Annotated in this window: 75 protein-coding genes, 2 tRNA genes and 2 pseudogenes (1 of these 79 running past the window's edge); 51 read left to right on the top strand and 28 right to left on the bottom strand. The window is 29.8% G+C overall.

Going from position 1 to position 82486, the window contains the following annotated elements; translation table 11 throughout:
* Positions 1-203: 203 nt before the first annotated feature.
* Both porQ and cmk read left to right on the top strand, forming a co-directional pair.
* Positions 204-1235 carry a type IX secretion system protein PorQ gene (gene porQ / locus Q0662_RS10115; protein ID WP_298949348.1) on the top strand — a complete coding sequence of 344 codons (1032 nt, stop codon included), beginning with the start codon at positions 204-206 and terminating at the stop codon, positions 1233-1235.
* Position 1236: 1 nt separating this feature from the next.
* Positions 1237-1926 carry a (d)CMP kinase gene (gene cmk, locus Q0662_RS10110; RefSeq protein ID WP_298949346.1) on the top strand — a complete coding sequence of 230 codons (690 nt, stop codon included), beginning with the start codon at positions 1237-1239 and terminating at the stop codon, positions 1924-1926.
* A 146-nt stretch (positions 1927-2072) separates the two neighbouring features.
* Here cmk and Q0662_RS10105 read toward each other — a convergent pair whose 3' ends face one another.
* Complete coding sequence (locus Q0662_RS10105) at positions 2073-2702, bottom strand: 7-carboxy-7-deazaguanine synthase QueE (protein ID WP_298949344.1); 630 nt, start codon at positions 2700-2702, stop codon at positions 2073-2075.
* 482 nt (positions 2703-3184) lie between these two features.
* Here Q0662_RS10105 and rpsA point away from each other — a divergent pair, with 482 nt between their 5' ends.
* From rpsA to Q0662_RS10085, 4 genes are all read left to right on the top strand, one after another.
* Positions 3185-5020, top strand: coding sequence for a 30S ribosomal protein S1 (gene rpsA, locus Q0662_RS10100; RefSeq protein ID WP_298949342.1), 1836 nt, complete (start codon positions 3185-3187; stop codon positions 5018-5020).
* Positions 5021-5343: 323 nt separating this feature from the next.
* Positions 5344-6735, top strand: coding sequence for a phosphoglucosamine mutase (glmM, locus tag Q0662_RS10095; RefSeq protein WP_298949339.1), 1392 nt, complete (start codon positions 5344-5346; stop codon positions 6733-6735).
* A gap of 9 nt (positions 6736-6744) precedes the next feature.
* Positions 6745-7593: a hypothetical protein gene (locus tag Q0662_RS10090; RefSeq protein WP_347186785.1), complete on the top strand. Its 849-nt coding sequence runs from the start codon at positions 6745-6747 to the stop codon at positions 7591-7593.
* 11 nt (positions 7594-7604) lie between these two features.
* Positions 7605-9071 (top strand): aminotransferase class V-fold PLP-dependent enzyme, encoded by a 1467-nt coding sequence (locus Q0662_RS10085; RefSeq protein ID WP_298949337.1) that lies wholly within the window; start codon positions 7605-7607, stop codon positions 9069-9071.
* Between the two features lies 1 nt (position 9072).
* Here the strand turns inward: Q0662_RS10085 and Q0662_RS10080 are convergent, their stop codons facing one another.
* Positions 9073-9963, bottom strand: a complete 891-nt coding sequence (locus tag Q0662_RS10080) for a lysophospholipid acyltransferase family protein (RefSeq protein WP_298949336.1) — start codon at positions 9961-9963, stop codon at positions 9073-9075.
* 83 nt (positions 9964-10046) lie between these two features.
* On the opposite strand from Q0662_RS10080, the gene Q0662_RS10075 reads away from it, so the two are divergent.
* Positions 10047-10703, top strand: coding sequence for a rhomboid family intramembrane serine protease (locus Q0662_RS10075; RefSeq protein ID WP_298949335.1), 657 nt, complete (start codon positions 10047-10049; stop codon positions 10701-10703).
* A gap of 47 nt (positions 10704-10750) precedes the next feature.
* On the opposite strand, the gene Q0662_RS10070 is transcribed toward Q0662_RS10075, so the two are convergent.
* Together Q0662_RS10070 and Q0662_RS10065 are read right to left on the bottom strand one after the other, a co-directional pair.
* Positions 10751-10823, bottom strand: a tRNA-Gly gene (locus Q0662_RS10070).
* A 311-nt stretch (positions 10824-11134) separates the two neighbouring features.
* Positions 11135-11208 (bottom strand) — tRNA-Met (locus tag Q0662_RS10065).
* A gap of 108 nt (positions 11209-11316) precedes the next feature.
* Between Q0662_RS10065 and Q0662_RS10060 the strand changes: the two genes are divergently transcribed.
* Both Q0662_RS10060 and Q0662_RS10055 read left to right on the top strand, forming a co-directional pair.
* Positions 11317-11700 (top strand): START-like domain-containing protein, encoded by a 384-nt coding sequence (locus Q0662_RS10060; RefSeq protein ID WP_273518654.1) that lies wholly within the window; start codon positions 11317-11319, stop codon positions 11698-11700.
* Positions 11701-11800: 100 nt separating this feature from the next.
* Complete coding sequence (locus Q0662_RS10055; RefSeq protein WP_298949330.1) at positions 11801-12634, top strand: aminotransferase class IV; 834 nt, start codon at positions 11801-11803, stop codon at positions 12632-12634.
* On the opposite strand, the gene Q0662_RS10050 is transcribed toward Q0662_RS10055, so the two are convergent.
* The 5 genes from Q0662_RS10050 to Q0662_RS10030 all read right to left on the bottom strand — a co-directional run bounded on the left by Q0662_RS10050 (position 12631) and on the right by Q0662_RS10030 (position 17117).
* Entirely contained in the window at positions 12631-13188 is a 558-nt protein-coding gene (locus Q0662_RS10050) for a YqgE/AlgH family protein (protein WP_298949328.1), read from the bottom strand. The genes Q0662_RS10055 and Q0662_RS10050 overlap by 4 nt on opposite strands.
* A gap of 90 nt (positions 13189-13278) precedes the next feature.
* Complete coding sequence (locus Q0662_RS10045) at positions 13279-13578, bottom strand: HU family DNA-binding protein (RefSeq protein ID WP_273518661.1); 300 nt, start codon at positions 13576-13578, stop codon at positions 13279-13281.
* A 160-nt stretch (positions 13579-13738) separates the two neighbouring features.
* Positions 13739-14683 carry a methionyl-tRNA formyltransferase gene (gene fmt, locus Q0662_RS10040; protein WP_298949326.1) on the bottom strand — a complete coding sequence of 315 codons (945 nt, stop codon included), beginning with the start codon at positions 14681-14683 and terminating at the stop codon, positions 13739-13741.
* A 2-nt stretch (positions 14684-14685) separates the two neighbouring features.
* Positions 14686-16581, bottom strand: coding sequence for an ATP-dependent DNA helicase RecQ (locus Q0662_RS10035; RefSeq protein ID WP_298949323.1), 1896 nt, complete (start codon positions 16579-16581; stop codon positions 14686-14688).
* Complete coding sequence (locus Q0662_RS10030; protein ID WP_298949321.1) at positions 16578-17117, bottom strand: ATP-binding protein; 540 nt, start codon at positions 17115-17117, stop codon at positions 16578-16580. The genes Q0662_RS10035 and Q0662_RS10030 overlap by 4 nt, the downstream gene beginning before the upstream one ends.
* Before the next feature lie 86 nt (positions 17118-17203).
* On the opposite strand from Q0662_RS10030, the gene Q0662_RS10025 reads away from it, so the two are divergent.
* Genes Q0662_RS10025 through Q0662_RS10005 form a run of 5 tightly spaced genes read left to right on the top strand, consistent with a single transcriptional unit; the run spans position 17204 to position 22282 of the window.
* Positions 17204-17485, top strand: a complete 282-nt coding sequence (locus tag Q0662_RS10025; protein ID WP_298949319.1) for a DUF493 family protein — start codon at positions 17204-17206, stop codon at positions 17483-17485.
* 12 nt (positions 17486-17497) lie between these two features.
* Complete coding sequence (locus Q0662_RS10020; RefSeq protein ID WP_298949317.1) at positions 17498-19129, top strand: peptidylprolyl isomerase; 1632 nt, start codon at positions 17498-17500, stop codon at positions 19127-19129.
* 6 nt (positions 19130-19135) lie between these two features.
* On the top strand, positions 19136-19981 hold the full coding sequence (locus tag Q0662_RS10015) for a hypothetical protein (RefSeq protein WP_298949315.1): 846 nt from the start codon (positions 19136-19138) through the stop codon (positions 19979-19981).
* On the top strand, positions 19947-21329 hold the full coding sequence (locus tag Q0662_RS10010; RefSeq protein ID WP_298949313.1) for a peptidylprolyl isomerase: 1383 nt from the start codon (positions 19947-19949) through the stop codon (positions 21327-21329). Before Q0662_RS10015 ends, Q0662_RS10010 begins: the two co-directional genes overlap by 35 nt.
* Positions 21329-22282, top strand: coding sequence for a MoxR family ATPase (locus tag Q0662_RS10005; RefSeq protein ID WP_298949311.1), 954 nt, complete (start codon positions 21329-21331; stop codon positions 22280-22282). Before Q0662_RS10010 ends, Q0662_RS10005 begins: the two co-directional genes overlap by 1 nt.
* A 3-nt stretch (positions 22283-22285) precedes the next feature.
* On the opposite strand, the gene rsmD is transcribed toward Q0662_RS10005, so the two are convergent.
* From rsmD to Q0662_RS09990, 3 genes are read right to left on the bottom strand one after another with little or no spacing between them, the layout of a single operon-like run.
* The gene (gene rsmD, locus Q0662_RS10000) at positions 22286-22840 is read right to left on the bottom strand and encodes a 16S rRNA (guanine(966)-N(2))-methyltransferase RsmD (RefSeq protein WP_298949309.1); all 555 of its coding nucleotides are present in this window, start codon (positions 22838-22840) and stop codon (positions 22286-22288) included.
* Positions 22837-23658, bottom strand: a complete 822-nt coding sequence (locus Q0662_RS09995; protein ID WP_298949308.1) for a DUF3822 family protein — start codon at positions 23656-23658, stop codon at positions 22837-22839. The genes rsmD and Q0662_RS09995 overlap by 4 nt, the downstream gene beginning before the upstream one ends.
* Positions 23642-24370: a hypothetical protein gene (locus Q0662_RS09990; RefSeq protein WP_298949306.1), complete on the bottom strand. Its 729-nt coding sequence runs from the start codon at positions 24368-24370 to the stop codon at positions 23642-23644. Before Q0662_RS09990 ends, Q0662_RS09995 begins: the two co-directional genes overlap by 17 nt.
* A gap of 103 nt (positions 24371-24473) precedes the next feature.
* On the opposite strand from Q0662_RS09990, the gene Q0662_RS09985 reads away from it, so the two are divergent.
* Positions 24474-25892, top strand: coding sequence for an AAA family ATPase (locus Q0662_RS09985; protein ID WP_298949304.1), 1419 nt, complete (start codon positions 24474-24476; stop codon positions 25890-25892).
* A gap of 4 nt (positions 25893-25896) precedes the next feature.
* Here the strand turns inward: Q0662_RS09985 and Q0662_RS09980 are convergent, their stop codons facing one another.
* Positions 25897-26847, bottom strand: coding sequence for a lipid A deacylase LpxR family protein (locus tag Q0662_RS09980; protein ID WP_298949302.1), 951 nt, complete (start codon positions 26845-26847; stop codon positions 25897-25899).
* Between the two features lie 92 nt (positions 26848-26939).
* On the opposite strand from Q0662_RS09980, the gene ppk2 (Q0662_RS09975) reads away from it, so the two are divergent.
* Positions 26940-27800 carry a polyphosphate kinase 2 gene (ppk2, locus tag Q0662_RS09975; RefSeq protein ID WP_298949301.1) on the top strand — a complete coding sequence of 287 codons (861 nt, stop codon included), beginning with the start codon at positions 26940-26942 and terminating at the stop codon, positions 27798-27800.
* A gap of 5 nt (positions 27801-27805) precedes the next feature.
* Positions 27806-28591, top strand: a complete 786-nt coding sequence (gene ppk2, locus Q0662_RS09970) for a polyphosphate kinase 2 (protein ID WP_298949300.1) — start codon at positions 27806-27808, stop codon at positions 28589-28591.
* On the opposite strand, the gene Q0662_RS09965 is transcribed toward ppk2 (Q0662_RS09970), so the two are convergent.
* A complete protein-coding gene (locus Q0662_RS09965; RefSeq protein ID WP_298949299.1) occupies positions 28588-29220 on the bottom strand; it encodes a hypothetical protein in 633 nt (210 codons plus the stop codon). The two genes, ppk2 (Q0662_RS09970) and Q0662_RS09965, sit on opposite strands and share 4 nt — an antisense overlap.
* Positions 29221-29284: 64 nt before the next feature.
* On the opposite strand from Q0662_RS09965, the gene Q0662_RS09960 reads away from it, so the two are divergent.
* Together Q0662_RS09960 and Q0662_RS09955 are read left to right on the top strand one after the other, a co-directional pair.
* Complete coding sequence (locus Q0662_RS09960) at positions 29285-29833, top strand: Smr/MutS family protein (protein WP_298949297.1); 549 nt, start codon at positions 29285-29287, stop codon at positions 29831-29833.
* 24 nt (positions 29834-29857) lie between these two features.
* Positions 29858-30994, top strand: coding sequence for a cysteine desulfurase family protein (locus tag Q0662_RS09955; RefSeq protein WP_298949293.1), 1137 nt, complete (start codon positions 29858-29860; stop codon positions 30992-30994).
* Positions 30995-31095: 101 nt separating this feature from the next.
* Here Q0662_RS09955 and yidC read toward each other — a convergent pair whose 3' ends face one another.
* Together yidC and Q0662_RS09945 are read right to left on the bottom strand one after the other, a co-directional pair.
* A complete protein-coding gene (gene yidC, locus Q0662_RS09950; protein WP_298949291.1) occupies positions 31096-32979 on the bottom strand; it encodes a membrane protein insertase YidC in 1884 nt (627 codons plus the stop codon).
* A gap of 156 nt (positions 32980-33135) precedes the next feature.
* Positions 33136-34749 carry a CTP synthase gene (locus Q0662_RS09945; protein ID WP_298949289.1) on the bottom strand — a complete coding sequence of 538 codons (1614 nt, stop codon included), beginning with the start codon at positions 34747-34749 and terminating at the stop codon, positions 33136-33138.
* A gap of 226 nt (positions 34750-34975) precedes the next feature.
* Here Q0662_RS09945 and rpmH point away from each other — a divergent pair, with 226 nt between their 5' ends.
* Entirely contained in the window at positions 34976-35137 is a 162-nt protein-coding gene (gene rpmH / locus Q0662_RS09940; RefSeq protein WP_298949287.1) for a 50S ribosomal protein L34, read from the top strand.
* Between the two features lie 111 nt (positions 35138-35248).
* Positions 35249-38104, top strand: a complete 2856-nt coding sequence (gene carB / locus Q0662_RS09935; RefSeq protein ID WP_298949285.1) for a carbamoyl-phosphate synthase large subunit — start codon at positions 35249-35251, stop codon at positions 38102-38104.
* 264 nt (positions 38105-38368) lie between these two features.
* Here the strand turns inward: carB and Q0662_RS09930 are convergent, their stop codons facing one another.
* Complete coding sequence (locus tag Q0662_RS09930) at positions 38369-39289, bottom strand: DUF2911 domain-containing protein (RefSeq protein ID WP_298949283.1); 921 nt, start codon at positions 39287-39289, stop codon at positions 38369-38371.
* Between the two features lie 105 nt (positions 39290-39394).
* On the opposite strand from Q0662_RS09930, the gene Q0662_RS09925 reads away from it, so the two are divergent.
* Positions 39395-40060: an MIP/aquaporin family protein gene (locus tag Q0662_RS09925; RefSeq protein WP_298949281.1), complete on the top strand. Its 666-nt coding sequence runs from the start codon at positions 39395-39397 to the stop codon at positions 40058-40060.
* Positions 40061-40078: 18 nt separating this feature from the next.
* Positions 40079-40843 (top strand): dTDP-glucose 4,6-dehydratase, encoded by a 765-nt coding sequence (locus Q0662_RS09920; protein ID WP_298949279.1) that lies wholly within the window; start codon positions 40079-40081, stop codon positions 40841-40843.
* A 16-nt stretch (positions 40844-40859) separates the two neighbouring features.
* Here the strand turns inward: Q0662_RS09920 and gldG are convergent, their stop codons facing one another.
* The 4 genes from gldG to Q0662_RS09900 are packed head-to-tail and all read right to left on the bottom strand — an operon-like array spanning position 40860 to position 44396.
* On the bottom strand, positions 40860-42500 hold the full coding sequence (gene gldG, locus Q0662_RS09915; RefSeq protein ID WP_298949277.1) for a gliding motility-associated ABC transporter substrate-binding protein GldG: 1641 nt from the start codon (positions 42498-42500) through the stop codon (positions 40860-40862).
* Complete coding sequence (gene gldF / locus Q0662_RS09910) at positions 42493-43209, bottom strand: gliding motility-associated ABC transporter permease subunit GldF (protein ID WP_298949275.1); 717 nt, start codon at positions 43207-43209, stop codon at positions 42493-42495. The genes gldG and gldF overlap by 8 nt, the downstream gene beginning before the upstream one ends.
* 27 nt (positions 43210-43236) lie before the next feature.
* The gene (locus Q0662_RS09905) at positions 43237-43533 is read right to left on the bottom strand and encodes a putative quinol monooxygenase (protein ID WP_298949273.1); all 297 of its coding nucleotides are present in this window, start codon (positions 43531-43533) and stop codon (positions 43237-43239) included.
* Positions 43534-43535: 2 nt separating this feature from the next.
* The gene (locus Q0662_RS09900) at positions 43536-44396 is read right to left on the bottom strand and encodes an SAM-dependent chlorinase/fluorinase (RefSeq protein ID WP_298949271.1); all 861 of its coding nucleotides are present in this window, start codon (positions 44394-44396) and stop codon (positions 43536-43538) included.
* A 126-nt stretch (positions 44397-44522) separates the two neighbouring features.
* On the opposite strand from Q0662_RS09900, the gene Q0662_RS09895 reads away from it, so the two are divergent.
* The 6 genes from Q0662_RS09895 (at position 44523) to Q0662_RS09870 (ending at position 49027) form a co-directional block, all read left to right on the top strand.
* Complete coding sequence (locus Q0662_RS09895; protein WP_298949269.1) at positions 44523-45476, top strand: PhoH family protein; 954 nt, start codon at positions 44523-44525, stop codon at positions 45474-45476.
* A gap of 10 nt (positions 45477-45486) precedes the next feature.
* Positions 45487-45870 carry a hypothetical protein gene (locus Q0662_RS09890; protein ID WP_298949266.1) on the top strand — a complete coding sequence of 128 codons (384 nt, stop codon included), beginning with the start codon at positions 45487-45489 and terminating at the stop codon, positions 45868-45870.
* A 49-nt stretch (positions 45871-45919) separates the two neighbouring features.
* Positions 45920-46867 (top strand): phosphoribosylaminoimidazolesuccinocarboxamide synthase, encoded by a 948-nt coding sequence (locus tag Q0662_RS09885; RefSeq protein WP_298949264.1) that lies wholly within the window; start codon positions 45920-45922, stop codon positions 46865-46867.
* Positions 46868-46930: 63 nt separating this feature from the next.
* Positions 46931-48124 (top strand): enoyl-ACP reductase FabV, encoded by a 1194-nt coding sequence (fabV, locus tag Q0662_RS09880; protein WP_298949262.1) that lies wholly within the window; start codon positions 46931-46933, stop codon positions 48122-48124.
* Between the two features lie 56 nt (positions 48125-48180).
* Positions 48181-48663 carry a hypothetical protein gene (locus Q0662_RS09875; protein ID WP_298949261.1) on the top strand — a complete coding sequence of 161 codons (483 nt, stop codon included), beginning with the start codon at positions 48181-48183 and terminating at the stop codon, positions 48661-48663.
* Positions 48656-49027 carry a glyoxalase gene (locus Q0662_RS09870; RefSeq protein WP_298949259.1) on the top strand — a complete coding sequence of 124 codons (372 nt, stop codon included), beginning with the start codon at positions 48656-48658 and terminating at the stop codon, positions 49025-49027. Before Q0662_RS09875 ends, Q0662_RS09870 begins: the two co-directional genes overlap by 8 nt.
* Before the next feature lie 212 nt (positions 49028-49239).
* Here Q0662_RS09870 and Q0662_RS09865 read toward each other — a convergent pair whose 3' ends face one another.
* Positions 49240-50031 (bottom strand): tellurium resistance protein TerC, encoded by a 792-nt coding sequence (locus tag Q0662_RS09865; RefSeq protein WP_298949257.1) that lies wholly within the window; start codon positions 50029-50031, stop codon positions 49240-49242.
* Between the two features lie 74 nt (positions 50032-50105).
* Entirely contained in the window at positions 50106-50864 is a 759-nt protein-coding gene (locus Q0662_RS09860) for a sulfite exporter TauE/SafE family protein (protein ID WP_298949256.1), read from the bottom strand.
* Positions 50865-50978: 114 nt separating this feature from the next.
* Between Q0662_RS09860 and Q0662_RS09855 the strand changes: the two genes are divergently transcribed.
* From Q0662_RS09855 to acs, 8 genes are all read left to right on the top strand, one after another.
* A complete protein-coding gene (locus Q0662_RS09855) occupies positions 50979-51398 on the top strand; it encodes a helix-turn-helix domain-containing protein (RefSeq protein ID WP_298949254.1) in 420 nt (139 codons plus the stop codon).
* A gap of 102 nt (positions 51399-51500) precedes the next feature.
* A complete protein-coding gene (locus Q0662_RS09850) occupies positions 51501-52724 on the top strand; it encodes a hypothetical protein (RefSeq protein WP_298949252.1) in 1224 nt (407 codons plus the stop codon).
* Positions 52725-52735: 11 nt separating this feature from the next.
* Positions 52736-52996, top strand: a complete 261-nt coding sequence (locus tag Q0662_RS09845; protein WP_298949250.1) for a DUF4212 domain-containing protein — start codon at positions 52736-52738, stop codon at positions 52994-52996.
* A gap of 31 nt (positions 52997-53027) precedes the next feature.
* On the top strand, positions 53028-54794 hold the full coding sequence (locus tag Q0662_RS09840) for a sodium:solute symporter family protein (RefSeq protein ID WP_298949249.1): 1767 nt from the start codon (positions 53028-53030) through the stop codon (positions 54792-54794).
* A gap of 246 nt (positions 54795-55040) precedes the next feature.
* Positions 55041-57725: a sensor histidine kinase gene (locus Q0662_RS09835; RefSeq protein ID WP_298949247.1), complete on the top strand. Its 2685-nt coding sequence runs from the start codon at positions 55041-55043 to the stop codon at positions 57723-57725.
* 2 nt (positions 57726-57727) lie between these two features.
* Complete coding sequence (locus tag Q0662_RS09830; RefSeq protein ID WP_298949245.1) at positions 57728-58090, top strand: response regulator; 363 nt, start codon at positions 57728-57730, stop codon at positions 58088-58090.
* Between the two features lie 5 nt (positions 58091-58095).
* The gene (locus tag Q0662_RS09825) at positions 58096-58323 is read left to right on the top strand and encodes a hypothetical protein (protein WP_298949243.1); all 228 of its coding nucleotides are present in this window, start codon (positions 58096-58098) and stop codon (positions 58321-58323) included.
* Between the two features lie 16 nt (positions 58324-58339).
* Complete coding sequence (acs, locus tag Q0662_RS09820; RefSeq protein WP_298949241.1) at positions 58340-60247, top strand: acetate--CoA ligase; 1908 nt, start codon at positions 58340-58342, stop codon at positions 60245-60247.
* Between the two features lie 50 nt (positions 60248-60297).
* Here acs and Q0662_RS09815 read toward each other — a convergent pair whose 3' ends face one another.
* Both Q0662_RS09815 and Q0662_RS09810 read right to left on the bottom strand, forming a co-directional pair.
* Positions 60298-60843 (bottom strand): NUDIX domain-containing protein, encoded by a 546-nt coding sequence (locus Q0662_RS09815; RefSeq protein ID WP_298949239.1) that lies wholly within the window; start codon positions 60841-60843, stop codon positions 60298-60300.
* A gap of 70 nt (positions 60844-60913) precedes the next feature.
* Positions 60914-62002 (bottom strand): M42 family metallopeptidase, encoded by a 1089-nt coding sequence (locus Q0662_RS09810; RefSeq protein WP_298949237.1) that lies wholly within the window; start codon positions 62000-62002, stop codon positions 60914-60916.
* 314 nt (positions 62003-62316) lie between these two features.
* Here Q0662_RS09810 and Q0662_RS09805 point away from each other — a divergent pair, with 314 nt between their 5' ends.
* The 14 genes and pseudogenes from Q0662_RS09805 to tnpA all read left to right on the top strand — a co-directional run bounded on the left by Q0662_RS09805 (position 62317) and on the right by tnpA (position 78250).
* Positions 62317-63204, top strand: a complete 888-nt coding sequence (locus tag Q0662_RS09805; RefSeq protein ID WP_298949235.1) for an ABC transporter ATP-binding protein — start codon at positions 62317-62319, stop codon at positions 63202-63204.
* 43 nt (positions 63205-63247) lie between these two features.
* The gene (locus Q0662_RS09800) at positions 63248-66910 is read left to right on the top strand and encodes a M1 family aminopeptidase (protein ID WP_298949233.1); all 3663 of its coding nucleotides are present in this window, start codon (positions 63248-63250) and stop codon (positions 66908-66910) included.
* A gap of 170 nt (positions 66911-67080) precedes the next feature.
* The gene (locus Q0662_RS09795; protein WP_298949231.1) at positions 67081-68172 is read left to right on the top strand and encodes an esterase-like activity of phytase family protein; all 1092 of its coding nucleotides are present in this window, start codon (positions 67081-67083) and stop codon (positions 68170-68172) included.
* 35 nt (positions 68173-68207) lie between these two features.
* Positions 68208-68723, top strand: a complete 516-nt coding sequence (locus Q0662_RS09790) for a hypothetical protein (RefSeq protein ID WP_298949229.1) — start codon at positions 68208-68210, stop codon at positions 68721-68723.
* 105 nt (positions 68724-68828) lie between these two features.
* Positions 68829-69704: a 4-hydroxy-tetrahydrodipicolinate synthase gene (gene dapA, locus Q0662_RS09785; RefSeq protein WP_298949227.1), complete on the top strand. Its 876-nt coding sequence runs from the start codon at positions 68829-68831 to the stop codon at positions 69702-69704.
* Between the two features lie 209 nt (positions 69705-69913).
* Positions 69914-70783 (top strand): outer membrane protein assembly factor BamD, encoded by an 870-nt coding sequence (locus Q0662_RS09780; protein WP_298949225.1) that lies wholly within the window; start codon positions 69914-69916, stop codon positions 70781-70783.
* Between the two features lie 4 nt (positions 70784-70787).
* Entirely contained in the window at positions 70788-71108 is a 321-nt protein-coding gene (locus Q0662_RS09775) for a DNA-directed RNA polymerase subunit omega (RefSeq protein WP_298949223.1), read from the top strand.
* Positions 71108-72319, top strand: coding sequence for a bifunctional phosphopantothenoylcysteine decarboxylase/phosphopantothenate--cysteine ligase CoaBC (gene coaBC, locus Q0662_RS09770; RefSeq protein ID WP_298949222.1), 1212 nt, complete (start codon positions 71108-71110; stop codon positions 72317-72319). Before Q0662_RS09775 ends, coaBC begins: the two co-directional genes overlap by 1 nt.
* A 78-nt stretch (positions 72320-72397) precedes the next feature.
* Entirely contained in the window at positions 72398-73288 is an 891-nt protein-coding gene (locus tag Q0662_RS09765; protein WP_298949220.1) for a DUF4835 family protein, read from the top strand.
* Between the two features lie 71 nt (positions 73289-73359).
* Positions 73360-75012 (top strand): DNA repair protein RecN, encoded by a 1653-nt coding sequence (gene recN / locus Q0662_RS09760; RefSeq protein ID WP_298949219.1) that lies wholly within the window; start codon positions 73360-73362, stop codon positions 75010-75012.
* A gap of 111 nt (positions 75013-75123) precedes the next feature.
* A complete protein-coding gene (locus tag Q0662_RS09755) occupies positions 75124-75930 on the top strand; it encodes an SDR family oxidoreductase (RefSeq protein WP_298949218.1) in 807 nt (268 codons plus the stop codon).
* A gap of 175 nt (positions 75931-76105) precedes the next feature.
* On the top strand, positions 76106-77062 hold the full coding sequence (locus Q0662_RS09750; RefSeq protein WP_298949217.1) for a glycosyltransferase: 957 nt from the start codon (positions 76106-76108) through the stop codon (positions 77060-77062).
* 115 nt (positions 77063-77177) lie between these two features.
* Positions 77178-77732, top strand: a pseudogene (locus Q0662_RS09745) (glycoside hydrolase family 92 protein); the annotation flags it as partial.
* Positions 77733-77819: 87 nt separating this feature from the next.
* A pseudogene (tnpA, locus tag Q0662_RS09740) lies at positions 77820-78250 on the top strand (IS200/IS605 family transposase).
* A 69-nt stretch (positions 78251-78319) separates the two neighbouring features.
* On the opposite strand, the gene Q0662_RS09735 reads toward tnpA, so the two are convergent.
* The 3 genes in view from Q0662_RS09735 to Q0662_RS09725 are tightly spaced (at most 28 nt apart) and all read right to left on the bottom strand, a layout consistent with a single transcriptional unit that may run on beyond the window.
* Positions 78320-78499 carry a hypothetical protein gene (locus tag Q0662_RS09735; RefSeq protein WP_298949216.1) on the bottom strand — a complete coding sequence of 60 codons (180 nt, stop codon included), beginning with the start codon at positions 78497-78499 and terminating at the stop codon, positions 78320-78322.
* A gap of 28 nt (positions 78500-78527) precedes the next feature.
* Positions 78528-80642 (bottom strand): T9SS type A sorting domain-containing protein, encoded by a 2115-nt coding sequence (locus tag Q0662_RS09730; RefSeq protein WP_298949215.1) that lies wholly within the window; start codon positions 80640-80642, stop codon positions 78528-78530.
* A gap of 17 nt (positions 80643-80659) precedes the next feature.
* On the bottom strand, positions 80660-82486 hold the 3' portion of the coding sequence (locus tag Q0662_RS09725; protein ID WP_298949214.1) for an alpha-amylase family glycosyl hydrolase. The gene runs 1065 nt beyond the window's last position; the window shows 1827 of its 2892 coding nt (coding positions 1066-2892); the start codon falls outside the window, past its right edge; it ends in the stop codon at positions 80660-80662.

Genomic DNA, 82486 nt, shown 5'->3' with positions numbered 1-82486 from the left:
AGGTCGCTGCCTTTCTTTAAGTTTCTGACTTATCAGAAATTACAAAACCTCATATCATACGATATGAGGTTTTTTTTTAACTTCTTTTTAGTTTTTGTTATCGTAGCTTTATTATATACATTAGTATAATTAAATTAAGTATTTAAAATATATTGATTTATTTTCGTTACTATTATAATACTTTGTTTCTTTGTTATAGGTTTATGAAATTACCTTTATTTTTTCTGTTTATAAGTATTCTTTTTATTTTTCCTACAAATGGACAAGTGGGAGGGGAACAGGTTTATCAGTTTTTAAATGTTTCTACTTCTGCAAGACAAATCGCTTTAGGAGGTAAAACGATTAATATTAAAGATGATATTAATCAACCTATTTGGAATCCTTCTTTTATAAATAGTAATTTAGATAGAAAATTGTCTGTAAATTACTCTAGTTATTTAGCAGGAATCAATATTGGATCTATTTCTTATGCAAGAGAAATATCTAGAAGATTTGGTACCATTCACGCTAATATAAAATATTTGAATTATGGTTCTTTAATAGGTGCTGATGCACAAGGAAACGAAACAGGTAGTTTTAGTGCAAATGATATTGCTTTATCCGTTGGTTATGCTTATAATTTACCAAATACTAATTTTTATTTTGGAACTAATTTAAAGTTAATTACTTCTACAATTAGTAATTTTAATTCTACAGGTATAGCGTTAGATTTTGCGTTATTATATTCTAGCCCATTTAAACCTTTTTCTGTTACTTTAGTTGCTAGAAATATTGGTACACAGATTACCTCTTATCATACAGTGAAAGAAAAATTACCATTAGAAATTTCTTTAGGTGGAAGTTATCAGCTACTGTATGTTCCTTTAAAATGGTATTTTACATTAGATAATTTACAAAAATGGGATGTTTCAGTACCTAATCCTTCAGAACAAATAACAGATTTACAAGGTAATGTAACATCAGAAAAAATAGGATTTATTAATAATACATTAAGACATTTGGTAATTGGTGCCGAATTATTTCCAGAAAAACTTATAAATATTAGAATGGGCTATAATTTTAGAAGAGCTGCAGAATTAAAGTTACAAAATGCAAGAACTTTTAGTGGCATTTCTTTTGGATTTGGTATAAAAATGAATAGATTTAAATTTAACTATGCAAATTCTAGATTTCATGCTGCTTCAAATGTAAGCACATTTAGTTTAGAAATTGATTTAGATAGTAGAAGAAGATAATATGAATAAAAAAATAACGATTGCTATAGACGGGTTTTCATCAACTGGAAAAAGTACTATTGCTAAATTAATTGCAAAAAAATACAATTTTATTTATGTAGATACTGGTGCTATGTATAGAGCTGTTACTTTATATGCATTAGAAAATAACTTTATTGGATCTGATTTTTTTAATGTAGATTCATTGGTTTCAAACCTTAAAAAGATCTCTCTTAAGTTTATTTTTAATGATCAATTAAGTTTTGCAGAAATGTACTTAAATGATGTAAATGTTGAAAAAGAAATTAGAAGTCTTAAAGTTTCTCAATTTGTAAGTAAAATTGCTGAAATTACTGCAGTTAGAAAAAAACTTGTTTTAGAACAACAAAAAATGGGAGAAAATGGTGGTATAGTAATGGACGGAAGAGACATTGGAACCGTTGTTTTTCCTAATGCAGATATAAAGTTATTTATGACTGCATCTGCTGATAAAAGAGCTACAAGACGTTATAAAGAGCTTATAGATAGAGGAGATAATGTTAGTTTTAAAGACATTTTATTTAATGTTCAAGAAAGAGATCGTATAGATTCTACTAGAAAAGATTCGCCATTAGTAATGGCAGAAGATGCTATTGAGTTTGATAATTCTGATATGGGAATTGATGAGCAATTTGAAAGAATTTGTATTTTAATTGACAAAAAAATATCTTAAATCGAATTATATACAAACAGATTAAATCTTTCACCGAGCCTCAAACAGGCTATTTATTTGAAATCTTTTTTGATTTTTCTTTAAAAAGACTAAGGACTGAAAGCAAGATAAAGTTTCGATAAAACTAGCTAAACAAGTTTATTACGTTAAGGAATCTGCAAATATTTGTGGGTTTGTAAAGAAATTTTCCATTTTGGATTTTTCATTACATACTCAACAATTTGCTCTGTCATTTTTTCTTTTTTACTCCATTCTGGTTGCAAAAAAAGTTGACATTTTCTGCCTACCTTTACTGCTTCTTGTTCTGCAAAATCAAAATCAGATTTGTTATGAATAATCATTTTTAATTCATCTGCTTCTTTGTAAACTTCATCTAAAGGTAACTTTGTTTTTTTAGGAGAAAGACAAAACCAATCCCATTTTCCAGAGAAAGAGTAAGCACCAGAAGTTTCTATATGGGTTTTTATGTTGTTTTTTTGAAGTAATTCTGTAATATAATCCATAGACCACATTAGCGGCTCACCACCAGTAATAACCACAGTATTTGCATATTTTTTAACATTTTCTACAATGGTGTCTGCCAAAGTTGGTGGGTGCAAATCTGCATTCCAACTCTCTTTTACATCACACCAATGGCAACCAACATCGCAACCACCAACTCTAATAAAATAAGCAGCTGTACCTGTGTGAGAACCTTCACCTTGTATGGTGTAAAATTCTTCCATTAATGGCAACATTATTCCTTTATCTACTAAATCTTGTGTTTTTTTATCCATGCTTTACTTTCTTGCAGCAACTATTTAAATCTTAATTTGTGCAGCTCCAACCAAATAGATTGCAAAGGTAGTTCTTGCGGGTATATTATCCTTAAAAAAGTACGATAAATTACATTCGTTATAGAAAAATCATTATTATTTATTAGTAAAACTGTATGTTTTTCAACATCTTTAAAACTTAACTTATGTTGCTTTATACAGCTTCAATTTTTTTAAAGTTTGTTTTATTTCTGCTTCTGTTTTACCTTTAATTCTTTACATGTGGTATAATTTTTACCAATTTGTCTTTCAGAAAAATACAAATTATAAGATTTTTTTAAAAGTAAGTCTTTAAAAATCAAGTATTTTTTGTAAATTTGCACTCCTTTTTACGAGAACAGATAAAGAAAAGGAAACAAAGAAAATAATTTATAAAAACATCTCTTTGCGTTTTAATCGTTAATAATCTGTAAAACAAAAAGATACAAATTTAATTTAGACATATGTCTGAAGAAACAAAAAACACTGAAGAGCAGGTTGCTGCTACAGAAGTACAAGAAACAGCAACTCCTGCTGTAGAAGAAAAACAAGACCCAAAACAATTTTTAGCAGACTTTAACTGGCACAAATATGAGCAAGGTATAGAAGCTGTTGATGAAGCAAAGTTACAAGAGTTTGAAAAAGCTTTAGAAGGAACTGTAGGTTTTGTAAACGAGCGTGATGTAATCGAAGGAACTGTAATTAGAATTACAGATAGAGATGCAATTATAGATATCAACTCAAAATCAGAAGGAGTTATCTCTTTAAATGAATTTCGTTACAACCCAAATTTATCAGAAGGAGATACAGTAGAAGTATTAGTAGACAAAAGAGAAGATTCTTCTGGTCAATTAGTATTATCTCATAAAAAAGCAAGAGTAATTAAAGCTTGGGAGCGTGTAAACAACGCACATGAAACTGGTGAAGTAGTTAACGGTTTTGTTAAGTGTAGAACTAGAGGTGGTATGATTGTAGATGTTTTCGGTATCGAAGCATTTTTACCAGGTTCTCAAATTGATGTAAAACCAATTAGAGATTACGATCAGTATGTAGAAAAAACAATGGAATTTAAAGTTGTGAAAATCAACCACGAATTTAAAAACGTTGTAGTTTCTCATAAAGCTTTAATTGAAGCAGATATTGAATTACAGAAAAAAGAAATCATTGGCCAATTAGAAAAAGGACAAGTATTAGAAGGTGTTGTTAAAAACATTACTTCTTACGGTGTGTTTGTAGATTTAGGTGGTGTAGATGGTTTAGTACATATTACCGATTTATCTTGGTCTAGAATTAATCATCCTAATGAGGTTGTAGAATTAGACCAAAAATTAAACGTTGTTATTTTAGACTTTGATGATAACAAATCTAGAATTCAATTAGGTTTAAAACAATTATCTGCTCATCCTTGGGAAGCTTTAGATAACGAATTAAAAGTTGGCGATAAAGTAACAGGAGAAGTTGTTGTAATTGCAGATTATGGTGCATTTGTAGAAGTAGAACAAGGAGTAGAAGGTTTAATACACGTTTCTGAAATGTCTTGGTCTACACACTTACGTTCAGCTCAAGACTTCGTAAAAGTTGGAGATAAAGTAGAAGCACAAGTTTTAACTTTAGATAGAGAAGACCGTAAAATGTCTTTAGGTATGAAACAATTACACCCAGATCCTTGGACAGACATTACCACTAAATATCCAGTTGGCTCTACACACACAGGTACTGTAAGAAATTACACAAACTTTGGTGTATTTGTAGAATTAGAAGAAGGTATAGATGGTTTAGTTTATATTTCAGACTTATCTTGGACTAAGAAAATTAAGCATCCATCAGACTTTGTAACTGTTGGAGACCAATTAGAAGTACAAGTATTAGAGTTAGATGTAGAAAACAGAAAATTAAACTTAGGTCATAAGCAAACACAAGATAACCCTTGGGATGCACATGAAGCTACCTACACAATAGGTTCTACACACGAAGGTACTATTAAAGACAAGAACGATAAAGGAGCAGTGGTAACTTTTGCAGATGGCGTAGAAGGTTTTGCACCAACTCGTTTCTTAGAAAAAGAAGACGGTTCTAAATTAGGAAAAGGAGATACAGTAGACTTTATTGTAATGGAATTTTCTAAAGAATATAGAAGAGTTGTAGTTTCTCATACTTCAATCTTTAGAGAAGAAGAAAAGAGAAATATTAAAGCTGCTGCTAAAAAATCTGCAGATGCAGAAAAAACTACGTTAGGAGATATCGGAGGTTTAGCAGACTTAAAAAAGCAAATGGAAGCTGGCGCAAAAAAGAAAAAATAATTTTCTTCCAGTTGTCATTCCTGTGAAAACAGGAATCTAAATATCCAAAAAGTCGATACAATTTTGTATCGGCTTTTTTGTATTCTGAACTCGTTTCAGAATCTATAAATAACTAATAACTATAATTTGGGCGTTCCCTAAAGGTCGGGCTTTACGTACTCGCTTCACGCAAAAAAGCCTGAGAGCTCAAACAAACACTTCAATCCCTAACGCTCTTATTTAGAAACTAAAAGCAATTGAAACTTACTACTTGTTAATTTATTTTAAAGACTCATTTAATAGGATTATCTTTGTGAAATCGATAAAAAAAGACAACCAAAATAATGACATTAATAAAATCAATTTCAGGAATTAGAGGAACCATTGGAGGCAAAACAGCAGACAATTTAACACCAATAGACGCAGTAAAATTTGCATCTGCTTATGGTGCCTTTATTAAAGAAAGAAATAAAGGAAAAGAAAGTATTAAAGTTGTAATTGGTAGAGATGCACGTATTTCTGGTAAAATGATTTCGAGCTTGGTTGCTAATACTTTAGTTGGTTTAGGGATAGATGTTGTAGATTTAGGTTTATCAACCACCCCAACTGTAGAAGTGGCTGTACCCTTAGAAAAAGCAGATGGTGGTATTATTTTAACAGCATCTCACAACCCAAAACAATGGAATGCCTTAAAATTATTGAACGAAAAAGGAGAATTTCTAAATGGAGCAGAAGGAGAAAAAATATTGGCACTAGCAGAAAGTGAAGATTTTGAATTTGCAGCAGTAGACGATTTAGGAGTTTATACTAAAGACACAACTTATTTACACAAACATATACAAGAAGTTTTAAATTTAGAATTAGTAGATGTAGAAGCTATTAAAAAAGCAAATTTTAAAGTAATTGTAGATGGTGTAAATTCTACAGGAGGTATTTTTATTCCAGCTTTGCTGAAAGAATTGAATGTAGAATGTGTAGAGTTATATTGTACCCCTAATGGCCAATTTCCACACAACCCAGAACCATTAAAAGAACATTTAACAGATATTTCTAATTTAGTTGTAAAAGAAAAAGCAGATTTTGGTATTGTTGTTGATCCAGATGTAGACAGATTGGCTTTAATTTCAGAAGACGGTTCTATGTTTGGAGAAGAATATACTTTAGTAGCGTGTGCAGATTATGTGTTAGGTAAATTAGGGGGTGGAAACACCGTTTCTAACTTATCATCCTCTAGAGCATTAAGAGACGTTACCCAAAAACATGGTGGAACGTATACTGCATCTGCAGTTGGTGAAGTAAACGTGGTTATCAAAATGAAAGAAACCAATACCGTAATTGGTGGAGAAGGTAATGGAGGAATCATTTACCCAGCTTCTCATTATGGAAGAGATTCTTTAGTGGGAGTTGCTTTATTTTTATCGCATTTAGCTCATAAAAAAATCTCTTGTAAAGCATTAAGAGATTCGTATCCAAGTTATTTTATGAGTAAAAATAAAATTACGTTAACACCAGCAATAGATGTAGATAGTATTTTAGAAACTATGGCGTCTAAATACGCTAATGAAGAAGTGAATACAATAGATGGTGTAAAAATAGATTTTGCAGATGAGTGGATTCATTTAAGAAAATCGAACACAGAACCTATTATTAGAATTTATACAGAAGCAAAATCGCAACAAGCTGCAGACGATTTGGCAAATAGATTTATAGAAGAAATAAAAGAAATCATTAAATAATTAGAACACTTGAAAATATATAATTTATTTTTAATCGCTTTACTTTTTAGTTTTTCAACTATAGTTGGACAACAGAAAAATACTAATTCAAAAAACAACAAAGTAACCAATAAAGGAAAGTTTTTTGCTTATTGGGGTTGGAACTGGGCTTCATATTCAGATTCAGATATTCGTTTTAAAGGAGAAAATTACGATTTTACATTATCTGATGTAAAAGCAAGAGACACACCATCTGATTTTACTTTCAGTAAATATTTTGGAATTACAAATATAACCAAGCCACAGACAAACTTTAGATTGGGGTATTTTTTCAAAGAAAATTACACTATTTCTGTAGGTGTAGATCATATGAAATATGTGGTTATTAATAATCAATTTGTAGATGTAAACGGAAATATCAACGTAGGAAATACCAAGTATGATGGTATTTATACTGGACAACAAGTTCAATTAGCTGAAGATTTCTTGCAATTAGAACATACAGATGGATTAAATTATATTAATGTAGAGTTAAAACGTTTTGATAATATTGACCATTGGTTTGGTTTAGATTTAAAAAACTTACAAATAAACCTAACAGAAGGTTTTGGTGCTGGAATTTTATTTCCAAAGACAGATACCACTTTATTAGGTATGGAAAGACATGATGATTATCATATTTCTGGTTGGGGAGTTTCTGCTGGAGTAGGTTTAAACATTACCTTTTTAAAGCACTTTTTTATACAAGCAGATTATAAAATTGGGTACATAGATATGCCAAATGTTAAAACGTCATTAAATCCGTTAGATTCTGCTTCGCAAAGTTTTGTTTTCTTTCAAAATAATATCTTAATAGGAGGTAGGTTTAGATTATTTTAAAATAAGATGGTATGAATTTAGAGCATTATTTTAATCAATTTAGAAAAAATATAGTCGGTATCAATCAAACTTTTACATCTCCTTATGGAGAACAAAAATTAATGTATACAGATTGGACTGCCAGTGGTAGACTATATAGACCTATTGAAGAAAAAATGCTTGAGAAATTTGGTCCATTTGTAGCCAATACACATACAGAAACTTCTACTTCTGGTGCAGCCATGACTTTGGCTTATCACGAAGCTAGAAAGATTATAAAACGTCATGTAAATGCCAATGAAAATGATGTCTTAATCACCTCAGGTTCTGGTATGACAGGAGTTGTAAATAAATTTCAACGTATTTTAGGATTAAAAGTTACCGAAAATTTAAAAAACCATACAGCCATTCCAGAAGATATAAAGCCAATTGTATTTATATCTCATATGGAACATCACTCTAACCAGACCTCTTGGTTAGAAACCATTGCAGATGTAGTTGTTGTACCTTGTAATGATGACGGTTTAGTTTGTTTAAAAAACTTCGAAAATTGTATTAAGAAACACAAACATCGTAAAATTAAAATAGCTTCAATAACTTCTTGTTCTAATGTAACAGGCATAAAAACGGACTATCATAAAGTAGCAAAATTAATACACAGTTACAAGGGCTTGTGTTTTGTAGATTTTGCTTGTTGTGCACCTTATGTAGATATAAATATGCATCCAGAAAATGAGGATGAATATTTAGATGCTATTTTCTTTTCTCCCCATAAATTTTTAGGAGGTCCTGGTTCTTCAGGGGTGTTAGTTTTTAATAAAAAATTATATAAAAACACCATTCCAGATAATCCAGGAGGTGGTACTGTAAGTTATACAAACCCTTGGGGACAACATGATTATTTTGATGATGTTGAAACTAGAGAAGATGGTGGTACCCCAGCTTTTTTACAAACCATTAGAGTTGCTTTGGCTATTCAATTAAAAGAAGAAATGGGAGTAGAAAATATAAAAAATAGAGAAAAAGAAATAAATAAGGTAATTTTTAAAACTTTAGAAAGTTTACCAGAAGTTAAAATTTTAGCTCCACAGCATAAAAATAGGCTAAGTATTTTTTCTTTCTACTTTACAAAATATCACTTTAATTTAGTGGTAAAATTATTAAATGATCGTTTTGGAATACAAACTAGAGGTGGATGTTCTTGTGCAGGAACTTATGGACATTTTTTATTGAATGTAGACCAAAAAACTTCTAACAAAATAAAAGATCAAATTTTGCATGGTTGTAATACTGAAAAACCTGGTTGGATTCGTTTGTCTGCGCATCCTACTATGACAAATAAAGAGTTAGATTTTATTTGCAAATCGTTAAAAGAATTAGCAAATAATATAGAAACTTGGGCTAAAGATTACGAGTATAACTCCATTAAAAATGATTATGCACACAAGTCTATTGCACCTGTTGAACATTTATTAGTTAAAAGCTGGTTTGGATTGTAATTTATAGAAATTCCGCAGGAACATTATTGCTATGTTTAAATCTTTTATGAGACCATAAGTAGAATTCTGGTTGCTCTAAAATGTTTTTTTCTGTTAACTTGGTATAGCGATCTGTAACTTGATAATTTTCAAACTCTTTAGGTTGGTCTGTTATAAGTTGAAACTCCACTTCATAATGACCTCTCTTTACTTTTTTGGCAACATAGTTTATTACTACCAAATCAAAACGTTTAGATAGCATTTCTGCACCTGTATGTACTGGAACTTTTATGTTGAAAAATTCTCGCCAATAATACGTTTTATGAGGTTGTGGAGATTGATCACTCAATAAAATATAAGCTCCTTTTTCTTTTTTAGAAAAGCGTTGTTTCATTCCCTTAATCATATCTGAGGTTTTGTAACCAATGACTCCAAATTTTTCTCTAGATTTTCTAACTGCTTTTTCAAAATATTTGTTGTTTAATTTGGTATAAGCACCCAATACATCAATATTTAAAACCAATGCCAAACTAGTTGACCACTCCCAATTTGCTTGATGTGCCCCTACTAAAGCAATATTTCTTCCTTCTTCTGCATATTTATTTACCAATTCTGGATTTTTATATGTGTACCTTTTTAAAATTTCTTTCTCAGAAATAGAAAACGCTTTTACACTTTCCATTAATAAATCCATTAAATGTTTAAAGAATTTTTTTCTGATACGTAGCAATTCTTGTTCAGGTTTATTGGGAAAAGCAAGTTTTAAATTTTCTAAAACAACTGTTTTTCTGTATCCAATTACATGATAAATCAAAAAGAAAAAAATATCAGATTTTATATATAAGATTCGCATAGGAAGTCTAGATAAAACCCATATGATAGGATAGGTAATTGCAAAAACAATAAACTGCATAATCTAATTTTGGTTTTGCAAATATCGTATATAAATTTAAAACGAAAAGAGATATAGTAAACAGATTTTATTATGTTTGTGATATGATAGGAAATATAAATCAAGCAGTTTTGTTAATAATTGTAGCCAATGTTTTGGTTTCTATGAAAGGTTTTAGCGATTACTCTTTTTTAAATAAATATAAATTTCAAGTAAGTAGTATTTTATCTGGCGAAAAAATTAGAATGTTTACCTCTGGTTTTTTACATGTAGATTGGATTCACCTTGGGTTTAATATGTATACACTATACCTTTTTGGAAGTATTGTTGCAAACAGATTAGGGATGCCAAACTTTTTAATCATTTATTTTGCTAGCTTACTGTCAGGTAGTTTATACGCTTTAAAGTATCATAAAAAAGAACTTTATTACAGTGCTGTTGGTGCCTCTGGCGCAGTTTCTGGTATTGTTTATTCGTCTATTTTACTTTATCCAGGTATGAACTTATATTTATTTTTTATACCTATAGCCATACCTAGTTATATTTTTGGTTTAGGCTATTTGTTATATTCTATTTATGGTATGAAAAATAAAGTTGGTAATATAGGGCATTCAGCACATTTAGGTGGCGCTATGGGTGGCTTTGTATTAACTTTAATTTTATATCCGTCTGTGTTTAATACCCATAAATTAATCATACTTCTTTTAGCAATTCCTATTCTTTTATTACTAATTTTTGGCGATAAATTAAATAGAAACTAAATTTTAAGCATAAAAAAAGACCTTATTATTTCTAATAAAGTCTTTAGAGCGAAAGACCAGGTTCGAACTGGCGACATTCAGCTTGGAAGGCTGACGCTCTACCAACTGAGCTACTTTCGCATGGTAAAGAGCTACAAATATAAAATGTTTTTTAACTTCTGCAATGATTTTTTTTACAAAAAATAATCACTCTTTCGATTGCGCTTAAAATGAAATACTTAGTAGATATTTACGGATTTTTTTGGGGAATTAAGATGTTTTTACTAACCATTAAATATTATTTTTTCTATTTAAAGCATAATCATATTCATTTAATTTTATAGGTGAATTTTGTACTATACTATTTTCTTTTTAAAAACGGCAAGAAAAATGAAGACATAAAAAAACGAATTGTGAGACACAATTCGTTGATTTTATTAACTTTAAGTTTGTAGCGAGGAGCAGATTTGAACTGCCGACCTCAGGGTTATGAATCCTGCGCTCTAACCAACTGAGCTACCTCGCCATTGGTTTGCGGGTGCAAATATAATTACTTTTTAGAGATAAGCAACAAGTGTTTTTAATTTTTTTTAAATAGAATTAATACCTATCTTGTCAACCTAACTAATCAACAATGGAAAAAGTTAAATTCGAATTAGAAATCCCTGTTCATGCATCTCCAAACATGCTTTATCAATACATTTCTTCTCCATCTAATTTGCAAGAATGGTTTGCAGATAAAGTAAACTCTAGAGGTAAAATATTTAGTTTTATTTGGGATGATACTGAAGAAAAAGCCGAGTTAATAACTAAGAAAACAGATGATAGAATTCGCTGGAAATGGTTAGAAAGTGAAGATGATGAAAGTTATTTTGAAATAAAGATACAAGTAGACTCTTTGACAAAAGATGTTTCTTTGATTGTTACAGATTTTGCAGATGATGAAGATGAAGTAGAGGAGTCTAAACAACTTTGGGAAAATCAAATAGACGAATTAAAGCATACTATAGGTGCTTAATTAATAATATTACAAAATAAAAGCCAGCATAATTGCTGGTTTTTTTATGCTTTAAATCTATCTATTTATAGTAATTTTGTTTTTTTTAAAATAATGAAGAATGATAAATTTTAATGGAGAGTTATTGTTTAAAGAAAACGTAAAGTTAACCACGAATAACAGAGGTTTTAAATACGGAGATGGTATTTTTGAAACCATAAAAGTGGTAAACAATAAAATTATTTTTTGGGAAGATCATTACTTTAGACTAATGGCATCTATGAGAATGCTGCGTATGAAAATTCCTATGAAGTTTACTTTAGAATTTTTAGAAAAAGAAATTTTAAAAACAACTGCAGTTTTAGAGAATGTTACAACAAATAGGGTTCGTTTAAATGTGTTTAGAAAAGATGGTGGTTTATACACTCCAGAAACAAATCAAATAGATTATTTAATAGAAGCTTCTGCAGCAAATTATAAGGTAAAAGAAAACTATCATGTAGATGTTTTCAAAGATTTTTATAATTATTCAGGTTTGTTATCAACCATAAAAACAAACAACAGAATGCTAAATACATTAGCTAGTATTTTTGCTGATGAGAATGACTTAGACAACTGTATTCTTTTAAACGAAAGAAAAGGAGTCGTAGAGGTAACAAACGGAAATATCTTTGTAATCAAAGATTCAGTTATTAAAACACCAGCATTAACAGAAGGATGTATTAAAGGGATTGTTAGAAAAAAAGTAATTGATATTATTACAAAACATAAAGACTTTACATTAGAAGAAACAGCCATATCTCCTTTTGAAATTCAAAAAGCAGATGAGGTTTTTATAACCAACGCAATTATGGGAATACAGCCTGTTACTAAATATAAAAAGAAAAACTTTACAGTTAATTTTAGTAAAAAATTAGCAGCTAACTTAAAAGTATTAGAAATTGCAGGGAATTAATTTAAATTGATATTATTTGGTGCATTTGCCCAAAGTTTGTAAGCACCGCCTTTTTGTAACAGTTTGTTTTTCCAGAGTGTTTCTTCGTCTTTAGAAAAAATATTTTCAAAATCATTTTTTGCAACAAACCAAGAGTTTTCTTGTAGTTCTGTATTTAATTGATTTTTATCCCAACCAGCATATCCAAGAAAAAAACGAATGTCAGTTTCTTGTAACAAACCTTCGTTTAGCAATTGTTTTAATTGTTTAAAATTACCTCCCCAAAACACACCATTGGCAACTTCTATGCTATCGGCTAACAATTGAGGTATTCTATGAATAAAATATAGGTTGTCTTGCTCTACAGGTCCACCTTGATAGATATTGAAAAAGCAATTTATTTCTGGTAACAAATCGTTAATGCTATAAGAAAGGGGTTTATTTAGAATAAATCCTACAGAATTATTTTCTGTATGCTCTGTTAAAAGAACAATTGCTCTGTTAAAAAAATCATCACTCAAAATAGAGGGTTCTGCAACTAATAACCTTCCTTTTTTAGGGTTTAGCATAGTCATTTGTTTTTCTTTAAATATAAAAAAAATTATAAAATAAAAAAAAACTCTCTTTAGAAAAGAGAGTTTTTATATTGTCTTAAACTAGAACGACTAGTTTACAGCATCGCTTAATCCAGCACCAGCTTTGAATTTTGCTACATTTTTAGCAGCAATTTGGATAGTTTTTCCAGTTTGAGGATTTCTACCAGTTCTTGCAGCTCTGTTAGATACAGAAAAAGTACCAAAACCAACTAAAGCAACTTTTTCACCTTTTTTTAATGAAGAAGTTACGTTACCTGTAAAAGACTCTAAAGCTGCTTTTGCTGCTACTTTAGAAATTCCTGCGTCAGCAGCCATTGCATCGATTAAATCAGATTTGTTCATAATAAATAAATTTTTAAATTGTTTAATAAATTTTTTTTGCTTAAAAGCTTAACAAATATAGTAGGATTGTGGTTTTACGCAAATTCTAGTACCTAAAAAGGCCCTTTTTGTTAATAAAAGCATATCAATTGTTAATAAACCGTACTTTGAAAAACCAAAAACGCTATAAACCACACCAATAAAGGCTTTACAACATTTTGGCTTCCTCAGAAAAAGAGTAGCCATTTAGCAAACTTTTTGTATCCATTTTTTTCTTGCCAGAAAGTTTAATTTCATCAATAATAATATATCCTTGTTTTACAGCAACCTTTAGTTCTTTTTTAGTTGTTATAATTTTTCCAGGTTTATTATTATGCATGGTAGTTTCTTTTTTTATAGCATATAATTTTGCAGTAATTTCTTCACCATTATTGTAAATAATCGTCCAAGCTGCAGGAAAAGGGTTTAAACCTCTAATTTTATTATAGATATTTTCTAAACTGTCGAACCAATCTATTTTTGTGTTTTCAGGATTTAATTTGGGCGCAGATTTTTGTTCTAACTCAGGCTGTTTTTCTGTTTTAATATCATCAATACTTATATAGTCTACAGTTTTGGTAACTAATTTAGCGCCTAAATCCATCAATTTATCATGTAAAGTGCCTACAGTTTCTGTGTTTAAAACAGGTATTGCTTCTTGTAAAATTATTTCGCCAGTATCAATTTTATCATCAATAAAAAAAGTAGTTACACCAGTTTTGGTTTCGCCATTAATAATTGCCCAATGTATTGGTGCTGCCCCTCTATATTCTGGTAACAAAGACGCATGTAAGTTAAAGGTACCATGTTTAGGCATTTGCCAAACTACTTTTGGTAACATTCTAAAAGCAACTACTATTTGTAAATTGGCGTTTAAACTTTTTAAATCTTCTAAAAATATTTCATTTTTTAAGTTCGTTGGCTGTAAAATTGGTAAGTTTTCTTGTAAAGCATATTTTTTTACAGCAGACTCGTTTAGTTTTCGTCCTCTACCAGCAGGTTTATCTGGTGCGGTAATTACACCTACTACATTATAATTATTGTCTACCAAATGTTTTAGAATGGCTACAGCAAAATCTGGTGTACCCATAAATACGATACGTAAATCTTTCATAATTATTTTTTTAGATGATATTTGTTTTGGTGATTTATAAGTATTTTATCTTGAGATAATAGTAATTGCAAATGTATTAAAATGTCTTGCTCTGCAATTTGTAATTGGTTGCTTATTTCTTTAGAAGATAAGTTTACTTCTTTGATAAGAAGATTTATAATTTGGTTTGATACATCTACTAAAACTCTTTTTTTATTTGCAATACAAACATCACAAATGCCACAGTTTTTTGATGTTTTTTCATTAAAATAGCATAGTATTTGTTTGCTTCTACAAATGTTATGATTAGTTATAAAATTAACAAAGTCAATCGCTTTTTCCTTTTTTTGAACCAAAAAATGTTGCATTTCTTTAGAATGCCTGTTAATTGTTTTATCATCTTCTCTTGGTACTAAAAAAGTTAATAAACTATCAGAAGTAACAGCATGGTATTTTACCAAACCTAAAGCATCTAAATTTTGTAGGTTTTTTATTACTTGTGTAGAGGTTATATGGGCTTTTTTGGCTAATACAAATTCATTTATTTTTATTTCATTTTCAAAAACACCACCATAAGTTCTTAAAACGGTATGTACAAAATCTTTTAGTTTTTTGTTTTTTTGAGTAAAGTTTAAAATACTTTGATGACTGCCAATAAAAGTTAATGTAGATTTATTTTGAAAACTATTTTGCAACTCAATAATGCCATAATTTGATAATAAAGTAATGGTAGTTGCTGTTTTTAGAGGATGTAACTTATATTTCCTACAAAATTCTTGAAAGTTAAATTCGTAAATAATTTCTGAAAACTCGCCATAAGCAACACTAAAATTTTGATATAATTTTTGATGTATTTTTTTAATTTCTGCAATAGAAGGAATGCTGTTTTCTGTTTGTTTTTTATGCAGAAAAATATCATTTTCATTATATAATAAAACACCAAAAGCTTTTTTAGTGTTTCTACCAGCTCTACCTGTTTCTTGCACGTAGTTTTCTATGTTATTAGGTATGTTATAATGTATAACCAAACCAACGTTTGCTTTGTCTATACCCATACCAAATGCATTTGTAGCAACAATTATGGGTGTTTTTTCTGTAAGCCAATTATTAAAAGCAGTTTGTTTTTCTAAGGCGGTTAAACCTGCATGATAATAGGTGCTTTTATATTGGTTTGCATTTAAAAAATTAGATAACTCCACTGTTTTTTTTCTAGAATTTACATAAACAATAGCAGGTGTTTTTGTTTTATAAAAAATCTGCTTTAAGCGTTCTAATTTGTCTTCTATTTTAAAAACTTGATACGCTAAATTTTCTCTATAAAACGATTTTTTAAACGTAACAGGCTTATCTAATTGTAAGTTATTGGCAATATCTTCTAAAACTTTTTTATTGGCTGTTGCTGTTAGCGCAATAAAATTTACGTTTTCTAATTGCTTTTTAAGTATGGCTATGTTTCTATAGGATGGTCTAAAATCATGGCCCCATTCAGAAATACAATGTGCTTCATCTATAGCTACTAAATTTACATTTAGTTCTTTTATTTTTTGCTGAATTAAGCTAGACTGTAATCTCTCTGGAGAAATGTATAAAAACTTCACATCACCAAATTTAATGGCATCAAAAATAGCAATAATTTCATTTTGATTACTACCAGAAGGTATTGTAACCGCTTTAATATTTCTTTGCTTTAAATTTTCTACTTGGTTTTGCATCAAAGCAATTAGTGGAGAAATTACAATACAAACGCCGTCTTTAACTAAAGCTGGTATTTGAAAACAAATAGATTTACCACCACCAGTAGGTAATAAAACAATGACATCTTTTTGATTTAAAACAGTAGTTATGATTTCTTTTTGAGGAGACCTAAAAGAGCTATGTCCCCAATTTTTTTCTAATATTTTTTCTAAGTGGAAACTCATTCGCCAGAAAGCGAATTTAAAATGAAATGTGCACGTTGTTCAATATCGCCAAAAGGAACATTAATTAATTGATATCCTAAATTTGTATAAGCCTTGGTTAAAAAAGTGTCAATTTTTACAGCTTCTTCGAAAGATTCGTAGCGCTCATTATCTGTAGTGTGTATTTCTTTCCAAGGGGCAAAATGAAAAACTTTAGAATAGGTAAAAGCGTTACTTTTTTGTTTAAATTTTTTAGGATAATCGGTGTTGTAATAATCCATGTAGGCAAAAACATCAGGAATACCTCTATCAAAAAAAACGATATTGTTATTTAGTTCAGATGCTTTTTTATGTTGTTGTATTCTGCCTTCTAAAAGCATTTCACTAAATAATAAAGGTTTTGTTAAGAAAAGTTGTTCTATCCCTTTTTTTTGCGCCTCTATAGTTACTTCTCTAGATATTTCTGGCATGCAGTTAAAACCTTTATTAGCAAGATAATTTATTACAGTTGTTTTGCCTGTTCCTGGGCCACCAATAAGCACAATTTTTTGTTGCATGTTACAAAAATAAATCATTCCCTTTATAAAACTAATATTTAATGTAATTTTGTGTTTAGCTATTTATAAAAATTTTAGTAGTTAATATGAGTAATAAAGACGAATTTTATACCAAATTAAAAGTACAATTAGAAGATACGACTAAGTTTCCTGCAGATTATTTGTATAAATTTATTGTGCCAACTACAGAGAATCAGGTTACTGAAGTAGAGGATATATTTGATAAAACGGGTGCTGTAATAAAAACAAAAAAATCTAAAACAGGTAAATACGTTAGTGTTTCTATTATGCTAAAGTTAAAAAATTCAGACGAAGTTATTTCATATTATAAAAAAGCTGAAAAAATAAAAGGAATCATATCTTTATAATTAATCAATCTTATGAAAATTAAAATTTTATCTATCTGTGTTTTATTAGTATCAATGAGTATTTTTTCTCAGAAAAAATCAAAAACACTAGTAACCATTAACGAAGAAAATATAACAGTTGCAGATTTTAAAAGGGTTTACGAAAAAAACTTAGATGCTATTGATAATAAAGAAGCGAAAGATGTAACTAATAATTTAGAATTATTTATCAATTATAAATTAAAGGTTAAGGAAGCATATCAACTAAAATTAGATACTTTACCTTCTTACAAGAAAGAAATTGAAACCTATAAAAACCAATTAGCGGCTCCTTATTTACAGGATACTACTTTTCTAGATAAAATGGTAAAAGATGTTTATTTTAGAGTAAAAAATAAGGTAAAAGCTAAACATATCTTAATTAGAACTGCTAAAGATGCAAGGCCAAAAGATACTATAAAAGCCTATAATAAAATTCTAAAAATTAGAAATAGAATCCTTGCTGGCGAGGATTTTGAAAAAGTTGCTCAAGAAACATCCGAAGACAATTCTGCTAGAGACGATGCAAAATCAGGAAGAAAAGGAAACAAGGGTAATTTAGGGTATTTTGATGCTTTTAAAATGGTAACCCCTTTTGAAGATGCTGCTTACAATACAAAAGTAGGACAGGTATCTAAACCTTTTAGAACCCAATTTGGTTATCATATTTTAAAAGTAGACGATTTAAAACCTTCTGAAGGTGAGATAGAAGCAGCTCATATTTTAATTCTAGATACGACCGATGTTGGTAAAAAGAAAATTTTTGAAGTATATGAAAAATTAATTGTTAATAACAGTTTTGAAGAATTAGCCAAACAATATTCAGAAGATAATGGCTCTAAAAATAGAGGAGGTAAATTAGGTAAATTTGGTACTGGTAGAATGGTAAAACCTTTTGAAGATGCCGCTTTTTCTCTACAAAAAGAAGGTGCATTTTCTAAACCTTTTAAAACCCGTTTTGGTTGGCATATTGTAAAGTTGATTAAGAAACATCCTGTAAAACCATTTAAAGAATTAGAAAAAGAGTTAAGAAATAAAATTAAAAATAGCGCTAGAATGCAAATGTCTGAAACAGCTGTAATCAATAAGTTAAAAGCGACTTATAATATTGTAGAAAATGAGGCGGCTAAAAAAATATTAGACAGAAAAAATATTAGAGCTATTCCTAAAGATTCTTTACAAATAATGATGTTTTCTATCAACGATAAAAAGATAAAGCAAGAAGATTTTATAGATTACATTAAAAACAGAAGAAACCAACCTGTATTTACCTTGTTTGAAATGTTTAAAAATCAAGAAATACTTACTTATTACAAAGAAAACTTGGTAAACACAGAACCAGAATATGCATACATTTTAAAAGAATATGAAGATGGATTGTTGTTGTTTGAATTAATGCAAGATAAAATTTGGAATAAGTCTACAAAAGATACCCTAGGTTTACAAAACTATTTTGAGAAGCATAAAGCTAATTATAGTTCTAGAAAATTAGAGGATAATAAAGGTGAGGTAATGAACGATTATCAAAATTATCTAGAAAAAAAATGGATTGCTGATTTAAGAAAAAAAAGCAATATTAAAATTCGTAAAAGACAATTAAAAAAACTAATTAAATATTACAATTAATTACAAATGAGATTGGTTATCGCTTTTTTTTGTGTACTCTTATTTTTTTCTTGCGATTATCTTACGGTACAAGAAAAACAAGTAAATTCATCTGAAATTATTGCTATTGTAGATACAGAAAAGCTTTTTAGAGAAGATGTAAAAGATATTTTACCTCAAAATATAGCTAAAGAAGATAGTTTGCTTTTAGTAAAAAGTTATATACAAGACTGGGCAATTAAAAAGCTGCTATTAAAAAATGCAGAAAAAAACAATTCTTTAGAAGCTTTAGAAAACATTAAAAAACTGGTACAAGATTACAGAGAAAGTTTATTGATAAATAATTATAAAGAAGAACTTATAAAACAGCAATTAGATACTATCATTTCTCAAGATGAAGTAGAAAGTTATTACGACTATAATAAAGAAAATTTTAAATTGAATGAGGTATTATTAAAATTAAAATACTTGCACTTTGATGATAATATCAAAGATAAAAAAGAGATTATAAAACTTTTTAAATTGGATGATATAGAAGCAGCAGAGCAATTAGAACAAATGCAATTGAGCTTTAAAAAATATCAATTAAACGATTCTGTTTGGGTACAATTAGACAAGATTTTGTTAAAACTACCTGTTTCTAAAGAAAATTTGTTAAAAAAAACAAAATTCATTCAAAAACAAGACTCATTAGGTTTATATTTGGTCGCTGTAAAAGATATTTTAAATAGAAACGATATAGCGCCTCTAAGTTATATCGAACCTACTATAAAAGAAATGATTTTACACAAGCGTAAAATCGAACTAATTAGAGAAATAGAAAAAATAATAGTAAAAGATGCCACAGAAAAAAATAACTTTAAAATATATTAAACTACTTTTTACCATCACCTTAGTTTTAATGAGTGTATTTCAAACAAATGCACAAAAAGTAAAAATTGATGGTGTAGCCGTTGTTGTAGGTAAAAATATTGTACTAGATTCTGATATTGAGAAGTTTAAGCAAGAAGTAGAGCTAAGAAGTGAAGGTAAAATTACCATTTCTAATTGCGAAATGTTAGAAGAATTAATGCAACAAAAATTACTATCTCATCACGCAATAATTGATAGTGTTACAGTTTCCGATCCAGAAATAAATGCTAGAGTAGATAGAAGTGTTCAATTTTTTACACAACAATATGGTTCTCTAGACAAAGTTATACAAGCTTATGGTTTTAATGATTTAACAGATTTAAAAGAAGAATTATACGCGGTACAAAAAGAAAACCTTTTGGTAGAAAAAGAACAAATAAAAATTACTGAAAAAGTAGATGTTACTCCAGAAGAAGTACGTTTGTATTACAATGGTTTAAAAGAAAAAGGAGAATTACCAGAATTTGCTGCAGAAATAGAATTGGCACAATTGGTAATGAATGCAGAACCAACCCCAGAAGAAAATAAAAAAGTAATAGATAAATTAAAAGAAATTAGACAAGAAGTTTTAGAGGGTGCAAGTTTTAGACTAAAAGCTATTATAAATTCTAAAGACCCTGGTGTTACTAGAGATAATGGGAGAATTGTAGTAACTAAAGAAGCTAGTTTAATTAAAGAGTTTAAAGAAGTTTCTTTCTCTTTAGAAAAAGGACAAATATCAGAGCCTTTTAAAACAATGTATGGTTATCATATTATTTTATTGCATGAAATTAAAGGAAACACAAGAATTGTATCTCATATTTTAATGCAACCAGAAATACCAGAAGCTAGATTACAAGAAATTAAGTTTAAAGTAGAAGAAATTAAAAGAGACATAGAGGCTGGTAAACTCACGTTTGAAGAAGCTGTAAAAAAGTTTTCAGACGATAAGGAATCTAAAAATAACAATGGTTTAATTATAAACCCATATACAGGAGAGTCTAGATTTGAGTTAACAAGAATGGACCCAGCAATGTATGCTAGAGTAAATGAACTTGAAACAGGAGAGTTCTCAGATGTTTTTTATGATCAATCCTCTGGAGGAGAAAAAATGTACAAATTTATTTTAATGAGAGATAAAACTGATACTCATAAAGCAGGTTTTGTTGATGATTATGTAAAAGTTCAAGATTTAGCTTTAAAGAAAAAGAAAGAAGAGGCAATAGAAAAATGGGCAAAAGACAAAATTAAAGACACCTATATAAAAATTGGTGAAGATTATAAGAACTGTACTTTTGAAAAGAACTGGAAAAAAGAAGTAAATAAATAATGTCAGACGTTAAAGCCGTAAACGAATTAGTAGCAAAGTTTGATTTACTAAAAGCAGAAATTGGCAAAGTAATTATCGGACAAAAAGAAGCTGTAGATTTTACCTTATTATCTATTTTTTGTGGTGGTCATTCTTTATTAATTGGTGTGCCAGGTTTGGCAAAAACCTTATTAGTAAATACGGTTTCAGATGTTTTAGGCTTACACTTTAACAGAATACAATTTACACCAGACTTAATGCCTTCAGACATTTTAGGTAGCGAAATTTTAGACGAAAACAGAAAGTTTAAATTTATAAAAGGACCTATTTTTTCTAACATTATTTTAGCAGACGAAATTAACAGAACCCCTCCAAAAACTCAGGCTGCTTTGTTAGAAGCAATGCAAGAGCGATCGGTAACCGTTTCTGGAAATCATTATAAATTAGATTTACCGTTTTTTGTGTTAGCCACACAAAACCCAATTGAGCAAGAAGGTACGTATCCTTTACCAGAAGCACAGTTAGATAGATTTATGTTTTCTATCAATTTAGCATATCCAACTTTTGCAGAAGAAATTCAAGTTGTAAAAAGTACCACGTCTATTTTAAATCAGAATATAAATGCGATATTTAATGGCAACGAAATTGTAGAAATACAAAAATTGATTCGTAAAATACCTGTAGCAGATAATGTTATAGAATATGCGGTTGGTTTGGTAGGAAAAACAAGACCAAAATCTGATAAAGCTACAGAAATGGTAAAAAGTTATTTAGATTGGGGTGCAGGACCAAGAGCGTCACAAAACTTAATTTTAGCAGCCAAAGCTCATGCAGCAGTTAATGGTAAATATTCTCCAGATATAGAAGATGTAAAAGCAGTGGCTATACCAATTCTTTCTCATAGAATTGTTAAAAATTATAAGGCAGAAGCAGAAGGTATTACCATTTCAGATATTATAACTTCTTTACTATAGTAATTAGTTTTCTTTTTCTAAATTATTTTCAAAAAAACTAAATACATTACCACCATAACGTTTATCGTAACTATGTTTTGTATGGTTAGATAAATCTGTGTGTTTAGAGTGTTCTACAATTAAAATACCATCTTCATGTAAAAGATTGTTTTCAAAAACTAAGTCTACAATTTTTAAAAATTGCTCGGTTTCAAAATCATAAGGTGGGTCTGCAAATATAACGTCTGCACTTAAATTGGTTTTCTCTAAAAATTTATAAACGTCACTCTTATAAGTATTAATATCTAATTCTAAAGTTTTAGCGGTGTTATTTATAAACTTAATGCAACCAAAGTTAGCATCAATAGCATAAATAGTTTTAGTACCTCTAGAAGCAAATTCGTAGCTAATATTACCAGTTCCGGCAAATAAATCTATTACAGAAATAGCATCAAAATAATAGGTATTGTTTAAAATGTTAAACAAAGACTCTTTTGCCATGTCTGTTGTTGGCCTAACAGGTAGGTTTTTTGGTGCTTGTATTCGTCTAGATTTATATTTGCCAGAAATGATTCTCATGTGCCTAATAATATGTAATTGGTGTGCTTTTGCATGTTTAAATTCGCAAAAATAGCATTGTTACTTTCTAAAAAATAAATATTTCTAATGTAGGTAAACGCTATTTTGTAAATATCACTATTAACAGATATAGCTCCTGTAAAATAAAGAGAAAGTGCATCTGTATCTAATTGTAGTTGTTCTGCAACAAATAAAATATAATATATAAAATCTTCTTTACTATTGAAGTGAAAACTATTAGCTAAAAGAAGGGTATTTTTTTCTGTAACTAAAATATCGATACTGCTTTTAGATACATTTACAAACATTGTTTTTTCTTTAGCCATAGATAATTTTACAATTTTTTCTATCAATGCTGTTATATGGTGTTTGTATTCAAACTCACCAAAATGCTGAAAAAAATAATTATTAATATTTACATATGGGATGTAAACATTATTAGCCCCTATGGTTTTAATTTCATCAAAAGTTATAAAGTCTGTAGCAAGTGTTTTTATGTTACCATTTAAATAGGTTTTTAAATGAGTTTCTTTAAAAAACATATTTGGTACTAAAGTGTTTAAGTTATTTTGATGAATTACTATAACCTCAGAAAAATCTTTTTGTAAAATGGTATCCTTTTTAAAGGTTTCTTTAATTTTTTCTAATAACTCTTCAGGAGTTTTAAGTGTTTCTTCAAAAGCATATTCAGAAAAATAAACATCTTTTTTTATACCTGGGTTGTGTATACAAAAAGAAAATCCATCCAAATTAAATTGGATGGATAATTTATTTTCTTTGGATTTGTTTAAAGAGATACTACTATTCTTTATTTTCACCTTTCTTATCGTAAGATGGTGGCCAGTTACCACCTGTTGTTACTTCTTCTAAAGAGCCAACAGAAACATATTCTCCTTTAATTTGGTCTGTTGCTATTGCTTCTAATTCTTGTTTTACTAAAGATTCATTCATACCTTTTAAAAGGGTCTCTTTAGACGTTCTTGCTCTAAAAGTTGGTACTACCAAACCAGGTATTTTTTCTACAGTTCCAGTTTCTAATTCAAATTCTTTGTCTGAACCAGTTACTTTAAACATATTTTTATAATCTCTGTCTTTAAAGTATTTTAATACAGGTTCATACCCAATAGTATCTGTTACTCTAACTTCAACTTCATCAATAATACCACCACCTCTGTTAACTTTTTCTACAATAGTTTTTGTATTTGTAAGTGCTAACTTAGCAGAATCTATAAATTGAATTAAAATATTTTTGTCTGCTGTATAATTACCAGTAGCTTCATTAAATTTAATTTCAGCATCTCTAATAATTTTAAGTTTTTTAATTACTGGAGCATATCTTTTAACTTTATCTTTGTTAAAGTTGATAGGTTCCATAATACCCATATAAATTTTATAACCTAGAAATATTGCTAAAAATAACAATAGTAAGGATGCTATCCATCTTAATTTTAAAGGTAAAAACTTAACTATAACAATAGCTAAGATTACAGCAACTAATACTGCAGCCAAAATCATTCCAATTAATCCCATTTTTAAATATTTTTTAATAGTCTTATCGCAAATCTACAATTTTTTTTTAATGATAAAAACTTTTATTTACAAATCAATGTATCTTTGATGTTTTAATTAAAATATGATAGAAACTGCAGCTAAATTTTATACAGAATTATTAAAAAAATTTCCTTTTAAACCTACTACAAAACAGCGAGATTTATTAGGTTTATTAAGTAGTTTTGTTTTTGATAAAGAGAAAGATAGCTTGTTTTTGTTAAAAGGTTATGCAGGTACAGGTAAAACCACAACCATTGGTGCCTTTGTAAATTCTTTATGGACAGCTGGAAAAAAATCAGTTTTATTGGCACCAACAGGAAGAGCTGCAAAAGTAATTGCTGTATATTCTAAAAAACAAGCTTTTACAATTCATAAAAAGATTTATTTTCCTAAAAAGCAAAGTAATGGCTCTGTCGCTTTTGTTTTACAGCCCAATAAACACAGAAATACTATTTTTATTGTAGATGAAGCTTCTATGATACCAGATGGAAAACAACATCAACAATTGTTTGATAGCAGCTCTCTTTTAGAAGATTTAATTTCTTACGTATATTCTGGGATAAACTGTAAATTAATTTTTATTGGAGATACAGCGCAATTACCCCCTGTAAAATTAAATGTTTCTCCTGCATTAGAAAAAGATACGTTAGCTTACCAATTTAACAAAACTGTTACAGAAATTGAGCTTGATGAAGTAATGCGTCAGCATGAAAATTCTGGTATTTTGGCAAATGCTACTTTTTTAAGACTGCTTTTAAAAAATGAGCATAATAATTTTTCCTTTGATTTAAATTATCCAGATATTAAAAGATTAGAGGATGGTTATGATGTTGAAGATGCTATTGTTTCTGCATATGATAATTTTGGTGTAGAAGACACTGCTTTTATTGTGCGATCCAACAAACGCGCTAACCAATATAATCAGCAAATTAGGTACAATATCAGAGGGCAAGAAAATGAGATTTCTTCAGGTGATTACATAATGATTGTTAAAAATAATTATTATTGGTTACCAGAATCCTCAAAAGCAGGTTTTATTGCCAATGGAGATATTTGTGAGGTCTTAAAAATTTTCTCGATAAAAGAATTATATGGTTTTAAGTTTGCAGAGGTAGAAATTAGAATGATTGATTATCCAGAGATGCATCCTTTTGAAACAGTATTACTTTTAGATACCCTAACAAGTGAGAGCCCGTCTTTAACTTACGAGGAATCCAATAAATTATACCAGGCTGTAAAAGAAGATTATGCTGACGAAAAATCTAAATACAAACAGTTTTTAGCGATTAAAAAGAACAAGTATTTTAATGCATTGCAAGTAAAGTTTTCTTATGCAATGACCTGTCATAAATCTCAAGGGGGCCAATGGAAAACTGTTTTTATAGAGCAACCTTATTTGCCAGATGGTGTTTCTAAAGAATACTTTAGGTGGTTGTATACAGCCATTACAAGAGCGCAAGAAAAACTATTTTTAATAGGCTTTAAAGACGATTTTTTCTAGGTATTTACTTTAGTAAATAATTAATACCAATGGTGCCATACGTATGGCCATTAGTAGCGTTTAAGTTGTTAGATTTGTTTGAGTGATAATTATAAATGTAGGCAAAATTGAATCTGTTTACAGTAAACTGATATCCTACTTGTAGATTAAAAACAAAAGGTTTTAGTGTATTTGTAACTAAACTACCTGTATTTAAAAAACTACCTTGTAAAGTAGCATCGTACAAAGTATATTTTAGGATTGGTTTTATAAAAAGAAACGATTCTACAGCTCTAAAGTAAGCGGTTTTTGTATTGTTGATGTTGGTTTTAAAAGCTATAGAATTAGCTAGTTTTTGCAAAGGTTTAAAACCTATTCTAGTTAAAAAACCCGAAGAGATGTTTGTATCAATTGTGCCAATTTTACCTCTGTTTGTCCAAAAAACATCAAAAAACTTTTCTGTTTTCTTAAAAAGTTTTTGGGTATACGCTACATTAAAATTTAAACCAATAGCATTTTTAATTTGATATTTCCAGCCTACAGCTTCTTTAAAACCGTAAATATTGTGTATAATATCTTGTAAGTTTTTACCAAATGCACTTGGACCTATAACACCAATCTGAAAAGTTGTTTTTAAAGCATTATTTTTTTTAAATACTTTTTGTATGCCAAAACTACCATAAAAATAGGCTGCAAAAGGCCTATCATGATTTTCTATATTTACTAAGATCGCTTTAAAAGGAGTGTACATTTTATGGCCAACAGTAAACTCAAATATTTTTTTTTCTAAATTTTTATGACCTTCCTTTGCTACATACCTATAAGACAAAAACAGCCCATTTGTATAGTATCTATCATAGTAAGTGGAAGTATATAAATCATTTTCTGTGATAATGCTAATTTCTTTTGTGTATTTTTTTTGTGAAAAAATAACAACACTTATCAGAAAAAATAAAACCGAAAAGTTTTTTTTCATAAAAAACAAATATAAAAATTCTTCTTTAAAATGATCTTTTTTAATCGAATTAACAAAAAAAATTAATATTTTTAAACTTCGAAAAAATATATATGAGTAAAAAAAATAATATTACTGCAGAAGATTTTCAGAGTATAGAAAATAATTCAGAATTACTCGATTTAATTAAAGATAAAAGCCCATTATACAACAAAGTAAAAAAAACACTTTATTACGAAGAAGAGCTTAAATTATTGCAAATAGAATTGGTAAAATTACAACGTTGGATTTCTAAAGAAAAAAAACGTGTTGCTGTTATTTTTGAAGGAAGGGATGCCGCAGGAAAAGGAGGAAATATCAGACGCTTTATGGAGCATTTAAATCCGCGTTCATCAAGGTTGGTAGCTTTAAATAAACCTACGGAAATAGAAAAAGGCCAATGGTATTTTCAGCGTTATATAAAAGAATTACCCAATCCAGGAGAAATTGTTTTTTTTGATAGAAGTTGGTACAATAGAGCTGTAGTAGAACCCGTTATGGGCTTCTGTACAGAGCAACAATACAAAGAGTTTTTAGTGCAAGTGCCAGAGTTTGAACATATGATGTATGAAGATGGCGTAATTATTATAAAATTTTGGCTATCTATTACTAAAGATGAGCAATTAAAACGATTTGAAGATCGTAAAGAAAATCCATTAAAAAGATGGAAATTTAGTCCTGTTGATAAACAAGGACAATTACTCTGGGATAAGTATACCCATTACAAGGCAGAAATGTTTTCTAAAACACATACTTCTTACAGCCCTTGGATAATGATTAAAACAAATGACAAACAAGTAGCAAGATTAGAAGCTATGAGGCATGTTATTTCTCAGTTTGATTATGATGATAAACAAGGCGCAAAAATAACTTTAACACCAGACCCAAACGTAGTAATGCGTTACTATAGGTCTAGTAGTAAACATATAGACTAAATTTTATGGTTGATAAACTTACTGAAAAACAAGTAAATAAACTAAATACAAAAAAAGGACTTTTGGCATTATTGTCTAAAGAACCCTTTAATCTAGAAAGAGGTTTGCGTTATGTAAACTATCAGAAAAAATTAAAAAAATTACAAGTAGAATTAATACGATTGCAAACTTGGGCTATAGATAATAACGAAAGAATTATTATTGTTTTTCAAGGAAGAGATGCTGCAGGTAAAGGAGGTGCCATTAGAAGATTAACAGAACGTATAAACCCACGTCATATGCGTATTGTTGCGTTGCCAAAACCCACAAAAGATGAGCAGTCTCAATGGTATTTTCAACGTTATGTAGAGCAGTTCCCAAAAGCAGGAGAAATTGTTTTTTTTGATAGAAGTTGGTATAATAGAGCAGTCGTAGAACCTGTAAATGGTTTTTGTACACAAGAAGAATATCAAATTTTTATGAATCAAGTAAATGATTTTGAAAAAATGATTTTAGAATCAGGTATTCATTTGGTAAAAATATACATGTCTATTTCTAAAAAAGAACAAGCCAAGCGTTTTGAAGATATTAAAAGAAATCCACTTAAACAGTGGAAAATGACCAAGTTAGACGAAAAAGCGCAGCTACTTTGGGATCAATATACAGAGTACAAAGATGCTATGTTTAAAAAAACTAATACAAAAATTTCTCCTTGGAAAATAATTAGAGCAAATAGAAAAACAGAAGCTAGAGTTAACGTAATAAATCACGTTTTAGAGAGAATACCTTATGACAAAAATTTAGAAGTTTAACGCGCTAATTTCTCAACATTCTCGAAAATAAAATACACTTCTGCAGCAATTTGCTGGTTTGTTTTTAAATAAGTTTCTTCTTGTGCTTTTGTGCCATCAGATGCTTTTGGATCTACAAAAGGCAAATGAAATCTTTCTAAAGCAGTGGGTATAAAAGGGCAATTTGCATCCGCATTATTACAAGTTGTAATTGCAATAAAAGGATCTTTGTTAATAGGATCGTCAAATCTTTTAGAAAAACCTAAAATACTTTTTTTGCTTCCATCAAAAGAAATAATATATTTTGGGTTCTGATGAGAAAAATCTTCTATTTTAAAATCGAAACCTACTTTTTGTAAGGTTTTTACAGTGTTTCTATAAAAAGCAGTAACCTCTGTACCGCCAGAAAGTGCGTTAATATTTAAGTCGAAAAATTGTGCTGCAAAAAATGCCCAAACTTGACCAAGTTGACTTCTTCTAGAGTTATGTGTGCAAATAAAATTAATATTTACAACCTCGTTTTTTGTGTATTCTTTTGCAATACTTTCAGAAATTCTAAGCAATAGTGTTTTTCGATCATCAGTCAAACTTACTTTTTTATTTGCTTCTTTAAAGAAATTTTCTGTAGAAATAGAAGAAGTGTGTACCATACTATGTATTTTTGTAGCAAAAGTAAGCTGTTATTTAGTATTTTGAATTAAAATAATGTTAACAATGCGTTTAGAAATTGGTAATAAAGTAGCTGTTTTAGATGATGTTTTAAAAGGAAAGGTTATCGCTATCAATAAAAATACTATCGCTGTAGAAACTACAGATGGTATGGTGTTTAATTTTGATGAAAAAGAATTGGTTAAAATTGAAAAAGAACAATACGAATTATCGAAATATTCAGACATAAATAATGCGCTTTTAAAAGAAAAAATTAGCGTAAATAAACCCAAAGAAAGTTTATTTAAGAAACAAAAACAAGAAGTTGTTTTAGAGGTAGATTTGCATATCAATCAATTAGTAAAATCTGTAAAAGGTTTAGATAATTACGATATGTTAAACCTGCAATTAGATACTGCAAAAAGAAAAGTAGTATTTGCCATACAAAAAAGAATTTCTAAAATTGTATTTATACATGGTGTAGGAGAGGGCGTTTTAAAAACCGAATTACAAAATTTATTAAACAAATATCCAGTTAAATATTACGATGCTTCTTACAAAAAATATGGTTTAGGAGCTACAGAGGTTTATATTTATCAAAATGTAAAAGAGTAAAAATAGAAAACGTATTTTTGTACAATGAAAACAGTGTATTTAGATAATGCTGCAACTACACCAATAGACAAAGAAGTTATTGCAACCATGCAAACTTCTATGGCAGAAAACTTTGGTAATCCATCCTCTACACATCAATTTGGCAGAAAAGCAAAATCAGCAGTAGAAACTGCTAGAAAAAATATTGCTCGTTTTTTTAATGTTACTGCGCAAGAAATTATTTTTACTTCTAGTGGTACAGAAGCAGATAATTTAATTTTAAATAATGCTGTTTTAAATTTAGGTATCCAAAGAGTTATTACTTCTAAAATAGAACATCATGCAGTTTTGCATACCTGTAATTACTTGGAAGAAACTTATAATATTGTTTTAGACTTTGTAGAGCTTGATGAAAATGGGGGTATAAATATTAACCATTTAGAGCGTCTTTTACAAAATTCTAAACAAAAAACGTTGGTTAGTTTAATGATGATTAACAACGAAATTGGGAATCTCTTACCTTTAGAAAAAGTAAGTTTATTGTGTAAAAAGTACAATGCCTTGTTACATTCTGATACTGTACAAGCTATTGGGCATTATGCGATTGACTTGCAAAAAAATCCTTTAGATTTTATAGTGGCTAGTGCACATAAATTTCATGGCCCCAAAGGTGTAGGTTTTGCTTTTTTTAGAAAAGGTTTTGGTATTTTACCAATGATACATGGTGGAGATCAGGAAAGAGGAGCAAGGTCTAGTACAGAAAATGTACATGCAATTTTAGGGATGGAAAAAGCTTTAGAAATAGCAATTAAAAATTTACAAAAAGATAAAAATTACATAGAGAGCTTAAAAGTGTATTTTATTTCTGAGCTAAAAAAAATATCTGATAAAATACAATTTAACGGGTTGTCATCTCATTTAGATGAAAGTAGTTATACAATTTTAAATGTTCGTTTTCCTGTTAAAAATACAATGTTACTTTTTAGTTTAGATCTTGCAGGAATAGCTGTTTCAGGGGGTAGTGCTTGTCAAAGTGGAAGCCATAAAGGGTCACATGTACTCTCAGAAATTTTATTAAATGGAGAAGAAGATAAAACCTCTGTACGATTTTCTTTTTCTAAATTTACTACAAAACAAGATTTAGATACCACTATTACAAAATTAAAAGAGCTGTTACAGTAGAAAGTAACTCTTTTAAATTTACCTTTACTTATTTCAAATAACAAATTATTTTTTTATCGCATAAAAAAAACCGAAATTTTAAAATTTCGGTTTCTTTATTTTTATTTTCTTTTTTGTTTAGCTTGTTGCTCTTGTGCTTGTTTCATCGCATCGTCTATACGTTGTCTAAACTTAGATTTTTTCTTTTCTGGACGCTTTTTGTTCTCTTCTATTTGTGCGTGAATTTTTTCTTCATCAATTACAAAGTTTTTAATAACCAACATAATAGCAATGGTTAATAAGTTAGATATAAAGTAATACAAACTTAAAGAACTTGCATAGTTATTAAAGAAAAATAACATCATAATTGGAGAGAAGTAAATCATGTACTTCATCATTTTACTCATATCAGGCATCCCTTCTTGCGTGGGGGCTTGCATGTTGGCTTGTTGGCTTTGATTCATTTTCATGTAAAAGAAAATAGCAATAGAGGCCAAAATTGGAAATAAACTTACGTGGTCTCCATAAAATGGAATTTTAAAAGGCAATTTAAAAATGGTATCATATGAAGATAAATCGTTTGCCCATAAAAAGCTTTCTTGTCTTAAAGAGATATTTGTTGGGAAAAATTTAAACAACGCAAAGAAAACTGGCATTTGCAATAATGCGGGTATACAACCAGACATCATACTTACACCTGCTTTTCGTTGAATAGCCATGGTTTCTTGCTGACGTTTCATAGCGTTTTCTTTACCTGGGTATTTTTCATTTAAGGCAGTTAATTCAGGTCTAATTACCTTCATTTTTGCACTCGATAAATACGATTTATATACTAATGGAGACATGATGATTCTAACAACAATCGTCATTAAAATGATAATCAATCCATAGTTAGATAAAAACCCTTTTAAGAAGTTAAATACTGGATAAAAAATAGTTCTGTTTAAAAAACCAAAAATTCCCCAACCTAAATCAGCAGATTCTGCTAAATCTGTACCTTTATAGGTTTTTAATAAATTATAATCACTTGGGCCATAAAACCATTTCATGTTATAATTTAACTCACCATTAGATAATGTTAAAGGTGTTTTTAATTCGAATTTTTTTGTAAAAACCGTATCAATTTCTTCATTTAAAACTAAATCTGTAGACGTAATTGTTGCGTTGCTAAAAGGTTTTTCTGTTAGTAAGTTAGACGTAAAAAAGTGTTGTTTATAAGCAACCCAATCTACCTCATTTAAAACTTCAGATTTACCGGCATTTATATAGTCTACTTCATCATCTGCTTTGTAATAAAAGTAGGTATACATGGTGTTTTCTGTACGCAAACTTTTTTCATGTCTGTAACCATTTAAGCTCCAATCTAAATTAATTGGATTTGATGAATTGATAACATTACTTAAACCTTGAGATCGAATAGCAAAATCAACCATGTAATTGTCTTTTGGTTTCATCTCATATCTGTATTCTAAATACTTTGTCTCAGATACTTTTAATTTCATAGAAAGTATCTGGTTTTCTCCGTTTTTAGATAAAGACGGTTTAAAAAATAAATTTTTCGTATTTAAAATTCTATTGTCTGTAGTGCCAAAATTAATGTTAAAAGAAGCATTATTATCTTTTACTATATATAAAGGTAAAGAGTCATATGTTTTATAATTCTTAATTAAGGCTTCTTTAATTTGCCCACCTTTATTATTAATCGTAAGTTTTAAAACGCTGTTTTCTAAAACAGTAACCCCTTCTGAACCTGTGATTGCACTCTGTGCAAAAGCGCCTAATTTATTTGTAAGCGCTAACTTTTTAATTGAATCATTTTCAAAAGCAGTTTCGTTAACAACTGCATTTGTAAGGGTATTTGTTTTTGTAGAATCTACAACTTTACTAGTTTTAGTATCTGTAGTAGTTTCTGTTTCTGGTTGATTGGTGTTCATCCACCAAAGAATGATACCTCCCAATAAAATCATTCCAATAAAAGAATTGAAGTCGAATTTTTTTTGTTCCATGTGTTTATTTAAATGTCAATCTGTCATTAATAACTTCTTATTAGAAGTAAAAACCGACAAATGTAGCAAAACTGTATTGTTTTTAATTGATTTTGCTGTGATTTTTGTTGATGACTTTAATAGTTCAAATTGTGTTCCGTTTTTAAGCTATGAACTTTAGATTGTCGAATATTTAAGTGCTGCTTTTATAAAATCTACAAATAAAGGATGAGGTTTTAACACCGTACTTTTATATTCTGGATGATATTGTACACCCACAAACCAAGGGTGAGTTGGTACTTCTACTACTTCTACCAAACCAGTTGCGGGGTTTATACCTGTAGCTTTCATACCTTTTAGCTCTATTTGATCTAAGTAATCGTTATTAAATTCATATCTATGTCTGTGTCTTTCGCTAATTTTAGTAGCTTTATAAGCTTTGTGAGCGTTAGAGTCTTCCATTAAATTACAATCCCAAGCACCTAAACGCATGGTGCCACCTTTTTCTGTAACATCTTCTTGGCTTTCCATTAAGTTGATCACAGGATTTTTACAATCTTGTTTCATTTCTGTAGAAAAAGCATCTACCAAACCAAGTACATTCTTAGCAAACTCAATAACTGCCATTTGCATTCCTAAACAAATCCCAAAGAAAGGGATGTTGTTTTCTCTTGCATATTTTACAGCATTTATTTTTCCGTCAATTCCTCTATCACCAAAACCAGGAGCCACTAAAATACCATGTACACCTTTTAATTTTTTCTCAAAATTCTTTGCTGTTAAGTTTTCAGAATGTACCCAACGTACGTTTACTTTGGTTTCGTTAGAAGAACCAGCATGTATAAAAGCCTCTGTTATAGATTTGTAAGAATCTTGCAGCTCTATATATTTACCAATTAAAGCGATTTCTACTTCAGATATTGGGTTTTTATGTTTTCTTAAGAACTCATTCCAAACTTTTAATTTAGGTTCTCCTTTAGAAGACAGTTTTAATTTATTAAGTACAACTCTATCTAAACCTTGGTCCAACATTAAATTGGGTACATCATAAATAGTTTCTGCATCTATAGATTGTATAACATCTTCTTTTTTAACATTACAAAATAAAGCTAGTTTTCTTTTAATGTCGTCAGAAATTTCGTGTTCTGTTCTACAAACCAAAATATCTGGACTAACACCACTTTGCATTAACATTTTTACAGAGTGCTGTGTAGGTTTTGTTTTTAACTCGCCAGCAGCAGCTAAAAAAGGGATTAATGTTAAATGAATAACAATAGCATTATCTTCGCCTTTTTCCCAAAGCATTTGTCTTACAGACTCTACATAAGGTAAAGATTCTATATCGCCAACTGTACCACCAATTTCTGTAATTACAATATCATATTCGCCAGTTTCTCCTAAAAGCTGAATTCTACGTTTTATTTCATCGGTAATATGAGGGATAACTTGAACTGTTTTACCTAAAAACTCTCCTTTACGCTCTTTATTTATTACAGATTGATAAATTCTACCAGTTGTAACATTGTTAGCTTGCGATGTTGGGATGTTTAAATAACGCTCGTAATGCCCTAAATCTAAATCGGTTTCTGCACCATCATCTGTAACATAACATTCGCCATGTTCATATGGATTTAAAGTTCCTGGGTCTATATTGATATAGGGGTCTAATTTTTGTATGGTTACAGAAAAGCCTCTCTCTTGCAAAAGTTTTGCTAAAGATGCTGCAATAATTCCTTTTCCAAGCGATGAAGTTACGCCTCCTGTTACAAAAACGTATTTAGTATTACTCATGGTATTCTTAGGTTTGCGCAAAAGTACTAACTCTAAATTTTCTGTCAAATAAAAAAGGTAAAAACATTTTTATATTTTAACTTTTATGGAGGTGAAAAAATATTTTAATTTTTTTTAAAATAGTATTTGTCAAAAATAAAAACAGTTGTATATTTGCACACGCTTTTAAAAGGATAAAAACTAAGAAGCACAAAAAACTAAAGAAGTCATTTAAAAATATATTATAATGCCGAAAAGAACTTATCAGCCATCAAAGAGAAAGAGAAGAAACAAACACGGTTTCAGAGAAAGAATGGCTTCTGCAAACGGAAGAAAAGTTTTAGCTAGAAGAAGAGCTAAAGGAAGAAAGAAAATATCTGTGTCTTCAGAAACTAGACATAAAAAATAATATAATGATTAACAATTGTTAATAATTAAGGTGTTACTATTTTTAGTAACACCTTTTTTTATATTCAAACACTAATTATTTTTACAAACTCATAAAACACAACTATTTACCATGCCAAAAAGAGAAGACTTAAAATCAATTTTAATTATTGGATCTGGACCTATTGTTATAGGACAAGCTTGTGAATTCGATTATTCTGGTTCACAATCTTTACGTTCTTTAAGAGAAGATGGAATAGAAACGATACTTATCAACTCTAATCCTGCAACAATTATGACAGATCCTTCCATGGCAGATCATGTTTATTTGTTGCCATTAACAACAAAGTCTATTATACAAATATTAAAAGAACATCCACAAATTGATGCAGTCTTGCCAACTATGGGTGGGCAAACTGCATTAAACCTCTGTATAGAGGCAGATGACAAAGGGATTTGGAAAGATTTTGATGTAAAATTAATTGGTGTAGATATAGACGCAATTAACGTAACAGAAGATAGGGAACAGTTTAGAGAGTTAATGGGTAAAATAGGTGTTGATATGGCGCCACAAGCCACAGCCACATCTTTCTTAAAAGGAAAAGAAATTGCACAAGAATTTGGTTTTCCATTAGTTATTAGATCTTCTTATACATTAGGAGGAGCAGGTGCATCCATCGTTTATAAAGCAGAAGATTTTGACGAATTGTTAAGCAGAGGTTTAGAAGCATCTCCAATCCACGAAGTGATGATTGACAAAGCAATGATGGGTTGGAAAGAATATGAATTAGAGTTATTACGAGACAAGAATGACAATGTAGTAATTATCTGTTCTATAGAAAATATGGACCCTATGGGAATTCATACGGGAGACTCTATTACTGTTGCTCCAGCAATGACACTTTCTGATAAAACTTATCAGAAAATGCGAGATATGGCTATACATATGATGCGTTCTATTGGAGATTTTGAAGGTGGTTGTAATGTGCAATTCGCAGTTTCTCCAGATGAAAAAGAAGACATTATTGCAATTGAAATTAACCCAAGGGTTTCTCGTTCTTCTGCATTAGCCTCTAAAGCAACAGGTTACCCAATTGCAAAAGTAGCTACAAAACTAGCAATTGGTTATAGTTTAGATGAGTTAGAAAACGGAATTACAAAATCTACATCAGCTTTATTTGAGCCAACACTAGATTATGTAATTGTAAAAATACCACGTTGGAATTTTGATAAATTCGAAGGTTCAGACAGAACTTTAGGTTTACAAATGAAAGCTGTTGGAGAAGTAATGGGTATTGGGCGTTGTTTCCAAGAAGCATTGCACAAAGCAACACAATCTTTAGAAATTAAAAGAAATGGTTTAGGTGCAGATGGAAAAGGGTATACAGATTATAATCAAATTATAGAAAAATTAACCAATGCAAGTTGGGATCGTGTTTTTGCTATATATGATGCTATTGCTATGGGAATTCCATTAAGCAAAATTTACGATATCACTAAAATAGACATGTGGTATTTAAAGCAATATGAAGAATTATTTCAACTAGAAAAAGAAATTTCTACCTATAATATAGATACTATAGAAAGAGATTTATTGTTGGAAGCAAAACAAAAAGGATATGGTGATAGACAAATAGCACACATGCTAGATTGTCTAGAAAGCCAAGTATACACTAAAAGAGAAGAATTAAAAGTACAACGTGTTTACAAATTGGTAGATACTTGTGCTGCAGAATTTAAAGCAAAAACACCTTACTATTATTCAACTTTTGAGAACGAAATAGAAACAGCAAGTGGAGAAATTACCATTGCAAATGAAAGTGTAGTTACCGATAAGAAAAAAGTAATTGTTTTAGGTTCTGGACCCAATAGAATTGGACAAGGTATCGAATTTGATTACTGTTGTGTACATGGAGTTTTAGCAGCAGCAGAATGTGGTTACGAAACCATTATGATTAACTGTAACCCAGAAACGGTTTCTACAGATTTTGATACAGCAGATAAATTATATTTTGAGCCTGTTTTTTGGGAACATATTTACGATATCATTCGTCATGAAAAACCAGAAGGAGTAATAGTACAATTAGGTGGACAAACAGCATTAAAATTAGCTGAAAAACTAACAAAATACGGTATTAAAATTATTGGTACTTCTTTTGAGGCTCTAGATATTGCAGAAGATAGAGGCCGTTTTTCTAGTTTATTAAAAGATAATAACATTCCTTATCCAGAGTTTGGTGTAGCAGAAACTGCAGACGAAGCTTTAGAATTATCAGATCAATTAGATTTTCCTATTTTGGTAAGACCTTCTTATGTTTTAGGTGGTCAGGGAATGAAAATTGTAATCAACAAAGAAGAATTGGTACAACATGTTGTAGATTTATTACACAAAATACCTAATAATAAATTGTTGTTAGACCATTATTTAGATGGAGCTATAGAAGCAGAAGCAGATGCAATTTGTGATGCAGATGGAAATGTGTACATCATTGGAATTATGGAACATATAGAACCTTGTGGAATACATTCTGGAGATTCTAATGCAACTTTACCTGCTTTTAATTTAGGAGATTTGGTAATGCAGCAAATTATAGATCATACACATACAATTGCTAGAGAATTAAAAACAGTTGGTTTAATAAACATACAATTTGCCATTAAACATGATACTGTGTACATTATAGAAGCCAATCCAAGAGCTTCTAGAACGGTACCATTTATTGCAAAAGCATACAAAGAACCTTATGTAAATTATGCTACAAAAGTAATGTTGGGCGAAAAGAAAGTAACAGACTTTACATTTAATCCTCAATTAGATGGTTATGCAATTAAACAACCTGTTTTTTCATTTAACAAATTCCCGAATGTAAATAAAAAGCTAGGTCCAGAAATGAAATCTACAGGAGAAAGCATCCTATTTATAGATAGTTTAAAAGATGATGAGTTTTATGACTTATATTCTAGACGTAAAATGTATTTGAATAAATAAAATATAGTTTTAAAATTATTAAGACATCCAATTCTTTTTAGAGTCGGATGTTTTTTTTTGTGAGATATTTTAAATGAATTTGTCGAATAACAACAATCTAAAAAATAAAGAAGATTTAAAAGAATGTATTTCTATTTTTAAAGTGAATAAAATAATAAATTAGAAAGTTTAAACATATAGTAATGTCAGACTAAAATGCTTATAAGAGTAAGCAAAAAAAAATCCGAAGTAGTATCTTCAGATTTTTTTAAAACAGTTGTCAATTTATTTAGCTCCCCATTCTTTTAAAGAGTCTTCGTTCATTTTTACATAATCTGCATTTCCAGCTTTATTAGCTAATGCTAAAGATAGTTTTGCGGCAGCTATTGCGGTTGCAGTTTTACCCGCTTTTGCATGTATTAAAGATTGTTGCCTTAACATCCAAAATTGAGGATTTTCTTTAGACATCTCTATTGCTTTGTCAATCATTGTTACTGTTTTCTTAATGTCTTTATTTTCAGAATTATAATATACAGCAGCATCATAATAAGCTCTTGCATTTGGTTCTCCACTTAGAACTTCATCAATAGAAGCCATTACAGCTTTATCTGTTGGTACTGTAAAAGGCATACCAACATATACGTTTTCCCATAATAATCCTAAAAGTGCAGAATTGTTTGTAATATCATCTATCGTAATTGTAAAAGTTTCAACATCCATAGGCATTTTAATTACATCTACAGTAGCAGAAGCAACAACCTTAGCATCATCCCATTCTTTTGGGTTTCCCCAATTGTCTGAGGCACTGTATAGTATTATTTCCCATTTGTTTTTTCCAGGTTTTGTATAAAGTGCGTATGTACCCGCTGCTACATTCTTGTCACCTACCATAACCTCTGTACTAAAAGTTACTTCCGTATTTTTATTAGCGCCAGTTCTCCAAATTTTATCAAAAGGCACTAAATTTCCAAAAATAGCTCTTCCTTTCATTCCTGGTCTAGAATATGTTATGCTAACATCTGTTAAACCTACTTTTTGCTTTAGAGTAGCACTAGGACTTGGTGCAGGAGCAGCGATTTTTGCAGGTAGCGATTTTTTAACCTCTTGTACCACAATTTCTTTAGTGTCTTTATTTTGACAACTTATCATAACTACAAATGTTAAAATTGATAAAATGCTTAAGATTTTTACTAAATATTTTTTCATAATTAATTGATTTTAAATTTATTATAAAATTACAATTTCAAAAAACACTAAACGTTAACAAAAACTTAAAATAAGGAGATGTATCTTTGCTTTTTTATAAGTAAAATGAAGAAATATATTTCAGAGTTTTTAGGTACATTTTCAATGATTTTTTGTGGTACTGGAGCCATGACAATTAATGAAGTTACTGGAGGAGAAGTAACTCATGTAGGTATTGGTATTACATGGGGTTTAATTGTAATGGCTATGATTTATGCTTTTGGAGAAACCTCTGGAGCGCACTTTAATCCTGCTGTAACTATTGCTTTTGCTTATGCAAAAAAGTTTGCTTGGAAAGAAGTGCCAAAATTTATTATTGCCCAAGTATTAGGTGCATTTGCAGCTAGTTTACTACTACTATTTTTATTTCCTACTAGTGATTTTTTAGGTTCAACCATTCCCACTATTGATGTTTGGCGTGCTTTTGTATTAGAGCTATTACTAACTTTTTTCTTAATGGTTGTAATTATTAATGTGTCTACAGGTAGCAAAGAAATGGGAATTATTGCAGGTATAGCTGTGGGAGGTGTTGTCATGCTAGAAGCGCTTTTTGCAGGTCCAATTACCAATGCATCTATGAATCCTGCACGTTCTATTGCACCCAATATTGTATCTGGAAACGTTCGCAATTTATGGCTATACATTCTTGCGCCAATTTTAGGTGCTTTGTTAGCAGTATTGTCTTGTAAATTAATTAAAGACGATAATTGTTGTGATACACCTAATTGTTAAATAGTAAAGCCTTTAAAATTGAAAAACGTAAGTATTTTAGGTTGTGGATGGTTAGGAAAACCTTTAGCTGTTTCTTTATTAGAAGAAGGTTATTTTGTAAAAGGTTCTACAACTTCTTCTGATAAAATAGATGAATTACAATCTTTAGGTATAGAGTCTTACATCGTAAATATTTCTGATTTTGAAGAATATGACGATTTTTTAACTACGGATATTTTAATTATTGCCATTACTTCTAAAGATATTGATGGTTTTGAAAACTTTATTTCTCAAATTCAAAATTCTCCTGTACAGAAAGTGATTTTGGTTAGTTCTACTTCTGTATATCCTAGAATTAATAAAGTAATGACAGAAGATGATGCTGTTGTAAAAAACCATCCTTTAGTAACTATAGAAAACTTGTTTAGAGAAAATACTTTTTTTGAAACCACAATTTTACGTTTTGCGGGTTTATTTGGAGGGGAAAGACATCCAGCTAATTGGTTTAAAAATGGAAAAAAAATACCACAACCTAAAGGTTTTGTAAATATGATTCACAGAGAAGATTGTATCGAAATTATGCATACAATTATTGCTCAGAATTGTTGGAATATAACTTTTAACGCTTGTTCAAATCACCATCCAACAAGAGAAATGTTTTATGTAAATGCTAGGATTAGCAAAGATCTAGAAGCGCCAGTTTTTGAAGAAAATGAAGATTATCAATGGAAAATTATCAGTTCAGAAAAACTACAACATGTTTTAAATTATGAATTTATTCATGATAATTTATTAAAAATTTAATAAAGATATTCTTTGTTTAAGAATATGTTCTTCGTCTTAAAAAATTAAAAACAAAACCAAAACCAAACAACAAAAGTAACGGTGAAATTACATTTAAAAATTGCCAATAAGTACGTTCTTTAAATGCCTTTTGTTTGTCTAACATTCTAATTTTTAAACTTTTGTTTCTAAGTTGCATCAAGCCGGTGTCATCTAATAAATAATCTATAGTATTTAGTAAAAAATCTTTGTTACCAAATTGTTGATTGGTCCATTTATCTCTAGCCAAATCATATGGTTTTCCTTTTAAAAGTTGATTTTTGCCAACATCACCATCTGCAATAACCACCATTTTATTTGGGGCAGATTGCTCTTTATAAAACTTACTTGTAAATGGTTTTACTCTGTTTTTGTAAGCAGAGGTAAACTGCCCTTCTAATAAAACTGCAAATAGTTGATTGCCACTTTTATAATCAGTTTCTAGAACTTCTTCTGCAATAGATTGTAACTCTATAAAGACTGGTGTGCCTACTTTTTGAGTGAACACAGAACTAACTAATAAAGGTGTTTTTTTAATATTGTTTTTAAGTGTATCTATTTGATTTGCAAATTGTAACCTAACAGGTGTTACGTTTTTTGTAATTACATTGTTTGGGTTTGTACCCGCTAAAGGATGATACAACCAATCTAAATTTTTAAACTGCGTTTGATTGCCAACTTGCCCAGTTGCTACTGGAATTTCAGCAGCATATAAATCTTTGATTAAAGTACTGTTAATACGAACTCCGTAAGAAAATAAGAGGTCAGTAAGGTTTAAATCTCTTGGGTAAGCCAACATTTTATTATTGGTTGCCAAACTATCTTGGTCTGCTTGCACCATGTCTAACATCCAAAGTGTTTTACCACCATTTGCAATAAACTGATCTAAAACTAATTTTTCTTTTTCACTAAATTTTTCAGTAGGTTTGGCAATAACTGCCAAATCTAAATTTAACAAGTCGCTTAAAGTTTGTTGTGGGTTTTTTGTAACCGAATCTAAGGTAAATTTTGCCAATCTGTATTTTTTAGCAACTTCACTTAAATAGCTATATTGATACATATCTTGCAATTCTCCATTTCCTATCAAAATAGCCACTTTTTTTTGTATATCTATATTTACAGTATTGATAGCATTAGAAAAACTATATTCTAAATTTTCTATCGCTTTTTGTAATTGCTCTTTTTGAGAGGCTAACATGGCATTTGGTAATAGAGAAAAAATACTTGTTTTTTTACCATAATTAATTTCTGCCCAAGGAAAAATAATTGCTTCAGTCATTTTACCTTCTTCTTCAACAGTTAATTGACTTGGCATCATCCCTTTTTTTATCAACGCTTCACGTTGGTTATCTGGGTTTTCAAAATTGATGATAATATTGCTGTTCTCAGAAGCAAGTTCTTCTAAATATTGTTGGGTTTCTATTTGTAGTCTTTTAAATTCTGATGGAAAATCGCCCTCTAAATAAACATTTATAAATAAGGTTTTATTAACCTTAGAAATTATATCTAGAGTAGTTTTAGAAAGGGTATACCGTTTATCAGAAGTTAAATCGAATCTTTTGTAAACAGATTGACTTGCATAATTAAATACTATAATGGCTATAATTAAAAGTATGATACTTTTTACTTTTTTATTCATTTTCTAATTGTGTTTTAGTGATGAATAAAAAGAAAACAGTAATACTTAAAAAATAGATAAGATCTCTCGTGTCTATAACTCCTCTAGAAATACTTTTAAAATGCTCATTGATGCCAATTTTTTTGATAGCTAAATTATTATCAAATGTAGCTGAAAGTGCATCAAAACCATAAAATAATAAAAAGGTAATTAGCACCCCTAAAATAAATGCCACAATTTGATTTTTAGAAAGGGTAGAGGTAAATAAGCCAATAGCTGTATAGGTAGCAGCCAAAAAAAACAAGCCAATATAGGAACCAATAATGGTTGCAAAATCTAAATTTCCAACAGGATTGCCCAAATTATAAACTGTATATACATAAGTAAACGTGGGGATAATTGCAGTAATTACCAGTAATAAAGATGCCCAAAATTTACCCAAAACAATTTGCCAATCAGTAATGGGTTTGGTTTTTAAAATCTCTATGGTTCCATTGTTAAATTCGTCTGCAAAACTTTTCATGGTAATGGCAGGTATTAAGAATATAAAAACCCAAGGGGCTAGATAGAAAAACGAATTTAAATCTGCAAAACCAGCATTTAAAATATTAAAGTCGTCCTTAAAAATAAATAAGAACAAACCATTTACAAGCAAGAATACCCCAATTACTAAATAAGCAATTGTAGACGAGAAAAACGAGTTAAATTCTTTTTTTAGTATGGCAAACATATTTTATTTTTCTTATAACTTTTAAACTTATAGTAAAGTTACTTTTTTGTCTACACTCCAAGCCTCTGCTTTGTTATTAAAAAGCGCTTTGGTTTTTGTCCAAACATTTTTAAAAAGTTCAGAGTTTCTGTAATTTTCTAAATCTTGCTCAGTTTCCCAGTATGAATACGTAAAAAAAAGTTCTTTATTATTTTTATCTTGATATAATTCTAAAAGTTTACAACCTTCAGAATTTCTAATAAATTTCTTTTTTTCTTCAAAAATAACTTTAAAAGTTTCTATATGTTCTTGATGAAAACTCATCTTTACAATTCTAACAAACATGTTTAATTTAATATGGTAAATTCTTGGTTTGGTTTATTTTCAAAAGTAATGGTAACAACATCTCTATACTCTAAACCTAAGAGAGAGCTTGCGCCACCAACGGTGTCTAAATTACTTCTGTAAATAGCTAGTTCTAAGTATGCTGCAGTGTTAAAAAGCGCTAATTTATGCCCTTCGTACTGTTGATTGCTATAAGCGCTATTACTTGCAACTTCGTTATATTTAGAAAAAATTTTAGTGAATTTATGTTTTTTTGCATTGATCGTAAAGTTTCTTCCTTTACCAATATCTTGAAACATTTTTTTATTAATGTTGGTAATTACATTTCCGTAATTATCAATGTATAAAACACCACCAATTATTTGATCTTGTTGTTGATTGGTTTTTGGCTGTATTTCTATAATTTTCTTAAAATCTTCAATTTCTTTACCTATTACGGTCAAGTTACCCCCTCTAATAATAAAGCAAGCTACTTGTACAAATACATCTAATACAGGAAAACTACTTTCAATTCGATCATGTATATTAATTTCTACAATTTTTTTAGGTTTTACTTCAGAAGCAATCATAGAAATTAAACCATTGTCTGGACAAACAAAAAAATGATCGTCTAATTCTAAAGCAATGTGTTTATTCTCTGCACTTAACTCAGAATCTACCCCCACAATATGTACTGTACCTTTAGGAAAGCTTTTGTAAGAGTTTTTTAAAATATAGGCAGTTTCTGTAATGTTAAAAGGAGAGATTTCATGGGTAATATCAATAATGTTTACTTCTGGTAATTCAGAAAAAATAGCTCCTTTTACAGCTCCCACAAAATGGTCTTTTGTTCCGAAATCTGTGGTAAGTGTTATAAAAGACATAAAAATTACTGTTAATTAAATGTGTAAAAGTTGTTAACTATTTTACGCAAATCTAATCAATTTAGAAATTTTATTCGCTATTTTTAGTTGAAATAAAATAGATATTAAACTTCAAAAAATAAACATTTGAACGAACGCATTATAGAGCTAGAAGAAATAAACCCAAAAGACTTTTTTGGGGCACATAATAGTACCGTAGAGCAGTTAAAAAGGTATTTTCCAAAAATTAAAATCGTAGCACGTGGCTCTAAAATGAAAATTTATGGAGCGTCTAATTTGTTAGACGAATTTGAAATTCGTTTAGAGCGTTTAATCAAGTATTTTAATAGATACAATAAGTTAGATGAAAATAGTATAGAGCGTATTTTAACATCTACAGGACATGAAGAAAAAACAACAGCTTCTAAAAACACAAAAGATGTTTTAGTACATGGTGTAAGCGGTAAATTAATTAAGGCACAAACCGAAAATCAACGCAAAATGGTTTCTTTAATGCAAAAAAATGATATGCTTTTTGCTGTAGGGCCAGCAGGTACAGGAAAAACATATACAGCAGTAGCATTGGCAGTAAAAGCATTAAAAGAAAAAGAAGTAAGACGCATTATTTTAACAAGACCAGCTGTAGAATCTGGAGAAAACTTGGGTTTTTTACCTGGAGATCTAAAAGAAAAATTAGACCCATACATGCAGCCATTATATGATGGCTTAAGAGATATGATTCCTCATGAAAGATTAGAATCTCACCTAGAAAAAGGTGTCATACAAATAGCACCTTTAGCTTTTATGCGTGGTAGGACTCTAGATAATGCCTTTGTAATTTTAGATGAAGCACAAAATACAACCCATAATCAAATGAAAATGTTTTTAACAAGAATGGGTAAAAATGCAAAGTTTATCATTACAGGAGATCCAGGTCAGATAGATTTACCAAGAAAACAGGTTTCTGGATTAAAAGAATCTTTGTTAGCACTAAAAGATATAGAAGGTATTGCGCAAGTATACTTAGACGATAAAGACGTTGTAAGACACAGGTTGGTTAAAAAAATTATTACTGCTTATAAAGGTATAGAAACAGAATAGCTTATTGTAAATGGAATATAGAAGTGATTTTATTGAAAGAGAAATACAGAAAATAATACTTCTTATAAGAAATTTAATGGCTAATTTAGGAGAAGAAGGTAATGTTAATCTTAAAGCTTTAGATCAAGAGTTAAAAGAAAAATTAGATTTTGGATTTTTTGAAATTTTTGAATTGAGCAATGAAGATTTAAAAAAGAAAATAAATGGAGTTGATGTTTTAATTTTAGAGGAATTATTAAGAGTGTTATATAAAATAACAATTCAAAATGTAACTCATTTAAAATCTAATACACTAAAAAGAGTTTCTTTACAGATAATTGATGAAATTGAAAATAAATCAAGTGTTTATTCTTTTGAAAGACAACAAATAAAAAACTATTTTAAATCTGAATAAAAAGATATAGAAGACTTATTTTTGCCAAACAAACAACACAATATTAAAAATGAATACAATTAATGAAACAAATTTTAAATTTCCCAATTTAAAATCTGTTTACAAAGGTAAAGTTAGAGAGGTTTACAATATCAATGATGAGCATTTGGTAATGATTGCTACAGACAGATTGTCTGCCTTCGATGTAATTTTACCACGTCAAATTCCTTTTAAAGGCCAAATATTAAATCAGATTGCAACGAAAATGATGAATGATACAGCAGATATTGTTCCTAATTGGTTAATTGCAAATCCAGATGAAAATGTAGCAGTAGGGCATTTGTGTGAGCCTTTTAAGGTAGAAATGGTTATTCGTGGTTATTTATCAGGTCATGCAGCTAGAGAATATAAAGCTGGAAAAAGATTACTTTGTGGTGTATCAATGCCAGAAGGTTTAAAAGAAAATGATCAATTTCCAACACCAATAATTACACCATCTACCAAAGCTGATAATGGCGAACATGACGAAGATATTCCTAGAGAAGAAATTTTAAGTAAGGGTATCGTTTCAGAAGAAGATTATTTAGTTTTAGAAGATTACACACGCAAATTATTTAAAAGAGGTACAGAAATAGCTGCAAAAAGAGGCCTTATTTTAGTCGATACCAAATACGAGTTTGGGAAAACAAAAGATGGTAAAATTGTATTGATTGATGAAATTCATACACCAGATTCTTCACGTTATTTTTATGCAGAAGGTTATCAAGAAAGACAAAATAAAGGCGAAGCACAAAAACAATTATCTAAAGAATTTGTAAGACAATGGTTGATAGAAAATGGTTTTCAAGGAAAAGAAAATCAGCAAATACCAGAAATGTCTGATGCGAAAATTATAGAAATATCAAACAGATACATAGAGTTATACGAACAAATTACTGGAGAAACGTTTGTAAAAGCATCTACAGAAAATGTATTAAATAGAATTGAAGAGAATGTAAATTCTTTTTTTAAAAATTAATCTATTAAATTAAAAGACCTCACAGGTGTCAAAAAACCTGTGAGGTCTTATAAACTGAAAAAAATGATTATAGAACCAAGAACAAGAGGCTTTATTTGTTTAACATCACACCCAACAGGTTGTGCGCAAAATGTAAAAAATCAAATAGAATACGTTAAATCAAAAGATAAAATAAAAGGACCCAAAAAAGTATTGGTAATAGGTTCGTCAACAGGATTTGGTTTGGCGTCTAGAATCACAAGTGGATTTGGTTCTGATGCTGCAACAATTGGCGTGTTTTTCGATAAACCTGCTTCAGAAGGCAGACCAGCTTCACCTGGTTATTACAATACTGCAGCTTTTGAAAAAGAAGCACACAAAGCAGGTTTGTATGCAAAAAGTATTAATGGAGATGCTTTTTCAAACGATATAAAACAACAAGTTGTCAATTTAATTAAAGAAGACTTAGGCCAAATAGATTTGGTAATTTACAGTTTGGCTTCACCTGTTAGAACACATCCAGAAACGGGTAAACGTTACAAATCGGTTTTAAAACCAATAGGAGAAGTTTTTACCAATAAAACAGTAGATTTTCATACGGGTAAAGTATCAGAAATCTCTATAAATCCTGCAGAAGGAGAAGATGTAGAAAATACTATTACTGTAATGGGTGGAGAGGATTGGAAAATGTGGATGGACGCCTTAAATGCAGAAAATTTACTATCTGAAGGTGCAACAACTGTTGCTTATTCTTACATTGGACCAGAAGTTACCAAGCCAGTTTACAGAAACGGAACTATAGGTGCAGCAAAAGATCATTTAGAAGCAACAGCTTTCGAAATTACAGACGCTTTAAAATCTGTAGGAGCTAAGGCATACGTTTCTGTAAATAAAGCATTGGTAACTCAAGCTAGTTCTGCCATTCCAGTAATTCCATTATATATTTCTTTGTTGTATAAGGTAATGAAAGAAAAAGGAACTCACGAAGGTTGTATAGAGCAAATTCAACGTTTATATAGCCAAAGATTGTTTACAGAAGGTACTATTCCTTTAGATGAAAAAGGAAGAATTAGAATTGATGATTGGGAAATGGCTGAGGATGTTCAAAAAGAAGTAATTGCGCTTTGGGAGTCTGCAACCACAGAAAATCTTACTGAAATTGGAGATTTAGAAGGTTATAGCAACGATTTTTACAACCTCTTTGGTTTTAAAGTTGATGGTGTAAACTATGATGTAGATGTAAACGAAATGGTAACATTACCAAGTGAAAAGTTATAGTATAACAAATACAAAACCTCAAATATTTCTATAATTATTTGAGGTTTATTTTTTTAATGAAAGCAGTAAACATAAAACAACTTAAAGACGAACTCTCGCACAAATCTGCGAATGAGTTAAAAGAATTGTGTTTGCATTTAGCAAGATTTAAAAAAGAAAATAAAGAACTGTTAACCTATTTATTATTTGAATCTCATGACGAAGAAATTTACATTCAAACCATAAAAGAAGAGGTAGATTTACAATTTGAAGAAATAAATACAAAGAATTTTTTTTATATAAGAAAAAGCACCAGAAAAATATTAACGTCTATAAAAAAACATATTAGATACTCTAAAAAGAAAGAAACAGAAGCAGAATTGCTATTATATTTTTGTAAAAAATTAAAGGATTTTAAACCTTCTATAAAAAGAAGCACCCGTTTGCAAAATATATTTGATATGCAACTAAGAATGGCAAAAAAAGCCATGGATAAATTACATGAAGATTTGCAATATGATTTTCAATTACAAATTGATGAATTGTTAGATAATGTCTAAAGAAAGACCAATTTTAAAGGGTTTGTTAAAAGAAGGCACTACAGATGTAGAAACTTTTCAGAACCAAACTATAAGACCCATTATTAAAATGCAACATGCATTATTAATTGCCTCTTTTGTAGAGTATTTACAAAAAAGAAAAATAGATTTTAGCCGTTTAACAGTTTCAAAAAAAAATCAAAAAATTGTTACTATTTATAAAACAGATCATAATCATAAAAATATTACTCTAGGCCTAATTATTGGCCATTTTACAATTGATGAGTTTGCTTTTTACAATACAAATGCATCAGAGTTAAATAGAAGAATATTACAGATTATTAGCCAAAGATTAATAGATAGTTTTCCAGAAATTACTGCATAAAAAAGCCGCTATCGTGTTAAATAGCGGCCCATCAATCAACCAAAAAACTTCATATTTATATTAAATGCTTCATATAAAAAGAAGTATAACATCAAATTTTATGAAACAAAGATACAATATAATTGTTTAATAAAATGTTAAAAAAATTAAACAAAACTGCAGTAGTGTTAAAAAAAAAGTGATCCAAAAGAACCTTTTTTTATATGATTAGATTATTTCTGGGTCAATAATTTTTTCTGATACTTACCTTGTACAATATCAATAATAACAAGAATAGCTATTACAAAGTAAAAAGTTGTTTTGCTCATAGGTACAATTTCATTGCCAAATAGTTTTAAATGCGCTAAATGGCCACCTTCTGTTACTAACATTATTCCTACTATAAAAAGGATAAACAGCCCTAAAACTTCATACATTCTGTTTTTAGATAGAAATATCGAAATTTTATTTGCCATTAATAACATTAACAAACCACTTACAACAATGGCAGTTGCCATCACTATAAATGCAGTAGTTTCGTTTTTTATTTCTTTGGTTAAGCCAATAGCGGCTAAAATAGAATCAAAAGAAAAAACAAAGTTCATTAAAACAATGCTAAAAATTACAGCTTTAGAAGATTTGGACCCTTTTTCTGTAGTCATTTCAGAAAACTCTAACCCTTTTGTAGAAATCATGTACCAAATTTCTTTAATGGCAGTATAAATAATAAAACCACCACCAGCTAAAACAATTAAACTATGGCCATTAAATGCAAACTTTATAATATTTTCTATTTCTCCCGTTAAAAAACTAAATGGCTTTTGAAAATATTTAATTAAAGAAACCAATATTAATAACAAAAAAATACGGAGTGCAATAGCAATTAAAATCCCTACTTTACGAACCCTTTTTTGGTCGGTTTGTGGCGCCTTTTTAGACTCTAAAGAAATGTATAATAAATTATCGAAACCTAATACAGCTTGCAATAAAATTAACATGATTAACGTAAAAATTACTTGTAACATTTTCTGTTTTTTTTGTTGATGATTTCAAATATATTTTGATTGCAATGGTTATGCAATAGAAAACGTATTTATTTCTAAAAAAGATTTTCCCAAAGAATTTTAAAACTAACAAAAGCAATTAATACTGCAGTAGTTTTTTTTAATTGAATAGGTGTAAAAAACTGGTTGCTTAACCTGTTTCCAATTTGACCACCTATAAAAACAGTAACTAATAAAACACTCGTAAGTTGCCAATTTATAGAAAATTGTGGGTTGCTAATTTGCCCAAATAAACCAGCTGTAGAGTTTACTAAAATGAAAACACTTGCTGCAGCAGCAATTTTTTGGGGTGTATTCCAATTCGTAAGATGTAATAAAGGAGCTAAAAAAATACCGCCACCAATACCCACCATACCCGAGATAAAACCGATAATAGATCCGTAAAAAGCATTTTTTTTATGATTGATTTTTGCTGTTTGTTTTGATGCAATTTTTTTTGAAAGCCACATGCTTAAAGCAGCAAATAAAAGTGTAAAACCAAGTAAGATAAAAAAGAAATTTTGATTTATTTTTAAATATCCACCTAAAAAAGCAAAGGGAAGACTAAACAAAACAATAGGTAGTAATTGTCGCCAATTAATTATTTTCTGCTTTTGAAAAAAATACACGTTTCCAGAGACTACCATAATGTTACATAACAAAGCTGTTGCTCTTATTTGATAAAAAGCAATACCAGTTAAAGCCAAAACAGCTAAATAGCTAGAACCACCACCAAACCCTACAGAAGCATATAATACTGCAACTGTAAAAAAGAGTAAAATAATAAAGAAGTATTCTTGTAATACTATAAGCATTTAGTTTTTTTAAAGGCTATCTAAAATACTATTTTATTTTAGAAATTAATTAATATTTTTATTATTATACAATAATATTTGCTAAATTAATATATATATGCTAATTTTATATACATGAAACTAAATAACTGTCCAAATTGTTCTTCAGACAATTGTGTTAAAAGTGGAGTTGTTAACAAAAGACAACGCTATAAATGCAAAAGTTGTAACTATTATTTTACTGTAAATAAGCTTGGAAAAAAAATAGACGATTACTTTGTAAACAAAGCATTACAACTCTATTTAGAGGGGTTAAGTTATCGAGAAATTGAACGAATACTAGGGGTGTCTCATGTTAGTATTTTAAACTGGGTAAAAAGATATGGTATAAAAAGACCACAAAACAAAAATTACCACCCTACCTATAAAATATTAAATGCCAAAGAATTAGGTTTTTACTTTCAAAATGCTGATAATTTAAAAGGAGCAGGAGTAGTAGTTACAGAGTTAGGAGATAAGTTTATGTTAATTAAATGGGAGCGATTTAAGGATTAGATATACTATTTTAACAAAAATATATAGTATTTTTTTTTTAACATAAGTTTTTGATGACATTCGTCGAGTGCACAAATCAATTTTTTAATCAATCAATAACTTATGAAACAATTAACTTTAAGATTATATATTTTTCTTTCTATAGTTTCTATATCTGTATTTGCTCAAGGGTCTCCAGATTATAATGGAGGTATTAAAGTAAAGTTAGATGAAGAAGGGAAAAAATATATTAGAATTATTTCCTGGGCTCAAATTTGGGGTCAGAACAATAGCGATGCTGCTCCAACAGCAGCTAAAACCAATTTTAATTTAAGACGTGCAAGAATATTAATGTTTGCTCAAATTAATGAGAAATTTTTAATCTTAACTCACTTTGGATTAAATAGTCTAAAAGGAGCAAATATGTCTCCTTTAGGAAAAGGAGAAAACTCTCAATTATTTTTTCACGACGTCTGGGGGCAATATCAATTGGGTAAAAATCATACTATTGGAGCTGGACTGCATTATTTTAACGGTATTTCTCGTTTAAACAATCAAAGTACATTAAATATGATGACTTTAGATAACAACCGCCAATCTTGGGCAACAATAGGTTTGTCAGATCAATTTGCTAGACATTTAGGAGTTTTCTTAAAAGGAAAATTTGGAAAATTACAATACAGATTGGCAGTTAATGATGCCGTTGTAAACGGGTTGGATGCTAGAACACCAGTAAATAGTGGTGAATCTATTTATGGTGGATCAAGATTATTAGGAACCAAAAAGGCAGGAAAAACTTTTGCAGGCTATTTCGATTATCATTTTTTAGAGCAAGAATCTAATTTTTTACCATATAAAGTTGGTTCTTATTTAGGAGGAAAAAAAGTATTTAACATTGGAGCTGGTTTTTTTGCACATCCTAATGGTTCTGTAGTAGCTAATAGTGCAGGAAACTTATCAGGAGAAAATGTATCTATTTTTGCTGTTGATGCTTTTTACGACACACCACTTTCTGATGATGGTAGTGCTTTAACAGCTTATGCAGTTTATCAAAATAATAATTATGGAAAAGATTATTTATTTAGCGCATATGGAACAGGTACTATGTTATACGGCCATCTTGGGTATGTTTTAGCAGGCGATAAAAACAAAACAAGATACCAGCCTTATATTTCTTATGGAAGTAATTCTTATGATGCTACACCTAATAATCGTAATTTATTTGGTATAGGAGCAAATGCCTATTTCAGTGGTCATAATTCAAAATTAACATTAGAATATAAAAATCAAAAATTTGGTACTATAAACCAAAATACATTAACACTTCAAGCAATGATTTATCTATAAAATTAAAAAATATGTCAGAAAGTAAAAATGCAAAAAAATATTGGAAAGAAAATCTAAAGTACCTAGCCATCTTATTGGTAATCTGGTTTGTAGTTTCCTATGGATGTGGAATTCTTTTTAGAGAAGAATTAAATCAATATAGATTAGGAGGCTTTAAACTAGGTTTTTGGTTTGCCCAACAAGGATCAATTTATGTATTTGTGATACTCATTTTCGTATACGTAAGATTGATGAATAAACTAGATAAAAAATACGGTTACGATGAAGAGTAATCAAATAAAATCAACTAAAAAATAAAAAATTATGAGCGTTCAAACTTGGACTTGGATTATAGTAGGAATAACTTTTGCACTCTATTTTGGAATTGCAATTTGGGCAAGAGCAGGTTCTACAAAAGAATTTTATGTTGCTGGTGGTGGTGTTTCTCCACTAGCAAACGGAATGGCAACAGCAGCAGACTGGATGAGTGCAGCTTCATTTATATCTATGGCAGGTATTATTTCCTTTGCAGGATACGATGGTTCTGTGTATTTATTAGGTTGGACAGGAGGTTATGTACTTCTAGCACTTTTATTAGCTCCTTATCTTCGAAAATTTGGAAAATTTACCGTTCCAGATTTTATTGGAGACAGATATTATTCAAATGGAGCAAGAACAGTAGCTATAATTTGTGCATTAATTGTATCATTTACATACGTAGCTGGTCAAATGAGAGGTGTAGGAATTGTATTCTCGCAATTTTTACAAGTAGAAATTATTTGGGGTGTAGCTATTGGTATGTGTATTGTATTGGTTTTTGCCTTTTTAGGAGGTATGAAGGGAATAACATATACGCAAGTAGCACAATATTGTGTTTTAATTTTTGCATTTATGGTGCCAGCTTTTTTTATTTCTTTTCAAATGACAGGAGATGTAATTCCTCAAATAGGAATGGGAGGCACTTTAGAAGATGGAACATATCTTTTAGATAAATTAGATAGCTTACACACACAGTTAGGTTTTAAAGAATATACAACTGGTTCTAAATCAACTTGGGATGTTTTTGCAATTACATTAGCATTAATGGTAGGTACAGCAGGATTACCTCATGTAATTGTGCGTTTTTTTACTGTACCTAAAGTAAAAGATGCACGTAAATCTGCTGGTTACGCCTTGTTTTTAATTGCAATCTTATATACAACAGCTCCAGCTATTTCAGTTTTTTCTAGAACAAACTTAATTGAAACTGTTAGTGAAACTAAATACTCTGAAATTCCTGAATGGTTTAAAAATTGGGAAAACACAGGTTTAATAGCTTGGACAGATAAAAATGGCGATGGTAAAATACAATATATTGCAGGGAATGCTTTAGATGGTAAAAAACCAGTTTACACAGAAACAAGAGGTATTTATGGCGAACGAATGATTGCGAATGCAAGTGCAGCCAGAAATGAGTTGTATGTTGATAGAGATATTATGGTTTTGGCCAACCCAGAAATTGCAGGCTTACCAAATTGGGTAATTGCATTGGTGGCTGCAGGTGGTTTGGCAGCAGCATTATCAACAGCAGCAGGTTTGTTATTAGTAATATCAACTTCTATTTCTCATGATTTAATTAAAAAACAAATCAAACCAGATATTTCAGATAAAGGAGAGTTAATGTGGGCAAGAGCTTCAATTTTTGTAGCAATTTTAATTTCTGGATATTTTGGTATCAATCCACCAGGGTTTGTCGCCGCAACTGTAGCATTGGCTTTTGGTTTGGCAGCAGCATCCTTTTTTCCTGCAATCATACTGGGTATTTTTGATAAAAGAATGAATAAAGAGGGAGCCATTTCAGGTATGGTTGTTGGAATCATTTTAATGTTGTTTTACATGATGAAATATAAATTAGACATGTTTGGAGGAGGTACAAAAGAAGATTGGTGGTTTGGCACATCACCAGAAGGTTTTGGTACAGTTGCTATGATTGTAAATGTTGTAATTTCTTTAGTGGTTTCTAGAGTTACAGCAGCACCCCCAAAAGATGTGGTAGACATCGTAGAGAGTATTAGAATTCCTTCTGGAGCAGGAGAGGCTTCAGTACATTAACCATAAAAACCAGCACTTTTTTTAAAGTGCTGGTTTTTAAAAATAGATGAAAATTAATTTTGAAAAAAAGACACGAACAAAAATTAGTATTATTATCTTTAGGATTATTTATTGTTTTAAATATTCCTTTTTTGTTAGTATTTAATAGTGCTAATACTGTTTTTGGGGTTCCTGTTTTTTATTTTTCAATATTTATAATTTGTTTACTATCGGTTTTAATATCTTATTATATCTTAAAGCGTTTTTATGAGTAATTGGTTGCTAACCTTAATAATACTTTTTTATTTAGGGTTGCTTTTTTATGTAGCCTATTTTGTAGAAAAAAAAACCAAGAATAAGTGGTTAAATAGCCCATTTATTTACGCTTTGTCTTTTGCTGTATATTGCTCTGCATGGACTTATTATGGTAGTATTGGCGTTGCTGCCAATAAAGGGGTAAATTTCTTAACCATTTATTTAGGACCAATCATCGCAGCACCCTTATGGATTATTGTTTTAAGAAAAGTAGTTCGTATTTCTAAGCAACATAAAATATCATCGTTAGCAGACTTTATCTCATTACGTTATGGTAAAAACAGGTTTTTAGGAGCTTTAGTCACTTTAATTTGTCTTGCTGGTATTTTACCCTATTTGTCACTGCAATTAAAAGCAATTTCAGAAACTTTTAAAATAATGACAACTAAAAGCAATTATGAATCAGGTTCAATTTTTGATGATTCTACATTTTATATCGCTTTAATTTTAGCCGTTTTTGCTGCATTTTTTGGAACACAAACTACAGATGCATCTCAAAAACACAGAGGAATTATTGTTTCAATTGCTTTAGAATCTGTATTAAAATTAGTCTTTTTTCTAATTATAGGTATTTATGTTACATATTATTTATTTGATGGAATGTCAGATATTATCACTCAATTTTCTACAACTAAAAATTTTAATAGGGTTGTTACTCTAGGAGGTTTAGAAGAAGGGTTTAATTGGTTTTTTACCATTATGTTGTCCTTTATAGCTATTTTTTTATTACCAAGACAATTTCAAGTTTCTGTTTTAGAAATTAACAAAGAAAGGCATATTAAAACAGCTATTTGGGTATTCCCACTGTATCTTTTATTATTTAATATTTTTGTTGTTTTTATAGCTTATGCAGGTAAAATTAATTTAGGAGATACTGTAAATGCCGAGTATTTCTCTCTACTACTTCCATTAAGTCAAGGGCATACATTTTTGGCAACCTTGGTTTTTTTTGGTGGTTTATCTGCAGTGATTTCTATGGTGATTATTTCATCATTGGCATTATCTATTATGATAAGTAATAACCTTATAATTCCTTATGGGTTTTTATCAAAATTTAGTAAAAGTAAATCTGATGAAAATAATAGGTTCATTAAAAATATTAGAAGATTCGCTATTTTCTTTATTATTATTGTAGCTTATGCTTTTTATTACAATTTTTCTGTTCAACTTTCTTTGTACTCTATAGGTTTAACAGCTTTTGTTGTTATTGCACAATTGGCTCCATCATTTTTTATCGGTTTATTCTGGAATAGAGGGGCCTCAAAAGGTGCAATTATTGGTATTATTGGTGGGTTTTTAGTTGCTTTTTATACATTATTATTGCCATTTACTATAGAGGCAATTACTGGTGATACAAGCTTTGTAGAAAATGGGTTATTTTCTATAAACCTTTTAAAACCTCATGCTTTATTTGGAATTGATTTTTTATCACCAGCTGCACACGCCTTTTTTTGGAGTTTTAGTGTAAACATATTTTTGTATATCTATTTTTCTTTAAATACAGTTGGTAATTATAGAGAGCGAAATTATGCTGAAATGTTTGTGGATAGTAAAAACTTTTCAGAGTTACAAGATGGTGCTTATGTGTGGAAAGGTGAAGCTTATGTAGACGATATAAGAGACGTTTTAAATCGTTTTTTAGGAATAAATAAAACAGAAAAAGCGCTTAGAATCTTTTTTAAAAAATATAAAATACCCGAAAACACAAAACTTGCAGATGCAAGGCTTATTAATTTTTCAGAACAATTATTAACAGGTACTATTGGTTCTGCATCAGCAAAAATGTTAATTTCTAATGTAGTAAAAGAAGAAGAATTAAGCTTGTTAGAAGTGCTTAAAGTGTTAGAAGAATCTAAAGAGGCTATTGCACAAAGTAAAATGTTAGAAGAAAAATCTAAAGAACTTTCAACATTAGCAAGGCAACTAAAAAATGCAAATAAAGAATTAATTGAAAATGATTTGCAAAAAGATGAATTTTTAGACACAGTAGCACATGAGCTTAAAACACCATTAACGGGTATTAGAGCATCAACAGAATTGTTGTTAGATGATGTAGAAATGCCATCAGAAATGAAAGATAAGTTTTTAAACAATATGCTTCAAGACTCTGAACGGTTATCAAGATTGATTAATAATATTCTTGATTTCGAAAAGCTGGCTACAAATCGTCAAGAGTTAAATTTTAAAGTTAATGATATAAGCAAGACAATAGCAAAAACTGTAAAGGCGTTACAGACCAATGCAAATAAAAAAAGGATTACGATTAAGCAATTAAATAATTATATTTTTAAATTAAAATATGATGAAGATAGAATAGTACAAGTACTTGTCAACCTTATTTCTAACGCTATTAAGTTTTGTCCAGAGGAAACAGGAGAAATAAAAATTGATTATCGATTAGGGAATGATAATATCGAAATTTCTGTTTCTGATAACGGAAAAGGAATTCCAAAAGAAGATCAAGATTTTATTTTTAATAAATTTTATCAGTCAAAAAACCAAAACATTATAAAACCAGAAGGTACAGGTTTAGGACTAGCGATTAGCAAAAGAATTATTGAAAAACATAACGGTAAAATATGGTTGCACAAAACCAGTGAAAATGGTACAGAAATTAAAGTAAAACTGCCTATATAAAGATGAAAAAGATATTAATTGTAGATGATGAACCCAATATTGTAATGACCTTAGAATATGCGTTTAAAAAAAAGAATTTTCAAGTTTTTATTGCTAGAGATGGTAGTGAAGCATTAGAAATTATAAAAACTGAAATTCCTGATGTAATTCTTTTAGATGTTATGATGCCAAAAGTAGATGGGTATAAAACCATCGAACATATTAAAAAAAATAAACTTTTAAAAGAAACAAAAGTAGTATTTCTATCTGCTAAAAGTAAAACTTCAGACATTCAAAAAGGTTTAGAATTAGGAGCTGATAAATATTTTACAAAACCATTTTCTATTCGAAAAATAGTGTTAGAAGTAAATGAATTAATCAATTAAAAAACATGAAATTATCATTAAATCCATTAACATCAGATATTTTTATTACCATTTATGTGGTAATAACTTTATTTATTCGATTTAAGTTTGAACATAATAATTATGCTGTTAGTCCAGGATTATCTTTAATTTTTGGATTATGTTGTATAGCCGTTTTATGGTCATTAATTAAATTGAAAATTTTAAATCCAAATTGGTTTGGATTATTTAAAACATCAAAAAAAAATCAATAACTAAAAATTAAATAATATGAGTAATTATCATATAAAAAACTTTCCAGAATATTATCACGTTTACAGAAACTCAGTTAGAGAACCAGAAACGTTTTGGGAAGAAATAGCAGAAGAACACTTTGTATGGAGAAAAAAGTGGGATAAAGTATTAGAATGGGATTTTAGCAAACCAGAAATAAAATGGTTTGAAGGTGCTCAATTAAATATTACAGAAAACTGTATAGATAGGCATTTAGCTACAAGAGGAGATAAAACAGCTATTCTTTTTGAACCTAACAATCCAGAGGAAGAGGCGCAGCATATTACCTATAATCAACTTTCAGAAAAAGTAAATCAGTTTGCAAACGTTTTAAAAGAAAATGGTATCAAAAAAGGTGATAGAGTTTGTATTTATGTACCTATGATACCCGAATTGGCCATTGCAACTCTAGCTTGTGCAAGAATTGGAGCCATACATTCTGTAGTTTTTGCAGGTTTTTCTGCAACAGCTTTATCTACAAGAATTAACGATGCAGACTGTAAAATGGTTATCACATCAGATGGTTCTTACAGAGGGTCTAAAACCATCGATTTAAAAGGTATTGTAGATGAGGCATTAGAATCTTGTGCTTCTGTAAAAACTGTTTTGGTGGCTAAAAGAATCAATTCAGATATCAACATGAAAGTAGGACGTGACAAATGGTTACAACCATTATTAGACAAGGCTTCTACAGTTTGTAAAGCAGAGGTTATGGAAGCAGAAGATCCCTTGTTTATTTTATATACCTCAGGTTCAACTGGTTCTCCAAAAGGAATGGTGCATACTACAGCTGGCTATATGATATATACAGCTTATACCTTTAAAAATGCATTTCAATATAGAGAAAATGATGTTTATTGGTGTACAGCAGATATTGGTTGGATTACTGGGCATTCTTACATTGTGTATGGTCCTTTAGCAAATGGAGCAACTACAGTGCTATTTGAAGGAGTACCAAGTTATCCAGATTTTGGTCGTTTTTGGGAAATTGTACAAAAGCACAAAGTCAATCAATTTTATACAGCACCTACAGCTATTAGGGCCTTGGCCAAACACGGTACAGAGTTGGTAGATAAATATGATTTATCTTCTTTAAAAGTACTAGGTTCTGTTGGAGAGCCAATCAATGAAGAAGCTTGGCACTGGTATAATGATACCATTGGAAAAAAGAAAAGTCCAATTATAGATACTTGGTGGCAAACAGAAACAGGAGGAATGATGATTACGCCAATTCCGTTTGTAACCCCAACAAAACCAACCTATGCAACATTACCATTTATTGGAATTCAACCTTGTTTGATGGATGAAAATGGACAAGAATTAAAAGGAAATCAAGTAGAAGGTCGATTGTGTATTAAATATCCTTGGCCAAGTATGGCAAGAACCATTTGGGGAAACCATCAACGTTATAAAGAAACCTATTTTTCTGCTTATGAAAACACCTATTTTACGGGTGATGGTGCTTTACGTGATGAAGTTGGTTATTACAGAATTACGGGTAGAGTAGATGATGTAATTATTGTTTCTGGTCATAATTTAGGAACTGCACCTATTGAAGACGCCATTAATGAACATCCAGCTGTGGCTGAATCTGCAATTGTTGGTTTTCCTCATGATATAAAAGGAAGTGCTTTATATGGTTATATTACTTTAAAAGATTTAGGAGAAAGTAGAGATCATACTAATTTAAGTAAAGAAATCAATCAATTAATTTCAGATAAAATTGGACCTATTGCCAAATTGGATAAAATTCAATTTACAGAAGGGTTGCCAAAAACCCGTTCAGGTAAAATTATGAGACGTATTTTACGTAAAATAGCTTCCAGTGAAATGGATAATTTAGGGGATACAAGTACCTTATTAAATCCAGAAGTGGTTCAAAACATTATTGATAATAGACTGTAAGAACTAGAATTAAATTACTCTATTAAAAGGAAGTCGAAATTTTTTTTGAGTTATTTTGTTAGTTGCGTAATAATTTTTTTATAAACAGTTACATAATACTCATGAAACCTTGGAAGCAATACGTTTTCAAGGTTTTTTGTTTTTTTTAAAACAGCTAAATCAAAAAGTTGAATGCCATCAACTTCTTCTACTTGCATTTTTAAGTTGGCAATAGGTTCTTTTAATTCAGCAATAAATACATGATGATGCTCATTATCTTGAATTCCGTTTGCATGTGTTACTTGATGAATTCTTGTGCCGATTTTAATCAACTCATTAGCATTTAAAACCAAACCAATTTCTTCAAAAACCTCTCTTTTAGCAGCAGATAAAATAGTTTCTCCAGCAGCAATATGGCCTGCAACAGAAATATCCCACAAACCAGGAAACACTTTTTTGGTTAAAGCTCTTTTTTGGAGTAGTATTTTTTCATCTTTAGTAAACAACCAAATATGCACAGTGGCATGAAACCAACCACTTTTATGAGCTTCAGATTTTAAAGCTCTTTTTCCTGTGGATTTTCCTTCTGGAGTTAAAATGTCTATAAGTTCATCCATAGTGATAAATTAAAAATTATGAATTACGAATTTTTAAATTCGTAATTCATAATTTCAAATTCGTAATTATTTATTTAAAATAAGAAAACGTTTCTCCGTCTTTAATATTTAGCAAAGTTTCGTAAATCATTTTAATTACATTTTCTACATCATCTCTATGTACCATTTCTACTGTCGTGTGCATGTATCTTAAAGGTAAAGAAATTAAAGCAGAAGCTACACCACCATTGCTGTAAGCAAAAGCATCTGTATCTGTACCAGTTGCTCTAGATAATGCAGACCGTTGAAAAGGAATATTTTTACCTTCTGCAGTTTCTGTAATTAAATCGCGTAATTTTTGCTGAACAGCTGGGGCGTAAGCTACAACAGGTCCTTTACCAATTTCTAAATGACCAGCTTTCTTTTTGTTAATCATTGGTGTTGTTGTGTCGTGAGTTACATCTGTAACAATAGCCACATTTGGTTTAATGGTTTGGGTAATCATTTCTGCACCTCTTAAACCAATTTCTTCTTGTACAGAGTTGGTTATGTACAAGCCAAAAGGCAATTTCTTTTTGTTTTCTTTTAACAAACGCGCTACTTCTGCAATCATAAAACCACCCATTCTGTTGTCTAAAGCTCTACAAACAAATTTGTCTCCATTTAAAATATGAAATTCATCGGGATAGGTAATTACGCAACCTACATAAACGCCTAAAGCTTCTACTTCTTCTTTTGTTGCACAACCACAATCTATAAAAATATTGTCTGGTTTTGGTGCTTCTTCATTAGATTTGTCTCTAGTATGTATTGCTGGCCAACCAAAAACACCTTTTACAATACCGTTTTTTGTATGAATATTTACTACTTTACTAGGTGCAATTTGATGATCTGAACCCCCATTTCTGGTTACGTAAATTAAGCCATTTTCTGAAATGTAATTTACATACCATGAAATTTCATCTGCATGCCCTTCTATAACTACTTTGTATTTTGCATCTGGATTGATAACTCCAACTGCAGATCCATAAGTGTCTGTAATAAAATTATCTACATAAGGTTTTAAATAGTTCATCCAAATTTTTTGGCCTTCCCATTCGTAACCAGTCGGTGCTGGATTGTTTAAGTATTTTTCTAAAAATGAAAGAGATTTTTTATTTAAAATCGTTTTTTTTGCCATTATATAAAATTTATAATTGTTGATTTTTCTTAGTTTTAGGTAAAAATAAAACGATTTTTTTACTAATCTTCATATTTGTTCTAAAATATTGTAACAAATCCCTTTAAAGGGATACTTATTTAATTAAGGTAATCCTTCAGTTTTTTAAAATTATCAGTAGCAACTTACATGATAAAAAAACAATGTTTTAATAAATAAAAAGGTGTAACTATAGCTTTTGATATCAATAATACCTTACTATTACAGATAGTTTTTTAATATGTATGCAAATAAAACCACTATTCTATAAAAAAGAACTAAAATAAACTCAAAGTATGAAATTAGTAATTAATAATTTAACCAAAACATATAAAAATGGCGTAAAAGCAATAGATAATTTAAGTATAGAAATAGGTACAGGTATGTTTGGTTTATTAGGACCAAATGGTGCTGGTAAATCTTCTTTAATGCGAACCATTGCAACTTTACAAAGTCCAGATTCTGGTACCATTACTTTTGGAGACATTGATGTTCTAGAAGACAATATGTCTTTAAGAAAAGTGTTGGGTTATTTGCCACAATCTTTTGGAGTATATCCAAAAATGTCTGCAGAAGATTTGTTAGATTACTTTGCTACTTTAAAAGGAATTGCGAATAAAACAGAAAGAAAAGCCATCGTAAAAGAAGTGCTAGAAATTACCAATTTATATGATGTAAGACACAAATATGTAGCTGGTTATTCTGGTGGAATGAAACAGCGTTTTGGAATTGCACAATTATTGTTAAACAACCCCAAATTAATTATTGTAGATGAACCAACTGCAGGTTTAGATCCTGCTGAAAGACATCGTTTTTTAAATGTTTTAAGAGAAGTTGGTACCAATTGTACCGTTATTTTTTCTACTCATATTGTAGAAGATGTAAAGGAATTGTGTAATGAAATGGCAATTTTAAACGGAGGCAAAATTTTAAAACATATTACACCACAAGAGGCTACCAAAGAATTAGAAGGTAAAATTTGGACAAAGATTATAGATAGAGAAGATTTAGAAGTTGTAGAAAGTAATTTTAATATTTTGTCTTCTAATTATAATCAAGATAATAGTTTAAATATTAGAGTGCATGCTTTAGAAAAACCATCAGAAGAGTTTGTAGAAACAAAACCACAGTTAGATGATGTTTATTTTATCGCTTTAAAAAAAGAGGAACCAGAACTAGTTTAAGATTCAAACATTTTTTAAACTTTATTCTTCAAATTTAATAACTATGTTCTCAACAATATTTAAACAAGAATTAAAATACTGGTTTAACAAGCCTGCTTTTTATATTTATGCTGCAATATTTTTCCTTTTAGCCTTCTTTTTGTCATCAGCATCTGCGGGTATTTGGGATAATGTTACTTTAACAACAGGTTCTTCTAGAATTGTAAACTCACCAATTGGTGTAACAGGTATATTAAATACATTAACTATTTTTATTTTCTTTTTATTTCCTTCTATTATAGGGGTTTCTATTTATAGAGATTTTAAAAGTGAAATGCATACCATTTTATATTCATATCCATTTACCAAAGCCAATTATTTATTCGCAAAGTTTTTTAGTGCTATTTTAGTGGTTTCTGTTATTGTAATTGGAATCGCCATTGGTATGGTAATAGGTTTTCGATTTCCAGGAACCAATCCAGAAATTATAACCGACTTTAATGCACTTACGTATTTAAAAACCTACTTTGTTTTTATTTTACCAAACGTATTATTTTTTGGAGCAGTGGTTTTTGCGATTGTTACTTTTTCTAGAAACATCGCTGCTGGTTTTATAACAATAATTATTTTGTTTTTTGCACAAGGGGTTGTAGAGAGTATTTTTTCGGAACCAGATCAAGCTAGATTATTAGCAATTTTAGATCCTTTTGGAGCGGCAGCTTCTGCTTATTACACAAAATATTGGACAGTTTCTGAGCAAAATCAAATGCAGATCCCAATTAAAGAGTATATTATTTACAATAGATTACTATGGTTATCCATTTCGTCTTTAATTTTTGGCTTGGTATATAAATACTTTACTTTCAGTCAAAATGCAATTTCAATTGCATTTAAAAAAGCAAAATCGAGTAGAGTTATTAAATCTAATTTTGGAGGTATTACAAAAATAAACCTACCAAAAGTTGTTTATAAACACACTTTTAGACAGCATTTAAAAACCATGTGGAAACTGTCAAACCTAGACTTTAAATATATTTTTAAAAATTTACCATTTATATGTATTTTAATTGTGGGTGTACTTTTATTAATTGGAACCTTATTTACTGTTGGTCAAATTTTTGGGACTCAAACACTACCTTTAACATGGCAAATGTTACAAGGAGGAAGTATTTTTAGTGCATTAATTATCAATTTGTGTACATTTTTATATGCAGGAATGTTGGTTCAAAGAGAAAGAACGGCAAGAATTGCACACTTGGTAGATAGTACACCAATACCTAATTGGACCCTACTTTTCTCTAAATTTATAGCCATTGTAAAAATGCAAATTGTATTGCTGGCGGTAATTTTAGTTGCAGGGGTATTATTTCAAACTTATAAAGGTTTTTACAATTTCGAAATTGGGCATTATTTACAAGAACTGTATGGTTTAAAATTATTAAATTATTTAGTGTGGGCATTTTTAGCAATTTTTATTCAAACATTGTTTAAAAACCAATATTTAGGTTTTTTTGTTTTATTGATTTTAACTATCGTAATTCCACTAACAAGTTTAATTGGTATTGAGTTAGCTGTATTTAAATATAATGAAGGCCCAGGGTATAGCTACTCAGATATGAATGGTTATGGTGCTGCATTAGGCCCTTATTTATGGTATAAATTATATTGGGTTTTAGGTGGGATTTTACTCTTAATTTTAAGTATTCTTTTTTGGTATAGAGGTTTACCAAGCTCTTTTTCTGAGAGATTATCTATCGCAAAAAAACGTTTTACAAAACCGTATTTAGTTATTTTTTTAATACTTTTTATTGCATTTATTTCTTTAGGATTTACTATTTATCAAGCAACAAAAGCCAAAACAGACCAAAAAAATACAGCTGCAAAACAAGCTGAATTAAATGCTGTAAAGTGGGAGAAAACTTATAAAAAATATGAGCATTATAAACAGCCTAGAATTGTGGCTGTAAATGCAAAAATGAATATTTTTCCAAAGAAAAGAACCTATAATGCTGCTGCAGTTTTTACAATGGTAAACAAAACCAACAAAGCTATAGATAGTGTTTTATTGAATCATAATTCTCTAGAAAGTACTTTCGAATTTAATAAATCTAATAAATTGGTGTTAGAAGATACTGTTTTTCATTTCGATATTTATCAACTAGATAAAAAGTTGATGCCAGGAGATAGTTTGCAGCTAACTGTAACTGTTAAAAGTAAAGAAAATACCCAGTTTCAAAGAAAATCTCCAGTAAGAGAAAATGGAACATTTATCAATAATTTTTCTGTTTTTCCCTCTTTAGGATATTCTGCTGGAGGCGAATTAAGAGATAATAAAACAAGAGAAAAGTACAATTTACCACCTAACAATTTGCGTCCTCATCCAACAGATTCTACAGCTTTAGGAGATAACTATATTTCTAAAGATTCAGATTGGATAGATTTTGAAGCAACCGTTTCAACCTCTAAAGATCAAATAGCTATTGCACCTGGGTATTTGCAAAAAGAGTGGGTAGAAGATGATCGTAAATTTTTCCATTATAAAATGGATAGTAAAATTTTGAATTTCTATGCCTTTAATTCAGCAAGATATGAGGTAAAAAAAGACAAATGGAATGATGTGAATTTAGAAATTTATTATCATAAATCACATACCTATAATTTAGAAAGAATGATAAAAGGAATTAAAGCTTCCTTAGATTATAATTCGAAAAACTTTAGTCCTTATCAACACAAACAAGTTAGAATTATAGAGTTTCCAAGAACAGCAGGGAGTTTTGCGCAATCTTTTCCAAATACAATTCCATTTTCAGAAGGTGTTGGTTTTATTGCAGATGTTGATGATGAAAACAAAGATGGTGTAGATTATCCTTTTGCAATTACAGTGCATGAATTAGCACATCAATGGTGGGCACATCAAGTAATTGGTGCAGATGTTTTAGGGGCCACAATGTTATCAGAAAGTATGTCTGAATATGTTTCTTTAAAGGTTTTAGAGCATCAACATGGAAAAAGTAAAATGCGTAACTTTTTAAAAGATGCTTTAGATGGTTATTTACTGCAAAGAACCTTTGAAACAAAAAGAGAAAAACCATTAATATATAATGATGGTCAAGGGTATATACATTACCAAAAAGGCTCTTTAGTTTTGTACGCTTTAAGCGATTATATTGGCGAAAAAACACTAAATAATACTTTAAAAAAATATGTAGAAAAAGTTGCTTTTCAAGAGCCACCATACACAACTTCTATCGAAATGGTAAATTATATAAAAGAAGTTACACCAGATTCTTTACAATATGTAATTAAAGATATGTTTGAAACCATTACCTTGTATAAAAACCGAGTTGTAGATGTAAAATCAACAGCATTACAAAATGGAAAATTCCAAGTAGATATTGAGTTTGAGGTTTCTAAATATAGAAATAACGAAAAAGGAAAACGCTTTTTTAGCGATAATAAAAAAGACTCTTTAAGTTACAAACAGCCAAATGTGGAAAAACCCATCTACTCTTTGCCATTAGCAGATTATATTGATGTTGGTGTTTTTACTGAAGAAGAAATTGACGGAAGAAAAGAAGTGAAAGAAGTGTATTTACAAAAGTGTAAAATAACCCAAATACATAACAAAGTAACTCTTCTTATTGATAAAAAACCTACAGAAGTCGGAGTAGATCCTTACAATAAATTAATAGACACAAAATCTGATGATAATAGAAGGAAGCTTTAAAAAAAATAATTATAAAGTATTAAAAAATTAAAGGTTACATGGTTTTTTATTTATTTTGCGTTAGTCTTTTTGGGATAAAAAAGCGAAAAAAAATATTTATTTTTTAGGGGTTTAAATCACATTTAAAACAAAATACTAATACTTTTCAACAGTAAAAAGATTGTTAAATAATGAAACAAATTAAAAAAATACTAATTTTTAGTATAAGTATATTTTTTTTACTCTCCTGTAAAAAAGATAAAAACCTTTCTTTACAATATTTAGACGAGTATATTTTAAAAGAGTCAGCTTTTTTTAATAATACTTTGATTGGCGGTCTATCAGGGGTAGATTACACAAAAGGTTTTTATTATTTTATTGTTGATGATGGCAATGATCCAAGGTTTTTAAAAGCAAAAATTAATATAGAAAATAATAAAATTACAAATATTAAGTTTTACAATGTTCATCATTTAAAGGATACAATAAGTACTTTTTATAAAAACAATTACTTTGATTTAGAATCTATTTTTGTTGATGAAAATACAAATGAAATCCATTTTGTTAGCGAGGGTAATATCGCATACAACAAACCAACCTTCGTTTTTAAAACAGATAGTTCAGGTAATTTTATAAAAGAATTTCCATTACCAAAAACCTTGTCTCATATACAAAACATGAAACATAATGCTACTTTAGAAGCTTCTTCTAAAAGTGCTAATAGCAAAGGGTTTTGGGTGGCTATGGAAGGTGTCTTAAAATCAGATGGAGTAGATCCTACTTTTACCGAAACAAATTCGCCAATTAGACTAACTTATTTTGATAAACAAACAGGTAAAGCTACTAAGCAATTTGCATATCAACTAGAAAAAATTACAAAGCCTGCTAAAGGAGATGTAAATTTAAACGGAGTTACAGCTATTTTAGAATATGAAGAAAATAAGTTTTTTGTGGTAGAAAGAACCTATCAAAATGGATATGATGTTTACGGAAATATTATTCGTGTTTTTAAGGCAGAAGTTACAGAAAGTACGACCAATTGTATAGCAATAGATTCTTTAAAGAACACAAAATTTATCGCTTTAAAAAAAACATTAATATTTAATTTTGAAAGTATAAAAGATAAGTTAGCTCACGGATTTATAGATAATATAGAAGGAATTACATTTGGGCCAACATTAAAAAATGGGAATAATACCTTACTGTTTGTTTCTGATAATAATTTTCAAAAATATGGCAAACAATTAAACCAGTTTATTTTGCTAGAAATTACAGATAAATAAAATAATTACTACTTTTACGACACTAGAATTTTTTAATGAAATTTACCAAACTCAAATACAATATTCTTCAGAAAAAATTTAATAAGTCTTTATTAAACTCTATAGAAACTAGAAAAATATCACAAAAAAAAATTGTTACTGTTGGTATTATTTCTACAGAAGACATTACATCTAAAATACCAATTTTAGATATTGTAGAAGAGGCTTTAGAACTTAGAAACCTAAAAATATACTCTTACAGAAAGTTTAACAAGCATAACAAATACTCATACAAACATTTTTCTGAATCCGATTTAAATTGGAAAGGAGCTTATATTCAACAGAGTTTTAAAAGCTTTTTAGAACAACCGTTCGATTTGTTAATTGGCTACTTTAACCAACCTAATTTGTATGCAGAAAATGCTGTTTTACAATCTCAAGCAACTTTTAAAGTGGGCTTTTCTAAGGTAAATTCATCTCTTTTTGATATAGAAATTTCAGAAGATATAGCCAATGTGGATCAATTTATATTCGAACTAAAAAAATACCTGCAAATTTTAAAAAAGCTATAAATTTAAACTTTCTATAAAAAGTTGTTTATTCTTTCTATTCCGTTTAAAAACCTAGTTTAAAATCAATCTTAAAATTGTAATTTTGCATTTCTAAATAAGTATATAATGCAAAAATTTATAGGCACAGGTGTTGCTTTAATTACCCCTTTTAAAGATGATTTAAGTGTAGATTTTAATGCACTAGAAAAATTAGTGAATTATAACATAGAAAATGGCACCAACTATTTAGTAATAAATGGTACAACTGCAGAAAGCGCAACCATTTCTAAACAAGAAAGACAACAAATAATTAACGCTATTGTAAAAGTAAACGCTAATAGAGTTCCTTTAGTTTTAGGTATTGGCGGTAATAATACAATGGCTGTTGTAGAAGATATAAAAAATACAGACTTAAGTAATATAGACGGTATATTGTCTGTAGCGCCATATTACAGTAAACCAACACAAGAAGGTTTTTATCAGCATTTTAAAGCCATTGCACAAGCAACACAAAAGCCAATCATTCTATATAATGTACCTGGCAGAACCGCAAAAAATATGGATGCAAGCACAACCATACGTTTGGCAAAAGATTTTAAAAATATAGTTGGTGTAAAAGAAGCAGGTAACAATACACAACAATATTTAGAGCTTTTAAGAGATAAACCAGCAGATTTTTTAATAATTTCTGGTGATGATGATTTGGCTTTAGGAGTTACTTTAGCAGGTGGTTCTGGTGTAATTTCTGTAATTGGGCAAGCGTATCCAAAAGCATTTTCTAATATGATTAACTGCGGATTAGAAGGCAAAAACAAAGAGGGGTACGCAACTCATTTTAAACTGATGGAAATTATCGATTTAATTTTTGCAGAAAACAATCCAGCAGGTATAAAAACCGTTTTACAAGAATTAGGTATTTGTAAAAACACTGTTCGTTTACCATTGGTGTCTGCAAGTAAAGAGTTAGAGAATAAAATAGCGACTTTTGTAGCCCGTTTTTAAATTAGATATCAAATTTAAGATTAACAAACTTTTAATATCTAAATTTACTTTTAATCATATTTTTTATTGATAATTGTAGGGTACAATTTAATTACAGGTAAATCGTTTTTAAATTGTCATAAAATCAAAGAATTACAATTAGAAGTTTAGTTTCTAGTTGCTCAAAATAAATTCTTTTATTATCCATAATTAATTACTAATTTTGCCCGATGCAAAAAATTAAAAATTTAGCGTATTTATTTACACTTAGCCTGATGTTATTCTCTTGTGGAGAGTACCAAAAAGTATTAAATAAAGGTACTGTAGAAGAGCAGTATAAAATGGCTGTAAAATTATACGAAAGCCAAAAATATTCGAAAGCATTGCGTTTATTTGAGAAAATTACCCCATCTTACAGAGGTAAACCTCAAATGGAGCGTGTTTCTTTTATGGTAGCACAATCTAATTTAAACGAAAAAAACTATACAATTGCGGGTTACTATTTTGATCGTTTTGTAAAAAACTATCCGAAAAGTTCTAAAAAAGAAGAAGCAGCATTTTTGACTGCCTACAGTTATAAATTAGCATCACCCAGGTTTAGTATAGACCCTACGGATACCAATAAAGCTTTAGAAGCATTTCAAAGTTTTATAAATAATTATTCAGATTCTGATAAAATAGAAGAAGCTAATAAATATTACAAAGAGATAAGGCAAAAACTAGAAAAAAAGTATTTCGAAATTGCCAAAACATACTACAGAACTGCAGATTACGATTTAAGAAATTACAAAGCAGCAATACAAGCGTTTGACAATTTGTTAGAAGATTATTTAGGTACAAAATACAAAGAAGAAGCTTTATATTACAGACTTAAAGCGGCACATGATTTTGTGCTAAAAAGTACAGACAGAAGAAAGACAGAGCGAGCTAAAGAAGCTGTAGACGCATACGATAAGCTAAAAATTAATTTTCCCAATTCTAAATTTATGGAAGATGCTAACGAAATATTAGCCACTTTAGAAAAAGAGAAAGAAAAAGGAGACGTTTTTTTAAAAAAGCTTGACGAATACAATAAAAAGAACAAAGAAAACATAAAATAGTATTATGGATTATAAAGATACAAATGCAGCATTAAGTACCATTACTTACAACAAAGAAGAAATAGAGGCGCCAACTCAAAATATTTACGAAGCGATTTCTATTATTGCAAAAAGAGCTGAACAAATTAATGGAGACTTAAAGAAAGAATTGGTAGAAAAACTAGACGAATTTGCTACCTATAACGATTCTTTAGAAGAAGTTTTTGAAAACAAAGAACAAATAGAGGTATCTAAATTTTACGAAAGATTACCCAAACCAGCAGCAATTGCAGTAGAAGAGTGGTTAAATGATAAAGTTTATCATAGAACTCCTGATGCAGAGTAATGTCTGTTTTAAAAAATAAAAAAATACTTTTAGGTATTACTGCAGGAATTGCAGCATACAAAACGGCTAGTTTAGTTCGTTTATTTATAAAATTAGGCGCAGATGTTAAAGTTATAATGACACCTGCGTCTAAAGATTTTATAACACCTCTTACACTATCTACACTTTCTAAAAATCCTGTAAACTCTTCATTTTACTCTAAAGAAGACGAAAATGAATTGTGGAACAATCACGTAGAATTAGGACTTTGGGCAGATTATATGTTAATTGCACCAGCAACAGCAAACACACTATCTAAAATGACTAATGGAACTTGCGATAATTTATTATTGGCAACCTATTTGTCTGCAAAATGTCCTGTGTATTTTGCACCAGCTATGGATTTGGATATGTATATCCATCCATCAACAAAGAAAAATTTAGATACTTTACAAAGCTTTGGTCATATTTTAATACCTGCAACTTCTGGTGAATTGGCAAGCGGTTTGGTAGGTGAAGGTAGAATGGCAGAACCTGAAGATATTGTATCATTTATAGAAAAAGATATTGTTTCTAAATTGCCTTTAAAAGGAAAAAAAATATTGCTAACAGCAGGTCCAACATACGAAGCTATTGATCCTGTTCGTTTTATTGGCAATCATTCTTCGGGTAAAATGGGATTTGCAATTGCAGAAGCAGCTGCAAATTTAGGAGCAGAAGTTTTTTTAATTTCGGGCCCAAGCAACCAACAAACAAAACATTCTTTTGTACATAGAATTAATGTGGTTTCTGCTGAACAAATGTACATAGAAGCACATAAATATTTTGATCAAGTAGATATTGCTATTCTTTCTGCAGCTGTGGCAGATTATAAACCAAAAAATGTTGTCAATCAGAAAATAAAAAAGTCTTCAGCAACGTTAGAGATTCAGTTAACACCTACAAAAGATATTTTAGCATCTTTAGGAGCTGTTAAAAAAGAGCAATTTTTAGTAGGTTTTGCATTAGAAAGCAATAACGAACTAGAAAATGCAAAAACTAAATTAGAAAGAAAAAATTTAGATGCTATTGTACTAAATTCTTTACAAGATAAAGGTGCAGGTTTTGCAACTGATACCAATAAAATTACTATTATTGATAAAAATTTTAACGAGAAATCGTTTACATTAAAATCTAAAGTAGAAGTTGCTAAAGATATAATGAATGAAATTGTAAATAAATTACAAAAATAAATTGTCTGTTAAAGCTGTTGTAGCTAGTCTTTAGATAGTTAATCAACACAATTAAATAGACAAAGCTAATTTTATAAAATGCGTAAACTCTTATTTTTTTTTATTTTTTTGTCCGCTAGTTTGTATGTAACCTCACAAGAGCTAAATGCTTTGGTTACTGTAAATTACAATCAGGTACAAGGGTCTAATACCCAAGTTTTTAAAACATTACAAACTTCGTTAACAGAATTTGTAAACCAAACAAAATGGACTAACAAAACGGTACAGCCAGAAGAGCGAATAGATTGCGCATTTACCATTATAATAACTTCTAGAAACAATAACAATTTTACAGCTACCTTGCAGGTACAATCTACAAGACCCATTTTTAATTCAACATATGCGTCGCCTATTTTAAATATTAAAGACAACGAATTTAATTTTCGTTACAACGAGTTTGATCCTTTAATTTATAATAGAAATACTTTTGATAGCAACCTAATCTCTACCATTGTTTTTTATGTACAAGTAATTTTAGGCTTAGATGCAGATACTTTTGCACTTTATGGAGGAGAAAACGAATTAAAAGAAGCGCAAAATGTAATGTTACAGGCGCAACAAAGTGGACTTACCTCTTGGCAAAATGTGGTTGGAAAACAAAATCGTTTTTTATTAATAGACAATTTAATGGCGCCAAAATTAAAAGTGTTTAGAAATACTTTATACAATTATCATAGAAAAGGTTTCGATAATCTGGTAACATCCAAAGTATCGTCTCAACAAAGTATAGAAGACAGTGTAATTGCATTAGAAGGCATTTTTAATAAAACAGTGGGTAATTATCTAATTAGAGTGTTCTTTGATGCAAAAGCAGATGAAATTGTTAATCTATACTCAGAGGAAACTCAAACCAGAAAAAAACAACGTTTGATACAAACTGTTCGTAGAATTTCTCCCAATAATAATTCTAAGTGGAGAAAAATAGATTAGATAGATATAAAAAAACATTTCTTTAGAATTCACAATTTTTCACTAATTTTATCTCCTAAAAATTAGTCAATTTGCTATCACAACTTTCTATAAATAATTACGCTTTAATCAATCATTTAAGTATTGATTTTTCCAACGGTTTATCTATCATTACTGGAGAAACTGGTGCAGGAAAATCGATTTTATTAGGTGCTTTGGGCTTGGTTTTGGGTAACAGAGCAGATTTATCGTCTCTAAAAGACACTTCTCAAAAATGTATTGTAGAAGCTAAATTGGCAATTACTAATTACAACTTACAAGATTTTTTTGAAGAAGTAGATTTAGATTACGAAGCAGAAACCATTATTAGAAGAGAAATTTTACCTTCAGGAAAATCAAGAGCTTTTGTAAATGATACACCTGTAACCTTATCAGTTTTAAACGAGTTAAGAACAAAATTGATAGATGTGCATTCGCAACATCAAACCATGCAGTTATCAGATACCTCTTTTCAGTTTGCCATTATTGATGCACTTGCACAAAATCAAGGAAAAATTGCCTCTTACAACAGTGGTTTTACACAGCTGAATGTGCTTAAAAAGGAACTAGAAGTATTAGAAAATCAGCAAAAAGAAGCCAACCAACAATTTGATTATAATTTGCATCTGTTTACAGAATTAGAAAAAGCAAATATTAAAAAAGAAGAACAAGACGAGTTAGAGGAAAAATTAGAGAAATTAAATAATATAGAGCACATCAAGCTCAACTTGTCTGAAGCTTTAGAAATTTCTATAAATGAAGAAATTGGCATACAAAATTTACTACACAGTCTAGAAACTAAATTAACTAAAATTGCCCCTTTTTCTAAAGAATACCAAGAGGTATTAGCACGAATAACCTCTGTAAAAATAGAGGTTGATGATATTGTTACAGAATTAGAAAATGCCAACGAAACTGTAGAGTTTCGTCCTAACGAAGCAGAAGAAATTAACGACAGACTGCAAGTGTTATACAATTTGCAAAAAAAACATTATGTAAACTCTAATGAAGAATTGTTAGCAGTATTAGAGCAATTATCAGAAAAAGTAAGACAAGTAGAATCTGCAGAGGAAGAGATAGAAAACAAGAAAAAAGAAATACATGCGGTTGCAGAAAAGTTAGATAATATTGCCCATTTAATCAGTAATGCTAGAAAAAAGGCAATTCCACATTTAACCAAAGAATTACAAAATTTACTGGCAGATTTAGGCATGCAAAATGCACGCTTTTCAATAAAAGTAAAACCCACTATTATTTATTTTTCAAACGGAAAAGACGAATTAGAATTTCTCTTTGCAGCCAACAAAGGTGGTAATTTTGGCGAACTAAAAAAAGTAGCTTCTGGTGGAGAGTTGTCTAGAATAATGCTATCTGTAAAAAAAGTTTTATCAGAAAATACACAATTACCCACCATTATTTTTGATGAGATAGATACAGGTGTTTCTGGAGAAGTTTCTAACAAAATAGCAGCTATTATGCAAAATATGAGTAAAAATATGCAAGTAATTGCCATTACTCACTTACCACAAATTGCAGCCAAAGGAAACAGCCATTATAAAGTGTATAAAGAAGAAGTAAAAGGAGTAACTACTACCAATTTAAAGCAACTAACTACAGAAGAACGTGTTGTAGAAATTGCAGAAATGTTAAGTGGAAAAGATATTTCAGACTCAGCTTTAATCCACGCAAAAGAATTATTAAACTAGAATCAAGAAAAGTATATTAAGAAAAAGGATAGTTGTCAGTTCGAGCGCAGACGAGAACTTAATTGAAAACGATCAAAAAAAAACACTACCTACTAAAAACCAACAACCACAATGTACAATTTAGTAAAAGGAAAAAAAGGAATTATTTTTGGTGCTTTAAACGAGCATTCAATTGCTTGGAAAGTAGCAGAAAGAGCCCATGAAGAAGGCGCCGAATTTGTATTAACAAATGCACCTATTGCTATGAGAATGGGCGAGTTAAATGCATTGGCAGAAAAAACAAACTCGCAAATTATTCCTGCAGACGCAACATCTGTAGAAGATTTAGAAAACCTGGTAGAAAAATCTATGAATATTCTTGGAGGTAAAATCGACTTTGTTTTACACTCGATAGGTATGTCTGTAAACGTAAGAAAAGGCAAACATTACACAGATCCAAAATACGATTTTACCACTAAAGGTTGGGACGTTTCAGCAGTCTCTTTTCATAAAACGATGAATGTTTTGTACAACAAAAAAGCCATGAACAAGTGGGGAAGCATTGTGGCTTTAACTTATATGGCCGCACAACGTGTTTTTCCAGATTATAATGATATGGCAGACAATAAAGCCTATTTAGAAAGCATTGCACGTAGTTTTGGTTATTTTTTTGGGCGCGATCACAAAGTGCGTGTCAACACCATTTCGCAATCGCCAACACCAACTACAGCAGGAACTGGTGTAAAAGGTTTTGATGGTTTTATTGCCTATGCAGAAAAAATGAGTCCTTTAGGCAATGCCACAGCAGCAGATTGTGCAGATTATACCATTTCGTTATTTTCAGATTTAACCAAAAAAGTAACTCTGCAAAACCTATTTCACGATGGAGGTTTTTCTAACATGGGTGTAAGCGATGCAGTTATTAAAAAGTTTGAGTAGAAGCCATTTCCTGCTTTCGCTACTCGCTTTTTTTATTCAAAAAAGAATAAAAAAGAGCTCAAACAAACCGCTCAATCAGGGCTAAACCTGTTTGCTAGTTAATAGCATATTTTAAAGTTGTTTTTTTTTTTAGTAATTAAAACTTTCAACTTTTAAACTTTTAAACTTTTAAATTTTGAAACTTCTTTTCAGCATCATAATACCTGTATATAATCGTCCTAAAGAAATAGACGAGTTGTTAGAAAGTCTTACCCAACAAGATTTTCTAGACAGTTTTCAGGTGCTTGTTATAGAAGATGGTTCATCAATAACATCTAAAGAAATTGTTAAAAAATATACTTCAAAGCTTACTATAAAATATTTTTTTAAAGAAAACAGTGGAGCAGGAGCAAGCCGTAATTTTGGCATGCAAAAAGCCACAGGAAACTATTTTATCATTTTAGACTCAGATGTTATTTTGCCAACTCAATATTTATCTGAAGTAAAAAAAGTGTTAGAAACTAATTTTACAGATGCTTTTGGTGGTCCAGATGCAGCTCATAAAAGTTTTACAGCACTACAAAAAGCCATTAATTATTCTATGACAGCTGTATTAACCACTGGCGGCATTAGGGGTAGAAAACAAGCCGTTGGTAAATTTCAACCTAGAAGTTTTAATTTAGGATTGTCTCAAAAAGCATTCGAAAAAACACAAGGTTTTTCTAAAATGAAAAACGGAGAAGATATCGATTTAACCTTTAGATTATGGCAAAATGGTTTCGAAACACAATTGATAGAAAAAGCATTTGTGTATCATAAACGTAGAAGCACCATACCACAGTTTTTTAAGCAAACATTTGGTTTTGGAACGGCAAGACCTTTCTTAAATAAAAAGTATCCTAAAACTGCTAAAATTACTTATTGGTTTCCAAGTGTGTTTATTTTAGGCTTGGTTTTTAGTGTGTTTTTAGCCTTTTTTGGAGAGCTTACTTTACTAGCATGCTATTATCTGTATTTCTTAGTTTTATTAGTAGATGCAACGCTTAAATACGGGCTTATAGTAGGTTTTTTAAGTGTCTTAACTACTATAACTCAATTTTTTAGTTATGGTTTGGGCTTTTTAAAAAGTCGTTTTTTTAAGGAGGTTTACTAGTTTAGTTTCTTTATTTTATTAGTTTAATTAATGGCACTTTACTAAAAAAAGGAATAAAATAATGGCTAATTTTCATTTTCTGTTATATTTGATATGAATTTAATAATCTATTTTGATGAAACTTAAATTTTTCTCATTTTTTCTTAGTGTATTCGTATTCATTTCTTGCAATTCTAATGAAGAAATTAAAGTTGCCAAAAAAGATAAAAACCTAATTTCTTATGTAAATCCTTTTATTGGAACAGGGGGGCATGGGCATACTTATCCAGGAGCAACAATGCCTTTTGGTATGATCCAGCTCTCTCCAGATACAAGGCTTGATGGTTGGGATGGATGCTCAGGATATCATTATTCTGACAACGAAATTTATGGATTTTCGCATACACATATAAGTGGAACTGGAGTTTCTGATTATGGAGATATTTTGTTAATGCCAACCAATAAACAAGTTTTTAATAATGGAGCTGATGGACATAAAGGCTACAAATCTAAATTTTCTCATAAAAATGAAGTTGCAGAACCTGGGTTTTACAAAGTACATTTAGATGATACCAATATTGATGTTGAATTGACCGTTTCTAAACGAAGTGGTATTCATAAATATCAATTTCCGTCTACTTCATCACAGTATGTTATCCTTGATTTAGAACATAGAGATGAATTACTTGATTATATTATTTATTATCAAGTTAAAGGTTAAAACCCTGCAATTTTATTGCAGTTACTTTAGTTTCTATAAATGTTTTAGTTTTGTAGAATGCCAAACTATCGTAGGAATTCACATTCGATAACCAATTTGATTTGCCATATTGTACGGGCAACAAAATACCGATATGCTGTTTTGCGAGGCGATGTTCAAAATCGATGTCGCGATTTACTAATCCAAATATGTAATTCTGAAAATGTTCATATATTAAAAGGAGTTGTAAGCAAGGATCATGTCCATATGCATGTTGAGTTTCCTCCATCTTTGAGTATAAGTGTTTTGGTAAAGAAGCTGAAAGGTCGCTCATCAAGAATGTTACAGCAGGAATTTCCCAATTTAAATAAACAGTATTGGGGTAGGCATTTTTGGGCTGTTGGTTATGGAGCTTGGAGTACTGGTAAGGTAATGAAATGGTTCAGGAATATCTTGAACATCATAAGGATAAGCCCAATTCAGAAAAAGGCAACTGGATATTAGAGTAATGTTATGAAAGAATTTCATTCTTTTGTTTAAAACTATGGATTTCAAATCCATAGTGGTTTATTCAAAAATTAAAACCCTGTACCAGGAGCTTCTGGGCTTTGAGCCTGAGCTTTCTGTGGACTTAAAATTAAATAAGTTCCTAATGCAGTTAAAGCTGAATATTTTACGTAATTACCCATTTTTTTAATAGCATCTTTACGAGTTATTTCTTGATTTTTATCTTGTGTATTTTCTATATTATTTTTCATAATGTGTCTAAATTTAAAATTATCGAGATTATTCTAAAACTATTTTCTTGCTTAATTTACCTGATTCGTTTTCTAACTGAACTATATATAGTCCTGTAGATAAATTAGGTAAAGAAACTTCATGCACACCATTAGATTGAAAAGAAGTATTTAATACTTGTTTTCCTAATACATTAAATACTTTAATATTCGATTTTCCTTGAGATAAACCAGTTATTTTTAAAATAGATTTATTTACAGTATACACACTTACGTTTTCTAAACTAACATCATTCGTACTTAAAGTAGATGATTTTGTATGTAAATAAAAACGACCAATACCGTTTGTATTTTCTGTTAATGTAACTTTATAGTTACTATTAGCCTCATCTAAAAGTGTAAATGTATTTGTAGTTCTATCTTCTAAAAACACTTTTAAACCAGAAGGTAAATTGATGTTTTCTGATGTGAACGTAATTTCTTTTCCAGCATCAGCTTTTATTCCAATAGGTACAACCATAGTTTCCATTTCAGCAATTGGCAACGCTTGTATTTGGTATTTTTTACCTTGATTATCTGCTACTAAATTAGTAAAAACATCCACGCTATTTTCAATTCCGCTAAAAGTTTCACCATCAAAACCATTGTCAAAACCTTTGGTTACATTGTCTAAGTAATAGATTTTAGCAAATCTATCAGATGTACCATCATTCATCATTAACTTTACTTTTGTATTTGATGTTTTTTGAAAAGTTGGGTAACTAGGTATACTTGGAAGCTGACCACCTGATAAAGCAGTCAAATTTATACCATTTGAAGATCTCACAAAAAAACCTTGAGTTGGTGCAACTACAATTCCTGATAGTATATTATAAGTTTCATAATTACCTGTTGATTGATTCCAAAGCCATAAAGTTTCAGAAACTAAATTTCCAGTGTTCTGTTGTATAAAAGAGGCAGCATTAAAATGAGTTAAATAAGGATTTCCAATTAAGTTAAAACCATTGTTTGTATTACTTACAGGAATTGAAATATCGCCATTATTTACTGTCCCAGTAAATGTAACAGTTCCACTAGTACTCCTTTTTACAGAATACCCAAGTCCATTTGAAGCGCTAATAGATCCAGCAGCTTGTAAATAGCTCCAACTATCTGTTGCAGTTGTGTATGTTGCAATACCTTTGTTATTATCTGTACCACTATCTATTCCGTTAGCACTTACAAAACTATCATTGAAAGTTACACCCGAGACAGGAGATGACATTAAATACCAATTTGCAGTACCTAGTTCTCTCTCGTAAGTCATAGTTCCTGTAAAAGCGTCATTTACAACTAATGAAGCCCCTGATTTAATAATACCTTTATTTATTGAAACGGCTGCAGTAGTAGCAGGTGGATTTGTAACCAAAGGAATATATACATTATGTGTTGATGTAGGAACACCTTCTGTCCAGTTATCAGGATTCTCCCAATAATTATTTTCAGTAGCAGTTCCTGTCCAAGTGTTTGGGTAGCTTTTAGAATCCGAAAAGGTAATAGAACCATCAGGCCCAGGGTTAGGAGAAGCTCCTGTACCTGCAGTTATATTTGACGTATCTCCAATAACTTCATTAGATAGCCATGAATCTCCAGAACAATAAGTTACAACAAAATCAAATTTATCTGTATTTGTTATTCCAATTTGCGAAAAATCGATAGTAAAAGTGTGAGTTGCAGAAGATGAGTCATTGTTAGGAGTTAAATCGGCTGTGTCTATAAAAGTATGACTGCCTGTTGCTTGAAGTTCAAAAATACCAGCAAAATCATTTTTAGCAGTTATTGCATAGTCAGCAGTAAATCCAGAAGGAAAACTCACTTCTGGATCTCTTGATCCATTAGTAGTGGAAATTGCAACTCTATCTGCACCTCCAGTGTCATTAAAAGAATTCGTATTAGTAAATCCTCCAGATTTTGAGTCAACATATATGACCACAACATTATCCAAGTTAGATCCACCTCTTGAAAATGAAAATGTCATTGTTGTTCCATCATCTGAAATGTTAAGTGTAGAACCCCCAACAGTTCCACCAAATCCACTATCTCCATTACCAGAATAAGAAACTTGTGCTTGCATAGTTAATCCTAAAAGCAAACTGCAGAACATTAAAAAATAATTTTTTTTCATTTTTTTTTAATTTAAGATTAGTTAATAATTAATTTTTTGGTTTCTATGTTGTTTTTAGTATTATGAATTCTCACAAAATAAATTCCCTTATTTAAATCATTTACTAAGAATATATTATTTTCAATATTATTTTTAGTAAAATCTTTTACTCTTTTGCCAGTGATATCAAAAATTGAAACACTTTCTACATTTTTAGAAATATGAAATTCTTTTGATGTTGGATTTGGATATAATTTAGTTGAAGTATTTTCTAAAACGATACCTTTATTTGATAACGTAGCTGGTTGATTACCAAAAATTTTAAATTCTCCTGGTTGTAATGTTATTGTGCTTGCAGAATACGTAGAATTGTTTTCTACATCCATAAGATCTACCCAATCTACAGCAAAAGGGAAATTAGTATTTACAGTTTGTGCAATAACATCAAAATTTGCTAATACAATTACATTTCTTAATGCTGTTGTGGCAATATTTGTATCAAAAATATCAATCCTTGGCGTTAAAGAACCAGAAGTAATGGTATAATCTCCTTCAAAAACAGGTTCATTAATTTTTAATAAATTCATTCTAGCCCAATCATCATAAATTTTCTTTCTATTTGTATTCGAAATCCAATTTTCTGACCATTGTGGTTGTGGTTTTGTGGCTAATTTACAATCACCATCAGTTCCACCTGGCTCGTTTACAGTACCATTATCACAGGTAAAAATAGAATTTTGCATACCAAGATCTGCAAAATGCCAAATCATTTTTGGCCCAGGAACCATTAAACTAAAAGCACCTATTGCAGACATTCTAGACAATGCTGTATTTAAATTTTTCACATCATGACTAGAAACTGCGCTGTTACCAAAATTAACTGCTCTGTACATAATTCTTTCTTCATCATGACTTTCTGGGTAACCAATAAGTCTAGGGCCATTAAATTGAGATCTAGATTTATGACCAATTCCAGAAATATTAGAATTTGTGCTATAGCCCATGATTAATTGGCTGTAAGGATCTGTCATTTTACCCCACATCATAACTCCTTTTCCTTCAGATAATCTATAATTTACCCATTCTTTTTCTTCGTTTTGTTCACCTAAGTGCTCAAAAATCACATAATGTTCTGCGTCTAAAGACCAAGAATAATCTGCATATTGTTTTAAAATATCAACTCTATCTTGTTGGTAACCGTTTGTACATCCATCATCACCACCAGAACAATTTTGAGTAAAACCTTTTGTTAAATCCCATCTAAAACCATCAATGTTAAAATCTTCAATCCAATGTTTTACAACTCTTTTTGTGTATTCTTGAGTTAATGTACTTTGATGATTAAAATCGCTACCAACATTATAACTATGTCTAGCAGTTTGATTAAAATAAGGATTCTCGCTACTTGGATCTCCCCAACCATCATTATCTGGATCATTCATCCACATTCTAACCATTGGGTTTCTTCCAAAAGCATGGTTTAAGGCAACATCTAAGATGACAGCAATTCCATTTTGATGACATAGATCAATAAACTCTTTGAATTTTTCTTCTGTTCCATAAAACTTATCCAAAGCCATGTGAAATGAAGTGTTGTAACCCCAACTTTCATTTCCTTCAAATTCCATAACAGGCATTAATTGAATGGCATTTATATTTAAGTTTTTGAAATAATCTATTCTATCTATTAAATCTTGATAATTTCTATTTGCGTCAAAATCTCTAACCAAAACTTCGTAAACAACTAAATCTTCTTCTTTAGGAGGATTAAAATTTGCCACTTGCCATTGGTAAGCTGTTTGTCCTGTTTGTAAAACAGTAACTTCTCTTTCTTGTCCTGCAGGATATGTTGGTAAATTCGGATA

It is taken from the genome of uncultured Polaribacter sp., assembly GCF_947503855.1.
Taxonomy (GTDB): Bacteria; Bacteroidota; Bacteroidia; order Flavobacteriales; family Flavobacteriaceae; genus Polaribacter.
This window is presented reverse-complemented; position numbering and strand designations above follow the sequence as displayed.

Coding starts and splice junctions, on each gene's coding strand:
- Q0662_RS09930 (WP_298949283.1), bottom strand. CDS start 39,289: ATGAAAAAATATTTAGTAAAAATCTTAAGCATTTTATCAATTTTAACA.
- gldG (WP_298949277.1), bottom strand. CDS start 42,500: ATGAATAAAAAAGTAAAAAGTATCATACTTTTAATTATAGCCATTATA.
- Q0662_RS09925 (WP_298949281.1), top strand. CDS start 39,395: ATGAAGAAATATATTTCAGAGTTTTTAGGTACATTTTCAATGATTTTT.
- Q0662_RS10010 (WP_298949313.1), top strand. CDS start 19,947: ATGCCACAGAAAAAAATAACTTTAAAATATATTAAACTACTTTTTACC.
- Q0662_RS09835 (WP_298949247.1), top strand. CDS start 55,041: ATGAGTAATTGGTTGCTAACCTTAATAATACTTTTTTATTTAGGGTTG.
- rpsA (WP_298949342.1), top strand. CDS start 3,185: ATGTCTGAAGAAACAAAAAACACTGAAGAGCAGGTTGCTGCTACAGAA.
- glmM (WP_298949339.1), top strand. CDS start 5,344: ATGACATTAATAAAATCAATTTCAGGAATTAGAGGAACCATTGGAGGC.
- coaBC (WP_298949222.1), top strand. CDS start 71,108: ATGTCTGTTTTAAAAAATAAAAAAATACTTTTAGGTATTACTGCAGGA.
- gldF (WP_298949275.1), bottom strand. CDS start 43,209: ATGTTTGCCATACTAAAAAAAGAATTTAACTCGTTTTTCTCGTCTACA.
- Q0662_RS09860 (WP_298949256.1), bottom strand. CDS start 50,864: ATGCTTATAGTATTACAAGAATACTTCTTTATTATTTTACTCTTTTTT.
- Q0662_RS10005 (WP_298949311.1), top strand. CDS start 21,329: ATGTCAGACGTTAAAGCCGTAAACGAATTAGTAGCAAAGTTTGATTTA.
- Q0662_RS10085 (WP_298949337.1), top strand. CDS start 7,605: ATGAATTTAGAGCATTATTTTAATCAATTTAGAAAAAATATAGTCGGT.
- Q0662_RS09905 (WP_298949273.1), bottom strand. CDS start 43,533: ATGTTTGTTAGAATTGTAAAGATGAGTTTTCATCAAGAACATATAGAA.
- rsmD (WP_298949309.1), bottom strand. CDS start 22,840: ATGAGAATCATTTCTGGCAAATATAAATCTAGACGAATACAAGCACCA.
- Q0662_RS09890 (WP_298949266.1), top strand. CDS start 45,487: ATGGAATATAGAAGTGATTTTATTGAAAGAGAAATACAGAAAATAATA.
- ppk2 (WP_298949300.1), top strand. CDS start 27,806: ATGGTTGATAAACTTACTGAAAAACAAGTAAATAAACTAAATACAAAA.
- Q0662_RS09825 (WP_298949243.1), top strand. CDS start 58,096: ATGAAATTATCATTAAATCCATTAACATCAGATATTTTTATTACCATT.
- Q0662_RS09805 (WP_298949235.1), top strand. CDS start 62,317: ATGAAATTAGTAATTAATAATTTAACCAAAACATATAAAAATGGCGTA.
- cmk (WP_298949346.1), top strand. CDS start 1,237: ATGAATAAAAAAATAACGATTGCTATAGACGGGTTTTCATCAACTGGA.
- carB (WP_298949285.1), top strand. CDS start 35,249: ATGCCAAAAAGAGAAGACTTAAAATCAATTTTAATTATTGGATCTGGA.
- Q0662_RS09980 (WP_298949302.1), bottom strand. CDS start 26,847: ATGAAAAAAAACTTTTCGGTTTTATTTTTTCTGATAAGTGTTGTTATT.
- fabV (WP_298949262.1), top strand. CDS start 46,931: ATGATTATAGAACCAAGAACAAGAGGCTTTATTTGTTTAACATCACAC.
- Q0662_RS09865 (WP_298949257.1), bottom strand. CDS start 50,031: ATGTTACAAGTAATTTTTACGTTAATCATGTTAATTTTATTGCAAGCT.
- Q0662_RS10105 (WP_298949344.1), bottom strand. CDS start 2,702: ATGGATAAAAAAACACAAGATTTAGTAGATAAAGGAATAATGTTGCCA.
- Q0662_RS09885 (WP_298949264.1), top strand. CDS start 45,920: ATGAATACAATTAATGAAACAAATTTTAAATTTCCCAATTTAAAATCT.
- Q0662_RS09875 (WP_298949261.1), top strand. CDS start 48,181: ATGAAAGCAGTAAACATAAAACAACTTAAAGACGAACTCTCGCACAAA.
- Q0662_RS10025 (WP_298949319.1), top strand. CDS start 17,204: ATGAGTAATAAAGACGAATTTTATACCAAATTAAAAGTACAATTAGAA.
- Q0662_RS09830 (WP_298949245.1), top strand. CDS start 57,728: ATGAAAAAGATATTAATTGTAGATGATGAACCCAATATTGTAATGACC.
- Q0662_RS10020 (WP_298949317.1), top strand. CDS start 17,498: ATGAAAATTAAAATTTTATCTATCTGTGTTTTATTAGTATCAATGAGT.
- Q0662_RS09810 (WP_298949237.1), bottom strand. CDS start 62,002: ATGGCAAAAAAAACGATTTTAAATAAAAAATCTCTTTCATTTTTAGAA.
- Q0662_RS09780 (WP_298949225.1), top strand. CDS start 69,914: ATGCAAAAAATTAAAAATTTAGCGTATTTATTTACACTTAGCCTGATG.
- Q0662_RS09955 (WP_298949293.1), top strand. CDS start 29,858: ATGAAAACAGTGTATTTAGATAATGCTGCAACTACACCAATAGACAAA.
- Q0662_RS09795 (WP_298949231.1), top strand. CDS start 67,081: ATGAAACAAATTAAAAAAATACTAATTTTTAGTATAAGTATATTTTTT.
- dapA (WP_298949227.1), top strand. CDS start 68,829: ATGCAAAAATTTATAGGCACAGGTGTTGCTTTAATTACCCCTTTTAAA.
- yidC (WP_298949291.1), bottom strand. CDS start 32,979: ATGGAACAAAAAAAATTCGACTTCAATTCTTTTATTGGAATGATTTTA.
- Q0662_RS09755 (WP_298949218.1), top strand. CDS start 75,124: ATGTACAATTTAGTAAAAGGAAAAAAAGGAATTATTTTTGGTGCTTTA.
- Q0662_RS09790 (WP_298949229.1), top strand. CDS start 68,208: ATGAAATTTACCAAACTCAAATACAATATTCTTCAGAAAAAATTTAAT.
- Q0662_RS10035 (WP_298949323.1), bottom strand. CDS start 16,581: ATGAGTTTCCACTTAGAAAAAATATTAGAAAAAAATTGGGGACATAGC.
- Q0662_RS10050 (WP_298949328.1), bottom strand. CDS start 13,188: ATGACTATGCTAAACCCTAAAAAAGGAAGGTTATTAGTTGCAGAACCC.
- Q0662_RS09985 (WP_298949304.1), top strand. CDS start 24,474: ATGATAGAAACTGCAGCTAAATTTTATACAGAATTATTAAAAAAATTT.
- Q0662_RS10030 (WP_298949321.1), bottom strand. CDS start 17,117: ATGCAACAAAAAATTGTGCTTATTGGTGGCCCAGGAACAGGCAAAACA.
- Q0662_RS10015 (WP_298949315.1), top strand. CDS start 19,136: ATGAGATTGGTTATCGCTTTTTTTTGTGTACTCTTATTTTTTTCTTGC.
- Q0662_RS09840 (WP_298949249.1), top strand. CDS start 53,028: ATGAGCGTTCAAACTTGGACTTGGATTATAGTAGGAATAACTTTTGCA.
- ppk2 (WP_298949301.1), top strand. CDS start 26,940: ATGAGTAAAAAAAATAATATTACTGCAGAAGATTTTCAGAGTATAGAA.
- Q0662_RS10075 (WP_298949335.1), top strand. CDS start 10,047: ATGATAGGAAATATAAATCAAGCAGTTTTGTTAATAATTGTAGCCAAT.
- Q0662_RS09990 (WP_298949306.1), bottom strand. CDS start 24,370: ATGGGATTAATTGGAATGATTTTGGCTGCAGTATTAGTTGCTGTAATC.
- acs (WP_298949241.1), top strand. CDS start 58,340: ATGAGTAATTATCATATAAAAAACTTTCCAGAATATTATCACGTTTAC.
- Q0662_RS10055 (WP_298949330.1), top strand. CDS start 11,801: ATGATAAATTTTAATGGAGAGTTATTGTTTAAAGAAAACGTAAAGTTA.
- Q0662_RS09870 (WP_298949259.1), top strand. CDS start 48,656: ATGTCTAAAGAAAGACCAATTTTAAAGGGTTTGTTAAAAGAAGGCACT.
- Q0662_RS10060 (WP_273518654.1), top strand. CDS start 11,317: ATGGAAAAAGTTAAATTCGAATTAGAAATCCCTGTTCATGCATCTCCA.
- Q0662_RS09735 (WP_298949216.1), bottom strand. CDS start 78,499: ATGAAAAATAATATAGAAAATACACAAGATAAAAATCAAGAAATAACT.
- fmt (WP_298949326.1), bottom strand. CDS start 14,683: ATGAAAGATTTACGTATCGTATTTATGGGTACACCAGATTTTGCTGTA.
- Q0662_RS09855 (WP_298949254.1), top strand. CDS start 50,979: ATGAAACTAAATAACTGTCCAAATTGTTCTTCAGACAATTGTGTTAAA.
- Q0662_RS09800 (WP_298949233.1), top strand. CDS start 63,248: ATGTTCTCAACAATATTTAAACAAGAATTAAAATACTGGTTTAACAAG.
- Q0662_RS09945 (WP_298949289.1), bottom strand. CDS start 34,749: ATGAGTAATACTAAATACGTTTTTGTAACAGGAGGCGTAACTTCATCG.
- Q0662_RS10080 (WP_298949336.1), bottom strand. CDS start 9,963: ATGCAGTTTATTGTTTTTGCAATTACCTATCCTATCATATGGGTTTTA.
- rpmH (WP_298949287.1), top strand. CDS start 34,976: ATGCCGAAAAGAACTTATCAGCCATCAAAGAGAAAGAGAAGAAACAAA.
- Q0662_RS09730 (WP_298949215.1), bottom strand. CDS start 80,642: ATGAAAAAAAATTATTTTTTAATGTTCTGCAGTTTGCTTTTAGGATTA.
- Q0662_RS09815 (WP_298949239.1), bottom strand. CDS start 60,843: ATGGATGAACTTATAGACATTTTAACTCCAGAAGGAAAATCCACAGGA.
- Q0662_RS09900 (WP_298949271.1), bottom strand. CDS start 44,396: ATGTCTTTTATAACACTTACCACAGATTTCGGAACAAAAGACCATTTT.
- Q0662_RS09845 (WP_298949250.1), top strand. CDS start 52,736: ATGTCAGAAAGTAAAAATGCAAAAAAATATTGGAAAGAAAATCTAAAG.
- Q0662_RS09965 (WP_298949299.1), bottom strand. CDS start 29,220: ATGGTACACACTTCTTCTATTTCTACAGAAAATTTCTTTAAAGAAGCA.
- porQ (WP_298949348.1), top strand. CDS start 204: ATGAAATTACCTTTATTTTTTCTGTTTATAAGTATTCTTTTTATTTTT.
- Q0662_RS09960 (WP_298949297.1), top strand. CDS start 29,285: ATGCGTTTAGAAATTGGTAATAAAGTAGCTGTTTTAGATGATGTTTTA.
- Q0662_RS09775 (WP_298949223.1), top strand. CDS start 70,788: ATGGATTATAAAGATACAAATGCAGCATTAAGTACCATTACTTACAAC.
- Q0662_RS09850 (WP_298949252.1), top strand. CDS start 51,501: ATGAAACAATTAACTTTAAGATTATATATTTTTCTTTCTATAGTTTCT.
- Q0662_RS09765 (WP_298949220.1), top strand. CDS start 72,398: ATGCGTAAACTCTTATTTTTTTTTATTTTTTTGTCCGCTAGTTTGTAT.